Annotated in this window: 108 protein-coding genes, 3 pseudogenes and 1 riboswitch (2 of these 112 only partly in view); of the genes and pseudogenes, 56 read left to right on the forward strand and 55 right to left on the reverse strand. The window is 63.4% G+C overall.

Features of this window, described 5'->3' with window-relative positions:
• The 6 genes from PJE01S_RS11635 to argS all read right to left on the reverse strand — a co-directional run.
• Positions 1-858, reverse strand: the 5' portion of a protein-coding gene (locus PJE01S_RS11635; protein WP_068833788.1) for an RNA polymerase factor sigma-54. Its footprint begins 696 nt before the window's first position; only the first 858 of its 1,554 coding nucleotides appear in the window; its start codon is at positions 856-858; the stop codon falls past the left edge of the window.
• Positions 859-1,015: 157 nt separating this feature from the next.
• Positions 1,016-1,810, reverse strand: coding sequence for an LPS export ABC transporter ATP-binding protein (gene lptB / locus PJE01S_RS11640; RefSeq protein WP_157090301.1), 795 nt, complete (start codon positions 1,808-1,810; stop codon positions 1,016-1,018).
• Between the two features lie 4 nt (positions 1,811-1,814).
• Entirely contained in the window at positions 1,815-2,456 is a 642-nt protein-coding gene (lptA, locus tag PJE01S_RS11645) for a lipopolysaccharide transport periplasmic protein LptA (RefSeq protein WP_068833789.1), read from the reverse strand.
• 127 nt (positions 2,457-2,583) lie between these two features.
• Positions 2,584-3,249, reverse strand: coding sequence for a thiol:disulfide interchange protein DsbA/DsbL (locus tag PJE01S_RS11650; RefSeq protein WP_068833790.1), 666 nt, complete (start codon positions 3,247-3,249; stop codon positions 2,584-2,586).
• An 82-nt stretch (positions 3,250-3,331) separates the two neighbouring features.
• Complete coding sequence (locus PJE01S_RS11655) at positions 3,332-3,985, reverse strand: SPOR domain-containing protein (protein WP_068833791.1); 654 nt, start codon at positions 3,983-3,985, stop codon at positions 3,332-3,334.
• A gap of 54 nt (positions 3,986-4,039) precedes the next feature.
• A complete protein-coding gene (argS, locus tag PJE01S_RS11660) occupies positions 4,040-5,737 on the reverse strand; it encodes an arginine--tRNA ligase (protein ID WP_068833792.1) in 1,698 nt (565 codons plus the stop codon).
• Positions 5,738-5,877: 140 nt separating this feature from the next.
• Here argS and PJE01S_RS11665 point away from each other — a divergent pair, with 140 nt between their 5' ends.
• Both PJE01S_RS11665 and PJE01S_RS11670 read left to right on the forward strand, forming a co-directional pair.
• On the forward strand, positions 5,878-6,186 hold the full coding sequence (locus tag PJE01S_RS11665; protein ID WP_068833793.1) for a PsiF family protein: 309 nt from the start codon (positions 5,878-5,880) through the stop codon (positions 6,184-6,186).
• 96 nt (positions 6,187-6,282) lie between these two features.
• Positions 6,283-6,375, forward strand: a riboswitch (glycine riboswitch).
• A gap of 215 nt (positions 6,376-6,590) precedes the next feature.
• Positions 6,591-7,898: a D-amino acid dehydrogenase gene (locus PJE01S_RS11670; RefSeq protein ID WP_068833794.1), complete on the forward strand. Its 1,308-nt coding sequence runs from the start codon at positions 6,591-6,593 to the stop codon at positions 7,896-7,898.
• Here the strand turns inward: PJE01S_RS11670 and argP are convergent.
• Positions 7,889-8,800: an HTH-type transcriptional regulator ArgP gene (gene argP / locus PJE01S_RS11675; protein WP_068833795.1), complete on the reverse strand. Its 912-nt coding sequence runs from the start codon at positions 8,798-8,800 to the stop codon at positions 7,889-7,891. The genes PJE01S_RS11670 and argP overlap by 10 nt on opposite strands.
• 160 nt (positions 8,801-8,960) lie before the next feature.
• Between argP and PJE01S_RS11680 the strand changes: the two genes are divergently transcribed.
• On the forward strand, positions 8,961-9,599 hold the full coding sequence (locus PJE01S_RS11680; protein WP_068833796.1) for a LysE/ArgO family amino acid transporter: 639 nt from the start codon (positions 8,961-8,963) through the stop codon (positions 9,597-9,599).
• Between the two features lie 17 nt (positions 9,600-9,616).
• Here PJE01S_RS11680 and PJE01S_RS11685 read toward each other — a convergent pair whose 3' ends face one another.
• Positions 9,617-10,537 carry a LysR family transcriptional regulator gene (locus tag PJE01S_RS11685; protein ID WP_068833797.1) on the reverse strand — a complete coding sequence of 307 codons (921 nt, stop codon included), beginning with the start codon at positions 10,535-10,537 and terminating at the stop codon, positions 9,617-9,619.
• 146 nt (positions 10,538-10,683) lie between these two features.
• Between PJE01S_RS11685 and PJE01S_RS11690 the strand changes: the two genes are divergently transcribed.
• The 6 genes from PJE01S_RS11690 (at position 10,684) to PJE01S_RS11715 (ending at position 17,007) form a co-directional block, all read left to right on the forward strand.
• On the forward strand, positions 10,684-11,295 hold the full coding sequence (locus PJE01S_RS11690) for a TetR/AcrR family transcriptional regulator (protein ID WP_068833798.1): 612 nt from the start codon (positions 10,684-10,686) through the stop codon (positions 11,293-11,295).
• A complete protein-coding gene (locus PJE01S_RS11695) occupies positions 11,292-12,941 on the forward strand; it encodes an MFS transporter (RefSeq protein ID WP_068833799.1) in 1,650 nt (549 codons plus the stop codon). Before PJE01S_RS11690 ends, PJE01S_RS11695 begins: the two co-directional genes overlap by 4 nt.
• 12 nt (positions 12,942-12,953) lie before the next feature.
• Positions 12,954-14,081 carry an HlyD family secretion protein gene (locus PJE01S_RS11700; protein ID WP_068833800.1) on the forward strand — a complete coding sequence of 376 codons (1,128 nt, stop codon included), beginning with the start codon at positions 12,954-12,956 and terminating at the stop codon, positions 14,079-14,081.
• Entirely contained in the window at positions 14,078-15,499 is a 1,422-nt protein-coding gene (locus tag PJE01S_RS11705; RefSeq protein WP_245660739.1) for an efflux transporter outer membrane subunit, read from the forward strand. Before PJE01S_RS11700 ends, PJE01S_RS11705 begins: the two co-directional genes overlap by 4 nt.
• Positions 15,500-15,637: 138 nt before the next feature.
• Complete coding sequence (locus PJE01S_RS11710; protein ID WP_068833906.1) at positions 15,638-16,633, forward strand: glycosyltransferase family 2 protein; 996 nt, start codon at positions 15,638-15,640, stop codon at positions 16,631-16,633.
• The gene (locus PJE01S_RS11715; RefSeq protein WP_068833802.1) at positions 16,630-17,007 is read left to right on the forward strand and encodes a GtrA family protein; all 378 of its coding nucleotides are present in this window, start codon (positions 16,630-16,632) and stop codon (positions 17,005-17,007) included. Before PJE01S_RS11710 ends, PJE01S_RS11715 begins: the two co-directional genes overlap by 4 nt.
• Here PJE01S_RS11715 and PJE01S_RS11720 read toward each other — a convergent pair.
• From PJE01S_RS11720 to PJE01S_RS25155, 3 genes and pseudogenes are all read right to left on the reverse strand, one after another.
• Complete coding sequence (locus PJE01S_RS11720) at positions 16,975-18,513, reverse strand: ArnT family glycosyltransferase (RefSeq protein ID WP_068833803.1); 1,539 nt, start codon at positions 18,511-18,513, stop codon at positions 16,975-16,977. The two genes, PJE01S_RS11715 and PJE01S_RS11720, sit on opposite strands and share 33 nt — an antisense overlap.
• Positions 18,510-19,322, reverse strand: coding sequence for a ChbG/HpnK family deacetylase (locus PJE01S_RS11725; RefSeq protein WP_068833804.1), 813 nt, complete (start codon positions 19,320-19,322; stop codon positions 18,510-18,512). Before PJE01S_RS11725 ends, PJE01S_RS11720 begins: the two co-directional genes overlap by 4 nt.
• Positions 19,323-19,345: 23 nt before the next feature.
• Positions 19,346-19,441: pseudogene (locus tag PJE01S_RS25155) on the reverse strand (helix-turn-helix domain-containing protein); the annotation flags it as partial.
• Between the two features lie 274 nt (positions 19,442-19,715).
• Here PJE01S_RS25155 and PJE01S_RS11730 point away from each other — a divergent pair.
• The 12 genes from PJE01S_RS11730 (at position 19,716) to PJE01S_RS11785 (ending at position 31,050) form a co-directional block, all read left to right on the forward strand.
• The gene (locus PJE01S_RS11730) at positions 19,716-20,645 is read left to right on the forward strand and encodes a LysR family transcriptional regulator (RefSeq protein WP_084389488.1); all 930 of its coding nucleotides are present in this window, start codon (positions 19,716-19,718) and stop codon (positions 20,643-20,645) included.
• Positions 20,646-20,777: 132 nt separating this feature from the next.
• Positions 20,778-21,836 carry a maleylacetate reductase gene (locus PJE01S_RS11735; RefSeq protein WP_068833806.1) on the forward strand — a complete coding sequence of 353 codons (1,059 nt, stop codon included), beginning with the start codon at positions 20,778-20,780 and terminating at the stop codon, positions 21,834-21,836.
• A 29-nt stretch (positions 21,837-21,865) separates the two neighbouring features.
• The gene (locus PJE01S_RS11740) at positions 21,866-22,699 is read left to right on the forward strand and encodes an intradiol ring-cleavage dioxygenase (RefSeq protein WP_068833807.1); all 834 of its coding nucleotides are present in this window, start codon (positions 21,866-21,868) and stop codon (positions 22,697-22,699) included.
• Positions 22,696-22,995: a Dabb family protein gene (locus PJE01S_RS11745; RefSeq protein WP_068833808.1), complete on the forward strand. Its 300-nt coding sequence runs from the start codon at positions 22,696-22,698 to the stop codon at positions 22,993-22,995. Before PJE01S_RS11740 ends, PJE01S_RS11745 begins: the two co-directional genes overlap by 4 nt.
• Positions 22,992-23,381, forward strand: a complete 390-nt coding sequence (locus tag PJE01S_RS11750) for a hypothetical protein (RefSeq protein WP_157090302.1) — start codon at positions 22,992-22,994, stop codon at positions 23,379-23,381. The genes PJE01S_RS11745 and PJE01S_RS11750 overlap by 4 nt, the downstream gene beginning before the upstream one ends.
• A gap of 42 nt (positions 23,382-23,423) precedes the next feature.
• Positions 23,424-24,509, forward strand: a complete 1,086-nt coding sequence (locus PJE01S_RS11755) for a Gfo/Idh/MocA family protein (protein WP_068833810.1) — start codon at positions 23,424-23,426, stop codon at positions 24,507-24,509.
• Positions 24,506-25,384 (forward strand): sugar phosphate isomerase/epimerase family protein, encoded by an 879-nt coding sequence (locus PJE01S_RS11760; protein ID WP_068833811.1) that lies wholly within the window; start codon positions 24,506-24,508, stop codon positions 25,382-25,384. The genes PJE01S_RS11755 and PJE01S_RS11760 overlap by 4 nt, the downstream gene beginning before the upstream one ends.
• 22 nt (positions 25,385-25,406) lie before the next feature.
• Positions 25,407-26,402 carry an inositol 2-dehydrogenase gene (gene iolG, locus PJE01S_RS11765; protein ID WP_068833812.1) on the forward strand — a complete coding sequence of 332 codons (996 nt, stop codon included), beginning with the start codon at positions 25,407-25,409 and terminating at the stop codon, positions 26,400-26,402.
• 96 nt (positions 26,403-26,498) lie between these two features.
• Positions 26,499-27,569: an ABC transporter substrate-binding protein gene (locus tag PJE01S_RS11770; RefSeq protein WP_068833813.1), complete on the forward strand. Its 1,071-nt coding sequence runs from the start codon at positions 26,499-26,501 to the stop codon at positions 27,567-27,569.
• A gap of 56 nt (positions 27,570-27,625) precedes the next feature.
• A complete protein-coding gene (locus PJE01S_RS11775) occupies positions 27,626-28,429 on the forward strand; it encodes an ATP-binding cassette domain-containing protein (RefSeq protein ID WP_068833814.1) in 804 nt (267 codons plus the stop codon).
• 28 nt (positions 28,430-28,457) lie between these two features.
• On the forward strand, positions 28,458-29,669 hold the full coding sequence (locus PJE01S_RS11780; RefSeq protein ID WP_068833815.1) for a sugar ABC transporter permease: 1,212 nt from the start codon (positions 28,458-28,460) through the stop codon (positions 29,667-29,669).
• Between the two features lie 472 nt (positions 29,670-30,141).
• The gene (locus tag PJE01S_RS11785; RefSeq protein WP_068833907.1) at positions 30,142-31,050 is read left to right on the forward strand and encodes a MurR/RpiR family transcriptional regulator; all 909 of its coding nucleotides are present in this window, start codon (positions 30,142-30,144) and stop codon (positions 31,048-31,050) included.
• A 303-nt stretch (positions 31,051-31,353) separates the two neighbouring features.
• On the opposite strand, the gene PJE01S_RS11790 is transcribed toward PJE01S_RS11785, so the two are convergent.
• On the reverse strand, positions 31,354-32,361 hold the full coding sequence (locus tag PJE01S_RS11790) for a porin (RefSeq protein WP_068833816.1): 1,008 nt from the start codon (positions 32,359-32,361) through the stop codon (positions 31,354-31,356).
• A gap of 146 nt (positions 32,362-32,507) precedes the next feature.
• On the opposite strand from PJE01S_RS11790, the gene PJE01S_RS25160 reads away from it, so the two are divergent.
• Positions 32,508-32,684 (forward strand): hypothetical protein, encoded by a 177-nt coding sequence (locus PJE01S_RS25160; RefSeq protein WP_157090304.1) that lies wholly within the window; start codon positions 32,508-32,510, stop codon positions 32,682-32,684.
• Between the two features lie 2 nt (positions 32,685-32,686).
• Complete coding sequence (locus PJE01S_RS11795; protein WP_068833817.1) at positions 32,687-33,340, forward strand: HAD family hydrolase; 654 nt, start codon at positions 32,687-32,689, stop codon at positions 33,338-33,340.
• 76 nt (positions 33,341-33,416) lie between these two features.
• On the opposite strand, the gene PJE01S_RS11800 is transcribed toward PJE01S_RS11795, so the two are convergent.
• The 17 genes from PJE01S_RS11800 to PJE01S_RS11880 form a co-directional block, all read right to left on the reverse strand.
• Positions 33,417-34,253: a shikimate dehydrogenase family protein gene (locus PJE01S_RS11800; RefSeq protein WP_068833818.1), complete on the reverse strand. Its 837-nt coding sequence runs from the start codon at positions 34,251-34,253 to the stop codon at positions 33,417-33,419.
• Positions 34,254-34,262: 9 nt separating this feature from the next.
• Positions 34,263-34,709, reverse strand: a complete 447-nt coding sequence (gene aroQ / locus PJE01S_RS11805) for a type II 3-dehydroquinate dehydratase (protein ID WP_068833819.1) — start codon at positions 34,707-34,709, stop codon at positions 34,263-34,265.
• 20 nt (positions 34,710-34,729) lie between these two features.
• Positions 34,730-35,782, reverse strand: a complete 1,053-nt coding sequence (locus tag PJE01S_RS11810) for a Gfo/Idh/MocA family protein (protein WP_068833908.1) — start codon at positions 35,780-35,782, stop codon at positions 34,730-34,732.
• A 151-nt stretch (positions 35,783-35,933) separates the two neighbouring features.
• The gene (locus PJE01S_RS11815) at positions 35,934-36,404 is read right to left on the reverse strand and encodes a MaoC family dehydratase (RefSeq protein ID WP_068833820.1); all 471 of its coding nucleotides are present in this window, start codon (positions 36,402-36,404) and stop codon (positions 35,934-35,936) included.
• A gap of 49 nt (positions 36,405-36,453) precedes the next feature.
• The gene (locus PJE01S_RS11820; protein ID WP_068833821.1) at positions 36,454-37,482 is read right to left on the reverse strand and encodes an alcohol dehydrogenase catalytic domain-containing protein; all 1,029 of its coding nucleotides are present in this window, start codon (positions 37,480-37,482) and stop codon (positions 36,454-36,456) included.
• Positions 37,483-37,539: 57 nt separating this feature from the next.
• Complete coding sequence (locus PJE01S_RS11825) at positions 37,540-38,340, reverse strand: 2-keto-4-pentenoate hydratase (protein WP_157090305.1); 801 nt, start codon at positions 38,338-38,340, stop codon at positions 37,540-37,542.
• Positions 38,341-38,363: 23 nt separating this feature from the next.
• The gene (locus PJE01S_RS11830) at positions 38,364-39,152 is read right to left on the reverse strand and encodes an SDR family oxidoreductase (RefSeq protein WP_157090306.1); all 789 of its coding nucleotides are present in this window, start codon (positions 39,150-39,152) and stop codon (positions 38,364-38,366) included.
• 35 nt (positions 39,153-39,187) lie between these two features.
• Entirely contained in the window at positions 39,188-39,637 is a 450-nt protein-coding gene (aroQ, locus tag PJE01S_RS11835; protein WP_068833824.1) for a type II 3-dehydroquinate dehydratase, read from the reverse strand.
• A gap of 47 nt (positions 39,638-39,684) precedes the next feature.
• On the reverse strand, positions 39,685-40,413 hold the full coding sequence (locus tag PJE01S_RS11840; protein ID WP_157090307.1) for an amino acid ABC transporter ATP-binding protein: 729 nt from the start codon (positions 40,411-40,413) through the stop codon (positions 39,685-39,687).
• 74 nt (positions 40,414-40,487) lie between these two features.
• Positions 40,488-41,333, reverse strand: coding sequence for a transporter substrate-binding domain-containing protein (locus PJE01S_RS11845; protein ID WP_068833825.1), 846 nt, complete (start codon positions 41,331-41,333; stop codon positions 40,488-40,490).
• A 68-nt stretch (positions 41,334-41,401) separates the two neighbouring features.
• Entirely contained in the window at positions 41,402-42,052 is a 651-nt protein-coding gene (locus tag PJE01S_RS11850; RefSeq protein ID WP_068833826.1) for an amino acid ABC transporter permease, read from the reverse strand.
• Positions 42,053-42,721, reverse strand: a complete 669-nt coding sequence (locus PJE01S_RS11855) for an amino acid ABC transporter permease (RefSeq protein WP_068833827.1) — start codon at positions 42,719-42,721, stop codon at positions 42,053-42,055.
• A 19-nt stretch (positions 42,722-42,740) separates the two neighbouring features.
• On the reverse strand, positions 42,741-43,562 hold the full coding sequence (gene aroE / locus PJE01S_RS11860) for a shikimate dehydrogenase (RefSeq protein WP_068833828.1): 822 nt from the start codon (positions 43,560-43,562) through the stop codon (positions 42,741-42,743).
• Positions 43,563-43,574: 12 nt separating this feature from the next.
• On the reverse strand, positions 43,575-44,795 hold the full coding sequence (locus PJE01S_RS11865; protein WP_068833829.1) for a CaiB/BaiF CoA transferase family protein: 1,221 nt from the start codon (positions 44,793-44,795) through the stop codon (positions 43,575-43,577).
• 14 nt (positions 44,796-44,809) lie between these two features.
• The gene (locus tag PJE01S_RS11870; protein ID WP_068833830.1) at positions 44,810-45,289 is read right to left on the reverse strand and encodes a MaoC family dehydratase; all 480 of its coding nucleotides are present in this window, start codon (positions 45,287-45,289) and stop codon (positions 44,810-44,812) included.
• A 37-nt stretch (positions 45,290-45,326) separates the two neighbouring features.
• Entirely contained in the window at positions 45,327-45,725 is a 399-nt protein-coding gene (locus PJE01S_RS11875; protein WP_068833910.1) for a VOC family protein, read from the reverse strand.
• A gap of 11 nt (positions 45,726-45,736) precedes the next feature.
• Positions 45,737-46,684 carry a ketopantoate reductase family protein gene (locus PJE01S_RS11880; protein WP_068833831.1) on the reverse strand — a complete coding sequence of 316 codons (948 nt, stop codon included), beginning with the start codon at positions 46,682-46,684 and terminating at the stop codon, positions 45,737-45,739.
• A gap of 100 nt (positions 46,685-46,784) precedes the next feature.
• Here PJE01S_RS11880 and PJE01S_RS11885 point away from each other — a divergent pair, with 100 nt between their 5' ends.
• The 3 genes from PJE01S_RS11885 to PJE01S_RS11895 all read left to right on the forward strand — a co-directional run bounded on the left by PJE01S_RS11885 (position 46,785) and on the right by PJE01S_RS11895 (position 50,126).
• Positions 46,785-47,705 carry a LysR family transcriptional regulator gene (locus PJE01S_RS11885; protein ID WP_068833832.1) on the forward strand — a complete coding sequence of 307 codons (921 nt, stop codon included), beginning with the start codon at positions 46,785-46,787 and terminating at the stop codon, positions 47,703-47,705.
• 267 nt (positions 47,706-47,972) lie between these two features.
• On the forward strand, positions 47,973-49,001 hold the full coding sequence (locus PJE01S_RS11890) for a Gfo/Idh/MocA family protein (protein ID WP_169804378.1): 1,029 nt from the start codon (positions 47,973-47,975) through the stop codon (positions 48,999-49,001).
• Positions 49,002-49,307: 306 nt separating this feature from the next.
• Positions 49,308-50,126 carry a VOC family protein gene (locus tag PJE01S_RS11895; RefSeq protein ID WP_068833834.1) on the forward strand — a complete coding sequence of 273 codons (819 nt, stop codon included), beginning with the start codon at positions 49,308-49,310 and terminating at the stop codon, positions 50,124-50,126.
• Positions 50,127-50,203: 77 nt separating this feature from the next.
• On the opposite strand, the gene PJE01S_RS11900 is transcribed toward PJE01S_RS11895, so the two are convergent.
• The 3 genes from PJE01S_RS11900 to PJE01S_RS11910 are packed head-to-tail and all read right to left on the reverse strand — an operon-like array spanning position 50,204 to position 52,962.
• Positions 50,204-50,944: an SDR family NAD(P)-dependent oxidoreductase gene (locus PJE01S_RS11900; protein ID WP_068833835.1), complete on the reverse strand. Its 741-nt coding sequence runs from the start codon at positions 50,942-50,944 to the stop codon at positions 50,204-50,206.
• A 39-nt stretch (positions 50,945-50,983) separates the two neighbouring features.
• Complete coding sequence (locus PJE01S_RS11905) at positions 50,984-51,772, reverse strand: enoyl-CoA hydratase-related protein (RefSeq protein WP_068833836.1); 789 nt, start codon at positions 51,770-51,772, stop codon at positions 50,984-50,986.
• A 50-nt stretch (positions 51,773-51,822) separates the two neighbouring features.
• Entirely contained in the window at positions 51,823-52,962 is a 1,140-nt protein-coding gene (locus tag PJE01S_RS11910) for an ABC transporter substrate-binding protein (protein ID WP_068833837.1), read from the reverse strand.
• 476 nt (positions 52,963-53,438) lie between these two features.
• On the opposite strand from PJE01S_RS11910, the gene PJE01S_RS11915 reads away from it, so the two are divergent.
• Entirely contained in the window at positions 53,439-54,098 is a 660-nt protein-coding gene (locus PJE01S_RS11915; protein ID WP_068833838.1) for a peroxiredoxin, read from the forward strand.
• 244 nt (positions 54,099-54,342) lie between these two features.
• On the opposite strand, the gene PJE01S_RS11920 is transcribed toward PJE01S_RS11915, so the two are convergent.
• Positions 54,343-54,549, reverse strand: a complete 207-nt coding sequence (locus PJE01S_RS11920; protein WP_068833839.1) for a dodecin — start codon at positions 54,547-54,549, stop codon at positions 54,343-54,345.
• A 581-nt stretch (positions 54,550-55,130) separates the two neighbouring features.
• On the opposite strand from PJE01S_RS11920, the gene PJE01S_RS11925 reads away from it, so the two are divergent.
• The 7 genes and pseudogenes from PJE01S_RS11925 to PJE01S_RS11950 all read left to right on the forward strand — a co-directional run bounded on the left by PJE01S_RS11925 (position 55,131) and on the right by PJE01S_RS11950 (position 60,922).
• Positions 55,131-56,090 (forward strand): chromate resistance protein ChrB domain-containing protein, encoded by a 960-nt coding sequence (locus PJE01S_RS11925; protein WP_068833840.1) that lies wholly within the window; start codon positions 55,131-55,133, stop codon positions 56,088-56,090.
• Positions 56,087-57,259 (forward strand): chromate transporter, encoded by a 1,173-nt coding sequence (locus PJE01S_RS11930; RefSeq protein ID WP_068833841.1) that lies wholly within the window; start codon positions 56,087-56,089, stop codon positions 57,257-57,259. The genes PJE01S_RS11925 and PJE01S_RS11930 overlap by 4 nt, the downstream gene beginning before the upstream one ends.
• Positions 57,260-57,283: 24 nt before the next feature.
• Positions 57,284-57,904 carry a superoxide dismutase gene (locus tag PJE01S_RS11935; RefSeq protein WP_068833842.1) on the forward strand — a complete coding sequence of 207 codons (621 nt, stop codon included), beginning with the start codon at positions 57,284-57,286 and terminating at the stop codon, positions 57,902-57,904.
• A gap of 78 nt (positions 57,905-57,982) precedes the next feature.
• Positions 57,983-58,438, forward strand: coding sequence for a chromate resistance protein ChrB domain-containing protein (locus tag PJE01S_RS11940; protein ID WP_068833843.1), 456 nt, complete (start codon positions 57,983-57,985; stop codon positions 58,436-58,438).
• Between the two features lie 65 nt (positions 58,439-58,503).
• Complete coding sequence (locus PJE01S_RS11945; protein WP_174548542.1) at positions 58,504-59,649, forward strand: MFS transporter; 1,146 nt, start codon at positions 58,504-58,506, stop codon at positions 59,647-59,649.
• Between the two features lie 766 nt (positions 59,650-60,415).
• Positions 60,416-60,520: pseudogene (locus PJE01S_RS25940) on the forward strand (short-chain dehydrogenase); the annotation flags it as partial.
• A 27-nt stretch (positions 60,521-60,547) separates the two neighbouring features.
• Complete coding sequence (locus PJE01S_RS11950) at positions 60,548-60,922, forward strand: TraR/DksA family transcriptional regulator (protein ID WP_157090308.1); 375 nt, start codon at positions 60,548-60,550, stop codon at positions 60,920-60,922.
• A 3-nt stretch (positions 60,923-60,925) separates the two neighbouring features.
• Here the strand turns inward: PJE01S_RS11950 and PJE01S_RS11955 are convergent, their stop codons facing one another.
• Genes PJE01S_RS11955 through PJE01S_RS11965 form a run of 3 tightly spaced genes read right to left on the reverse strand, consistent with a single transcriptional unit; the run spans position 60,926 to position 63,191 of the window.
• Positions 60,926-61,927 carry a S1C family serine protease gene (locus tag PJE01S_RS11955; protein WP_068833845.1) on the reverse strand — a complete coding sequence of 334 codons (1,002 nt, stop codon included), beginning with the start codon at positions 61,925-61,927 and terminating at the stop codon, positions 60,926-60,928.
• Between the two features lie 8 nt (positions 61,928-61,935).
• On the reverse strand, positions 61,936-62,313 hold the full coding sequence (locus tag PJE01S_RS11960) for a response regulator transcription factor (RefSeq protein WP_068833846.1): 378 nt from the start codon (positions 62,311-62,313) through the stop codon (positions 61,936-61,938).
• Positions 62,310-63,191 (reverse strand): S1C family serine protease, encoded by an 882-nt coding sequence (locus tag PJE01S_RS11965; protein ID WP_068833847.1) that lies wholly within the window; start codon positions 63,189-63,191, stop codon positions 62,310-62,312. Before PJE01S_RS11965 ends, PJE01S_RS11960 begins: the two co-directional genes overlap by 4 nt.
• 295 nt (positions 63,192-63,486) lie before the next feature.
• Between PJE01S_RS11965 and PJE01S_RS11970 the strand changes: the two genes are divergently transcribed.
• Positions 63,487-63,678 (forward strand): hypothetical protein, encoded by a 192-nt coding sequence (locus tag PJE01S_RS11970; protein ID WP_068833848.1) that lies wholly within the window; start codon positions 63,487-63,489, stop codon positions 63,676-63,678.
• Positions 63,679-63,879: 201 nt separating this feature from the next.
• Positions 63,880-64,374, forward strand: a complete 495-nt coding sequence (locus tag PJE01S_RS11975) for a hypothetical protein (RefSeq protein WP_068833849.1) — start codon at positions 63,880-63,882, stop codon at positions 64,372-64,374.
• Positions 64,375-64,530: 156 nt separating this feature from the next.
• On the opposite strand, the gene PJE01S_RS11980 is transcribed toward PJE01S_RS11975, so the two are convergent.
• The 7 genes from PJE01S_RS11980 to PJE01S_RS12010 all read right to left on the reverse strand — a co-directional run bounded on the left by PJE01S_RS11980 (position 64,531) and on the right by PJE01S_RS12010 (position 74,030).
• A complete protein-coding gene (locus PJE01S_RS11980) occupies positions 64,531-67,290 on the reverse strand; it encodes a UPF0182 family membrane protein (RefSeq protein ID WP_068833850.1) in 2,760 nt (919 codons plus the stop codon).
• Between the two features lie 668 nt (positions 67,291-67,958).
• A complete protein-coding gene (locus tag PJE01S_RS11985; RefSeq protein ID WP_068833851.1) occupies positions 67,959-68,618 on the reverse strand; it encodes an NAD(P)H-binding protein in 660 nt (219 codons plus the stop codon).
• Positions 68,615-69,628, reverse strand: a complete 1,014-nt coding sequence (locus tag PJE01S_RS11990) for an AraC family transcriptional regulator (RefSeq protein WP_068833852.1) — start codon at positions 69,626-69,628, stop codon at positions 68,615-68,617. Before PJE01S_RS11990 ends, PJE01S_RS11985 begins: the two co-directional genes overlap by 4 nt.
• Before the next feature lie 15 nt (positions 69,629-69,643).
• Positions 69,644-70,408: an SDR family NAD(P)-dependent oxidoreductase gene (locus PJE01S_RS11995; protein WP_068833853.1), complete on the reverse strand. Its 765-nt coding sequence runs from the start codon at positions 70,406-70,408 to the stop codon at positions 69,644-69,646.
• A 402-nt stretch (positions 70,409-70,810) separates the two neighbouring features.
• Complete coding sequence (locus PJE01S_RS12000; protein ID WP_068833854.1) at positions 70,811-71,794, reverse strand: Bug family tripartite tricarboxylate transporter substrate binding protein; 984 nt, start codon at positions 71,792-71,794, stop codon at positions 70,811-70,813.
• Positions 71,795-71,857: 63 nt separating this feature from the next.
• Complete coding sequence (locus tag PJE01S_RS12005) at positions 71,858-73,009, reverse strand: CaiB/BaiF CoA transferase family protein (protein WP_068833912.1); 1,152 nt, start codon at positions 73,007-73,009, stop codon at positions 71,858-71,860.
• Positions 73,010-73,088: 79 nt separating this feature from the next.
• Complete coding sequence (locus tag PJE01S_RS12010) at positions 73,089-74,030, reverse strand: hydroxymethylglutaryl-CoA lyase (protein ID WP_068833855.1); 942 nt, start codon at positions 74,028-74,030, stop codon at positions 73,089-73,091.
• A 111-nt stretch (positions 74,031-74,141) separates the two neighbouring features.
• Here PJE01S_RS12010 and PJE01S_RS12015 point away from each other — a divergent pair, with 111 nt between their 5' ends.
• The 10 genes from PJE01S_RS12015 (at position 74,142) to PJE01S_RS12060 (ending at position 86,868) form a co-directional block, all read left to right on the forward strand.
• On the forward strand, positions 74,142-74,891 hold the full coding sequence (locus PJE01S_RS12015; protein ID WP_068833856.1) for an IclR family transcriptional regulator: 750 nt from the start codon (positions 74,142-74,144) through the stop codon (positions 74,889-74,891).
• Positions 74,892-75,082: 191 nt separating this feature from the next.
• On the forward strand, positions 75,083-76,522 hold the full coding sequence (locus tag PJE01S_RS12020; RefSeq protein ID WP_169804379.1) for a sensor histidine kinase: 1,440 nt from the start codon (positions 75,083-75,085) through the stop codon (positions 76,520-76,522).
• Positions 76,500-77,915 carry a sigma-54-dependent transcriptional regulator gene (locus PJE01S_RS12025; protein ID WP_068833858.1) on the forward strand — a complete coding sequence of 472 codons (1,416 nt, stop codon included), beginning with the start codon at positions 76,500-76,502 and terminating at the stop codon, positions 77,913-77,915. Before PJE01S_RS12020 ends, PJE01S_RS12025 begins: the two co-directional genes overlap by 23 nt.
• Before the next feature lie 96 nt (positions 77,916-78,011).
• Positions 78,012-78,773 carry a haloacid dehalogenase type II gene (locus PJE01S_RS12030; protein ID WP_157090309.1) on the forward strand — a complete coding sequence of 254 codons (762 nt, stop codon included), beginning with the start codon at positions 78,012-78,014 and terminating at the stop codon, positions 78,771-78,773.
• Positions 78,774-79,006: 233 nt separating this feature from the next.
• A complete protein-coding gene (locus PJE01S_RS12035; RefSeq protein ID WP_068833859.1) occupies positions 79,007-81,211 on the forward strand; it encodes a malate synthase G in 2,205 nt (734 codons plus the stop codon).
• 1,042 nt (positions 81,212-82,253) lie between these two features.
• On the forward strand, positions 82,254-82,853 hold the full coding sequence (locus PJE01S_RS12040) for a TetR/AcrR family transcriptional regulator (protein WP_068833860.1): 600 nt from the start codon (positions 82,254-82,256) through the stop codon (positions 82,851-82,853).
• Between the two features lie 152 nt (positions 82,854-83,005).
• On the forward strand, positions 83,006-83,860 hold the full coding sequence (locus PJE01S_RS12045) for an oxidoreductase (protein WP_068833861.1): 855 nt from the start codon (positions 83,006-83,008) through the stop codon (positions 83,858-83,860).
• Between the two features lie 50 nt (positions 83,861-83,910).
• Positions 83,911-84,912 (forward strand): NADP-dependent oxidoreductase, encoded by a 1,002-nt coding sequence (locus tag PJE01S_RS12050; RefSeq protein ID WP_068833862.1) that lies wholly within the window; start codon positions 83,911-83,913, stop codon positions 84,910-84,912.
• Positions 84,913-84,998: 86 nt separating this feature from the next.
• Positions 84,999-85,703, forward strand: coding sequence for an SDR family oxidoreductase (locus PJE01S_RS12055; RefSeq protein ID WP_068833863.1), 705 nt, complete (start codon positions 84,999-85,001; stop codon positions 85,701-85,703).
• 70 nt (positions 85,704-85,773) lie between these two features.
• A complete protein-coding gene (locus PJE01S_RS12060; RefSeq protein WP_068833864.1) occupies positions 85,774-86,868 on the forward strand; it encodes an alkene reductase in 1,095 nt (364 codons plus the stop codon).
• A 142-nt stretch (positions 86,869-87,010) separates the two neighbouring features.
• Here PJE01S_RS12060 and PJE01S_RS12065 read toward each other — a convergent pair whose 3' ends face one another.
• Positions 87,011-88,183, reverse strand: coding sequence for a M20 aminoacylase family protein (locus tag PJE01S_RS12065; protein ID WP_068833865.1), 1,173 nt, complete (start codon positions 88,181-88,183; stop codon positions 87,011-87,013).
• Between the two features lie 13 nt (positions 88,184-88,196).
• Positions 88,197-89,174 carry a tripartite tricarboxylate transporter substrate binding protein gene (locus PJE01S_RS12070; protein ID WP_245660743.1) on the reverse strand — a complete coding sequence of 326 codons (978 nt, stop codon included), beginning with the start codon at positions 89,172-89,174 and terminating at the stop codon, positions 88,197-88,199.
• 132 nt (positions 89,175-89,306) lie between these two features.
• Between PJE01S_RS12070 and PJE01S_RS12075 the strand changes: the two genes are divergently transcribed.
• A complete protein-coding gene (locus tag PJE01S_RS12075) occupies positions 89,307-90,209 on the forward strand; it encodes a LysR family transcriptional regulator (RefSeq protein ID WP_068833867.1) in 903 nt (300 codons plus the stop codon).
• A 467-nt stretch (positions 90,210-90,676) separates the two neighbouring features.
• On the opposite strand, the gene PJE01S_RS12080 is transcribed toward PJE01S_RS12075, so the two are convergent.
• Positions 90,677-91,042: an SPW repeat protein gene (locus PJE01S_RS12080; protein WP_068833868.1), complete on the reverse strand. Its 366-nt coding sequence runs from the start codon at positions 91,040-91,042 to the stop codon at positions 90,677-90,679.
• A 135-nt stretch (positions 91,043-91,177) separates the two neighbouring features.
• Complete coding sequence (locus tag PJE01S_RS12085) at positions 91,178-91,762, reverse strand: hypothetical protein (protein WP_157090310.1); 585 nt, start codon at positions 91,760-91,762, stop codon at positions 91,178-91,180.
• Between the two features lie 317 nt (positions 91,763-92,079).
• On the opposite strand from PJE01S_RS12085, the gene PJE01S_RS12090 reads away from it, so the two are divergent.
• The 3 genes from PJE01S_RS12090 to PJE01S_RS12100 all read left to right on the forward strand — a co-directional run bounded on the left by PJE01S_RS12090 (position 92,080) and on the right by PJE01S_RS12100 (position 95,414).
• Complete coding sequence (locus tag PJE01S_RS12090) at positions 92,080-94,560, forward strand: DUF1631 family protein (RefSeq protein ID WP_068833870.1); 2,481 nt, start codon at positions 92,080-92,082, stop codon at positions 94,558-94,560.
• Between the two features lie 134 nt (positions 94,561-94,694).
• Positions 94,695-94,973 (forward strand): hypothetical protein, encoded by a 279-nt coding sequence (locus PJE01S_RS12095; protein WP_068833871.1) that lies wholly within the window; start codon positions 94,695-94,697, stop codon positions 94,971-94,973.
• 249 nt (positions 94,974-95,222) lie between these two features.
• Positions 95,223-95,414 carry a 4-oxalocrotonate tautomerase gene (locus tag PJE01S_RS12100; protein WP_011485406.1) on the forward strand — a complete coding sequence of 64 codons (192 nt, stop codon included), beginning with the start codon at positions 95,223-95,225 and terminating at the stop codon, positions 95,412-95,414.
• A 124-nt stretch (positions 95,415-95,538) separates the two neighbouring features.
• Here the strand turns inward: PJE01S_RS12100 and PJE01S_RS12105 are convergent, their stop codons facing one another.
• A complete protein-coding gene (locus PJE01S_RS12105; RefSeq protein ID WP_068833872.1) occupies positions 95,539-96,357 on the reverse strand; it encodes an IclR family transcriptional regulator in 819 nt (272 codons plus the stop codon).
• 158 nt (positions 96,358-96,515) lie between these two features.
• Here PJE01S_RS12105 and PJE01S_RS12110 point away from each other — a divergent pair, with 158 nt between their 5' ends.
• The 6 genes from PJE01S_RS12110 (at position 96,516) to PJE01S_RS12135 (ending at position 102,956) form a co-directional block, all read left to right on the forward strand.
• Complete coding sequence (locus PJE01S_RS12110) at positions 96,516-97,475, forward strand: MBL fold metallo-hydrolase (RefSeq protein ID WP_068833873.1); 960 nt, start codon at positions 96,516-96,518, stop codon at positions 97,473-97,475.
• A 22-nt stretch (positions 97,476-97,497) separates the two neighbouring features.
• Positions 97,498-99,264, forward strand: coding sequence for an FAD-dependent oxidoreductase (locus tag PJE01S_RS12115; protein WP_068833874.1), 1,767 nt, complete (start codon positions 97,498-97,500; stop codon positions 99,262-99,264).
• A gap of 11 nt (positions 99,265-99,275) precedes the next feature.
• Positions 99,276-99,464, forward strand: a complete 189-nt coding sequence (locus PJE01S_RS12120) for a DUF2783 domain-containing protein (protein WP_068833875.1) — start codon at positions 99,276-99,278, stop codon at positions 99,462-99,464.
• Positions 99,465-99,494: 30 nt separating this feature from the next.
• Positions 99,495-100,454 (forward strand): Bug family tripartite tricarboxylate transporter substrate binding protein, encoded by a 960-nt coding sequence (locus PJE01S_RS12125; RefSeq protein WP_068833876.1) that lies wholly within the window; start codon positions 99,495-99,497, stop codon positions 100,452-100,454.
• A gap of 205 nt (positions 100,455-100,659) precedes the next feature.
• Complete coding sequence (locus PJE01S_RS12130) at positions 100,660-102,156, forward strand: MFS transporter (RefSeq protein ID WP_068833877.1); 1,497 nt, start codon at positions 100,660-100,662, stop codon at positions 102,154-102,156.
• Between the two features lie 2 nt (positions 102,157-102,158).
• A complete protein-coding gene (locus PJE01S_RS12135; protein WP_068833878.1) occupies positions 102,159-102,956 on the forward strand; it encodes a class II glutamine amidotransferase in 798 nt (265 codons plus the stop codon).
• Between the two features lie 26 nt (positions 102,957-102,982).
• On the opposite strand, the gene PJE01S_RS12140 is transcribed toward PJE01S_RS12135, so the two are convergent.
• The 7 genes and pseudogenes from PJE01S_RS12140 to PJE01S_RS12170 form a co-directional block, all read right to left on the reverse strand.
• Complete coding sequence (locus PJE01S_RS12140; protein ID WP_218017516.1) at positions 102,983-103,633, reverse strand: histidine phosphatase family protein; 651 nt, start codon at positions 103,631-103,633, stop codon at positions 102,983-102,985.
• Between the two features lie 14 nt (positions 103,634-103,647).
• Complete coding sequence (gene gshB, locus PJE01S_RS12145) at positions 103,648-104,610, reverse strand: glutathione synthase (protein ID WP_068833879.1); 963 nt, start codon at positions 104,608-104,610, stop codon at positions 103,648-103,650.
• A gap of 7 nt (positions 104,611-104,617) precedes the next feature.
• Positions 104,618-104,896 (reverse strand): annotated as a pseudogene (locus tag PJE01S_RS12150) (benzoate/H(+) symporter BenE family transporter); the annotation flags it as partial.
• Between the two features lie 168 nt (positions 104,897-105,064).
• Complete coding sequence (locus tag PJE01S_RS12155) at positions 105,065-106,933, reverse strand: potassium transporter Kup (protein ID WP_068833881.1); 1,869 nt, start codon at positions 106,931-106,933, stop codon at positions 105,065-105,067.
• A 301-nt stretch (positions 106,934-107,234) separates the two neighbouring features.
• Entirely contained in the window at positions 107,235-108,530 is a 1,296-nt protein-coding gene (gene gshA, locus PJE01S_RS12160) for a glutamate--cysteine ligase (protein ID WP_068833882.1), read from the reverse strand.
• 135 nt (positions 108,531-108,665) lie between these two features.
• The gene (locus tag PJE01S_RS12165; protein ID WP_068833883.1) at positions 108,666-109,970 is read right to left on the reverse strand and encodes a glutamate-5-semialdehyde dehydrogenase; all 1,305 of its coding nucleotides are present in this window, start codon (positions 109,968-109,970) and stop codon (positions 108,666-108,668) included.
• 119 nt (positions 109,971-110,089) lie between these two features.
• Positions 110,090-111,677 carry the 3' portion of a ribonucleotide reductase barrel domain-containing protein gene (locus PJE01S_RS12170; RefSeq protein ID WP_068833884.1) on the reverse strand. Its footprint extends 1,982 nt past the window's final position, so only the last 1,588 of its 3,570 coding nucleotides appear in the window; its start codon lies beyond the right edge, outside the window — the gene reads right to left on this strand; its stop codon occupies positions 110,090-110,092.

The raw sequence follows: 111,677 nt of genomic DNA on the forward strand, positions 1-111,677 counted from the left end.
GATGACCGCCTCCGGGAAACCGCACAGGTGCGACAGGCGCTTGACATCGCGCCTGGCCAGCAGCTCCATGGGCTGCTGGCACATGGCCATGGCGGCACGGGTTTCCTCGCAGTTCCTGCAGTCGAGCAGCTGCAGGCTCAGGCACTCGGCCAGGTTGCGCGCGCCGACGCCGGCGGGCTCCATGTGCTGCAGCAGCTTGAGCGCCATGGCAAAGCGCTGCACCAGCTCTTCGGCGGCCTCCAGGTCATCGCCCGCCAGGCCGGCCGCCAGCGAGGCCAGGCTGTCTTCGAGGTAGCCATCGTCGTTGAGCGATTCGATCAGGAAGTGCAGGGCCGCGCGGTCTTCCTCGGACAGGCGCAGGCCCAGCGCCTGCCGGTGTAAATGGTCTTGCAGCGACACATGCGCACTCGCCAGGTCGGAGGCCTCGGCCTCGCTGTCGTCGATGTTGTTCTTGCGGGGCTGCGCGTCGCCGCCCCATTCGCTGTCATCGGGCGCGGACTCGACCGTGCCGTCGCCGTCCCAGCTGTCCTCGATCTTGATTTCGGCGCCGGATTCCGCGCCGATTTCGACATCATTTTGGCTTGTAGCGCCCGCGCTATCTGCGCCAGTAGCTACTGAATCTGTAGCAGATTCAAACTCTCGGCTGTCCTGGCTGACCGGCGTGTTGGTGTGCTCCAGGCCGAATTCCTCGCGCACCGCGGCCTCTTCGGCCACCTCCAGAAACGGGTTTTCGTCGAGCATCTGCTCGACTTCCTGGCTCAGCTCCAGCGTGGACAGCTGCAGCAGGCGAATCGACTGCTGCAGCTGCGGCGTGAGCGCCAGATGCTGCGAGACGCGAAGTGAGAGACCCTGTTTCACGACAGTCCCAAGCGCCCACGGTCGGACAAAGTGAGCGAGCCACAGAAGGGAGCGAATTCACAAGCATGGGCCGCGGAACCGGCTTTGCCGGGCCGCAGGCGCAGCCCCCTGAGGGGGGAGGGAGCTACACGAAGTGAGCGACAACGGGGGGGAGCCATCACATCCTGAAGTGTTCGCCGAGGTAAACACGGCGCACATCGGCGTTGTTCACAATCTCGGAGGGTGTGCCACTGGCCAGCACATGGCCGTCGCTGATGATGTAGGCGTGGTCGCAAATGCCCAGCGTTTCACGCACGTTGTGGTCGGTGATCAGCACGCCAATGCCGCGCGACTTGAGGAAGCCGATGATGCGCTGGATCTCGATCACGGCAATCGGGTCGATGCCGGCAAAGGGCTCATCCAGCAGGATGAAGCGCGGCTGGGTCGCCAGGGCCCGCGCGATCTCGACGCGGCGGCGCTCGCCGCCCGACAGCGCCGGCGCCGGCGAGTCGCGCAGGTGGTCCACCCGCAAATCCTGCAGCAGGGCGTCCAGCCGCGATTCGATGTCGGCACGGCCCAGCGGCTTGCCGGATGCGTCCAGCTGCAGCTCCAGCACGGCACGCACGTTCTCCTCGACGGTGAGCTTGCGGAAGATCGAAGCCTCCTGCGGCAAATAGCTCAGGCCCAGGCGGGCGCGCAGGTGAATCGGCATCTGCTCGACGGACCGGCCATCGATGGAGATTTCGCCCGCATCGGCGCGCACCAGGCCCACGATCATGTAAAACGAGGTGGTCTTGCCGGCCCCGTTGGGGCCCAGCAAGCCCACGACCTCGCCTTTTTGCACGGACAGCGAGACATCCTGGACCACCTTGCGGCTGCCGTAGGATTTCTGCAGCCCCTGCGCGACCAGGCGGCTGGGAATGGCGGGCGCGACCGCCAAATCCGCCGCCAAAGTATCAGTCACCACATGCATCGGCTCAGGGTTCTTTCTGGTTTTTATCGGCGCCCAGCGTGACGCTGGGGCGCAGGCTGGGCACGGGCCCGGCGGGCGGCGCCGGCTTGCCCGGTGCCGGGGCAGCGGCGCCCGGCGACAGCATGGCGCGAATCCGCCCGCTGGGGTTGGCCACCGTGCGGTTTTGCTCGCCGCCATCGACGGTGAACACATCGGTGTTGTTGTCGTAAACGATCAGCGAGCCGGTGGTTTCGTCGTTCAGCGTGGCGCCCTTGTAGCGGCGCACCACGGCGCGCTTGATGAATTTGACGAGGTCGGCGCGGCTGTCGTATTCGATGCGCTCGCCCTCGCCCTCGATGTACTCGTCGACGCCGTCACGTTTTTTTCGGTAATAGGCCAGCTTGCCGGGTGCCGCAATGGCAATCGCCAGCTGGTAACCCTCGGGATCCTGGCTCACATCCACCTGCGCGCCGCGGACGATGGTCGTGCCCTTGGTGATGACCACATTGCCGGTGAAGACGCTGGTCTGCTTCAGGTCGTCGTAGCGCAGGGCATCGGCCTCGGCGTTCATGGGCTTGTCGCGGTCGGCCCGTTCGGCAGCGGCCGGAAACACCACGCCCGCCGCCAGGGCGGCCGTCACGATCAGGGAGAAAAGGGTGGGTTTCATAAGGCACGAATCTTGCTGCAGAGGGTTTTGCCATTGTAGCCATGGCCGGTGACGGAATGGCTTCCAGGGCAAATTTGGCCCATAAAAAAACCCGCCGGCGGCGGCGGGTTTTGTGCCGGGCGCGGCCTTACTTGGCCTTGCCGCGTGATTGCCCAATCAGGTAATCGGTGACCTGGAGCGCACGCTCCATGGTCTGGGCCAGCGAGCCGGAGGTGTAGTAACGCCCGCCTATGCCGAGTGCCGGCACGCCGTCCACGGCATAGATGTCCTGCAGCTGGGTGGCCTTGCGCACCTTGGTGCTCACGGAAAATGAGTTGTACATCTCGACGAACTTGGCCTTGTTGATGCCCTGTTTGTCCGCCCAGGCCGCCACCAGGTCGGCGGTGTTGAGCGCCTGTTTTTCCACATGAATGGCGTAAAACACCTTTTTGTGGAGCTCAGCGACCTTGCCCATGCCTTCCAGCACATAGTAAAGACGCTGTTGCGGCTCAAAATCGGGGCGGAAAGACACCGGCACGCGGCGCACGCTCACATCCTTGGGCGCCTTGCTGATCCAGGCTTCGAGCTGCGGCTCAAAGGCATTGCAGTGCGGGCAGCTGTACCAGAAGAACTCCACCACCTCGACCTGGCCGGCGGGCGCCTCGGTCGGCGCCGGCTTGTCCAGCTTCAAATAATCGGTACCATCCTTGAAGGCCCGGGCCTGGGCCTGCACCGCGGTTGGCAGCGCGCCTGCGCCCAAGGCGGCGGCAGCGGCCACGGAAGCGGCGGAAAGCGAAAACTCACGTCGTTGCATCAAAATTTACTCCTGGTATCGATGTTGCAGGGGTTTGACGCCCTGGCGCAAAAAAGTTCAACCGGCTTAGGGCCTGTTCACCCTAGCGTTGCACCCTGACCAGGGCGGTCTCTATCGAGTTGCTGTCCAGCCGTTCCTTGACCTTGTCGGCCTCGTCTTTTTTATCAAATGGCCCGAGACGCACGCGGTAGACGGTACGGCCCGACTGTTCGCGCTCGCTGACCTTGGCCTGCAGGCCCAGCAGCGACAGCCTGGCACGCTGCTGCTCGGCGTCTTCCGGGGTGCGGAAAGCGCCGGCCTGGACGAAATAAGTGAAGGGATCGGCACTGGCACCGTTGGCCAGGCCCTCCAGCTTGGCCTTGGCCAGATCCCCCAGCGGATCGGCCGACACGGCCGGTTTGGCGGTTTTGGGTGCGGCAGTGACGGCCGCCGATGATGACGATGAAGCAGCGGCCCCGGGCGGGGTCACGGCGCCGCCGGGCTCGGCCGGGACATTGCCCAGCTCGCCGGCAGGCGGCGGCTTGACGGCGTTTTTCCCGGCCAGCGGTGCATTCGGGTTCCAGTCCTTGTTCTTCTTGGCTTCCGCGGCATCGCTGTCGGGGTTGCGCGGCTGGCTCTTGTTCATGAAGGGCACAGGCACCTTGGTGATGTAGACCGCCACGGCCAGCGCGGCCCCCAGGCCTATCAGCGCGCCAATAATCAAACCCAGCAGGGTTCCGCCTCGTTGTGTTTTCATACCTTGTTCATACCTTGCCCAAACTCCTTGCCAAACGCGGCTTGCCTCATGTTTTTACATCTTGCGGGGGGCGCTGACGCCCAGCACCGCAAGGCCATTGTGCAACACCTGCGCGGTGGCGGCGACCAGCGCCAGGCGGGCCAGCTTGACGGCCACGTCATCGACCAGAATCCGCTCGGCATCGTAATAGCTGTGGTAGCAGGCGGCCAGTTCACGCAGGTAAAAGGTCACATCGTGCGGCGCGAAATCCCTGGCCGCGGCGGTGAGCATGTCGGGGTATTTGGCCAGCAAGAGCATCAGCGCCTGGGCCTGCGGGCTCTCCAGCGCCGACAGGTCCACGTCCTTCAGGGTTGCGGCGTCGCCAGCGTCCTTTTCCGTCCAGGCCGCCAGCACCGAGCAGATCCGCGCATGCGCGTACTGCACGTAATAGACCGGGTTGTCGTTGTTCTGCGCCACGGCCAGGTCGACATCGAAGGTGTACTCGGTGTCGGGCTTGCGGCTCAGCAGGAAGAAGCGCACGGCGTCGGTGCTGGTCCATTCGATCAGGTCGCGCAGCGTGACGTAGCTGCCGGCGCGCTTGCTGATCTTGACTTCCTCGCCGCCCTTGACCACGCGCACCATGGTGTGCAGCACGTAGTCGGGGTAGCCGGCCGGAATGCCGACACCGGCCGCCTGCAGGCCGGCGCGCACCCGCGCGATGGTGCCGTGGTGGTCGGTGCCCTGGATGTTCACCACCTTGTGGAAGCCGCGCTCCCACTTGGCGATATGGTAGGCCACGTCGGGCACGAAGTAGGTGTAGCTGCCGTCACCCTTCTTCATGACGCGGTCCTTGTCGTCGCCGTAGTCGGTCGACTTGAGCCACAGCGCGCCGTCCTGCTCGTAGGTCTTGCCGGCGGCGACCAGCTTTTGCACCGTCGCCTCGACGCGGCCGCTGGTGTAGAGGCTGGACTCGAGGTAGTACTGGTCAAAGCGGACGCGGAAGGCCTGCAGGTCCAGGTCCTGCTCGCGGCGCAGGTAGGCGACGGCGAACTCGCGGATCGACTCCAGGTCGTCGATGTCGCCGCTGGCCGTGAACTCGCGGTCATCCGACTTGACGGTCTTCTTTGCCTTGAAGTCTTCGGCGATGTCGGCGATGTAGTCGCCGTTGTAGGCCGGGGCCTTGTCGCCGCTGGGCCACTCGGCATCGCCGGGCCTGAAGCCCCTGGCGCGCAGCTGGGTGCTGCTGGCCAGGGTCTGGATCTGCACGCCGGCGTCGTTGTAATAGAACTCACGCCAGACCTGGTCGCCCTGCGTGGCGCGCAGGTTGCAGATCGCGTCGCCGAGCGCGGCCTGGCGGCCGTGGCCGACATGCAGCGGTCCGGTCGGGTTGGCCGAGACAAACTCGACCAGCACCTTTTCGCCCGTGGCGGGCTGCCGGCCGAAGGCCTCGCCGGCGGCCAGCACCTCGCGCACGATCTGCTGCTTGGCCGATGTTTTCAGGCGGATGTTGATAAAGCCGGGGCCGGCGATTTCCACCGCGTCCACCCAGCGCTCGAAGGCGGGCGCCAGCAGCAGCAGTGCGCGCAGGCTTTCCGCCACCTGGCGGGGGTTTTGCTTGAACGACTTGGCCAGCTGCATGGCCGCCGTGCAGGCGAAATCGCCATGGGCCGCCACCTTGGGGGATTCAAAAGCCGCTTTGTCACCGGCGCCGGGGGAGAGTTCTTCCAGCCCGGCAGCCAGGGCCGCGAGCAGGTCTTTTTTAATCGAGAGCATGGGCCGATTTTACGGTTAAGCCAGGCCGGGGCCGGGAAGCGGCGCGGCCAGCCCCGGTCAGCGAATTTGCCGGGCGCAACGTTATGTGTTGGAATTCCAGCCGGAACTCAAACCCTGATTCCTTTACTTTTGGAGCCACCATGAAAAAGCTGTTGTCCCTGATCGCGGTCACTTTTGCCTTCTCCATGGGCCTGTCTGCCGCGGCCCATGCCGCGGATGCCCCGGCCAAAACCGCCCAGCAAACCAAAATGAGCACCTGCAACAAGGATGCCGCCGACAAAAAAGGCGAGGAGCGCAAGGCCTTCATGAAAGAGTGCCTGAGCGCCAAACAAGAAGTGGCCGCCAAAGACACGAGCCAGCAGGGCAAGATGAAGACCTGCAACAAGGATGCCGCCGGCAAAAAAGGCGACGAGCGCAAGGCCTTCATGAAAGAGTGCCTGAGCAAGTAAGCTCCGGCTTCCTCCCCCTGCAAACCCCGCCAGCCCAGAGCTGCCGGGGTTTTCTTTTGGGCGCATGGCCATCATGGTCCCACCCATGGCAGAATCGGGACTCATTCAAGAGAGCGTTTGCGCCACCGCGCCAACCGCCGAAGGCGCAATCTCCCATGATCGCTCAGGCCCACGTATTGAATGAACCATGCCGAATCTGGAGAGAGCTGCAGCGCAACGCTGCCGCCACCGAAGGAGCAAAACCCGATGCACGGCGCACCGGGTTGAATCTCTCAGGTACCAAGGACAGTGGGAGCGGCACCAGCACTGGTGCACGCTGCCGCCATGAAATTCACTATCGATTTCATAGCTGCTTGCGCACACCCGTTCTGGCCTGCGACCTCTTTTTCCTTGGAGATTTGGCTATGAAAGTTACCGTATTGGGCGCCGGCGTGACCGGCATCACTTCCGCCTGGTTTTTACGCCAGGCCGGTCACGAGGTCACCGTGATCGACCGCCAGCCTGGTGCAGGGCTGGAAACCAGCTTCGCCAACGGCGGCCAGATTTCGGTCAGCCACGCCGAGCCCTGGGCCAACCCCGGCGCGCCGCTGAAGGTGCTGAAATGGCTGATGCGCGAAGACGCACCGCTGCTGTTTCGCCTGCGTCCCGACCTGAACCAGTGGCTCTGGGGCCTGGACTTCCTGCGCCAGTGCACGCCGGGCCGAACCCGCCACAACATCAAGCAGATGGTGAACCTGGGCCTGTACAGCCGGGCGACGCTGCAAAAACTGCGCGCCGACACCGGCATGGACTACCAGCAAAAAACCGAAGGCATCCTGCATTTCTACACCAGCGAGAAGGAGTTTGCCGATGCCCAGGGTCCCGCCGCCGTGATGCGCGAGTATGGCTGCGAGCTGGAGATGAAAACGCCCGATGAATGCGTGGCCATCGAACCCGCGCTGGCGGCCAGCCGGTCGAAAATCGTCGGTGGCAGCATGACGCCCAGCGACGAATCGGGCGACGCCCACGCCTTCACGCGCCAGTTGGCAGCCCTGTGCGCCGCCCAGGGCGTGGAGTTTTTATACAACACCCGCATCGTGGGCGCGCGCAAGGAAGGCGATCAGCTGCGCAGCATACAGATCGCCAGCACCGAGGGCGTGGTCAGCGACATCAGCGCTGACGCTTATGTCATGTGCCTGGGCTCGTACAGCCCGCAGTGGGCCAGGCTGCTGGGCCAGAGCCTGCGCATCTACCCCGCCAAGGGCTATTCCGTCACCCTGCCGGTCACCAACGAGGCCGCGTCGTACAGCGTCTCGCTGACGGACGACGAATACAAGCTGGTGTTCTCGCGCCTGGGCAATCGCCTGCGCATTGCCGGCACGGCCGAGCTTGATGGCTACAACACGGACTTGAACCTGGTGCGTTGCGAAGCCATTGTGCGGCGCGTGCGCGAGCTCTTCCCCGACATGAGCGACGGCCGCAACGCCCGGTACTGGACCGGCCTGCGCCCGGCCACGCCCTCCAACGTGCCCTACATAGGCCGGTCAAAAACCAGCAACCTGTTTCTCAACACGGGCCATGGCACCCTGGGCTGGACCCACTCCTGCGGCTCCGGCGCGGCGATTGCCGACATCGTGAGCGGGCTGACGCCCCAGGTGGACTTTGCCTTCACGGGCCTGTCCGGGCGGCACAAGCCTATTTCACTGGGCAAGCCCGCAACGTTTCAAGCCTGAAGCAGACAGCCGCGGGCCGCCGCCTTCACGGCCCGCGTGAGCCGCTGGGCCGATACCGGCTCACTCACCCAGTGTTGCCAGTACAGCATCACATCCACCGGGTGATCGGGCCAGATTTCCCGCAGGGCCTGCTGGCGCGGGCGCGCGGCCAGCAGCACGTCGGGCACCATGCCCCAACCCATGCCCAGCTCCAGCGCCAGCTCGAAAGCGTCCACGGCGGGCACCACATGGTGCGGATAGAGGGCGTTCTGCAGATTGAAATGCCGCGCCAAAAAGGCATCCTGCAAGGCGTCCTTGCGGTTGAAAATGACCGCCGGGCTGCTCAACAGGCGGCGCGACAGGGCCGTGCCGCCAGCCGCAGCGGCGGCGCCCCACTGCGCAATCAGCGCCGGTGCCGCCATGCAGCGGTAGCGCATCAGGCCCAGCGGCTCGGCCACGCAGCCGCGCATGGCCTGCGCCAGCGTGGTGACGCAGCCGGCGACAGCGCCGCTCTTGAGCGCATCGTGGGTGTGGTCCTGGTCATCCACCACGATGTCGAGCAGCAGACGGTGCTGGTGCGCGGCCGCGGCCACGCCCGGCAGAAACCAGCTGGTGAGCGAGTCCGCATTCACCGCCACGCTCAGGCTCTGCATGCAGGCGGCCTTGCCGCCGCCGGGCAGGCCCGCCACCAGGTCCGCCTCCATCAACCTGACCTGTTTGACATGCCCCAGCAAGGCCTGGCCCGCGGGCGTCGCGCGCAGGGGCTTGCCGCGCACCAGCAGGCGTTGCCCCAAGTCGGCCTCCAGCGACTTGATGCGCAGGGACACCGCCGCGAGCGTCAGACTCAAAGCCTTGGCGGCCGCCCCAAAACTGCCGTGTTCAATGACGGCGGCCAGCGCATCCAGTTGACGGGCATCCAGCACGGCAATAACTTTAATATTTATTGATAAAACTTAATTTTAGTTAATTTTGTTTAATTAATTCCCGCTTTTGGCGACACTCATGCGCAGGGACTTCAGGGCGCAGCAGCCCGGTCCATCTTGGGCAACCTGCCTTTTCCTCACGCCACTCCTTGTCCGCCTCATGAATCTGTTCACTGCTCCGGCCTTCTTCGCCGGCCTGGTTTTGAGCCTGTCGCTCATCATGGCCATTGGTCCGCAAAACGCCCATGTGATGCGCATGGGCCTGCGCGGCCAGCATTTGTGGCTCACGATCGCCATCTGCGTGGCCACCGACATCGTCCTGATCGCCACCGGCGTGGCCGGCCTGGCACAACTGGGCGGGCTGTCCGACAAGCTGCTGGGTGCCCTGACAGGCGCGGGCGCGCTGGTGCTGCTCACTTACGGCGCACTGGCCATGCAGCGCTTTCTCAGGCCTTCGGGCCAGACCCTCCGCACGGACGCACCGGCGGGCAAGGCGGCCGGCGTGTCGCGCCGCCAGGCCATCGCGCTGGCGCTGGCCCTGTCCTGGCTCAACCCCCATGCCTGGCTGGACACCGCCGTGCTGATCGGCACGGCCTCGCTGGCCTATGGCCAGCCGGACAATGCCGTGTTTGGCATGGGCGCGGCCACCGGTTCCCTGCTGTGGTTCACGGCGCTGGGCGTTGCCATGTGGTGCCTGGGGCGGCACCTGAACTCCCCACGTTTCTGGCGCGCACTGGATGCGCTGGTCGCCCTGATGATGTGGGGCACGGCGCTGTGGCTGGTGAAGGGCCTGTTCTGATTTGTTGAGCGCGGCGCTCACGCCGGCGCGGCCGCGGAACGCCAGAACTCGGACTGGCTGTAATGGTGCTTCAGGAAATCAATCCATAGCCGCACCCGCAGCGGCAAATGCTTGCGCTGCGGAAACACCGCGTAAATGCCATTCGGCGGGGCCGCAAAGTCTTCCAGCACCGCCACCAGGCGGCCGGCGGCAATTTCCGACTCGACCTCCCAGGTGCTGCGCCAGGCAATGCCGCAGTCGGCCAGACACCAGTCGTGCAGCACCTGCCCGTCGGAGCAATCCAGCGGACCGCCGGGCTTCAGATGGATCAGTTCGCCGTCCACCTGAAACGCCCAGCCGCGCGTCTGCGAGGCATCGCTGGACAGCGCAAGGCAGTCAAATTTGGCCAGCTCGCTGGGATGCTGCGGCGTGCCGTGCATTTTCAGGTAGCGCGGCGTGGCCACGCACAGGCGCCGGTTGTCGGCCATGCGCACACTGACCAGCGAAGAGTCGGGCAAATCGCCCACCCGCACGGCGCAGTCGAAGCCCTCACCGGCCAGATCGACCACGCGGTCGCTCAGGTTCAGCGAAATCGTCACGTCCGCATGCTGCTCGCGGAATTTCGTCACCAGCGGCGCGACATGGCGGCGGCCAAACCCGGCCGGTGCGGTGATGCGCAAATGGCCGCTGGCCTTGACCCCGCCCGCCGACACGCTGGCCTCGGCATTGGCCAGGTCGGCAAGCACGCGCTGGCAGTCCTCCAGAAACGCGCTGCCCTCATGCGTGAGGGCGATGCGCCTTGTGGTGCGCACCAGCAGCTTCACGCCCAGCCGCTCCTCCAGCGCATCGAGCCTGCGGCCCATGATGGCGGGCGCCACACCCTCGGCCTTGGCCGCCGCCGTCAGGCTGCCGCGGGCCACCACCGACACAAAGGATTCCAGCTGCTTGAGTTTGTCCATACCTGATTATGGCGATGAATGTTTGGAATCAACCCGCTTTTACCCTTGATTCCAGTAAATCAGCCGCAGCTGCCACGACTTCGCCAGCAAGACTCGGGATTTTTCGATACACTATAGTTTCGAAACTAAATCGTTCCGTATATCTCATGACTTCCACCCCCCTCACGCCCCCGGTCGGTCGCCCGCGCGATGCCGCGCTCGACACCAGCATCCTGCGCGCCGCCATGGAGTTGCTGGGCCAGAGCGGCATCGCGGCGGTCACCATGGAAGCGGTGGCGCAGCGCGCCGGCGCCGGCAAGGCCTCGCTGTACCGGCGCTGGAAGTCCAAGGACGAACTGCTGGCCGAAGCGCTGACGCTGTACTCGCCTATCGACGTCGAGGTGGACACCGGCTCGCTGCGCGACGACCTCGTGAAGCTCTATGAGCACTACTACGGCATAGGCAACCATGTGATGCAGGCCGCCGTGCAGGAAATGCTGGGCAATGTGCGCCAGCACCTGGCCTGGACCGAAAAAGTGGCCCCGGAGCGGCTCACCGCCCGGCGCGCCAAGGTGCTGGCCTTGCTAGAACGGGCGATCGCGCGCGGCGAAATCGCCGCCCCGGCAGAAATGGATGTGCTGCTGGACATCGTGCCAGCCATGATCCTCTATCGCTACAACACCCGTGCCGAGAAAGTCAGCCGCGCTTCCATTGAGCGCCTGGTTGACGGCATGGTGATGCCCATGGTGCGCACCATTCCCCCGAAGGCGTCGCGATGAGCAATCAGCATGTTGCGGCAGCGCCGGCCTCCACGTCTGCAGCGCCACCGGCACCGGCGCCCGCAGACCCCTGGAATATGTGGCAGGGCCTGAGCTTCATGGCGGTTTCCCTGCTGCTGGGCATCACGCAGGGTCTGGGGGTCAACCTCGTGAACTCCAACCTGACGGGTATTCAGGGCTCCCTGGGGGCCACGGCCGCCGAGGCCAGCTGGCTCACCACCGCCTACTTCGCCACCAACATCACCGCATCGCTGCTGCTGACCAAGGTGCGCTACCAGTATGGGCTGCGCCTGTTTGCCGATGTCGTGATCGTCCTCTTCCTGCTGCTGGCCCTGGCGCACCTGTTCACACAGCACCTGGGGTCGGCGATCGCGGTGCGCGCGGCGCTGGGCCTGGCGGCGGCACCCATCAGCAGCCTGGCCGTGCTCTACATGGTGCAGGCCTTCCCGCCCGCCAGGGCCATGACCGGCGCCGTGCTGGGCTTTGCGATGACGCAGATCGGCGCCCCCCTGTCGCGCATCATTTCCGAAGAACTGCTGCAAAACGGCCAGTGGCAGGGCATTCACCTGGTCGACGCGGCGCTGGCGATTCTCTGCGTGGCGGCCATCAATGTGGTGCGACCCAAACACGTGCCCACGCAAAAGATGTTCGCGCGCGGCGACGGCATAGTCTTCACCCTTTATGCGCTCGCCCTGGGCCTGTTGTGCGTGGTGCTGACGCAGGGCCGCCTGCGCTGGTGGAGCGACACGCCCTGGCTTGGCGTCTGCCTGGCCGGCGCGGTGCTGTGCTTCGGGCTTTACCTCGTGATCGAGCTGCGGCGCGAAAAGCCGCTGCTGGACCTGCACTGGCTCGCCAGCCCCTTCATGCTGCGCTTCATGGCCGCCATCCTGCTGTTTCGCATCGTGCTGTCCGAACAGAGCGTGGGCGCGGTCGGCCTCATGAACACCCTGGGCTTCACCAATGACCAGATGCACCTGTTGTTTGTCTTTGTCACCGTGGGCACGATGGCGGGCTTTGGGCTCGCGCTGCTGGCCCTGCCCTCGCGCCGCTTCGGCCTCCTGGGCGATGCCGCGCTGGTGCTGATCATGCTGGCAGCCTGGATGGATGGGCAATCGACCGTGCTCACCCGTCCGCACGACCTCTACCTGTCGCAGACGCTGCTCGCGGCGGCCAGTTCGATGTTCCTGGCCTCGGCGATGCTGCAGGGCTTTGGCCATGTGATCGCCGGCGGGATGAAGAACCTCATCAGCTTCATCGCCGTGTTCAGCGGCGGCCAGGCGCTGGCGGGCCTGGTCGGCCAGGCCTGGCTGTCCACCTTGCTGGCGGAGCGGCAGCGGCTGCACTACGGCCAGCTGGTCGAGCACCTGCAGCAGAGCGATCCGCAGGTCGTGCAGCGCCTGGCCCAGCTGGGCGGCGCCTACGCCGCCACCCTGAACGATGCGGCGGCGCGCGGCAACCAGGCGCTCACGCTGCTCAGCCAGCAGGTCACGCAGCAGTCGTATGTGATGGCCTACAACGACCTGTTCCACACGGTGGCACTGACCTCCACGCTGGGCTTCCTCGTTTTTGCGGGCATCAAGACGCACCGCTGGCACCGCGCGCGACGCAACACACCCGCCGCCGAACTTCCTGCCACCTCTTCCTGATCGACTTCCACCATGACCTTTCTCGCCAAAACCCTTCGCGCCCGCGGCACCTGGATCGTGCTGGCGGCCACCCTGGCCTGCCTTGCGCTGGTGCTCTACGCCTGGCGCCTGCCGCCCTTCCACACCGGCACCGAGTCCACCGAGAACGCCTATGTGCGCGGCATGGTCACCATCGTCGCGCCCAAGGTGGACGGCTACGTGGCCGAGGTGCTGGTACAGGACTACATGGCGGTGAAAGCCGGCCAGGTGATCGTGCGGCTCGACGACCGCATCTACCGCCAGAAGCTCGATCAGGCGCGCAGCAGCCTGTCGGCCCAGCAGGCCAACCTGGCCAACACCGTGCAGGCCCGGCGTGCCCGCGAAGCCACCCTGGGCAGCACGCAGGCCCAGATCGCCGGGGCCGACGCCCAACTGGCCAATGCCCAGGCCCAGCTGCAGCGCGCCCAGGCCGACATGCGCCGCGCCACGCCGCTCGCGCAGGACGGCTCGCTGTCGCAGCGCGAGCGCGACCAGACCGAAGCCGCCCTGCACCAGGCGGAGGCGGCGCTGAAGCAGGCCGAAGCCGCCGCCAAACAGGCCCAGGCCGGCAAGGCCGTGGCCACGCAGGATTTGCAGACGGTGGTGGTCAACCGCGAGGCGGTCGAAGCCGGCGTCGAATCCGCCCGCGCCGCCGTGAAGCTCGCCGAGATTGACCTGGAAAACACCCAGATCCGCGCGCCCCGCGACGGCCATGTCGGCGAGGTGGGCGTCAAGCTGGGCCAGTATGTCACCCCCGGCACGCAGCTCATGGCGGTGGTGCCGGATCAGGTCTGGGTGGTAGCGAATTTCAAGGAAGCCCAGACCGCCCGCATGGCGCCCGGCCAGGCGGCGCGCTTTCACGTCGACGCCCTGGCCGACGCCGCGCTCACGGGCCATGTCGAGCGCCTGTCGCCGGCCACGGGATCGGAGTTCAGCGTGATCAAGCAGGACAACGCCACCGGCAACTTCACCAAAATCCCGCAGCGCCTGTCGGTACGCATTGCCGTCGATGCTGGCCAGGCGCTGGCGCAGCGGCTGCGACCGGGCATGTCGGTGGTGGTGGAAGTCGACACCCGCCCGGGCAGCGGAGCCCAGGCACCCACCGCGGGAAATCCATCATGAGGCGGCACACGATGTGCTGCGGCGCGCTGAGTCTGGCCGCCGCCCTGCTGCTGCCGGCCTGCGGCAGCATGCCGAACACGCCCACGCCGGCCATGGCCGTGCCAAGCGCCTGGCAGGCCACGCCCACCGTGGCGCCGGGCGCGGTGCTCCAGACCGGCTGGTGGCGCGCCTTTGGCGACCCGGTGCTCGATGCCCTCGTGGACCAGGCACTGGCCCACAACAGCGACCTGCGCGCCGCCGCCGCCCGCGTCGCCGAGGCACGCGCCCTTGGCGACGCCCAGCAGGCCGCGAGCGGCCCCAGCCTGGACTTTGGCGCTGGCGTTCAGCGCAGCCGCAGCATCAGCGCCGCGACCGGCAAGCCCTACGACGCCAGCGTGGTCCAGCCGCAATTCCAGGCGTCCTATGAAGTCGACCTGTGGGGCAAGCTCGGCGAGCTGAACCGCGCCGCCTATGCCCAGCTGCAGGCCAGCAAGGCCGCACAGGACAGCGCCGCGCTGAGCGTGGCGGCGGGCACCGCCTCGGGCTACATCAACCTGCGCGCGCTCGATGCCCGGCTGGAGGTGGCGCACGAGACGCTCGCCTCCCGTGCATCAGCGCAGCAGCTGGCCCGCTCGCGCCAGCAGCGCGGCTACACCTCGGCGCTGGAAACCCAGCAAAGCGAAGCCGAATACCGCGCCACCGCGCAGGCCATTCCGCAACTCGAACTCGCGATCCGCCGCCAGGAGCATGGGCTCAGCGTGCTGACCGGCGCGGCGCCCGGCCCCATCCCGCGCGGGCTGACGCTGGAGGCCCTGCAATTGCCGGCCCTGCCAGGCACGGGCCTGCCGTCGGAGCTGCTGCGGCGCCGGCCCGACCTCGCCGGCGCCGAGGCCCAGCTCGCCGCCAGCGACGCCCAGCTGGCGGCCGCGCGCGCGCAATTGCTGCCCTCGCTGCGCCTGTCGGCGAGCCTGGGCAGCATCAGTTCGAGCGCGCTCACGGGCAATCCATTCACCCTGTGGAGCCTGGGCGGCAGCGTGCTGGCGCCCCTCTTCGACGGCGGCCGGCTGCGCGCGCAGGTACGGGCCTCGGATGCGCGGCGCGATCAGGCGCTTGCCGGCTACGAAAAAGCCGTGCTGACGGCCTTCGCCGAAGTCGAAGACCAACTCGCGGCGGTGCAGGAGCTGGCGCGCCAGGGCATTGAAGTCAGCGCCCAGCGCCAGGCCCTGCAGGAAGCGGTGCGCGTGGCCAGCAACCGCTACCGCGAGGGCTATGCCTCCTACCTCGACGAGCTGGACGCGCAGCGCAACCTGTTCAGCGCGGAGCAAAGCGCACTGCAATTGCGTGCCGACCAGCTCACGGCCCACATCGGCCTGTACCGGGCCCTCGGCGGCGGCTGGCAGCCTGAATCATTGACCGAAACAGCCCCCAGCCCGCACTGAACATGCGCCACCAGCTATCGTTTTAGCAGCAAAATACAGCCGCCCGGGCGGCGCTCAATCCGCTGCGATGGGCACGGATTGGCATGGCTGATCGGCCTGATTTCCGTTTTGCGCCATATTCTTTGGCATGATGCGGGCATGAACCCCCGCCCCCACACGACGCCCACCATCTCCTGCGTCATACCCGCCTTTAACGAAGCGAGCAACCTGGGCGCGGTAGTGCCGCAGACGCTCGCCGCGCTGCAACAGCTGTCACCCCAGGCCGAGTTGATCGTGGTGGACGATGGCAGCACGGACGACACCGCCCGCGTGATGCAGGGCCTGTGCGCAGCCCATGCGCAAGTGGTGCATATGAGGCTGTCGCGCAACTTTGGCAAGGAATCGGCGCTCACCGCGGGGCTGGATATGGCGCGCGGCGAGGTGGTCATACAGATGGATGCAGACGGCCAGCACCCCACGTCGCTGTTGCCCGAGATGCTCTCGAAATGGAAGCAAGGCGCGGATGTGGTGTATGCGGTGCGCAAGGCCAGGGAGGACCAGTCGGCCTTGCAGGCGGGCCTGATCGGGCTGTTTTACAAGCTCATCAACTGGGGCAGCCACATCGAGATTCCGGCCAACGCGGGGGACTTCAGGCTGATGGACCGCCAGGTGGTGAACGCCCTCAAGGCCATACCCGAGCGCAACCGATTCATGAAGGGTCTGTACGCCTGGGTAGGCTTTCACAGCACAGCGATTGACTACGAGCCCTTGCCGCGCGCCGACGGCCTCAGCAAGTTTGGCATGGGCGGATCGTTCTCGCTGGCACTCACAGGCATGGTGGCCTTTTCAACGGCGCCGCTTCGGCTGCTGACTCTGGGGGGGCTGCTGCTCGCGGCAGCGGCGCTGGGCTATGGCGGCTGGGTCGTTGTGGAGTATTTCTTCTGGGGCATCAAAGTGCCCGGCTACGCCACGCTGGTGGTGGGCATGATGTTTTTAAGCGGCATCCAGCTGCTGGGCCTGGGCATCCTGGCCGAGTACGTGGGCCGTATTTACGACGAGGTGAAGCGGCGGCCCAGCTACATCGTGGCGCAATGCAGCGGCCAGGGCTTGCCCGACGGGCAGGGCGGATGCGACCTGGGCCCTCGCCACCCATGACGGACCCGCTCAGGCGCGGATTCTGGTTCCTGGCCGTGGGCGCCGGCGCCGCCCTGACACACATGGCCGTATTTGCGTTGACGCAGCACCGCCTGTGGCCCGAGCTGGCCAATGCCTTCGGCTTTGTGGTGGCGTTTTTTGTGAGCTTTGGCGGGCACCGGCTGCTCACTTTTCGCGATGCCGGCACCACCGTGACGCAAAGCTTTCAGCGCTTTCTGGTGACCGCACTGGCGGGCTTTGCGAGCAATGAGGGGCTGTTTGTGCTGCTGCTGCGCGTGGCCGGTTGGCCCGCGCTGATGGCCTTGTTTGTCGCGCTGGTGCTGGCTGCGGGACAGACCTTTTTACTCAGCCGGTTTTGGGCCTTCAGGCGCTGATCCATTGGCGGCCTGCGGCCGGTACAGCGACCAGGCGCGGCCCTTGAACACCCGAACAAAACCGTCCAGCGGGGTGTCACGGCCAGCCACCACCCACACCCCGGCTTGCTTGCCGGCCTGCGCCAGCACTTCGGGCGCCTGCAGCACGCGCGCGGCCTGGGCATCAAAACCAGCCCCGTCCAGCAGTTCATGCTGCCAGTCATCGCCGTCCAGCTTGCGCAGCGCCGGCCAATCCTGAATCACCAGCATGGGCGTGCTCGCCTGACGGTAAAACGGCAGGTCGTAGGCATAGTCGCCCAGCAGGTAGACCGTGTCCGAGGCTTGGGCCCCGGCCGCCTGGAGTGCCTGCGCAACATCCTGCGCGCCGTATTTGCGCGTGTAGTCTGCCGCCGCCATGTTGGCCGCCACCGCAATGCCCAGGCTGGCCAGACACAGCGCGGCAAACCACCGGCCCCGCGCCCGCGCGGCGAGCCTGAGTCTGGCCATGGCGTCATCCCAGCCCATTGCCGCCAGCAGCGCAAGCGGCGGCATGACCGGCAAGGCGTAGCCTATGATTTTCGAGCTCGGGATGGAAAAGAAACCAATGATCGCCAGCACCCAGATCCAGCACAGCGCCCGCCAGGCACTTGCTATTAAATTGGTAGCTGCCTGCGACCGTTTCAATTGGGCAACGGCCTGATTGATCGCAAAAAACACCCACGGGAACAACAAAACGACCAGACACGGCCCGTAAAACCACCAGGGCTGCCCGTTGTTGAACGAGGTGGCGCTGAAGCGGCGCACCTGCTGCGTGCCGAACATGTAATCCAGCATGCCGGGAAACTGGCGCTCCGCGAACCAGAACCAGGGCAGCGCGATCACGGCAAACAGGGCCAGGCCCGAGCCCCAGGGCAGGTACAGCACCTTTTTGAGCTGCCGCGTCCAGAGCAGCCAGACCAGCAGCACCAGGCCCGGCAGCGCCACGCCAATCAAGCCCTTGGACAGCACGCCCAGCGCGCAGGCCACGAAGCCCCAGCGGGCCAGATTCGCCTGCGGCCTGTCCGCGTGCATGAAGGCCAGCGCAAAGCACCAGATGGCCACGCCTATCCACGCCGCAACCAGCATGTCGTGGTTCACATACTGCCCGCCCAGCAGAAACGACAGGCTGCTGCCCAGCATCCACACGGCCCGGCGCGCTATGCTTTCAGAAGCAAACCGGCGCGCACTCGCGTACATCGCCAGCAGCATCAAGCCCGCATGCAGCGCGGGTACCAGGCGCAGCGCCCAGGCGTTCACGCCCAAGGTGGCCAGCGAGACCGCCTCCAGCCAGTACAGATAGGGCGGCTTGTGAAAGAAGGGAATCCCGTTCAGGCGCGGCGTGAGCCAGTCGCCGCTGTACAGCATCCAGCGGCCCATCTCCCCGTAGCGGCCCTCGTCGGGCACGGCCAGTGGTCGCAGCGTCGCGAGCACCAAAAGAAGTAGAAAAATTGCGGCCAGCGTGAGCCAGGATTTACGTTGTTCAGTCACGCATTCAAGTGTAGCTGCGCCCCACGCGACAAGATCACGCCGGCACTTGCGAGCGCCTGGGGAAAAGCGTCGCCGGCCAGATACGCGTACTCCCAGGCACGGGCCGCACCGATCTCGTCACCCGCCTCGGCCCACGCCGCGGGGTGGCACATGAGGATGGCGCCCTCGGGCGCCTCGTGCAGCCAGTGCGCCATCAACTGCGCGTAGCGTTGCGCCCCGCCGCTAAAGTCATAAATGCCCGACAAGGCCGGTGCGCTGGCAATGCCCGCCGTCTTCGCCAGCCCTGCCAGCGCGGCCGCGCCCAGGCCGGCAATCACTTTTGTCTTGAAGCTGCTATCCGGCTTTGCGCCCATGGAAAGGCGAAAGTACGCTCTGTTATTCATAGCATAGCGTTCCCGCACGGCGGCCACCAGGGCCTGCCGGATACCGGCAAACTGCTGCACATGCTGGTGCCCGTCGATATGGTCGGGCGGCCCCTTCCACACGGCCTCGAACGCGTCGAGCTGCCGCTCAATCACCGCCCGCGCCGCCGCCTGGTCAAAGCCGCCCATGACGGCCTTGAGCATGGCGCCCCGCAAGGACAGCCCATGCCCGGCCGCGTGCGCAAACGCGCTCGTCCAGTCCAGATGCAACCCGACGTCGATGTGCCCGCGCACTTCCTGCAGCAACGCGGCATCCTCCGCCCAGCGCGGCGACAAGACCATGGCACTGGTGGCGCTGATGCGGCCCAGACCAGCGAGCCGGGCGATGCCCTGCGATATGCCTTCGCTGGCGGCGAAGTCGTCCGCGCAAACCGTCAGGTATTTCATCGCCCTTGCCAGAATCCGGGCTTGATGGCGGGCGCCACACCTTCGGCCTTGGCCGCCGCCGTCAGGCTACCGCGCGCGACCACGGCCACAAAAGACTCCAGCTGCTTGAGTTTGTCCATCTCGAATTATGTGTACAACTGTTCTGAATCCGTCATTTTTTGGCATCGATTCCGACAATTTAAACTTTCAAGCGGGCCCGTGATGCCTTGGCCTGAGGGGCTTCATCGGCGCCGCTGTAGCTGGGCTGCGTGTCGAGCGCCGCAGGCCAGATTTCACGTCACCGTACTCACGCTTCAGTGCCTGGCACCGTGACTCGCAAGGAAATGTGTTTTCCACTGGCCGACGAAATCGCTTCGTTGAGCCCTCGATAATTTACGAAAGCAGGAGACAACCGTGGACCGCTGGACTGAAATGAAGTTGTTCGTACAGGTGGCTGAAACCGGCTCTCTGAGCCGGGCCGCCGAGGCATTGGAGGTTTCCAATGCAGCCGCCAGCCGACACCTGTCGGCGCTGGAGGAGCGCCTGGGCGCGCGGCTGGTGGAACGCAACACGCGCCGTCTGTACCTCACGGAAACCGGCCAGCAGTTCCTTCTGCGCAGCAAGGCCATCCTGGCCGACCTGCAGGATGCCGAAGCGGCGGTGAACGCCGCCGCCATCAACCCCACGGGCCAGTTGCGCATCACGGCCTCGCTGTCGTTTGCCATGCACCACATCGCGCCGCTGCTGCGCGAGTACACGCAGCGCTACCCGAACGTCTCAGTGCATGTGGAAGCCGCCAACCGCTACCTGGACATCATCGACAACAACATCGACGTGGCCATCCGCACGCGCGAGGTCGAGCCCGACTCCAACATCACCATCCGACGGCTGGGCGAGACGCGCCGCATCCTGGCCGCGTCGCCGCGCTATATCGCGCAGCACGGCAAGCCCGGGACGCTGGAAGACCTGTGCCGGCACAAGTTGCTGATCTACACCTACGCCAACAACCCCAACGAGCTGCGCTTCACGCGCGACGGGCAGACCAGCGTCGTCAACGTGCGGGGCCTGCTGGAATCGAACGACGGCCAGATCCTGCGCGCCGCCGCGCTCGACGGCATGGGCATCTTGATCCAGCCCACCTACATCCTGTACGACGACATCGTGGCCGGACGGCTGGTGCCGGTGCTCGACGCCTGGGACCTGCCGCGCCTGACCATCAACCTCGCCTACCCCAGCCGCAAGCATCTCTCGGCCAAGGTGCGCAGCTTCATCGACTTCATGGCGGAGTACTTCGCCAGGATGGACTACGAACGCAAGTGGACCGCGCGGCTTGATGTTGGCTGAGAAGCCTTCGTTCCATCATCCCGGCGGGCCAACGTTGCGCCACACGGAAAACTGATTTCCGCCACCACGCTTGTCCGATCATCCAGGCCTCGCCATACTTGCTCTCACGAACAGCAAGACGCACCAAGGCCCATGCACCACTTCATCTACACCAGCCAGCCAGTCCGGGTCGTCTTCGGCCCAGGCAGCCTGCAACACCTGGCGCGCGAGATCGAGGCGCTGGGTGCCACCAAAGCCCTGATTCTCTGCACCCCCGAACAACGCGCCTCAGCCGAGAGAGTGGCCGACCTGCTGGGCGGCCGCGCCGCCGGCATCTTCGACCGCGCCGTCATGCATGTGCCGATCGAAACCGCCCGCGAAGCCCGGGCAGTGGCCCAAGGACTTGGCGCCGACTGCGCCGTGGCGATCGGCGGCGGCTCCACCACCGGCCTGGGCAAGGCCATCGCGCTGGACTCCGGCTTGCCGATTCTGGCCATTCCCACCACCTACGCCGGCTCGGAAATGACCCCGATTTACGGCATCACCGAGGGGGGGCTGAAGAAAACCGGCAAAGACCCGCGGGTGTTGCCGCGCACCGTGATCTACGACCCCGAGCTGAGCCTGAGCCTGCCCGTGGCACTGAGCATGACCAGCGGCATCAATGCCATCGCCCATGCCGCCGAAGGACTTTATGCCGCCGACAGCAACCCCATCATGGATTTAATGGCCCAAGAGGGCATCGCCGCCATGGGACGGGCGCTACCAGCTATCAAATCAGTAGCAAGCAACCTGGAGGCGCGCGCCGATGCCCTGTACGGCGCCTGGCTCTGCGGCACGGTGCTGGGCAATGTGGGCATGTCACTGCACCACAAGCTGTGCCACACACTGGGCGGCAGCTTCAACCTGCCGCATGCCGAGACCCACACTATCGTGCTGCCGCATGCACTGGCCTACAACGCCGAAGCCGCGCCGTTGGCCATGCAGAAGATCGCGCGCGCATTGCTGAAGGACTCAGCCCCGCAAGCGGTGTTTGACCTGGCCCGCGACAACGGCGCGCCGGTGGCCCTGAAAGACATCGGCATGCAAGAGGCCGATCTGGACCAAGCCTGTGACCTCGCCCTGCAGAACCAGTACCCCAACCCCCGGCCACTGGAGCGCCCTGCCCTTCGGCAATTGCTGCAAAACGCCTTTGAGGGCGTGCGCCCCACCTGAAAACCCTTAAGCCACAACGCCAGAACACCATGAGAAACCTCAACCAGGACAACATCACCCAAGCCGTGCTGGCACGGCTCGCCAACACGCCGGACAGCCGGCTGCATGAAATCATGACCGCCCTCGTCCAGCATTTGCACGCCTTTGCACGCGAGGTCAAACTGACCGAAGCCGAGTGGTTCGCGGGCATTCAGTACCTGACCGCCACGGGTCAAAAGTGCAGCGACACACGGCAAGAATTCATTTTGCTCAGCGATGTGCTGGGGCTGTCCATGCTGACGGTCGCCATGAACAACGACAAGCCCCAGGGCTGCACCGAGGCCACCGTGTTCGGTCCGTTCTATGTGGAGGGTGCACCGCACTACGAACATGGCGAAGACGTGGCCAACGGCGCCAGCGGCGAACCCTGCCTGGTTCGCGGCACCGTGCGCGGCCTGGACGGCAAACCCGTTGCCAACGCCACCATCGAGGTCTGGCAGGCCGATAACGAGGGCCATTACGACGTGCAAAAGCCCGGGCTGACGCAGCCCCAGGCGCGCGGCGTGCTGACCTCGGGCGCCGACGGCGGTTTTCACTTCAAAACCATCGTGGCCGAGGCCTACCCCATCCCCACCGACGGCCCGGTGGGCGACATGCTCAACGCCACGAAACGCCACCCGTGGCGGCCCGCGCACCTGCACTTCATGATCAAGGCCGAAGGCTACGAGACGCTGATCACCCATGTCTTTCGCGACGGTGACCAGTATCTCGACTCGGATGCCGTGTTCGGCGTGCGCCAGTCGCTGGTGGCGGACTGGGCGAAGCAGCCGGATGGCAGCTACCTGCTGAACTACGACTTTGTACTCAACCCCGTAGCAAGATGATCAAGCACATCGTCATGTGGACCGTGCGCGGCGACTCGGCCGCCCAGAAATCCACCGCCATCGCCCAGGTGCGGCGCAGCTTCGAGAGCCTGCGCGGCCGCATTCCCGGCCTGCTTTGTCTGGAAATCGGCGCGGACCACAGCCGCATCGACTATGCCTGCGACGTGGTGCTCTACAGCGAGTTTGCCAGCCAGGCCGACCTCGACGCCTATGCCGATCACCCCGAACACCTGCGCGTCAAGGCCGAGGTAGCCGGCCTGCGCACCACGCGTCACCAGGTGGACTACGCCGCATGAACGCCATGAAGTCCCCTGAACTTTCCCTGCATCACCTCACCATGCTGGCCGCCCATCCGCTGGCCTTGATCGACGCCACGGCCGCCGGCGGCTTCGAGTACTGCGGCATCCGCATCGTGCCGCCCATGGCCACGGACGCCGTGGTCGATGTGGTCGGCAACCCCGCGCTGGTGCGCGAGATCGATCAGCGCCTGCGCGCCACCGGCGTGCGCCTGCTCGACATCGAGGCGATCTGGCTGCAGCCCACGACCGATGTGCCCCAGCTGGTGCCGGCGCTGGAAGTCGGCAAGCGGCTGGGCGCACGCCATGTGCTGGCCGTGGGATTCGACACCGATCTCGCCCGCCTGGCGCGCACGGCCCGCCTGCTACCGGGCGAACATTTGTAGCGGGTAATACCCATAAATTTTCGATTCAAAGAGGAGACAGTCATGGGCAAGTTTATTGGCGATGAAACCAAACTCGGGGTGGCCTGTCTGGGTATTACCCACCCCCATACATCAGGCCGTGTCAGAGCACTTCAGCGATTGCCGAATGCGCAAATGCTGGGTGCCTACGACGACAGTCCGTTGCTCAAGCCTTTTACTGAGGCGATGGGCATCGAAGCACGTAGCAAGCAAGATATCTTGGATGATCCAAATGTCCACGCTGTGTACGTGCACTCCAAGAGCAACAAGATGGCGGACCTGTCCATCGAGGCACTGGAGGCCGGCAAGGCGGTGTTGTGCGAGAAGCCTGCGGGCCGCAACTCCGCGGATGCACGGCGCATTGTCGAAGCAGTGAACCGCACCAACGGAATACTGCAAGTGGGTTACTGCTGGCGCTTCTCTCCCTCGGTGGATGCGATGCAGCAGGTGCTGAAAAGCGGTCGCCTGGGCAAGGTGCTGCAGGTGCGCGCGCACGGTGGCTGTTCGCATGACGAGGCAGATACCAATCACATGAAGCAGCCAGAAGACATTGGCGGTGCGATGTTTGTCATCTCTTGCCATCTGTTTGATCGCGTGATTCATCACTTTGGCATGCCCAAGTCTGTCAACGCCCGCATCACGAAGTTCCCTGGCGCCATGGGCCCGACCTCGCGAGAAGATGCGGCTGGTGCAGTGCTCAACTATGAAGACAAGATCGTGGTGGTCGATTTCTTCTCCTGGGACCCACTCCCGTGGCTGGAAACCTGGGACATCAGCGCCTACGGCACCGAAGGGGTGATGCAAAGCTGTCCTTCGCCCTCCAGCTACCGCATATACGACAAAGGTAACCAGGGCTTCCCTCAAGGCTGGACCGAATGGAGCGAAACCAGCTTCCCGATCAACTGGGCTTCCAAGAAAACAATTTATTCGCCTGAACTGGCGGAAATCGGCAACCCGGTGTTCTTTGACCGGGAACTGGCCGCATTCAACAACTCGGTGCGCCATGGTGCACCGGTCGTGATTCCCGCGACACAGGCGCTCAACATCAGCACGCTGATCGAAGCGCTGTTCGCATCTTCCAAAAACTCTGGTGCAGAGGTATTACTGTGAACAAAACCACCCCCGAATTACTCGCCGCATATTGGACGCTGGCAGGTGATGTCTATCCCGGCGCCCCTACTGAAGTCAGTCCGTTCACGCTACAGGAACGCGCAGCTGCCGCTTCCAAGGCGGGCTATACCGGTATGGGCATTGTCCACGCTGATTTGATGGCCAATGTCGCAAAGATGGGCCTTTCTGGAATCAAGACGGTGCTTGCTGATAACGGTATCAAGCATGTCGAAGTCGAGTTTTTGTCCGATTGGTTTGTAGACCCAGCCGACCCTCGGCGCAAGGCCTCGGATCAGGTGCGTCGTGAATTATTCGAGGCTGCTGCCGCTTTGGGCGCCCGGAACTTCAAAATTTCGCCGGCTCTTTTTGATGAGACGCCACCCGATATTCCTTTGCTGAAAGACGAGTTTGCACGCCTCTGCGAAGAGGGGCGCCATGTCGGAACGGACATCGTCATGGAAATGATGCCATTCACCAACGTGAAGACGATCGACACCGCGATGGCCATCATTGCCGGCGCCGATCAGTCCAACGGCGGGCTCTTGCTGGACATCTGGCACTTGGAGCGCGGAGGCATGAATTGCAGCGAGATCGCCAAGATTCCAGCCCGGTTCTTGAAAGCCATTGAGCTCGATGACGCCAACAAGGACGTGGTCGGAACTCTTTTCGAAGACACACGCTTTAGCCGGCGGCTTTGCGGCGAAGGTAGTTTTGATCTGCCTGGCTTCATCAAGGCGGTTCTCGCAGCAGGCTTTAACGCTCCCTACTACGGCGTGGAAATTATTTCTGAAACCTTTCGGAAGCAACCGCTTGAAGTGATGGCGCGCACTTCCTACGAAAGCACCATGCGGCAGTTCAAAAACCTGCCGGTCTGATTTTTACCTGGAGAACATCAAAATGATTCGAGTTGCTGTACTCGGTGCGGGGCGCATCGGACAAATCCACGCGGCCAACGTTGCCGCCAATCCACGCGCGCAACTTGTCGCGGTGGTTGATCCAGTCGAGAGTTCAGCCGATGCCTTGGCGGCAAAGCTGAACTGCGAGGCATCAATCGATGCAGCGGCGACTATCGCTCGTTCCGACGTCGATGCCGTGGTTATCGGAACACCATCCGACACGCATGCCCACCTCATGCTTCTGGCGGCCCGCGCCGGTAAGGCCGTGCTCTGCGAAAAGCCGGTGGACAACGACCTCGGCAAGGCCGATGCCGCGGTTGCGGAACTCAAGCAACTGAGCGCCAAGGTCATGATGGCGTTCAACCGTCGCTTCGACCCCAGCAACATTGAACTGCGCAGAGCCATCGATGCCGGTGAAATTGGTGATGTCCGCCAAGTCATCATTACCAGCCGCGATCCAGGGCTGCCGCCCCGTGACTACGTAGCGCACTCTGGCGGGATTTTCCGCGACATGGCCATCCATGATTTCGACATGGCACGCTTCCTTCTCGGCGAGGAGCCGACCGAGGTGTACGCGAAGGCCAGCCGCGTGGTCAACAAAGCGCTGATGGAAGAGTTCAACGACTACGACACGCTGATGGTGGTCATGCAGACCGCGTCTGGCAAGCAATGCCACATCAATTGCTGCCGCGAGGCGGTCTACGGTTACGACCAACGTTTCGAAATTCTCGGATCCACCGGGATGCTGATGAATGACAACCTGCGGCCCAGCACCGTGCGTCGCTACAACGCGAATGAGACAGAGGCCTTGCAACCACTGTTGAATTTCTTTCTGCAACGCTACACGGACGCCTATCGCAATGAGTTGGATGCATTCTTGAAAGCACTGCAAGAAGGAACACCGATGCCGACAAGTCCATGGGATGGTCGCCAGGCGCTGCGGCTGGCAGAAGCTGCCATTGAATCTGTGGTCACTGGGCGTGCGGTAAAGGTTTAACTCAATGAATCACCTCCAGAGGACGTGTCTGGAGTAATTTTCAAAAAGAGTGGCTTAGCCGTCCCAAGCCACTTTCATAAATCAATGGAGACAAACATGAAAGCAAAATTCTACGGTCTGGCAATCGCAGCAATCCTGGCTTGCGCAGGTGGCTATGCAAAGGCCGAAGATAAAGTGTTCTTCCTTCTTCCGAACTCGACGACGATTCGCTTTGAAAGCCGAGACGCGCCTTTCTTTGTGGAGGCAATGAAGAAGAAATCGCCAAACGCCAAGGTTGTGGTTCAGAACGCGCAAGGCGATCCGTCTCGTCAACAACGACTTGTTGAAGATGCGATTTCTCAGGGTGCGAAAGTCATTCTGCTGGCTTCCGCGGACTCCAACCTCGCTGCCGGTAGCCTCGCGGCCGCTGCGAGTGCCAAAGTGCCCGTTGTTTTGTACGACCATGATGCAGTGGGCGGAAAGGCGGATGCACACGTCGTGTTCGACTCACTCTCGGTGGGTCAAGCACAAGGCAAGCGTGCAGCTGAACTGATCAGCAAGTTGAAAAAAACGCCCGTCAAGGTCGCACGAATCAAAGGAAACCAAGGCGAGTACGGCACCGGTCAATATGAAGCGGGCCAAAATCAGTACCTCAAACCACTGATTGACTCTGGCAAAGTGAAAGTGGTCTGTGAGCAATACACCGAAAACTGGGATCCTGTGAAAGCACAGTCTTTCGCGGAAGATTGCTTGACACGGAACAAGGGTGATGTGGATGTCTTCCTGGGCATGAATGACGGCACCACTGGAGGCTCTGTTGCGGCACTGATCAGCCAAGGCTATAAGCCTGGTCAGAAGATTGTTACGGGTGGTCAAGACGCTACGGTGGAAGCACTGCGTTATGTCGCGCAGGGCTGGCAGGACAACTCCGTTTTGAAGGACCTCAAGGTAGAAGCGACCTACGCTGCGGACGTCGTGTCTTCGATCTTGGCCGGCAAGGGTGTTCCTGCCAATCTGGTCAACGGGAAAGTCAATAATAAATTCATGGATGTTCCCGCGGTCTTTTTGCCGGTTTCGAACATCACGCAGGAAAATATTTCTGACGTTGTGAAGGCTGGTGTTTGGACCTGGAAGCAAATCTGCCAAGGCATTGAAAGTACGCCTATTTGCCAGAAGAACAATAAATAAGTGTTAAACGGGGCAGCATTGAGGCTGCCCCACATTAAAGAGAGACAGAGGTCATCATGTTTGACTCCAATCGCCCTGGTGGATCTTCGCAAAAGCGTGGTGTTCCGCTAATTTCGATGCGGAATATTCACAAATCGTTCGGTTCGGTTCATGCGCTACGCGGCGCGTCCATCGACGTTCATGCGGGTGAGATTGTTGCTCTTGTGGGTGACAATGGCGCCGGCAAGTCAACGTTGGTCAAGGTTATGTCTGGTGTGCACGGATATGACACCGGCGACTACGAGTTTGAAGGCAAGCAAACCAAGATCAATAGCCCTTCTGATGCAAGCGCCTATGGCATTCAGACGGTGTACCAGGATCTTTCGTTATGCAACAACCTGGACGCAGTGCAAAACCTTTTCCTGGGCCGAGAGCTTACCGGCCCAGGCTGGTTTGGGCGCCGTATCAAGCGCGCAGAGTGTGAAGTGCGGGCCCGTGAAGTGATGACGCGCATGCGTTTGGGCAACCTCTCGCTCAGTCGCCCCGTGGGCGCCATGTCGGGTGGACAACGACAAAACATCGCGATTGCACGCTCCATCCTTTGGACGCCAAAGGTCGTGATTCTCGATGAACCGACCGCGGCCCTCAGTCACTCCGCCGCGGAACAGGTTTCCACACTTGTCCGTACGTTGGCCAATGAAGGACTGGGCATCGTGATTGTGAGCCACGACATCCACCATTTTGTTGTTAATGCGACTGACCGCATCGAAGTCATGCGCTTAGGTGCAAATGTGGCAAGTTTTAAATCAAGCGAAGTGACCGGCGAACAAGTTGTCAACGCCATGGTTGGAGGTAATGAAAATGTCAATCTCGCAGGCTGAAAGCCGTCAATTTCCAGGAGAAACAAAGATGGCCACTGCCACCTCCACTTCAACCAGTCCCGTGCCCGCGCAGAGGCGGACCTTCAGCGAACTGCTGACAACAGATTTGCGGGCATTGCCCGTGGTCATCGGCCTCATCGCCCTGTGGATATTTTTTGCCTTTCAAAGTGATGTTTTTCTGACTCCACAGAACTTGTCCAACATGCTGGTGCAGAGCACTGTGGTGGGCATCATGGCCTTGGGTCTGATGTTCGTTCTCCTGGTCAAGGAAATTGACCTATCGGTAGCGGCGATCAATGGTGTCACAGCTGTCTTGATGGCCAAACTGATGGTGGAGTTCGGCTTCTCGCCGTGGTTGGCGGTGCCTGCTTCGATTGTGATTGGCGCACTCATCGGCTCGTTCTCCGCACGTTGGATGACATTCGTCGGTGTTCCGTCATTTGTGGTCACGCTTGGTTTAGGGCTCGCACTGAATGGCGTGCAGCTACTGCTGCTTCCTCCAACGGCACGCTATGGCCTGATGGGGACCGGAATTGAGAAAATCGCCCAAACCAAAATAGAAGGTATCGGGTCCTGGGTTGTTTTGCTTGTTGGTTTGTTCGCATATGCGGTCTTGACCCTGTCAAACGCCATGCGGAGAAAGCGTGCAGGCCTGCCCGTTTCTGTATCGACAGGGTTGGTTTTACCGCTGGCCGGCGGTGCACTCTTCGGCGTCATATTGCTGCTCATCCTCAATTCACACCAGGGAATTCCGTTGATGGTTTTGATATTCGCAGTGATGCTGGGATTGGGCGGATACATCTTGAAGGAAACCCAGTTTGGTCTCTATTTGTATGCAGTCGGCAACAACGACGAAGCGGCTCGTAGAGCAGGTATCAATGTCGGAATCATCAAGATGGCGGCTTTTGCAATCGCTGGTTCAGTGTCGGCAATTGCCGGTGTATTGGCTGCTTCCAGAACATTGGGCGTTGGTGTCTTTTCTGGCGGTGGTGTTGGGGGCGGAACCCTTTTGCTCGAATCTATTGCGGCGGCGGTCATCGGTGGTGTCAGCCTGTTTGGAGGTCGTGGTTCAGTCCATGCGGCGCTTCTGGGGGCGCTCGTGATCGGTACCGTCCAAAATGGCCTGAACCTGATGGGTGTTGAAAACGAAATCCGCCTGATCGTGACGGGCCTTCTGCTGGTTTTGGCTGTCTCGATTGACAAACTGATTGAAAAGGCGACGGGGCAACAGGCTTTTTGAATCTCTGTGACGTGGCACGGTGTGAGACCTCCTCGGTCTCTCGCCCTCCAAGGAAGGGGCCACTTCTTGCAATAGTCCAGCCTGTTGGGACTATCAATGAGGCTACATACCGAGCATTTATCCGGTGACTGACCTGTCATCGCTGCCGTGGTAATAAAGACGCTCCAGCAGAAATTTTTCAACTGCTGATTTGTCAATGACCACCGTCCCGGTGGATGGCCTGATCGCCAAAAAGCATCGCCGATGCCACCGCTGAAAGCCGCAAGATCGAGCATGCGTTCACGCTCTAGCCACACAGACTGCAGAGCCGCACGCGGCCCACCCGGAACAGCCATGCCATGCTTTGGATGCAGGACACCAGCGAACCACGAGCCAATCCGATCTCAGGATGTACCCAACAATGAGTTATGACAATCTGCGCCATGTCGCGGCGGGTTCCAGGCCGCAGGAATGCCCACTGCCGCCCCAGGGCATGATCCTGCAGGCAGCCGCCCACCGGCCGGCTCCGCCGCGCATCACCGGCGTCGAGCCATTGCTGCAGCACATCAGCGCCGAGTTTGAGCATTTGAGCAAGCAGCACAAAGTGATCGCACGCTATGTGGAGCGCCACCGTGACGTCATCGGCATGGAGAAAATCCAGTGCGTAGCCGAGCGTTGTGGCGTCAAGCCCTCGGCAATCGTTCGATTTGCCAAGCACTTCGGCTTTCATGGCTACCTAGAGCTCAAGGCAGTGTTCCGGGGCGGCATCGAGTCGCCAAATGCGTTAAGCCGCGTCTACCAGGATCGAATTTACGATGCACTGGCGGAAACGTCGGCGCACCTGAGCAGCGCCGATGTCACGCATGAGTTCATTCGCGGCGCACTGGCAGGCATGAAGGAGTTGCAGCGGGACCTTCACGACACCGCGCTGGGCGAGGCCGTTGAACTCATGGCCAACACGCAGACACTGTGGGTGGCCGGCGCGCGCTTTGCCTTCCCGGTGGCGACTTACCTGGCCTATGCGTTACAGCACACGAACAAGTCCATCCAGTTGCTGACGCACATCGGTTCGATGCAGGAGGGGCAGCTCCGCGGCATACGAGCGAATGACGTGATGATTGCGGTGAGCTTCTCGCCTTATGCGGAAGAAACGCTGACGGCAGCCCAGATTGCCGTGTCGCACGGTGCCAAGCTGATAACCATTACCGACAGCCGCGTGAGCGCACTGGCGCGGGAGGCTGAAGTCGTATTGTTGGTCCAGGAAAACTGCACCTTCGGATTTCGCACCATGACCAATTCAATGGCCTTGGCCCAAGGCATCTTCGTTGCGCTGGCCTATCGGCTTGAAAAGAAAAATGTCTCCTTGAGCAGCACGGCCGCCAGTTCTGAAACTGCCACCTGACATCCGGGGAATGCCGCGAGATCAACCGGCCTGACAGGCAGCCCCGCCCGGGATCTTTGACGCTGCTCGGAATTCATGCCAACCGGATGCGGGAGAAAGCCTTGCGCAGGTTAATTGACTACGGCATCGCGGTTCATCTGCATTCCCGCCAATGCTGATGCCTCGTGTGAAGGCGACCCCCTCCGTGCGGCCTAGGCATCCATGCCCAGCAGACGGATTGGCAGATGGGCGACACCTCGGGTTCAAATATGCTGCGGTCCTGAGGCCATCAACAGGCGCGGGCCTCCGGACCCGCGCAGACGATCAGAACGAGTGAGTCACGCCCATCGCGTACAGGCTGGTGGTGAGGCGGGCTTGCACAGGAGAGGTGATTCTGGCAGTCCGGTAGCCGGCGTAGAGCGCGGTGCGCTTGGACAGCGCATACTGGGTCGCCACGCCAAAACCCTTGCGCTTGATGTCGCCAGCGGCGACATTGTCGGTTGAAGCGGCAAAACCACCGGAAATAGCCACATTGTTCGACACCGGTACGGTCGCCCCGAAGGTCCAGTCGTTGGTCGCCTTGTCAGCCTGGGATTGGCGCCCCACACCGACCAGCAGTTTAGCCACGCCAAAATCGTAGTTGGCATTCAAACGGGTGAATTTTTTCATGCCGACGCTGCCGTCAACGCGTTCGGTCTGATGGCCCAGCACGACGAACAGCGGTCCACTGGCGTATTTGACATTCACGGCGGCGACCGAGCCGGCAGCGACGGTGGCTGTTTTGTTTTCACCAAGGCTGTAGCTGAATGCGCCGCGAATGCCGCTCATATCAGGTGTGAAATAGATAACGGAATTTCGAGGATTGGAGGTATAGCCGCCGATTGCTCCGGCATAAAACACACCACTGCTGGGCGAAAGCGCGGAGTCCCACGCAGCGTTGGCAGAGCCGTTCATCTCGTCGAAGGCCGACCAGACTTTACCCAGCCTCACCTCGCCAAATCCACCCGACAGGCCAACGTATGCGTTGCGGCTGAACATCTGGGAAAGTTTGGTCTGGCCGTCCTGGCTGTCGTTCAAGGAAGCCCCGTTGTCAAGACTGAACCCCTGTTCCAGCAGAAAGTTGGCTTTCAAGCCCCCGCCCAGGTCTTCCGTTCCCTTGAAACCAAAACGGCTGGTATTTAAAGTGCCGCTGTCAATTTTTGCTTGCCGGACAGCACCATCATTCACGAGACCCAATGAGATGTCGGCGATACCGTACAAGGTCACGGAGGACTGCGCAGTTGCGGCGCCAGAAGCGGCCACCACGGCCAACGTGATCAAATATTTCTTCATCAAAACTCCAAAAAATAAAAAGGACTTGCATTTGTTGCAGCGCGAATTTATGTCTTGGAAGTAAGTCAACCAATCGGGTTTACCAACATGGTTTTGATGTCAATTTTCTATTTTTGAATAGTCAGGTTTTCCGGGTCAGGGTCGTCTTGAAAAAGGTTGCTGGCTATGACCATTCGGAGAATTGGCTTGGTCACTTCGACGCTGTGCTCAGGCAGATGGCGCAGGTGCGGGCACAGCGCGAACTCGGCATTCAGCTCGAAGTGACCGGGTTCGACCAGGACGTTTGTTTACACTGGAACCATCTGAACACACCGAAAGACTGAGCATGGCGACGGGTTTCAAGGCCATTATTTTCGATTGCGACGGCACGCTGGTAGACAGTGAAACGCCGGGGCTGGATGTGCTGTATGAGGAGGCGGTCAAGCTGGGCGCGCGCATGACGCGCGAGGAGGCCCATGCCGAGTTTCGGGGCAGGCGCATGGCGCTGTGCGTCGAGTCGATCGGCCGGCGCCTGGCGCAGCGGCCCGCCAGCTTCGAGGCTGATTTCACCGTCCACGTGCGCCAGGCCATGGCGGCGCGCTTTAGCGAGGGCCTGCATCCGATGCTGGGCGCACTGGCGCTGGTGTCGCGCCTGCAACAGCCGTTTTGCGTGGCCACCAACGGGCCGCGCGAAAAAGCAGAACTCACCCTGGGCCTGACCGGCCTGCTCCCCTACTTTGAGAACCGGATTTTCAGCGCGTACGAGGTGGGTTCCTGGAAGCCTTCACCCGAGCTGTTTTTGCACGCAGCGCGAGCCCTCGGCGTCGAGCCACGGCACTGCGCGGTGGTGGAAGACAGCCTGCCAGGCATCGAGGCGGGACTGGCGGCGGGCATGCGGGTGTATTCACTGTGCCAGCCTGAGACGGTGCCGCCGGACCTCGCCGCCCGGATCGAGCAAATCAACAGCCTGGCCGTGCTGGACCAGGTGTTGCACGGGTAGCGCTTTGGTTCTGCGCCAGCGTGCCCGGCGCGCTTGCCGCGCCCCGTTCATGCCACTCGCCTGTAGCTGATCTCCATTAATAGCTCAGACGCGCCAGGGAACGCAACACCTCGGGCGTCGTGGTCGGGAAACCAAAAAACTCCAGGTAGGCCGGGATCTGCTCGAACAGCATGTCCGAGCCGACCTGCACCGTGCAGCCGCGCGCCTGGGCGGCGCGGAGAAAGGCGGTCATTTCCGTCTTCATCACCACCTCCCCGACAAAGGTCGAAGGCGCGATGCGCGAGACATCCATGGGCAGCGGGTCGCCTTCGTTCATGCCCATGGGGGTGGCATTGACCACCAGGTCGTAGCCGGCCGGGTCGTTGGAACCCGTGCTGACCTGAAGGGCCGGGTAGTGTTGGCGCAGGCGTTGCCCCAGGCCCTCGGCCGATGCCGCATTCATGTCGTACAGGCTGATGGCCGCAATGCCAGCGGCGGCCAGGGACGCGGCGATGGCCGAACCCACGCCGCCACTGCCCACCACCAGCGCCCTTGCTCCCTGGAGGTTCAAGCCCTTGCGCTGGACGCCGCGCACAAAGCCCGCGCCATCGAACATGTCGCCCTGCAAACGGCCATCGGGCAGGCGGCGCACCGCGTTGCACGAACCTGCGATCGCCGCCGTGGGCAACACCTCGTCGAGCAGGCCCACGGTGGTGACCTTGTGCGGCATGGTGATCAGCGCGCCGCGGATGTTGGCCAGCCTGAAAACCGAGCGCAGAAAGTCCGGATAGTCGCTGGCCTGACAGCCCATGGGCACGACCACGGCGTTGACGCCCGCCTTCTCGAACCAAGGGTTGTAGATCATCGGCGCCTTGAAGGCGTGCGTGGGAAAGCCGATGTGGGCAATAAGTTCGGTGTTGCCGTTGATAAGCATGGAAAGGCTCTACTTTTTGGCAGCCATCGCTGCCGAGACGCCGGCGCGCAGCGCCAGAAGGTAGCTGTCCACGCCAAAGCCACAGATCTGGCCCTTGACGATTTCAGCGAACACGGAGTGATGGCGGAATTCCTCGCGGGCATGGATGTTGGACATGTGCAGTTCGACAATCGGGCAGGTCAGGATGGCCAGCGCATCGCGGATGCCGTAGCTGTAGTGGGTCCAGGCGCCGGCGTTGATCAGCACCGCGTCCACCCCGTCGGTGAAGCCCTGGTGGATGCGCTCGCACATATCGCGCTCGCTGTTGGTCTGGAAGCTCTCAACCTCGACGCCGAGATCCCGGCCCAGGGCCTGCAAGCTGGCGTTGATCTCGTCCAGCGTGATGGTGCCGTACTGCACCGGATCGCGCTTGCCGAACATGTTGTGGTTGATGCCGTGAAGCATGAGAATTTTCATGGTGCTCTTTCAGGTTGATATCAATGGGTGGACAGTTCAACAACTTGTCCGGATTTGGAGGCTTGGGCAATCGCCTCGGTGATGCGCAGGTTCAGCAGGCCGTCGCGGGCGCTGACCAGCGGCTGGGCCTCGCCGCGGATGACAGCGCCGAAGTGTTCGATCTGGTGCTTGAGCGGGTCGTCGCGCACCATGCCGACCACGCCCACTTCGAATTCCTTCCACCAGGAGCGGTCTTCCGGCCTGGGGTAGGTCTTCAGGCGCATGGTGGGCACCGACAGGCTGCCGTTGGTGCCGGTGATGACGTAGCAGTCTTCATCTTCATAGGTCGGATAGGCCTTGTTTTCCTGCGAAGTCTGCTCCCAGCTGCGCGGGCAGGCAGCGGTGTCGGACAGCATGAAAGTGCCCAGCACGCCGCTGGCAAAACGCAGGTTGATGGCCACCGTATCTTCCACCGCAAAGCCGCGCGTGGCGTGCGAGGCAAAGGCCTGCACCGCCACGATGTCGCCGCACAGCATGCGCAGGTTGTGCACCTCGTGGATCATGTTCAGCAAAATAGGACCGGCACCGATCTCGCGGCGCCACGGTGCGTCGACGTAGTAATGGTCAGGCTTGAGGAAGGTGGCGCTGCCCATGACAGCGACCAGCTTGCCCAGCTTGCCGGAATCGACGACTTCTTTGGCCTTGGCCATGATGGGGCTGTGCGCGCGGTGATGGCCGATCAACACTTTGGCGCCGGTTTCATCGACCACTTTGAGCAGCTGTTCGCCTTCGGCCACGGTGGTGGCGATGGGCTTTTCCAGCAGGATGGGCAACTTGGCCGCAATGCACTGCAGCGCTTGCGGCACGTGCAAGTGATTGGGTGTGGCCAGTATCAGGCCATCGGGGCGATCCTTGGCCAGCAATTCTTCGATCGAAGTGTACAAAGGCACACCGGCTTTGGCGGCCAAGTCCACCGCAGCGGGAGAAGGGTCAACGATGGCGGAAAGGTCGCAGGTCGGGCTGTTCAGCGCTACGCCCATATGAGCCTGGCCGATGTAGCCGGCGCCGGCAACCGCAATACGTGTTTTGTTCATGGCAGAAATAGTAAAAAGGTCGATAAAAAACTGCGGAAGCAAGGTCGCCGAACGCTAGCGACCAGCGCTTTGCTTGCAGATGGGGGCCGCATGAAACTTGCGCACCTGCTTCGCGAGCGATGCACGTGGCGTGCCGGATCGATTCATTGGTTCATGCTGCCTGCTGCTGGCCGACAAGTTCCGGCTTGCGCGGGACCATCAGCCGGTGTTCGCCTTCCTGAACAACTTCTCCGCGCTGGTTGATCAGATGGATCGCCATCACCAGAATGCCCATCTCGGGCCGGCTCCTGGAGATGCGGGCATCGGCAATCCGAAACCTGGCCTGCAAAGTGTCCCCAATCTTGATCGGGCCTTTGAAGTTCCAGGTCCAACCCAGCGCAATGCCATCCTGGAAGAAAGCTGATTGCACCTTGAGGCCGTCAGTCAAGGTCAAGCCCATCAATCCATGCGCAACGCGCCCGCCGAAGTGGGTCGTCTGCGCATAGACCTCGTCCATGTGAAGCGGTGAGAAGTCGCCCGCCACGCCAGCGTAGGCCAGGATGTGTCCCTCCGTGACGGTGATGCGAGGCGTAAGACGCTCATCACCGATCTTGATGTCGTCAAAGAAGTTTCCGGGAGCCATTTGAATGTCCTTTGCGGGGGTTGGAGGGATGGTCCAGTGAACGAAAGCGTCAAGGCACCAGCAGAACCCGGCCAATGACCTCGCGGTTGGCGAGTTCGCGGTGAGCCTCGGCGGCCTTGTCGAGCGGAAGGGATTTCCAGATCGTGGGTTCAATCGCGTTGTCATGCATGAACTGCAGAATTTCTTGCAGTTCAGCTCGATTCGCGCTCTGCACACCGTGCAGCTCAAACTCTTTGATGATCAGCAGGCCGAGGTTGATTTCGACGGGCGTGCCGTGAAGCTCGCCCACAACGGCGATACGCCCCCCGGGCGCAAGACTGCGCAAACTCCCGTGAAAGGTGGGTGAACCAATCAGCTCGACCACCAGGTCCGCACCGCGGCCCTTGGTGAGCTGGCGAACGTCCTCCCCAAAGGCACCGTCGGGACTGACCACGACCTCGTCCGCACCGAGTGCCTTCAGGCGATCCACCTTGCTGGCGTTGCTCGTGATCGCGATGCTGCGAGCGCCCAGACTCTTGGTGATCTGGATGGCGGCGAGGCCCAAGCCACCACTCGCACCGGTGATGACAACGGTCTGCCCCGGCTGGATCTTCCCGACGCCACGGATCGCCTTGTAGGGTGGGCCATACACACAGGCCGCGAAGCAGGCGTGCTCGAACAGCATGCCGTCGGGAAGTTTGACCAGATTGCTGGCCAGCAGCACAGCGTATTCTGCGTAGCCACCATCCCGGGTTTGTCCAATATCGCCCAGCGTTTGCCGACAAAGGGACGGACGGCCGCGCAGACAATCAGCGCATTTTCCGCAGGCCTGGAAGTTGAAGGACGTGATGCGGTCCCCAGGAACAAAGTCATCCACGTTGGCGCCCACCTCAAGCACTTCAGCCGCCAGCTCATGGCCAAGGATGCGCGGCGGTTTCACGCGAGACCGCATGCCCGAGCGGAGAATCAGGTCAAGGTGGCATACGCCGCAGCACTTGATACGCACCAAAACTTCATCCGCCCCTGGTAGAGGCCGGGGAATCTCTTGCATTTTCAGTACGTCCGGCTCGCCGAACTCGTCCATCACGATTGCTTTCATTGCGGTCTTTTTTTCTCGACTCAAAAATGCGATCTCGCTTCTGAACCGGGTCTATGCCTACAAAAAAGACAAACGAAGCGTTGCGAGGTCGCCGAAGCGGGCGACATACGTCTGCCCCGCACGCATCGCAACAGGCAGCGTCAGCGACCCTGTCGTCAACAAGTCGCCCGCGGCAAGGTCAATGCCACGCCCGGAAAGTCCATTCACCGTTTCCACCAGAATGTCGACCGGGTCCCGAAAGAACTCGCCGGAGAAGGTCTGAATCGGTTCACCGCCGTCAATGCGCGCATCGATGGGCAAGTTGGCGAAATCGATGTGCCGCCAATTTTCAATACCGGAGGCCTCGATGTAAGCACCGCAAGCGCCGTTATCGGCTATCAAATCGTGGGTCGTTGACTTGCGGCCGCCACGACTCGCCGCGTAGCGATGGCCCGCGATTTCGAGACCCGGGTGGAGTACGAGTCCCGGCTCCAGCTCCGCACGCGTATAAAGGCGCTTTCGCGCAGGCACCCTGTTCCTGAAACGGAATGCGAACTCGCTCTCGATCTTGTAGCCTTCGAACAATGCTGCCGGCACTTGCGCTGGGCTTGTGTAATGCCGCGCAGCGAAAAGTCGACCGGTAATAGGACCGTCATGGCCTTCCATCACCTGCACGGCCGGTACAGCGGCGCCAACCTTCCAGCCGACGCATCGATCGCCGAGAATCTCGGCAAAACGATCCTGGATGACATACGCGTCCGCGCGCGAGCGCGGCGCGGCATCCTCCGCGGGGAGCGCAATGCGCCCGCCCGCGTTCCATGCCTTGACCAGCGACTGGGCGAGTTCTTCAAAATTCGGTTGCATGGCTTCCTTACGCATATCACAGATCCGCAGAGCCCATGTCAATAAAGACCCGGCGTGCCGCCCCCGTCAACAGCGATCGCGGTCCCTTGAATGTGTCGTGCGCGCTCCGAGCTCAGGAAGAGCGCAAGCGCTGCGACATCCTCGGGCGTCCCCAGCCGGGCGAGCCCTTCCCGTTCAATCTGTGCCGCGCGCTCTTCTTCAAGCGATTTCCCACTCGCCAAGGCGCGTTGCCTGAATATTTGCTCGACACGCGCGGTTTCCGTCAGGCCGGGCAGGATCGCGTTGACATTAACCCCTTCGCGCTTGCCCAGGCCCGACAGACCCTTGGTGAAGTTATGCATCGCCGCGTTCACCGAGCCGCCGATCAAAAAGCCCGGATCCGGCGTACGCGCGGCGCCGCCGATGATGTTGACCACATGTCCACGCGCGCTTGCCAGCAAGGGCCAGAACAGGCGGCAAAGGTTCACGCAGCCAAAAAACTTGAGTGCAAAACCGTCTTGCCAGGCCTCCTCGGTCAGGTCGACAAACGCGCCGGCACGTGTGGCGCCGGCGGAGTTGACAAGAATATCGCAGCGACCATAACGCCCGGAGACCCACTTGAATACTTGCTTGCACCCGTCCTCCTTGCGAAGATCGGCGGCGCAAATAGCTGGCCGCATCGCGCCGCTGCGCGCAATGGCGTCAGCCGCTGCTTCGAGATTCGACTGGGAAGAAGCGACAAGCACCGTTTGCGCACCTTCCGCAGCGAACGCCGCAGCGATGCCATGGCCAATGCCTCGGCTACCTCCCGTAATGACAACAATTTTTCCTGCGAATTCTTTAGCCATCATGTGTGTCCGTGTTGAGTGTCATGGTGAAGTCGTCAAGAGGCTTTGGCAGCCTGGGCGGCGGACACTGCAGCCCGCAACGCCAACAGGTAGCTGTCCAGACCGAAGCCACAAATCTGCCCCTTGACGACGGCTGCAAATACGGATTGATGCCGGAACTCTTCGCGCGCATGGATGTTTGCCATGTGGAGTTCAATGACCGGCATCGTCAGAATGGCCAGGGCATCGCGAATGCCATGGCTGTAGTGGGTCCAGGCGCCGGCATTGATCAGCACGGCGTCGACCTTCTCAACAAGCGCCTGGTGGATGCGCTCGCACATCTCGCCCTCGCCGTTGGTCTGGAAATTTTCCACCTCGACGCCGAGATCCCGGCCCAGGGCCTGCAGGCTGGCGTTGATTTCGTCCAGCGTGATGGTGCCGTAATGCACGGGGTCGCGCTTGCCGAACATGTTGTGGTTGATGCCATGAAGCATGAGCACTTTCATGAGCGTCCTTTCTTGTGATGTTTAAGCGTGGCGAAAGACGCGAGCGTTCAATGCCCCAGGATGTCGCCGAGGAATGCCCGGGTGCGTTCGTGCTTGGGGTTTTGGAAGAACTGCTTGGGCGGCCCTTCCTCGACGATCTCGCCACCCGCCATGAAAATGACCCGGTCCGCGACGGCACGCGCAAACCCCATTTCATGCGTCACGCAAATCATGGTCATGCCGTCGTTCGCAAGCCCGACCATCACATCCAGCACCTCCTTCACCATCTCGGGGTCCAGGGCGGAGGTCGGCTCATCGAACAACATGACTTTGGGCTCCATGCACAGCGCACGCGCGATGGCCACCCGCTGCTGCTGGCCACCGGACAGTTGCGCGGGATACTTGTCCGCTTGATCCAGGATTCGCACACGGTCGAGAAGGCGTCGCGCAGTGGCTTCGGCTTGCGCCTTTGTCTGCTTGCGTGTGTTCAGGGGTGACAGCGTGCAATTTTCCAGGACGGTCAGGTGGGGGAAAAGATTGAATTGCTGAAACACCATGCCGACTTCCGCCCTGACGGCGCCTATCGTCTTTGAATCGTTGGTCAACGGAATGCCATCGACCAGAATGCGCCCTTTTGAATAGCTTTCCAAATGATTGATGCAGCGAATCAGCGTGGATTTTCCGGATCCGGAAGGTCCGCACAGGACGATTTTTTCTCCTGCGCGGACCGACAAATTGATATCGGTCAGGGCCTGATATTGACCGTACCATTTATCGACGTGTTCCATGGCGATCATGGGTGCGGCCGCATCGGCGGTTGTGCTGTTGACTTGACTCATGGCCCTGACTCTTTCTCTTTGGACGGTTCGGATTATTTGGCGACGAAGGGAACGCCTTCAACGCTGGCGGGGAAGTTCACCATGCTCGCCCCCATCCACTTTTGTTGAACTTTTGCCAGCTCACCGTTGGCCTTGATCTTGTCAATAAACGCATTCAATGCGGCGTTCAACTCCTTGTCTTCAAGACGAGAGCAAGCACCGTTGAACAGCTGGGTGAATTCAAGCTTGTTCTCGTAGGTGTCCGGTTTGGCTTCACTGAGGCGCTTGACGTAGAACACGTTGCCGCCAACCGCTTGCACTTGCCCTGAGAGCAGCGCCTGGATGGTCGCGGCATCATTGTCGAAACGGCGGATCGTCGTGCCGGCCGGCGCATGCTTTGTCACATCCGCGTCTTGTGAACTCGCGCGGGGAACGCCGATGACGAGTTTGGCCAAATCGGCGTCACTCTTGACGGCCGTGTTCTTCGCGGCCACGAGATAGATGCTGTTGGCAACGTAGGGCTTGCTGTACTGAACTGCCTTGGCGCGGTCAGGCAGCATCGCCATGGTGGCGAAAAGCACATCGACGCGACCGGATGTCAGCGCAGGAATGCGATTGGCAACTTCCAGACCAACAAACTCAACTGGTACGCCGAGTTCTTTGGCAAAGAGCTTGCCCATATCGGCATCGATACCGTCTGCGTTGCCGCTTGCGGCATCCACAAAACCCCAGGGCGGGTTGGCCGCCTGGATACCGACGACGAGCTTGCCTTTGCTCTTGATTTCGGCAGGTGTGATGGCCGAAGCAGGACCGGCAAGGAGTGCGTATGCGGCGACCAGCGTGGCGGCGGCGCCCAGCAGCACGCGACGGCGATTCAGGAATTTGCCTATGTTTTTCATTTCAGTTGTCTCCAGGTTTTACGTTCAGGGTGCAGAAAGGGTGAGATTGAGTTGTTTGCGTCGGACGATCACCGGGCGGCCGTGGCAAGTTTGTGTTCGAGTCGCGATCCATAGAGCGATAGCGGCCAGCACATGGCGAAGTACAGTGCGCCCACGATCCCATAGACCACCAGTGGTTGAAAAGTCTGGTTGGAAACAACGCTCCCGTTGCGGGCAAGCTCTGCGAAACCCACGATGGCTGCCAGCGATGTGCCCTTGATCAGTTGCACAAAGAATCCGATGGTCGCCGGGAGGGAGATGCGAATCGCCTGGGGAAGGACGACCTTTCGCATGCGCGTCACATAATTAATGCCCAGTGCATTCGCGGCCTCTGTCTGGCCTTTGGGTACGGCCTCGATGGAGCCGCGCCATATTTCGCCGAGGAAGGCACTCGCATGCAGCGTGAATCCGATGGCGACGGACACCCATGCATCGAGCTTGAGGCCCACCAGCGCCAGTCCGTAGTAAGTCACGAACAACTGCATCAGCAAAGGCGTGCCCTGAAACACCGCGATGTAGCCGCCGGTCGCGCGCCTGAGCGCGGGAATGTGCGATGTGCGGGCCAGTGCAATCACCAGGCCGGCCATTGCGCCAAGGACCAGTCCTATGACCGACAAGGCTATCGTCCATTGAGCGCCCTTCAATAAAAAGAGCAATTCCGGGGCAGTAATTGTGTGCATTTATTTCACCGGATAGCTAAAGACGCGTTTCGCCATGGCGCCGAACCCTGTCAGCATCAAGGTCGAAATCGCGAGATAAAGAAGGGTCACTGCGCCATACACCTCGAAGCTCTTGAATGAGTCGGACTCGATGCGCTGGGCCACCGACGTCAATTCATAAGCCGAGATCGCCGAAGCAATACTGGTTGTGAGCGTGAGCAGAATGAACTGGCTGACCAGGGATGGGAATATGGCGCGCAGCGCCGGTTTGATCACGATCAGACGAAAGACTTGCAGCTTGTTCAACCCGAGTGCAAGTCCGGCTTCGATTTGACCTTTGTTGATGGCTTGTACGCCACCGCGGATGATCTCGATCGCGTAAGCACCGCCATTGACGCCCAGGGCGATGATGGCTGTCGGCGTGGGGTCCAGCTTGACGCCCGCGATCGGGAGCGCAAAGAAGATGAAGTAAATCTGCACCAGAAACGGCGTGTTGCGGATCACCTCCACAAAGGCCATCACGACCCAGCGGACCGGCGCGATATGCGAATCCCGCAACACCACGCCGATTACGCCAATGATGGTTGCAAGCAACATACCGGCAAGCGCAAGCCCCAGTGTGCCCGCGCATCCCCACAACAGATCGGGAAATCCTGCAATGACAGGAGCGAAGTCGACTTTGTAATTCATGGGAACTCTGGCTTCAAAGTCAGACCAGGGGTACGGTCAGATGGCTGATCACCGCGCGGGTATCCGGCCGTACGCCGCGCCACCAGGCAAAAGCCTCGGCCGCCTGTTCGGCCAGCATGCCGACGCCGTCGGCCAGGCGCCGCACGCCGGCGTTCTGCGCCAGGCGCAAAAAGGGCGTCAGGCCCTTGCCGTAGGCCAGCTCGTAGGCGAGGCAGCCCTCGGCAAACACGGTGGCCGGCACCGGGGGCAGCTCGGCGCGCAGGCTGGCCGAGGTGGCGTTGAACACCACGTCGAACTGCTGGCCGGCGAGCTCGGCGTAACCGCCGCCGCTGACCGGGCCGTGGCCGGCCAGTTCGGACGCCAGCGCCTGGGCCTTGTCCACGGTGCGGTTGGCGATCACCAACTGCGCGGGCTTCTGCTCCAGAAAGGGCAGCAGCGCGCCGCGCGCCGCGCCGCCGGCGCCCAGCAGCAGCACGCGCTTGCCGGCGAGCGGGCAGCCGAGGTTGTGCGTGACGTCGCGCAGCAGGCCCACGCCGTCAAAGTTCTCGGCGAAGACGCGCTCGCCCTCGAACTTCATCGCGTTGACCGCACCGGCCAGGCGGGCGCGCTCCGACAGGTCGGTGGCGTAGGCGAAGGCGTCGAGCTTGAACGGCGCGGTGACGTTCATGCCGCGGCCGCCGCTGGCGCGAAACGCGTCCACGGTTTTGGCGAACTCGCCCAACGGGCCAAGGATCGCCGTGTAATCGATGTCCCTTCCGGTGGCCTGGGCAAACATGCCCTGGATCAGCGGTGACTTGGTGTGGCCTATGGGGTTGCCGATGACGGCGTATTTGTCTGTCATGTGGAAGTCTCCTTAAGCGTTGTAAAGCACGCCGTCGGCCTGCATGGCCGCGATCGCCTCGTCGCTGAAGCCCAGGCTGGCGGCAATTTCAGCGTTGTGCTGGCCCAGGTCCGGCGCCACCTGGGTGACGGTGGTGTCGCAGCCCGAGAAATGGAAGGGCAGGTTGGGCAGGCGGATCTTGCCCAGCACCGGGTGGTCCTGCTCGATCACCATGCCGCGGGCCTGGATCTGCGGATCGGCCAGCACCTCGTCGATGCGCTGCACCTTGGCGCACGGCACGTCGATGGCGTCCAGTGCCTTCAGCACATCGGCCACGCTGCGCTGCGCCACCCAGGCGCGGGCGATGGGCAGGATCTCCAGCCGGTTCGCGTTGCGGCCGGCCGTGCTGTGAAAGCGCGTGTCGGCGCCAAAGCCGGCCGGGCCGCCGGTCTGCTCCACCAGCGCCGCAAAGCGCTTCCAGGCATCGTCCACCTGGGCGGCGATGACCAGGTCGCCGTCATTGGCGCGGAACACGCCGTAGAGCGTGGATTGGGGCATGTCGTGGCCGGTCTGCACCGGCACTTCCTTGCCGCCCGAGAGGGTGTAGCACTGCACCGCGTATTCATGCATGGACACCAGCGTGTCGTACAGCGCCAGGTCGATGTGCTGGCCTTTGCCGGACTTGACCCGGCCCAGCAGTGCTGCGTTGATGGCCGCCACCGCGTGGATGCCGGTGTACATGTCGCCCAGGGAGATGCGCAGCAGCGGGGGCGCCTCGCCCGGCGTGCCCACCATCTGCATGATGCCGCTCTTGGCTTCGGCGATCAGGCCGAAGCCGGCGCGGTGTGCATCGGGGCCCGTGTGGCCGTAAGCCGAAATCGAGCAGTACACCAGGCCCGGGTTGCGGGCGGCCAGCTCCTCGTAGCCCAGCCCCAGCTTGCCCAGCGCGCCGGGGCGGTAGTTCTCGACGAACACATCGGCGCTGTCCACCAGCTTTTGCAGCAGCTCGCGGCCGCGCGGGTCCTTGATGTTGACGCACAGGCCTTTCTTGCCCATGTTCTGCTGCAGGAAGTAGCCGCTGTGGTTGCCGACGAACCAGGCGTGCTGGCGCCCGGCGTCTCCGCTTGTGGGGCGTTCGACCTTGATGACTTCGGCGCCCAGTGCCGCCAGGCAGCGGCCCACATAGGGGCCGGCCAGGAAGTGGCTGTAGTCGATGACGCGGATGCCCTTTAACGGCAAGTCTTGGGTGCTCATGGTGTTCCTTGCAATCAGTAAGTGCCGGGTCGGCGCGGGATCATCAGGCGGTGTTCGCCTTTTTGAACCACCTGGCCATCCTGGTTGATGAGTTCGGTCGGCAGCACCACGATGCCCCAGCCTGGCTTGCTTTTGGAAGCCCGCATGCTGCCCACGCGGAACTTGACGTGCACGGTGTCGTTGATCGCGATCGGCAGCAAAAAGTCCCAGGTCCAGCCCAGCGACATGCCGGGCAGGAAGCGGTATTCGCTCTGCGTCTTCAGGCCATCGGCGACCGATTGGCCCATCAGGCCGTGCGCGACGCGCTGGCCGAAGTGGCTCTTGCGCGCGTAGTCCTCGTCCACATGCACGGGCGTGAAGTCGCCCGTCAGTTCGGCATAGGCGTCAATGCGCTCGGCGGTAACCAGGTAGGTCGGGCTGGTGCATTCGTCGCCGACCTTGGCGTCGTCCCAGTATTTTTCAGGGGTGGTGAACTGGATATCGGGTTTGGGCATGGGGTGTCTTTCAGTCAGTCAAGGCAAACGGGTCAAACTAGCCGCGCGGCTTCACGGCGAGGGCCTGGGCCACGCTGTTGCCGCTGGCCTGGATCAGTTCAATGGCCAGGCCGTCGGGCAGCTGCAGCCAGTTGCGGCCTTGCGGCAGCGGCTTCACACCCCAGTTCTGCGCCTCGGCCAGGACTGCGTCCAGGTCTTCGACCATGATGCCCAGATGGGCGAGCCAGCCGGCATCGTTGGAGGGCCGCGCCTCGAAGTCCGGCGTGCTCATCAGCTGCATGCCGCCCAGCGTCCAGTACTGGCGCGGGGCGTCCGTCGGGCCGTCGATCTCGCGCACGTCCATGCCCAGCACCTCGTAGAAAAAGTCGATGTGCCAGCGGATGTCTTTCACGCGCACGGCGACGTGCTCGACATAGGATTTTTGGGTGTAAGCCATCAGCGTCTCTTTCAAATCATTGAGTTGGGCAAGCCGCGCTCAATGCCCTTGACACAGGCCACCAGGGCCTGGTTAACCGGGGTGGGCACGCCGCACTTCGCGCCCTGGCGCACCACGGCGCCATTGACGTAATCGACCTCGGTGGCGGAGCCTTTTTCCAGGCTTTGCAGCATGGAGGCCTTGAACTCCGGGGGCAGGCCTTCGGCCGCCCTGACCCAGGCGTGGCGCGGCTCGGTGGTGTCCAGACGGATGCCGCTGGCGCGGGCCACGGCCATGGCTTCGGCCACGGCCGCCACGGCGCAGGCCTCCACTTCGGGCACCTGGTAGAGCGCGCCGTAGGGCAGGCGGGTGATGCCGCTCAGGGCGCCCGTGGCCACGTTGACCAGCAGCTTGTCCCACATGGTGCCCAGGATGTTGTCGCTGACGGTGGTCTGTAGCCCGGCGTGGTTGAAGGTCTCGGCAATGGCGCGGGCGCGGTCCGTGATCACGCCGCTCAGCTCGCCGATATGGGTCTGCTTGCCGCGCGTGCCGGCAATCACATGGCCAGTCGCCAGCTGCGTGCCGCCTACATAGGTCTTGCCGGCGAGCACGCGTTCAGGGCCGACGATCCCGGCCAGGATGTCCTCGTGGCCCAGGCCGTTTTGCAGCGACAACACCACCGTGTCTGGCCCCAGCAGCGACATGGCGTTCTGCATGGCCTGGCGGGTATCGAAGGACTTGACCAGCACGATCACCAGCGCCACCGCGCCCGTGTCCATGTTCACGCCCTGGGCGGTGGTGGCGGCGTGCACCCGCACGACACGGTCGACTCCGTCATCGCGCAGCATCAGTCCGCGGCTGTTCATGGCGTCTACCTGGGGGGCATTGCGGTTGATGAGCCAGACCTCATGGCCGGCCTCAGTCAGCACGCCGCCTATGGCACAGCCCAGCGCACCGGCACCCAAAACACAAATCTTCACTACAAGCTCCTTAGGGATTCAGGAGCGGATTGTGGAGAGACCCTTTCATACCGTCCATACAATGAAGACAATACATGTCATTGCGCATCACAATAGAGGTATGGATAAAGAACTTGAACTGCTGGACATCAAGCTGCTGCGCCTGCTGGACCAGCTCTATGCCACCCGCAGCGTCACACGTGCGGCCGAAGCCCTGGGGCAAAGCCAGCCCACGCTCAGCATCTGGCTGGCGCGCCTGCGCAAGCAGCTGAACGACCCGCTGTTTGTGCGCACCGCCGAGGGCATGCTGCCCACGCCGCGCACCGATGCGCTGATGGGCACAGTGCGCGAGGTGCTGGCCGGCCTGCAGCGGCTGTCCGAGTCAGGCGCCGAGTTTGACCCGCCCACGGCCCGCCGGCGCTTTCGCATCGGCATGACCGACGCCAGCCACATCACGCTGCTGCCGCGGCTGCTGTCGCATGTGCGGGCGGTGGCGCCGGGCGTGGCGCTGGAAGCCGGGCGCATAGACGGCGAGCTGGCGCGCGCGCTGCAGTCCGGCGACGCCGATCTGGCGCTGGGCTATCTGCCCTGGCTGGACGCCGGCTTTTACCAGCAGACGCTGTATGGCCAGGACTGGATCTGCCTGGCCAACGCCCGTCATCCGCGGGTGGGCAGCGAAGCCGGCAAGGACTGGAACCTGGAGGCCTACCAGGCCGAGGCGCATATCGCCATCAGTTCGGGAACCGGCTACCAGCTGCTGGACAACGCCCTGGCGTCACAGCATGTCTCGCGCCGGGTGCTGCTGGAGCTGCCGGGCTTTCTGGGTCTGGCAGGCATTTTGTCCACCACCGACCTGATTGCCACCCTGCCCCGCCACATCGGCGAAACCCTGGCCCGCGCCGCCGGGCTGCGCGTGCTGCCCTGCCCCCTGCCCATCCCTGGGTTTACCGTCAAGCAGTATTGGCACGCCCGCTACCACCACGACAGCGCCAACCGCTGGCTGCGCGGCCTGTGTGCCGAATTGTTCATGAAAAGTGCTTAAACCCCAGGCAATACGGGCGTAACAAGCTACCAATTTAATAGCACACTCAAACCCTGAACTATCGCGGCAACCACCCGTCCCGGCAGTTTTACGTCGAGCCGGTCCACATGGGCCGCGCCACCGCTGCGGCCCCCATTGCAAGAAGCAATGGCGTGTATTGGCTCCCGTGTCTGGACGAAGTGAAGACGCCTGTTTATCGTTCGTGTCGCAGCCGGCTGGAACTGTGCCCATTGAGCGCGGCCTCGCGGCCGGATGAAAGAACACGACATGAAAAAAACCATCAACTGGGGCGTGCTCGGCGCTGCCGCGATTGCGACCGGCCGCACCATGCCGGCATTGAACGAAGCGCCGAGCGCAACACTGCTTGCGCTCGCTTCGCGCGACGGCGCCAAAGGCCGCGCGGCGGCAGAGGCGCTCGGCGTGCCGCGCGTGTACGCCAGCTACGATGAACTGCTCGCCGATCCGGACATCGACGCCGTTTACGTGCCGCTGCCCAACCAGCTGCACTTGGAATGGTCGGTGCGCGCGCTCGAAGCGGGCAAACACGTGCTGTGCGAGAAGCCGCTGTGCCTGACGGCCGCCCAGGTGACGCAGCTTTGCGCGGTGCGCGACCGCAGCGGCCTGCACATCGAGGAAGGCTTCAGCTTTCGCAACCACCCGCAGTGGGCCAAGCTGGACGACCTGCTCGCAAGCAACGCCATTGGACCCGTGCGCGCGGTGCATGCCACCCTGGCAAAACAGTTCCTCGACCCGGCCGACGTTCGCAATAACCCGGCAGCCGGCGGCGGCGCGCTCTACGACCTCGGCTCCTACGCGATCAGCGCCTGCAATTTGATCTTCAAGCGCCAGCCGACGCGCGTGGTGGCGGCGCTTGAGCACGACCCGGCCTTCGGCATCGACCGCCTGTCGAGCGCGCTGCTCGACTACGGCGACCGCCACGCGGCGTTCACCGTCGCCACGCAGGCGGGCCCCTCCAGCTGGGGCTCGCACCAGCAGCTGTCGGTGCTGGGCGCCACCGGCTGGTTGCGCCTGGACTTTCCCTATGCGCATGGGCGGCCAAGCGCGTGCCGTATCGAGCTGGGTGACGCCACCAGCGTGGGCTCTTTTCCGACCGAGACCTTCACATTCGAGCCGGTCAACCAGTACACCCTTCAGGTCGAGCGCTTTTCACGCCTGCTGCTGGGCCACCAGGAAGCGAGTTGGCCGATAGAGGATGCGCTAGGCACGCTGCGCACGATCGAGGCGCTGTTCGAGTCCGGACGCAGCGGCGCCTGGCAGGTGTTGCCCAGGCCATAAACCGGGTTGGGCCCCGCGATCAGCGCGTGTTGCACCCCATGGGCATCGAGCACATGGCAGCCGATTTTTGGCGATGCAGAGATGGTCATGGCTATTTCGAGTGACGCGGCCGGGCCCATGGCAGTTGTGAACTGGAACAAAATACGCTGACGAAAAGCTGAGGGAAATACAGGCGATGATGGCCAACCCTCCATGCCATCAGGAACATGGAACGCATTGCCAAACGACATGGCGCCCATTTCCCCCATGACATGGACGCCATGATGCGCATCGCCTACATTCAAAACCCAATTATTCGCATCCAAGATGAGCCCATCCGTTTTCAACCGCACCACCGAAGACGTCGGAAACATCGTCGAGTTCGGTCACGTCAATATCCGCGTGCCGGACCAGCAGCAGGCGCTCATCTTCTACATCATGGGCCTGGGCCTCACACGCGACCCCTACCTGAGGACCGGCGTGGACAACGCCTGGATCAATGTCGGTACCTGCCAGTTCCACCTGCCAGTCGGACCGGCCCAGGTGCTCCGTGGCATGACCGGCCTCGTCATGCCGGATCTGGATGCCTTGCTTGCACGGCTGGGGAGTGTTGCGCCGCGCCTGACGGACACGAAGTTTGCCTTTGTCCGCACCGGCGAATGCGTGGATGTCACCTGTCCCTGGGGCAACCGTATCCGCGTGCACGCGCCAGACTCCGCGCGTTTTGGCCGGATGACGCTGGGCATGCCCTATGTGGAGATTGACAGCGCCCCCGGTAGCGCCGCGGGCATCGCCCGCTTTTACAGCGAGATCCTTGCGGCGCCAGCCCACATCGGCAGCGACGCCACCGGCGCCTTCGCGCGTATTCCCATCGGCCTCGGCGAGAGCCTGGTATTCCGTGAGACCGGCCGCGCGCTGCCGCCCTTCGACGGCCACCACGTCCAGATCACCGTCGCCGATTTTTCGGGCGTGCACCGGCGTCTGCTCGAACGTGACCTGATCACCGAGGAAAGCAACGAGAGCCAGTACCGCTTTCAGGACATCACCGACCTGGACACGGGCGAGGTGCTGGCCACCCTCGAGCACGAGGTACGCAGCATGCGCCATCCCCTGTACGCACGCCCCCTAGTCAATCGAAGCGCATAGCAGGCACGCGGGCGCACGACACTGTCAGGCACGAGGCCGCGGCGTGGTGGATGCCGCCGCATCATGAGTGTCTTGAATCAGTAGGTGGCACGCCCGCCGGACAGGTCGAAAACGAAGCCGGTCGTGAAACTGCATTCCGGGCTGGCTATCCATGCCACCATGGCCGCGATCTCGGGAATGGTGAGGAATCGCCCCATGGGAATCTTGCCCTTGGCAAGCGCGATGTGCTCGGCGGTCATTTCCTTGAAGAGCTCGGTCTCGGTGATCACCGGGGCAATCGCATTGACGAGCACGCCGGAGTCCGCCAATTCCTTGGCCAGCGATTTCGTCAGGCCAATGACACCGGCCTTTGCTGCGGCATAGGCGGCAATGCCCGGATTGCCTTCCTTGCCGGCAATCGACGACACATTGACAATGCGGCCGTAGCCGCGCGCCCGCATCTGCGGGACGACTGCCCGGCAGCAGTAGAAAACGCCCGAGAGATCGACCGCCAGCACCCGCTCCCAGGCTTCAACCGGGTAGTCCCACACATTGGCCACCGGGCCGTTGATGCCGGCATTGTTCACCAGGATGTCCACCAGGCCGACGGCTGCCGTCGTGGCGGCAAATGCCTTTTCGACCGACGCATGATCAGCGACATTCACGTTCGCCAGAAAAGCCGGTTCAAACCCGGCGCTGGCCGGATCGAAGGGACTGGTGTCGATGTCCCAGACCACGACGCGGCAGCCTTCGTCGGCCAGCCGCTTCGCAATACCCAGTCCGATGCCACGAGCGGCACCGGTGACAACGGCGACCTGGCCTTTCAATTGCAGGTTCATGGAAGGTTCATTCAAGGGAGTTGGTGATGCTGCCCCGCGTCATGTTCCGGTCCAACGCGGTTTGCGCTTTTCGGCAAATGCGCGCGGGCCTTCGATGGCGTCGTCGCTGGCCAGCATGCGTTCGGCGGCGTCATAACGCGCCCGCATCGCAGCGGCCAGGTCGGGTTCATTCAGGCTTTGCAGCATGACCTGCTTGGACGCCTGCAAGGCCAGGGGCGCGCAGGCCAGCAAGGTCTGCGCCAGCGCACGGGCGCGCGGCATCAGCTCGGCATGCGGCACCACCTGGTTGATCAGGCTCAGACGGCGCGCCTCAAGGGCATCCATGCGCTGGCCGGTGAGCACCAGCCACATGGCATCCTTCATCGGCATCTGGCGCGGCAGGCGCTGCAGCACGCCACCGCCTAGCGCGGCCAAACCCACCAGTGGCTCGGGCAGCGCAAATTCAGCCTGCTCCGAAGCAATCGCCAGGTCGCAGGCCGCGACAATTTCCACGCCGCCGCCCAGGCAGAGACCGTTCACCGCGGCGATCACGGGCTTGAACAAATCAAAGCGGGACGTGATGCCGGCAAAGCCGGTAGTCGGCTTTTCATGGCTGCCGCTGCTGGCCAGTGCCTTGAGATCGGTGCCTACGCAAAACGCCCTGTCGCCCGCGCCGGTGATGATGGCCACCCTCAGGGCCGGATCGGCGGCATAGAGATCGAATGCGCGGGCCAGTTCTGCATGGGCCTCGGGATGCAAGGCATTGAGCACCTCGGGCCGGTCCAGGGTCAGCGTCAGCACCGGCCCTTCGCACTCAAAACGGCAATGACGGAAATCAGGGTGGTGCATGCTGGCGACTGAGCGGACCGATGCAGAAAGAGGGATGTAAACGCAAAGGCTTACCTGGCGACCGGCTTGAGGGTTTCGATGACCTGGGCCCGGCCGTTGACGATCTTGACGATGAAGCTTTCCCTGTCGAGGTCGCCCTTGGCGTCATAGCGCACGTCAAACAGCACCCCGGGGTAATCCTTGGCCGAAAGAGACGCCGTGTGCATCGCGGCCGCAAAGGCCTTGGGGTCTATCTTTCCGATCTTGTCAAAAATGGCCTTGGCCGCGTGCATGCCGGTGTAACCCTTCATCGCGTTGTGGTCGGGCTTAAGTTTGTATTCCATCTGATACCTTTTCGAGAAGGCCTGCACGGTGGGATTGGGTGCGTCGGGGGTCAGGCCCACATGGGCGATCACGCCGTTGGCCGCATCGCCCGCCAGTTCAATGACTTTGTCGTTGGCCAGGGTGGACTCGCCAATGATGGGCTTGTCATAACCCTGCTTGCGCAGCTCCTTGAGCGCGCGGGCGGACTCCTCCTCGTTGGTGTAAATGAACAGGGCATCCGCCTGCGCCTGCTTGGCCTTGAGCACCGCACTGGAGAAATCCAGCTGCCCGGGCTCGGTGGAAATGTCGGCGGCCACCTTGATGCCTGCCGCCTGGAACTCCTTGGTGATCGCGTCGCGTCCGCCCTTGCCGAAGTCGTTGTTCACATAGATGACGGCGACACTGCGCGCCTTGACGCTGTTGGCGATGTAACTCACCACCTTGGGCATGGCCGCAGCCTGGGTGAATGAGCTGCGCAAGACATAGGGGTTGCCCTGCTGCGTGATCTGCGCGGCTTCGCCACCGATGATGTTCGGAATCTCCGCGCGCCGGGTCTCGTTCATGCTGACCAGAATCGAGCCCGAGAAAACCGGGCCAATCACCAGCGGCACGCCCTGGTCCACCGCCTTGGCCGCCAGTGACTTGGCCACGCCTGGCTGGGTCTGGGTATCCCATGCGGTGTAGTCAAACTTCCTGCCGGAGAAGCCGCCCGCGGCATTGATTTCCTTGATGGCCAACTTGACGCCATTGTCGAAATTGGTGCCTGCAGTGGCGCCCGAGCCGGACAGCTCAACCAGACCCGCGATGGGGATGGGCTGGGCGCCGGCAATGGCCTGCACACCGACGAGGGCAAGCGATAGCGTGATCCGGCCAAATACATTCGTCATCTGTTGTCTCCTGAAAAGGAAAGGGGCTTGGGTTGTTATGCGCCTGACCTGCAGACGTGGAAACAATCCTAGAAACGAATGGACATGGCGTCCATGCAATGAAGGCAATACACATCATTGCGTTTCCAAATAACTCTCAAGACGCTTATCCCCCTCAGACATGACATCAACAGCGGCCAAGGGCTGAACCAGACCGTGGTCTTACGGCAGCTCTCACGCCGGGTCCTGCCGGGGCTGCCGGACTGTCACCGCCGACCGACCTGATGGCCACCCTGAGCCGACGCTGCCCATCGTGAGGCGATCGGATTCCGTGTTTTGCCTCGCCGGCGTTGGCTTCGTCAACCTCATCAGCGGCCCCATGGTCGGCAGATACCTCGTCCTCGACCTGCGGCAGGCTACTTGCTAAAATTTTGTGTGGCCGCGCTTCAGAGCGCCGGGCGGGCCGCCGCTGACCAACTGGCGCCAAAGGAATCATCATGTCTTTGCGCATCAACGACACCGCCCCTGACTTCACGGCCGAGACCACCCAGGGCACGATCCGCTTTCACGAATGGATAGGGAACAGCTGGGCGATCCTGTTCTCGCACCCAAAGGACTTCACGCCGGTCTGTACCACCGAACTCGGCTACATGGCAAAGATCGAGCCCGAGTTCACGCGCCGCAACTGCAAGCTGATCGGCTTGTCGGTGGACCCGGTGGACAACCACGCGCGCTGGGCCAAGGACATCGAGGAGACACAAGGCTATCTGCCGAAGTACCCGATGATTGGTGACACCGACCTGGCGGTGGCCAAGCTCTACAACATGCTCCCTGCCGCGGAGCCTGGCACGTCCGAGGGCCGCACGGCGGCCGCCAACGCCACGGTCCGCTCGGTCTTCATCATCGCCCCCGACAAAACAATCAAGCTGATGATGACCTACCCGATGACCACCGGCCGCAACTTCGACGAGATCCTGCGCGTGCTCGACTCGATGCAGATGACGGCCAAGCACAAGATCGCCACACCGGTGAACTGGAAACAGGGCGATGACGTGATCATCGCCGGCTCAGTGTCCGACGACGACGCGAAGAAGCTGTTCCCGCAGGGCTGGAAGGCACCCAAGCCCTACCTGCGCATCGTCAAGCAACCATCATGATCTTCGAGCAAGTCGCCTCAGCAGGTTGCCAGTCGCACCTGTTGGGCGCCTTGACACCTGTGCCGCGAGCGATGCGCACCGTGACACCAACGCCAGATTGATCATTCAACATGGCCTGCGCCAAACATTGAGTGATCACTTGTTTTTCAGAAGGTTGCCGGCCATGTCTATTCGGAGAGTAGACCTGGCCACTTGAAGATCGGCACACCCGATCAATGGGTGGTCGCCGCCAACACGCCGGCGGCTATTCGAGCGTGAATCCGATCTTCAGGGAAACCTGCCAGTGCGCCACCTTGCCATCGACCACATGGCCCCGGGTCTCGGTGATACTGAACCACTGGATGCTCCGCACCGTCTCATGCGCCTTGGCGATGGCGGTGCTCACAGCATCTTCAATACTGACGGTGGAGGAGCCGGTCAGTTCAAGCAGCTTGTAGACATGGTTGCTCATCGCATCGCTCCCAGAGTTGTTCGGTCTGTCTCGCGAAATCTTACGTGTTTTGCGTTGGAACTACAAACACAAGACCACGGGCAAGAAGCACGCGCTGGCGGCATGACGCTGGATTGCGGGCAATGCAGCCATTGTCGTGATGCTGGCCCTTTGGTTGAACGTTACCTCTATGGAGATGAGGTCGAACATCCGGTGCTGGCTGATAGCCCCCATCTCGAACAAGGCCAAGCTCCCCTGCAAGCCACTTCGCCTCGCCGCGCGGGAGCTTGACCGGAGCCGACCGGCTCGCCAGCCAATAGATCGTCAGCCCCAGGCCCGATCCCAGGTAGAACAGTCCCGCGAGCATCCAGGGGCCAACGTTCCCCAGAAGAATCCTGGCAAAGGGGTGCCCGCCCCAAAAAGAAGAGCGGCCCAAGAGCCGATGCCACGCCTGCGTTCATGGTTGCTTTGCGATCCATGCGTTTGTCCATCAAGGCTCCATTAAGCCACCGGGGATGACCTAGCCATCAGCCTTCGAGGCCTGGGAGCAGGCTCGACAACATATCTTGTATTACCTTCTACATAATAGTAGACTTAATTACATGAACCAATGGATCGCCCTTATCACCAGCCTGCCCACTGAGACCGCCACGGCCCGCATGCGGACCTGGCGCGCGCTCAAGGCGTCGGGAGCCGCCGCAATTCGCGACGGCGTCTATCTGATGCCTGAGCGCAAGGAATGCCGCTCCACTCTGGAAGCGGTCGCCTCCGATATCGTCTCGGCAGGCGGCAGCGCGATGCTTGTGGGCATGGAGCCCCCGAAAGAGGGGGATTTCGTCAGCTTGTTCGATCGCGGCTCCGACTACGCCACCCTGCTAGCCGACATTGGCGCAGCAAGAGCCGACCTCACGCTTGATAGCGCGGCAGAGGCGCTCAAACAGGCGAGGAAATTGAGCAAAGCCTTTGCGGGCGTCTCCGATATCGACTTCTTTCCGGGCGAAGCGCGCAAGCAAGCCGAAGCCGCCTTGCGCGAGCTGGAAGCCGCCGCGAATCAATTTCTCTCTCCCGACGAACCTCACGCACTGGACGCCGCCATCGATCGGCGCCACCTCAAGGACTTCAAGGGCAAGACCTGGGCCACGCGCAAGCGGCCCTGGGTCGATCGGCTTGCGAGCGCCTGGCTGATTCGGCGCCTCATCGACCCCAAGGCCAAGTTTCTTTGGCTTGAGTCCCCCGCCGACTGCCCGCCCAAGGCCTTGGGCTTTGACTTCGACGGCGCGAGCTTCACCCATGTGGGCGCGCGCGTGACCTTTGAGGTCCTGCTCGCGAGCTTTGGCATCGAGACGCCAGCGCTGTCGCGGATGGGCGCCCTCGTTCATTACCTGGATGTCGGCGGCGTGCAGCCCGCCGAAGCTGCGGGCGTCGAAAGCATCCTGGCGGGGCTTCGCACCGGCATCGAGGACGACGATCAATTGATGGCCGCCGCTTGCGCGGTGTTCGACGGCCTTCTCACGAATTACCAACAAGGCGGCCCGACTGACCAGAAAGCAAAAAAGCCATGAGCGACTCCAATCAATCCAACGAGCCAGCCAGCTATACCCTCTGGCAACTCATGCTCTATTTCCTGCGCCTGGGCGCGCTGGGCTTTGGCGGCCCTGTGGCTCTTGTGGGCTTCATGCACCGCGACTTGGTCGAGGAGCGCAAATGGATTTCGGAGGCCGACTACAAGGAGGGACTCGCGCTCGCGCAGATCGCGCCGGGGCCATTGGCCGCGCAACTGGCGATCTACCTGGGCTTTGTCCATCACCGAATTCTTGGCGCCACGGTCGCGGGCTTCGCATTTGTGCTGCCGTCGTTTCTGATGGTGGTGGGCCTGGGCATGGCCTATGTGTCCTATGGCGGGCTGCCCTGGATGCAGGCGGTCTTCTACGGAGTGGGTGCTGCGGTGCTGGGCATCATGGTCATCGGCGCCCACAAGCTCTCCACCAAGAACATCGGCAAGGACAGGCTGCTGTGGGCCATCTTTGGCGTCCTGGCGATTGTCACCATCGTCACCCAATCCGAGATCGCATGGCTGTTCATTGGCTCGGGCATCCTGGTCTGGCTGATCCGCTGCAAGCCGAAGTTCGGAAACGCGTCTTGTGCTGTGGCCATGCCAACCCAACTCCCACAAGTGCTGCCGGTGGTTGCCGACCCCAGCCTGGTCCTCCAGATTGGCCTCTTCTTCGCCAAGGCCGGAACATTCGTCTTCGGCTCCGGCCTTGCCATCGTCCCCTTCCTCTATGGAGGCGTCGTAACTGAGCACCATTGGCTAAATGATCGCCAGTTCGTGGACGCGGTCGCCGTGGCCATGATCACGCCTGGACCCGTTGTGATCACCACCGGATTCATTGGCTACCTGATCGCGGGATTGCAAGGGGCGAGCATTGCTGCGGCGGCAACCTTTTTCCCCTGCTACCTGATCACCATCATTGCCGCTCCGCACTTCAAGAAGTGGGGCAAGCATCCCTCGGTCATCGCCTTCGTCGATGGAATCACGGCAGCGGCCATAGGCGCCATCGCAGGTTCCGTGGTGGTCATCGCGCAGCGCTCCATCACGGACATCCCTACGGCGATTCTGGCAGTGGGCGCGACCGCCTTGCTGTGGAAGTTCAGGAAGATCCCCGAACCCTTTGTCGTGCTTGGCGCGGCTTTGATCGGGCTTGCCATCTACCCGCTGTTGCACCCGTAACCGCGAACCCAAGGAGAAAACGCCATGACCAGCATTCCCGCATTCGAGAGCCAAGCCACGCTCAAGCCACTGTCCTTCGATCCGGCCAAGCTCGCCGGACTCTCCGAGCGATTGATTCGCTCGCACTGGGAGAACAACTATGGCGGCTCCGTCAAAGCCCTCGCCACTGTGAAGAAGCAACTGGCCGAGGCCTTGGCCAACAAGGACACGCCTGCCTTCATCTACAACGACCTGAAACGCGAGCATCTGCTGCGTACCGGGTCGGTGGTGTTCCACGAATGCTATTTCGACAACCTCGGCGGAAATGGCCAGGCAGGGGCCAACGAGCGCAAGGCCATCGCGGATGCCTTCGGCAGCTTCGACACCTGGGAAACCGAATTTCGCCGAATGGGCGCGGGTCTTGGCGGCGGCTCGGGGTGGGTGATCCTGGGGTTCAATGTCCACACCCGCCAACTCGAAAACTATTGGCTTGGCGACCATGCCCATGGGCCTGCGGCCACCTTGCCTATCTTGGCCATGGACATGTATGAGCACTCTTACCAAATGGATTTTGGGGCGGCAGCGGCCCAATACATCGACGCGTTTTTCCAGAACATTCAATGGGAAGAAGTCGCCCGTCGTATCGGGTCAGCAGCAAAAGCCTGACCGCTTCGATCAGGACCGGCTCGACATCACGGCCGAGCCCATGCCGAAGAAATTCAATTTTGACGAAGGAGTCGTGTCATGAAGTGGATCACTCGCGAAAGACCGAAGATCGACCGTATTGCGTGCCCCTGGCTTGTGGCGCGTTTCATCGATGCCGCACCTGATTTTCTCTATGTGCCTGCCGGGGATGTCATGCGTGTGGCTGGCGAAGTCGGCGCTATCCCCTACGACGTGCCCGGCGTTGAGCTGGGACATCACGGCCACCACTGCAGCTTCGACGCATTCATCCAAAAATACGAGCTCAAGGACGCAGCACTGGACAAGCTCGCGTTAATCGTTCGTGCCGCCGACACGGGTGCTGCGAAACTGGCTGAAGAGGCGGCAGGACTTCTGGCCATTTCGCGCGGGCTTTCGATGAACTTCGATGACGATCACCAGATGCTAGCCCACGGTATGGTCATCTACGACGCTTTATATGCCGCTTGCGCGAAGGCTCCCTTCAAAGCTGGAACACCTGCTCCGAGAAGCCTGTGACGCGCAAACTGCTATTACCCAAGGACGCAGGCAAGACCGCTTTGCTTCTGCTGCAAGCGCGCGCCATGCGCGCCTTCGCAGACGGGTTTGTCGCCGTGCTCTTGCCTGCCTACCTGCTTGCTCTGGGATTGGGAACCTGGGAAGTGGGTCTTCTTGCCACAACGACGCTTCTGGGGTCCGCTCTCGCAACGCTGGCTGTGGGCGCGTGGGGGCATCGCTTCCACCGCAGCCACGTGCTCTCGTTTGCCGCGGTCCTGATGGCCGCCACCGGCTTTGCTTTCGCCGCGAGCTCCTCCTTCTGGCCACTGTTGATCATCGCCTTCGTCGGCACTCTTAACCCCAGCTCAGGGGATGTCAGCCTCTTCCTGCCTTTGGAGCATGCACGCCTCGCGGAGGTGACTGACGGCGAAACACGCACTGCCTTGTTTGCAAGGTATAGCTTCACGGGGTCGCTATTTGGGGCATTTGGATCGCTTGCCGCCGCGCTTCCCGGCTATCTTGGCTCGTGGCCGTACATGTCGCCCCTGAATGCTCTGCGAGCCATGTTTGTCCTCTACGGCGCCATCGGCTGTGTGGTCTGGCTGCTTTATCAAAGATTGCCGAACCCGCAGGGGCATGAGGTCAAGGCGCCAACGCCTCTTGCCCAGTCGCGTGCGGTGGTGATCCGCCTTGCAGCGCTTTTTTCGGTGGACTCGTTTGCGGGCGGCCTGGTGGTCAACGCGCTGCTTGCTCTGTGGCTGTTCCAGCGGTTTGACATGTCAGTTGCCTCCGCGGGCGCGTTCTTTTTCTGGTCAGGGCTTTGCTCTGCAGCTTCGCAGCTGGCAGCGCCCCGGTTGGCCAAGCGCATCGGGCTGCTCAACACCATGGTGTTCACGCATATCCCTGCAAGCCTGTGCTTGATCGCCGCGGCCTTCGCGTCAAGCCTTTATGCCTCGCTCGCCCTGCTCATCATCCGCTCCCTGCTGTCGCAGATGGATGTACCCGCCCGTAGCGCGTTTGTGATGTCAGTAGTGACACCTGCAGAACGGACCGCCGCAGCCAGCTTCACGGCCGTGCCGCGAAGCTTGGCCTCAGCGGCAGGCCCTACCATCGGCGGCGCTCTGTTTTCGATTGGCTGGCTCGCAGCGCCGTTAGTCACCTGCGGGTTACTCAAAATCGCCTATGACATCGCGATCTGGCGTTCTTTTCGTAACGTCTCTCTTCCTGAATGATCATGGGCATAAGGGACGTGCCAGACTTTTCCACGCCCCTCAGACACCAGATTGGACTTAACCCGCTGGCGTCTTCTGAGCATTGTGCTGAAAGCTGAAACATGAATCCATAAGCCGGGCGAGCGCAGTCTAAGCAATACCGAAAAATTCTTGCAGTTTTCCGAGACACGGCCACAGCTGGATCCCTCAATTAACAAGGAGTCAAAAATGGAAAGTGCAATCAGTCGCGTACATCACGATCCTTGGAATAAGGGTGTGATCGTCGGACAAAAGACACCATTCAAACGGAAAGAGGTTTGGGCTATCCGGGTATCTGATTCCATTTCCAAATCATTCGTGAACGCGAAGGCGAAGCGCAGGCAGTACAGACTTCGGCCAAGCGAAGCCGACAAAGTGCACGGATGATTTGGAAATGGAATGACATCCAGAAAGCAGACCTTCGCCAATACCCGCTTACGCTGCAGTCCCGTCGTTCGAATCCCAATCATCAGTGACCGCACAGGGCCCGTACCTGTCGGTGGCGATCGTTTTTCGACTCGCTTTATAGCGTAGCGGCCATTGCGAGTGGCGGTACTGGGCTGGGACAAGCCGGCTCACAAGCGCGCGGCGCGGCTGCGCTGAGCGCCTTGGTCGAGCCCGGTCTGGAACTCCGGCGGTTTTAAGGTGTCCTATTGTTAAAGACACAACAGCCTTGGAGAAATGCGCCGGAACGGCGTATCGATTTTTGCTTCATGACCCAATTTATGAAATCACGCCGCTACTTTCGCCGGCGAAACTCTCGCCGGTATACGTGTTTCTCGCCGCGCCTGTATGCTCCGTCGACATCACAGGCATCGTGCTGTCGGTCACCGGCAGCGCTGGAGCCACCTGACAGGCACGACAATTGCTGCGCCCGACCATGACGACCCTGAGAAACGACCAGCTCGATCTGCTACGCTGCGCCCTCGCCGAACGCGACGCCCAGTTGCAGGTCGAAGTGCGCGCGGCCAAGCAGGCGGCCGCCGAGCGCCCGCCCGCGACCGTGCGCGAGGTGCAGGACCCGGGCGAGGACGCGGAAGAGCATTTCCGCCACGGGCTCGAACACGTCGACCTGGAGCGCGAGCAGGAAGAGCTGCGCGCCATCCAGCAGGCGCGGGAGCGCATGGCCGACGGCAGCTATGGTAGTTGCATCGACTGCGGCCAGCCCATTCCCTTCGAGCGCCTGAAGGCGCAGCCGAGCGCGTCACGCTGCATCGTGTGCCAGACGCGCTTCGAGCATTCTCAGGTTCGTTGAAGGTCAGCGGCGCGGGGACGCCGGCTGCACGCGCTCCTGCGGCGTCACGGTCTCGGTCACGAGCCGGCCGCCTCGAAGCAGGGAGACCTGAACGGGGCGCCCGATTCGATCCGCATTGAGCAGGCGCAAGAGGTCATCCGCGCCTGCGACCACCGCGCCGTCCAGTGCGACGAGGATGTCGCCAACGCGCAGGCCCGCCCGGTCCGCGGCGCCGCCCGCCTCCACCTCGCCAACGCGCACACCGTGTGCACCCGACGCGATGGCAAGGGCAAGGCGCCGGGCCACCGGCACCGTTTGCGCCGCAATGCCAAGGTGGGCGCGCCGCACGCGGCCATGCGAGATGAATTCTCCGACCACGAACCGTGCGGTGTTGCTGGACACCGCGAACGAGAGGCCTTGCGCTCCCGCAATCACGGCGGTGTTGATGCCAACCACCTGGCCGGATGCCGCCGCGAGCGGGCCGCCGGAGTTTCCCGGGTTGAGCGCCGCATCGGTCTGGATGACATCATCAATCAGATGGCCGCTTTGCGATCGCAGCGACCGGCCGAGTGCGGAGACGATGCCGGCCGTGACCGTCGACTCGAACCCCAGGGGATTGCCGATCCCTACCACCAGGTGACCGCGCTTCAGCAGCTTGGAATCGCCCAGCACTGCGGCCACGGCACCGCGCGGGAGCTCGGCGCGCAGCAGCGCCAGGTCGGTGGCGGGATCGTCGCCGAGCACATCGGCCTCCTTGTCACCGCCCTCCGCCAGTCCCAGCCGCACGCGCCGTGCGCCCGAAACGACGTGGCTGTTCGTCAGCACCAGCCCGTCGCCGGCAATGACCACGCCGGATCCGAGTCCGCCACGCCGACCGGGCGCGCGGCTTTCCACCCGGACGACGGCCGGCCCGACGCTCTCGGCCACCGCCGCCACCGCACGCGAGTAGGCGTCGACCAGCGCCTCCTGATCCGTGTCGGGCCCGATGCCTTCCGGCGGCGCCGGTAGGGCTGTCTCGTCGAACATGACGCACCTCAAAGATGAATGACACCCAGCCGCACCGCGTGGGCGACGGCGTCGGTACGGCCCGAAGCGTCCAGCTTGTCGATCAATGAACCGACATGGAACTTGGCGGTGTGGACCGAAATGCCCAGGCGGCGTGCAATGGCCTTGTTGGACGCCCCTTCGGCCATAAGGGACAGCACCTCGAACTCCCGCTTGGTAAGCGCAGCATCGGCGTCCACGGGCGCTGCCGTGGCGGTCGCGACCAGGGCGACGTCGGCCGCCTCACCGCGCCGCGCCACGCGCACGCCCGGCACACCCGCCAGGGCAGCGGCCAGGCGTTCCGACAGCACGGGGTCCGCGATCTCGAGCGCGATCACGATCGACTCCCTGGGGGTGTTCGCGTTCAATCGGCTGGCCTTTCGCCCACCGTCAGCTCCAGCTCCGCGGCCTCGCCGGCGCGCTTGAGTGACAGCGTGATGACGGTGCCGACGCTGGCCGGCCCCAGCGCATGCAGCAGCATCTGAACGCTTCGGACCGGCTGGCCATTCCAGGCCAGGATCACGTCGCCCTGGCGCAGCCCTGCCGCCGCCGCGGGGCCGTCGTCGGCGATGCCCATGACCATCGCGCCGACGCCGGAGTGATTGACCCGCACCGGCTGCAGGCTGAGCCCCAGGTAACCGCGCGGCACGCGGCCGTGGGCCTCGAGCAGCGCTGCCACGCGCTCTATCGTCGCGGCCGGAATGACCAGTGCGCGCCGGCGCGGCCCGAACACGGCCATGCCGATGGCCCGGCCACTCGCGTCCAGCGCCAGGCCGCCTTCGGCGCTGCGGCGGAGCACCAGGTCGAGTTCGATCCGGGCGTCGATGTCGCCACCGCGCAGGCTGCGCCAGGCGGGCCCGGCCAACGAGACCGCGCCGACTGCGGCCACCGGGTTGCCTTCGAACGCTCCGACCGCCAGGGCGATCGCTCCTGCGCGAACGGGTGCGGCATCGAGCGCCATCGGTGGAAGCTGCGCGCCGTCGATGCGCAGCAAGGCGATGTCCGTGCTGGCATCGCGGCCAACCACGGTGGCCGCCGTGGTCGCGCCGCCCGGCAGCGCGACCGCCACGTCTTCGTCTTCGGGAAGCGCCTCCTCGCAGGTGACGACCAGTCCGTCGCGCCAGGCGAATCCGCTCGCGCGTGCGCGTCCCGCATGCACCGCGACCACACTGCGCGACGCCGCGGCCACCGCTTCGGTCATCGCCGTGGAAAGCTGCTCAAGGGTCAAAGTAGAGGTATCGGCCATCGGATCTCCTGAGTTGGCTTCATTGTGCGAGCCGCCCCGGGCCGCGTCTACTGCCCAGGTGGGCAGGCGCCTACCGGGATCCGAACGAGGCCATTGCACCACGACCAACGCATTGGGGGTAAGCCAGCTTTCTTGACTCTATGTCTTGAACCGCTTCAACGCCTCACGCGCCATTTGTGAAAGTTAAAGCCGGCCACAGTCACAAAAAATGGGCCAGGACGAGGCTCCGTGCACACCAAGTGAACCCCTGTCCCGCGCGTTGCCCCGACGAGAGCGGGTTGGCAGTAGAACTGAAATGTCTATCACCCAGACAGCTTCACACGGTCAGGATACGGCGATCCAGGCCGACCTGTACATGAGCTTCGAGCTACGTGACAAGAAGTGGCAATTGACGTTGAGCGATGGCCGCCGTGGCCCGAGCCGATACACCGTGGACGCCGTAAAGCGAGTTCGAGTGCAAAACGGGGAAAAAGATGATGACGAGTGAAATCTGTTTCAAAAAATTTCTCCCAACACTGAACTGGGCGTTCAGAATTGGTTTTTTCTACAGCGTCGTCAGGCAGGTCCTTTTATGTGCCCGGTGAAGAAGGGGCGACCATGAAAACTTTAAAAATCGAAACGATGGGACTTGGAAGACCGAGATACACATCGACAACCCGCACCGATGAAAAGCAGAGGATGAAAAGAAATGAAAAAGCTCGCTACAGCTGCCCTTGCCGCAGTCATACCCCTGTCTCTCAGTCAAGTTGCATGGGCCGCCGACAAACTCCAGATGCCGCAACAAGGCACTGCGACCTACGTGACCTACTACACCAGCCATTCCTTGGCGAACCTCGACATGGGCGAGGTAGGGTCCGAAGCGCTGCTGGAACTGGTGGGAATCACCCGAAATGCCGAGGGGCAAAAATTCTTCGACAACATGTCGGTGCGCTGCCTCTTCTACCGCGAGGCCGTGGGCGGCAAGGATAAAGGCAGCGGCGCCTGTACCGAGACGGATGGCGACGGCGACAAAGTTTTCATCACGGTCGACGCCGGGGCCCGGGTCCACACCCTGATCGGCGGCACCGGCAAATACAAAGGAATATCGGGCACCGCGCCGTTCACCGGTAGCCCACTCCCCGCGCCCGGGCAGGGTCTGGGCGCGATCGTCGTGGAACACAGGGTGACTTGGCAGTTCAAGTAGCTCGGCCCTCCCTGCACCGATGAAGTGTGGTTATCGGCCTGAGCGGACCTTCGCGACCAAGTGCTAACCATCAACTGGCAACGTCCGCTTTCGGAAAGCGGAACGCGTACTCTGGACCCATTGGGTTGAGGAGACGTCCTTTTCATTGCACTCAGGTCACTTCTGATCCTCGGGACGGCCGACGCCGAGCGCCTCGAGCAGCGGACGGAGAGCATCGAGTTCCGAGCCGAAACCGCTCCAATCTCCCGCCTTCAGTCGCTCGATGGCGCGGTCGTAATGGGCGAGTGCCTCGCGGGCGCGCACGTCCGCCGTGCCCCGGGGCGGCGATGCCACCGGGGCGGTCTCCTTGAAGAGCGCCGCCAAGGCTTCGCCCAAGGTCCCCTCCATCACCACACGGTCACCGTAGGCGGCGATCACCCGCTTCAACTCGGGCAACTGACCGGACGCCGCGCGCAAGTAGAGCGGGGAGACGTAGAGGATCGAGTTCTCGATCGGCACGACCAGAAGGTGGCCGCGGATGACGCGCGAGCCCATCTGGTTCCACAGCGAGATCTGCTGCGAGATCTCGGTATTCTGCTGGATGCGCGCCTCGATCTGGAACGGCCCAAAGACCAGCTTGTCCTTGGGGAAGGTGTAGACGATGAGCTTGCCGTACTCGGGCGGATCGCAACGCGCCGCCAACCAGGCAATCATATTCTCGCGTTGGCTGGGCACCATCGGCAGCATCAGCACGAACTCGGCGCGCGGCGCCCCAGGGAGCCGCATGATCATGTAGTAAGGCGTCATCGGCATGCTGGGGGCATTCCCGCCATCGATGCCGGCCAATCCCCGGGGGAACGCCCAGAGATCCTCGCGGTTGTAGAAGACTTCCGGCGCATCCATATGGTAGGCGCGGTAGAGTTGCGCCTGGATCAGGAACAGATCCTCGGGGTAGCGGATATGCTGTTGCAGGTCTTGTGGCATCGCGTTCAAGGTCTTGAACAGACCCGGGAAGATGCGCTGGTACGTCCGCAGGATCGGATCGGCAGGATCGCTGACATAGAAGTCGACCGTGCCGTTATACGCATCGATCACCACCTTGACCGCGTTGCGGATGTAATTGGCGCCGCCGCCGATACTTGGCTGGGCGTACGGGAACCAGCGGCTGGTCGTATAGGCATCCTGCATCCAGAAAAGGCGCCCGTCGCTCGCGACGATATAGGGGTCATGGTCGAGGCGGAGGAACGGGGCGATCGTGCGCACCCGGTCCTGAATGTTACGGTGGAGCAGGATCCGGCTCTCGTCCGTGATGTAGCCGGTAAGCAGGATGTTGGGATCGTCGAACTCCCAGGCGAAGAGGCTGCGTCGCGCCACACTGCCGATGGCGACACCGTCGCGCCCGCTGTATGTGGTGTAGACGTTGTCCGTCCCCTTGGGGTAGTCGAATTCGGGAATGCCGCCCTTCACGATGACGTAGTCCTGACCGCCTCGACCGAAATAGAGGCGCGGTTCGTGTATGGTCGGTCCGCCGTTAGCGACGGGCGGAATATCCTGAAGAAAAAGGGAAGGTAAGCCTTCCGTGGATTTCTCGGTGACCGGCGACATCACGACGCCGTTGCCGTGGGTGAACAGGAGATGCAGGTTCACCCACGTATGGGCATTCGCCGGAAGCATCGCCGGCGCCAATTCGCGCGCCGACAGCATCACCTGCCGGTAGCCAGCGTCAAGCCGGTAGCGGTCGATGTCCACGGAGAGGAATTTGTAGTAGGTCCTGATTTCCTGCAGTTGCGCGTAGGTATCCATCAGCGGCTGCACATCCCACAGGCGGACGTTGTCGATGGTCGCGCGATTGGCCTGGAGCGAGGCGAGATTCAGCCCCTGCTCGGCCGGAAACGGTTTTACCGCGATCCGCTCCAGACCGTAGGCCTCCCGCGTCAGCGCGATATTGTGCTCGATATAGGGCGCCTCCAGCTGTAGCTCGTTCGGCTTGACGTAGAAGCGCTGGAACAGCGCCGGGTAGATCAAGGCGAACGCAAATGAGCTGCCGAACACCAGCAGCAACGAGGCGGCAGGAATTCGATAGCTCCGCCAGCGCATATTGGCCCACGAGGAGATGGATGCGGCAGTGGCAAGGCCGACGAGCAGCCACAGGACCGGCAGCTCGACGTGTACGTCGGTATAGCCGGCGCCGACCACGACGCCATTGTCGCCGTAGAGCAGCAGAAAGCGGTCAAGCCCATAGGACCAGGCCTTCAGGACAAAGAACAAACCGAGCAGTGCTGAGCCATGAGCGGCGGCGGCGGGCGAGAGCCCACGCGGCGACTGCTCGAGCGCGATGTCGCCGCGCACCGCGTAGACCACGCCTGCGACGACCGTGCAGCAAAAGAGCACCTGCAGCAGCCAGTTCTTGAGCGCAACGTAGGCGGGCAGCGAGAAGAGATAGAAGCTGATGTCCTTGCCGAAGATCGGATCGCGCTCGCCAAAGGGCACCTGATGAAGGAAGCGAAGCGCAGTGCCCCAGCTCGAGATCTCGCCGGCGGCGATAGCCAGCCCCAAGAGGGCGGCACCGCAAGCGATGCCAGCGCGCCAAGGAATGCGCGACGCGACCCGGTCGGCCAGTTCGCTTACGACCTCCCGCGAACCCGAAGAAAAGTCCGCTCCCGCTTGCGAGATACCGAGGCTCCTGGCGTAACGATGCGCCAGGAACCCCGACACCCATATAGCGCCCGCCGAGGCGGTGAACACGGTGACAAACAGGAGCGCCTGGGCGGAAAGGACCGTCCAAAAAACGTCGATATAGCCGATCGAAGAAAACCACAGCCAGTCGACCAGGACGCCAGTGATGCGCCCGACGACGATCAGGCCGACGACGACGACGGCCGCAACCGTGACTGCATTGCGTCCCAAGCGCACTCTGGACCTCACTTGCGACCACATCGCCCCTCCTTTGCGGGGCCGTCACCCATGTCCGGCTGTGACCGGACCATTTGCGCACCGCTGATCTGCCAGGAGCGTGGCTAAACGGGGTATCAATGCAACGCTCATGGCCGGCGCGCAGTCGGGCGATGCCTTGGGCTAGGTAACGCCAGATGAATGATTGTAGCCCTGTGAACCGGGAAGCGGGCATTGCCGCAAGTTTGAACGAGCTGCCGCCGAAGGTCAGCTTTGGCCGAGAACGTGCCGGCCGTCGCGGACTCACGGATGGCCGTTGGACCTCGGAAGTCGCCGCTGATGAGGCGCCGGATCGAACGGCGGTTGAGGGTCGTCAGGAGCCGGTCATGAACGACCGTTGACCGGAAATCAATTGGGTTGCCGATAAGCCGACACCGACTATCGGCAACATAGACAGGGGCGCGATGTTTACCCGGCGTCAGGGCCTTTGCGGCGAACTACCGCGCGAGCGGTTTAGTCCAAAGACTGACTGCCGACATAGGACTATCCGAAATGCTCGCTCCATACCCGACGTTGACATCGGCAGGTTGGGTGTCGGCAATGTGGCGCCGATTTCGATGATTGCTGCACCCGCAACCGGCCAAGAGCTGCCGCTCATGCGTAGGGCAGAATCCAGCCAAAAGCAGACCATGGCCGCCATGTATTTCAAAGGATTAGCTGTTTAAAAGGGAGCGAATATCTGCTGACTCCAAGATTTGCTTGGCATACCCAGTCTCGACAACGGCAATCATGGCTTGACCAATTTCCTCGGTGCTTACGACTGCACTGGGAAACCAGCGCCGCGCGGCTGATAGCAAAGGCGCTGCCGCTACATAGAAGGCATGGTAGAGCGGTGTTTTGGAGCGAATGCCGTGCAAAGGCTGAATCACACCGGGCCGAAACATGTAGGCGGCTTTAAACGGCATTGCAAGCAGAGCATCTTCGGTACGTTTCTTCACTTTGGCCCACATGGCATTGCTACTGCCCGTACCAGCGCCCGATACATAGACAAACTTCATGGCCGAGTTCCACCGCGCCAGTTGCTGACCGGCAGCCACTGGCATGTCGTAGTTGATGCGTGTGAACGTGGTTTCGTCTGCTCCGGCAGACGAGGAGCCGAGGCAGAAGAAGCAGGCGTCAAAATCTGTCAGTTGATCTTCTACTGCCGACAAGTCCAGTAAATTCCCGTGAAGCACTTCGCGCAATTTGGGATGCCTGATGCCAGTGGTACTACGTCCTACTGTGCACACGGTGGTGACGGCGTCTGAGCGTAACGCCTCGCGCAACACGCCTTGCCCGACCATGCCGGTGGCGCCAAATATCAAGACTTTCATGTGTTTACTCCACTGTCTGCCTTGTGATCGGCGCGCCATTCAGATGGCGTGCGGAACTCCCATTGCCGAAATGCTCGAAAAAACGAGTTCTGATCCTCATACCCCAGCATGAAGGCGACTTCGATCAGTGAGAACTGTCGGTCCCTCAGATACTCCAGTGCAAGCTGGTGGCGACTCTGGCTCAGCAGGTCTTGAAAGCGCACACCTTCTTCCGTCAGTCGGCGCTGCAAAGAGCGCTCGCTCATCGCCAGCTCGCTGGCAATAGACCGAATGTCCGGTCGTCCTGCAGTCAGTCTTCTCCGCAAAATCCAGCGGATTTGTTCGCTCAGCGTGGCCCTATGGGCCTGGGCATCAACCTGCGTTTGTAAAGCCTGATCCAGTATTTGCAGTAGTTCGCTGTTGTACTGCACAAAAGGTTTGGCCAGATCGGCAACGCGCAACGTCATACCGTTGTGCGCAGCGCCAAACTGCACCGGGCAACCAAAGTAGCGCTCAAGTACCACAGGGTCTTCGCTGGGGCGCGTCAATGAGACAAAAACAGGATGGAGCGGCGCGCTTGTGCCGCTCCGGCCCAATTCCATCAGGGAGGCCAAAGATGCCTCGACCAATGCGGGAGGTAGCTCGGCTTCCTCGGCGTGCAGCCAGTGCAATTGCACGCTGGCGTGGTCTGCATGCTCTTCGATGCGAATTTCTTCGGGCGCGCACAGACGTTTGAAGCGTGCGACACGTTGCAAGGCATCGCGGTAGTCGCGGGCGTGGTAGGCGGCAAGGAACGACGGCGGCATGACGCCACCATCCAACTCGGTTGCTATCCACAAACCAATGTGCGGATCACCGCTGACGACCACCATGGCCCGCCATAGCGCAAAAAACTGCGCGGTGCTGATGGGCGCGTCGTCCTGCACCAACCGAAGGGACAACTTGGCGTGGGCCAGCACTTGATGCCTTGCCAGGCCAACGCGCTGCATGCCTTCCCATAGGGCTGAAGGTATTTTGAAGTGGTCGTTCATAGGCGCAGCAAATGTTTACTTGGCCTGAAAACCACCGTCCACGTTGAGGATGTGGCCGGTGACGTAGCTCGATGCGGGTGAAAGCAGCCAGCAGATAGCGTCGGCGATTTCTTCGGGTTTACCAAGTCGGTTCATGGGGTGCATCGCCGAAATATTGGCCTCGTTGTAGTTTGGGTCGCTGCCGTCGAGCTGCTTGGCGATGATATCGGTCTTGGTGGCACCCGGCGCCACGCCGTTGATGCGAACGCCTTGGGCGGCGTGGTCCAGTGCCGAGGATTTTGTAAGGCCAACCACCGCATGCTTGGTGGCCGCATAAGCACCGGCCCAAGGAATGCCATTGAGACCAGCGATAGACGCAAGATTGACGATGGAGCCGCCGCCTTGCTTCAACATCTGCTGGATCTCGTACTTCATGCAGAAATACACGCCCAGCACATTGGTATCCAGCATGGCGCGGAAGTTGTCCGTGTTCGACTGGTCGATGGTGCTGATCTCATTGGAGATGCCTGCATTATTCACCGCCATGTCAAGGCGGCCGAACTCGTTCACCACCTGAGCCACCATGTCCTTGACAGCAGTTTCGTCTGTAACATCGTTGCGGAGGAAGCGGGCTTGTGCGCCGGAATGAGCGACTGCAGCGATTTCCCTCAACGCGGCTTGCCCCACATCGTCGCGGCGACCGCTGATGACGACATTGATACCTTGTGCGGCCAGCTTCAAGGCAACCGCCTTCCCTATTCCTGAGGCGCCGCCTGTGATTAATGTGACTTGGTTGGACATAACAGACTCCTTTTAGAAATTTCACTTGGTAGTCATGCAGAGATTTGCTCTCGGTGCATGGGTGAACTTTAGGAAATCTGAGGTTGCGCAGATATGCACTTGACGCCCAATGATATGCAAAGTGCGCCAATTAACTACGCGACGATTGGCTGCTTTGGGTCGATTGCGATCCGTCATGAACGGCTGCAATTCGGCCACCCCGAAACTTGCGGTTACGCATCCAGAAAGCTGCCGCTGGCGAGTACCCGCAAACGCTGCAGACACCCGAGTCGGAAGGATTGACCGACCGGTTTAGGGGCTGTGCTTCAGGCTTGAGATCCCCCCGGCCAACGGGCGCAGTACGCTCTATTTTTTACGGCAACTATGCGGCAAGGCGCTGCGTTGGCGGCAGGCGCTTCACACTCACTCCTGCTTGATGCCGGCTTCGCGGATCAGCTTGCCCCATCCGGCCTGCTCGGCCTTGATGTAGGCGGCAACCTGCGCGGGATTGCCGCTCATGGGCGTGCTGCCTTCCGCGGCCAGCTGGGCCAGCATGGCGGGCTGGGTCAGGGCCTTCGCCACGGCGGCGTTCAGGCGCTTGACCACGTCGGCCGGCGTGCCTGCAGGCGCCACAATGGCCTTCCAGTCCACCGCCTCAAAGTCCTTGTAGCCGGACTCGGCGACGGTCGGCACCTCGGACAGGATCGCCACGCGCCTGCTGGACGTCACGGCCAGCGCGCGGAGCTTGCCGCCCTTGATCATGCCCACCACGGCCTGCGGTGTGGCGAACATGTAGTCGGTCTGGCCACCGAGCAGGTCGGTGATGGCCGGGGCCGCTCCCTTGTAAGGCACGTTGAGCACCTTGATGCCGGCCCGGCGGGCCATCATTTCACCGGCCAGGTGGCCCACGGTGCCGGTGGAGGCCAGGGCCTGCTTGACCTCGCCGGGCTTGCCCTTGGCGGCCTTGACCGCATCGGCCAGCGTGCGCCAGGGTGAATCGGCGCGTACCACCATCACGGTGGGCTGCTCGGCCACCAGGGCGACCGGTATCAGGTCCTTCGCCGGATCGAAGGGCATGCCGGGCAGCAGCGTCGGGTTGATGGCCAGGTTGGCCGTCTGCCCCATGCCGATGGTGTAGCCATCGCCCCTGGACTTGGCAACGACATCCAGGCCGATGTTGCCACCGCCGCCGGCCCTGTTGTCGACCAGGAAGGCCCATTGGGTGTCCTGCGTGATGGTGTTGGCGATATGGCGCGTGACCACATCGGTGCCGCCGCCCGGCGTGTAGGGCACGATGAAGCGTATGGGCTTGTCGGGCCAGGCGGCCTGCGCCATGGCAGCACCGCCGCCCAGAGCAGTCAGGCTCATCAGGGCGGCGGTGATCAGTGTGCGTCGTTGGAATTTCATGGGTTTGTCTCGTCTTTGTCTCGTGGTAGGGCTGGGGATACGTAATGCGTAATGCGTAATGGCTTAGCGTGTGATCTGTCGGGATTGAAACCTTGCAATGGCGTCGTCGCTGTACCCCAGCTCGGCCAGCAAGGTCTGGGTGTGCTCGCCCAGTCTGGGCGGGTTCATGCGCACACCGGGGCGGCTGCCACCCAGCGTGAGGGGCAGCAATGCCGTCGGGGTTGTTTTTCCTGCGCTGGGGCCATCGGGCAGGATGATGGGCGCCAGGCCGCCGGTGGCCAACAGATGCGGGTCGTCGAACAGGTCCTGCGGCTTGGTGATAGGCGCAAACGGCAGCTCGTGCTGCTCGAACACGGCGCTGAGCTCGGCCGCGCTGTAGCCCGCCAGGTGGGCGCGCAGCATGGGCATCATCCATTCGCGGGCCCGCACCCGGTCGTTGTTGGACTTCAGGCGCGAATCGGCCAGCATGCTCTCCAGGCCAAAGGCCTTGCAGAAGATCGCCCACTGCTTGTCGCTCACGGCGGCCAGGAAGATCTGCTCGCCGTCCCTCACGGTGAACACGTCGTACACCGCCCAGGCCGAGATGCGACTGGGCATGGGGTCGGCGGCCTTGCCGGTGGCGGCGTACTGCATCATGTGCTGCGCCACCAGAAACACGTTGTTTTCGAACAGGGCTGACTGCACTTCCTGGCCCTTGCCGGTTCCTCTTGTCGGATGGTCGCGTGCGGCCAGCGCGGCCAGCGCGCCGATCGCGCCGAACATGCCGCCCATGATGTCGTTGACGCTGCTGCCGGCGCGCAGCGGATCGCCTGCGCGACCGGTCATGTAGGCCAGGCCGCCCATCATCTGCACCACCTCGTCGAGTGCCGTGCGGTGGTCATAGGGACCGGGCAGAAAACCCTTGTGGCTCACATAGATGAGACGCGGGTTGAGCTTTTTCAGGGTCTCGTAATCCAGGCCCAGCTTCTTCATCGTGCCGGGCTTGAAGTTCTCGCTGACGATGTCGGCGGTGGCAATCAGGCGCAGCGCCGCCTCCACGCCTTCGGGCTGCTTGAGGTCGAGCGCGATGCTTTTCTTGTTGCGGTTGAAGGTCGGGAAAAAGCCAGCGCCCGAGCCCAGCAGGTGCCGCGTGCCGTCGCCCTCGATGGGCTCGACCTTGATGACCTCGGCGCCCAGGTCGGCCAGCAGCAGGCCGCAGGTGGGGCCCATCACCATGTGGGTGAATTCGACGACGCGGATGCCGGCATAAGGCAGGCGAGCCTCGCCGGCATCGTCGGCAGACTGGGGCTTGGACTCAGACACGGGGTGCTCCTTGAACGAATCCCTTGGGAAGACCGGCCTCGGGCGTCATGCCGTAAACCGGCTCACCCGGCAAGCCGGCGATGAGCGGCACGCGCGCCGCCATGAGTTGGTCGAGGTTGACGCCGGTCGCAACACCCATGGCCTCGAACATGAACACCAGGTCTTCGGTGACGACATTGCCCGAGGCGCCCGGCGCGTGGGGGCAACCGCCCAGGCCGCCCAAGGAGGCATCGAAGGTGCGCACGCCCTCTTCGTAGGCCGCCAGGCAATTGGCCAGGCCCAGGCCGCGCGTGTTGTGCATGTGGGCGGCGCCGGCCTGCTCGCCCAGCTCGGCGCGCAGCCGCCTGAAGAGACGCCGCACCTGCGCCGGATTGGCGTAGCCGACGGTGTCGGACAGGCCCGATTCGTCGGCGCCGGCCGCCACGCATTGCACGGCCAGCCGGATGACCTCGTCTTCCGGCACTTCGCCCTGCAGGGTGCAGCCGAAGGCGGTCGATATGCCGGCCTCCAGGCTGACCTGCGGCGCGATCTCGCGGCGCAGCCCGGCAATCGCACGCACCTCCTCGACCATGTCCTCGCGCGTCTTGCGCACGTTGGCGAGCGAGTGCGCGGCGCTGGCCGACACGGGCATGGTGAGCTTGTGCACGCCGGCGGCCAGCGCGGCCTGCGCGCCAAGCAAATTGGGCACCAGCGCCATGACGGTGAGACCGGGCAGCGTGAGGGCGTGCCTCACCACCTCCGCCGCATCCGCCATCTGGGGCAGCAGTTTGGCCGGCACAAAGGAAGCGACTTCGATTTCACGCAGACCCGCGTCGTACAAGGCCGTGATCCAGCGCTTCTTGTAGTCGGTGGGCATGGTGGTCTTGACGGATTGCAGGCCGTCGCGTGGGCCGACCTCGCTGATCAGGACTTGAGGCACGGGAGGTTTGAGCATGGTTGCAAGGATTTATTAATTCTGTAAGATAGAACAAAGTTCTTTCTAATGAAATAATCACAGAGGCCTGTCCGCTTGTCAAGCCAGCAGGCATCACCGCAAGGAATGCCCATGCCCCGCAAAGCCCACATCGAATCCCTGGCCGACAGCCACGCCGCGCCCGGTGGCGCCGCCGCCGTTGACCGCGCGCTGACGCTGCTGGCGGTCTTCCGCCAGGGGGACCAGTCCCTGAGCCTGGCCGAGCTGGCCAGCCGGACCCAGCTTTACAAAAGCACCGTGCTGCGCCTGCTGGCCTCGCTCGAACATGCGCGGCTGATCCAGCGGCTGGAAGATGGCAGCTACGGCCTGGGCAGCGAAGTGGCGCGGCTCAACGCCGTGTATGCCGCGTCGTTTTCCCTGGACCGCGTCGTGTTGCCGGTGCTGCGGGCGCTGGTGGCGGCCACCCGTGAAAGCGCCGCTTACCATGTGGCGCAGGGCGACGCGAGGTTGTGCCTGTACCGCGTGGACTCGCCCCAACCCATCCGCGACCACATCCAGGCCGGCGACGTGCTGCCCCTGGCCCGCGGCACCGGCGGCCGGGTGTTGATGGCCTTTGGCGCCAAGCCGGCAGGGACCCTCACGGCCCGGGACAAAAACCTCTACGCCCGCATCCGGGAGCAGGGCTATTTCTCGGCGACGGGTGACCGCCTGGCGGGCGTGGCCGGCATTTCCGCGCCGGTGTTCAAGGCCGACGGCAGCCTGGCCGCCGCCCTGACGCTGACCATGCCGGCAGAGCGCTACGACGAGCGCCATGTGAAGAAGGTGCTGGAAGCGGCCCGAGCCCTGAGCACCCAGCTAGGCATGACGCCCGCGCCGCCCTGAGCACACTGCACCGCGCAGCAGGCCCGCGGTAACAGGCCCGGGAATTGCTTGGCAGACCGGCACGGGGACACAGAAAGTGAGGTTTGCCATGAAAACCCAACAAATTCGCTATCTCATTAACAGGAAATGGGTTAAAACACCCAATCCAATCCCCCACTTTTGGGTGGTTTGACCCACAAATGGGGGCAATCATGGACGCCAGCACTGCTGCTTTTCCGGGCCCGCCACTGAACCTGCGGCGCCGCTTTGCCATCGCCAGCCTGGGCATCATCACCGTCATCGCGCTGTCCCTGGGCTGGCTGCTGTCCAACCTGCTGACCCAGAGCCTATTGCAGCACGAGGGCGAAGCCAACCGGGACTTCATCCAGAATCTGCTCACCACGGACGGCTCCGCGCGCTATTTCGCGGCGCCCGAGGACCCGGAACTGCGCAAGCGCTTCCTGGGGTCCATGGAGCACATTGCCGCCGTGCGCGAGCCGGTCCGGGCCAACGCCTACCGGCCCGACGGCACCATGCTGTGGTCCACCGACAAGGCGCTCGTGGGGCAGCGTTTCCCGGTCAACGACGAACTCGACGAAGCCCTCTCCGGCAAATTGGTGGTGCATAGCGGGGTCATCGGCCAGCATGATCCCAAGGCCGAACATCAAGGCCTGGACCAGCACGCCACTTATTTTGTCGAGAGCTACATCCCGCTCCGGGAGCCGGGCTCGACCCAGGTGCTGGGCGTGATGGAGCTCTACAAGCAGCCGACCCAGCTCAGCGCGGATATTCGCTTGGCGGTGATCAAGCTCTGGCTGGCCTGTGCCATCTGCGCCAGCGGCCTGTTTCTCACGCTGTACTGGATCGTGGCCCGCGCCGACCGCATCCTGCGCCGGCAGCACGCGCAGCTGGCCGAAGCCCAGAGCCTGGCCTCGGCCGTGGAACTGGCGAGCGCAGTGGCCCACAACATCCGCAACCCGCTGGCGTCGATCCGGCTCTCGGCCGAGCTGCTGGAGCACAGCGGCACGCCGCAGGCCGATCTCGGCGAACACTGCGGCGACATCGTCAGTGCCGTGGAGCGGGCCGACCGCTGGATCAGCGAGCTGGTGCGCGTGGCGCAGGCACCGCAGCTGCAGCCGGAAGTGGTCGCGCTCGGGCCGCTGGTGAGCGCCTGCTTCGACGAGATGGCCGGCGAGATGGCGCGCCGGCAGGTCCGCGGCACGGTGGAGCTAACGCCGCCCGGCCACGTGCTGGCCCACCCCGCCATCCTGAGGCAAATCCTGCTGAGCCTGATGGCCAATGCCATCGAGGCCATGCCGGAGGGCGGCCAGCTGCGGGTCAGCTGGTGCGAGCAGGGCCGGCTGGCCGGCCTGCACCTCACCGACAGCGGCCATGGCATTCCGGACGAGGTCCGCAAGCGCCTGTTCCGGCCTTTTTTCAGCACCAAGAGCGGCGGCCTGGGCATAGGTCTCGCCCTGGTCAAACGCATGGTGGAGCAATGGCAGGGCTCGCTCAGCCTGAGCGCGGCCCAACCCTGCGGCACCTGCGTGGAGATCCTGCTGCCGCGCGCCGAGGCGCTCCGGCCGGCAAGCCAAGTTCCGCAAGTCCCCTCCAAGGAAGGAGCACCCCATGGCAACCCTGTTGGTTATTGAAGACGAACCGGCCCTGGCCAAAAACATGGCGCGCTACTTCCAGCAGCTGAATCACACGGTCGAGATCGCGCATGACGGACCGTCCGGCATCCAGGCGGCGCAGCGGCTGATGCCGGACGTGGCCATTGTCGACTACCAGCTGCCGGGCCTGGACGGGCTGGAGGTGATACGGGCGCTGCGCCGCAACGACGAACAGGTGCGCGCCGTGATGGTGTCGGGCCACGCCAGCGTGTCGATCGCGGTCGACGCCATGAAGGCCGGCTCGTTCGACCTGCTGACCAAGCCGGTGTCGCTGAACAACCTGAGGGCCGTGGTGGACCGCGCGCTGGCAGAAACCGGCAGCCTGCGCGTGCTCGACTACTACCAGCGGCGCGAAGCCGATGCCTCGGGCCTGGACCTGCTGGCCGGCGAGTCTGTGCCCATGCGCGCGCTGCGCGAGCTGGTCCGCGCGATTGCCTCCCATGAGCCGGCCGACCACTCGCCCGTGCCGCCCATCCTGATCCTGGGTGAAACCGGCTCCGGCAAGGAACTGGTGGCACGCGCCTGCCATTTTGCGAGCCTGCGCGGGGCCGGCGCCTTTGTCGAAATCAATTGCGCCGCGCTGCCCCCGCAACTGCTGGAAGGCGAGCTGTTCGGTTATGAAAAGGGCGCGTTCACCGATGCCCAGGCGCGCAAGATAGGCCTGATCGAAGCGGCCGATGGCGGCACCCTGCTGCTCGACGAGATTGGCGAGCTCGATCTGGCGCTGCAGGCCAAGCTGCTGCGGGTGCTGGAAAACCTGCGCGTGCGCCGGCTCGGCGCCCTGCAGGATCGCCAGGTCAATGTGCGCATCATCGCCGCCACCAACCGCGACCTCGACGCCCTGGTGCAGGCCGGCAAGTTCCGCAGCGACCTGCTCTACCGCCTGCGCGTGTTCCAGATCAACATCCCGCCGCTGCGCGCCCGCGGCGACGACGTCTGGCTGCTGGCCCAGCGCTTTGTCTCCCAGCTGGCGCGGCGCTATGGCAAACCCGCGCCGCAGCTCGACGCCTCGGCCGAGGCCGCGCTGCGCCAGCACTCGTGGCCCGGCAATGTGCGCGAGCTGCGCAACCTGATAGAGCGCTCGGTGCTGCTGTGCCAGGGCGAGTCCATCTCGTCCTCGGATCTAGCCCTGACCGCCACGCCGGCAGCCATCGTGTCGCCGCTGCCGGTGGCGGCCGGCCCCGCCGGTCTGGCCCAGCTGGATGAACTGGAGCGCGCCTACCTGGTACGCGCCCTCACGCAAACCGGCTGGAACGTGGCGGGGGCCGCGCGCAAGCTCGACATCAGTCGCGACACCCTGCGCTACCGCATGGACAAGCACGGGCTGGAGCGCCCGCCCGAACCGGAATCCGAGCATGGAGCGCTCCGATGAGCCGCCTCCATGGCCACCGATTACATGCATTTTTGTCACGTATAAAAGACGTTTCTATTAATTAATTTTCCAATAGGTATCAAATAAAGTAGCGGGATGGAAAAGCCCCGCATGAGCTCGCCGGCCCCTCTACGCGCCGTGCTGTTTGACGCCTATGGCACGCTGTTCGACGTGTACAGCGTGGGCCTGCTGGCGGAGCAACTGTTTCCGGGTCAAGGCCAGGCCTTGAGCGTGCTGTGGCGCGACAAGCAGATCGAGTACACAAGGCTGGTCACCACCAGCAACCATGGCGCGCATTACCGGCCGTTCTGGGAGCTGACCCGCGCCGCGCTGGTTTACGCTATCAAAAAGATAGTCATCAGCGCCCGTTCTGCCTGGGCTACAGGCGGATTTGATGCCAAAGTCGAGCGACTCATGAGCCAGTACCGGCACCTGTCGGCCTTCCCTGAAAACCGCGCGGTGCTGCAGGCGCTCAAGGAGCGCGGCATCGTCACCGGCATCCTGTCCAATGGCGACCCGTCCATGCTGGCCGTGGCCGTCAAATCCGCCGGGCTGGAGGGCCTGCTGGACCATGTGATCAGCGTGGACGGCATCCGCAAATACAAAACCCATCCAGACGCCTATGCGCTGGGCCTGCAGGCCACCGGCCTGGACGCCAGGCAAATTGTCTTTGTGAGCAGCAACAGCTGGGATGCGCTGGCGGCCACCTGGTTCGGCTACCAAACCCTCTGGGTCAACCGCGACCAGTCGCCCTTTGAAGAATTGGGGACACCGCCCACACACACCGGCCACAAGCTGAGCGCGGTGCTCTCGCTGCCGGGGCTGGCGCCTTCCTCCTTGCCGGGAGCGCCGGCATGACGCCCGTGGACATGCTGCTGACCGCCAGCCTGGGCGGTTGCGCGCATGGCGCGCAACATCCGGGGGCCCTGGCTGCGCCGCGTCGTGATTGCCGTGGGCGGCGCCCTGACGGTTTGCTATTTTTACCAAACGCTGGGCTGAACCAGCCCGCCCTTCATCACGCGACAGGCACCGATTCGCCTCAGTACTGACAACTTTTCATCCACCGTTTATTTTTCAAAAGGAAGCCCGCCATGACCACCCAAGCCACCGCCCGCATCACCCGCCACCGCCTTCAGGTGGCGAGCGAACTCTATCGCTTCATTGAAGACAAGGTGCTGCCCGGCACCGGCGTGGCCAGCGAGGCCTTCTGGACGGGCTTTGACGCCATCGTGGCCGACCTGGCGCCGCAGAACGTCGCCCTGCTGGCCGAACGCGACCGCCTCCAGATGGAACTGGACAACTGGCACCAAGCCCACCCCGGCCCCATCGCCGACATGCCGGCCTACCGCGCCTTTCTGGAAAAAATCGGCTACCTCGTGCCGCAGCCCGCGAACGTGAAGACCACCACGGCCAACGTCGATGCGGAGCTGGCGGTGCAGGCCGGCCCGCAACTCGTGGTGCCGGTGCTCAATGCGCGCTACGCGCTCAATGCCGCCAATGCACGCTGGGGCTCGCTCTATGACGCACTCTACGGCACCGACGCCATCGCGGAAACCGGCGGCGCCGAAAAAGGCAAGGGCTACAACCCGGTGCGCGGCGCCAAGGTGATTGAATTCGCGCGCAATTTCCTCGACCAGGCCGCGGCGCTGGCCTCCGGTTCGCACAAGGATGCGACCGGCTACCGCATCGAAGGCGGCAAGCTGGTGGTGGCCCTCAAGACCGGCGGCACCGGCCTGGCCGACGCCAGCCAGCTGGCCGGCTACCAGGGCGATGCCGCCGCGCCCTCGTCGGTGCTGCTGCGGCACAACGGCCTGCACATCGACATCCGGATAGACCGCAGCACCGCCATCGGCCAGAGCGATGCAGCCGGTATCAGCGATGTGGTGCTGGAATCGGCCCTGTCCACCATCCTCGACCTGGAAGACTCGGTGGCCGTGGTGGATGCCGAAGACAAGGTGCTGGCCTACGGCAACTGGCTGGGCATTTTGCAGGGCACGCTGACCGAGCAGGTCAGCAAGGGCGGCAAGACCTTTACCCGCGGCCTGAACCCGGACCGCGAGTACACGGGCGCTGATGGCCAGCCGGTTTCACTGCATGGGCGCTCGCTGATGTTTGTGCGCAATGTCGGCCACCTGATGACCAACCCGGCCATCCTCTATGAAGGCGGCAAGGAGATTCCCGAAGGCATCATGGATGCGGTCATCACCGTGACCATTGCCCTGCACGACCTGAAGCGCCAGGGCCGGCCCGGCATCAAGAACTCGCGCACCGGCTCCATCTACATCGTCAAGCCCAAGATGCATGGCCCCAAAGAAGTCGCCTTTGCGTCGGCACTGTTCAGCCGCGTCGAAGCGCTGCTGGGCCTGCCCGCCAACACCGTGAAGCTGGGCATCATGGACGAAGAGCGCCGCACCAGCGTCAACCTGAAGGCCTGCATCGCCGAAGCCGGCGCCCGCGTGGCCTTCATCAACACCGGTTTCCTGGACCGCACCGGCGACGAGATGCACAGCGCCATGCAGGCCGGCCCCATGATCCGCAAGGGCGACATGAAGACCAGCACCTGGATTGGCGCTTACGAGAAAAACAATGTGCTGGTCGGCCTCTCCTGCGGCCTGCGCGGCAAGGCGCAAATCGGCAAGGGCATGTGGGCCATGCCCGACCTGATGGCCGCCATGCTGGAGCAAAAGATCGCCCACCCCAAGGCCGGGGCCAACACCGCCTGGGTGCCCTCGCCCACCGCCGCCACGCTGCATGCGCTGCACTACCACCAGGTGCTGGTGTCCGATGTGCAAAAGGAACTGGAAAAGATAGACGCCAACGCCGAGCGCGACAAGCTCCTGAACGCGCTGCTGCAAATCCCGGTCACGGCCACGCCGAACTGGAGCGCCGCCGAAAAACAGCAGGAACTCGACAACAACGCCCAGGGCATTCTGGGCTATGTGGTGCGCTGGGTCGACCAAGGCATCGGCTGCTCCAAGGTACCCGATATCCACAACGTCGCCCTCATGGAAGACCGCGCCACCTTGCGCATCAGCAGCCAGCACATCGCCAACTGGCTGCACCACGGCGTGGTGATGGAAACACAGGTGCGCGAAACCTTCGAGCGCATGGCCGCCGTGGTCGATGGCCAGAATGCCGGCGATGCGCTGTACAAACCCATGGCCGGCCACTTCGACACCTCGGCCGCCTACAAGGCCGCCTGCGACCTGGTGTTCAAGGGCCTGGAACAGCCCAGCGGCTACACCGAGCCGCTGCTGCATGCCTGGCGCCTGAAGGTCAAGGCAGGCGCGGCCTGAACGGGGCCAGCCCTTAATCGCTATAGATTTGATAGCTATTTGCACAGTACCGACAAGGGCTAGCGGCCGGTTTAACCTGCAGATATGGTGAAAAATAAACGGCGCCTCGGGCGCCGTTTTCTTTCTTGGTGTCGCCGGAAGCATAAGTGTGCCGCTTCGGAACGCTTATTCTTCCTTTTCAGGGCGGAACGCTTATCCCTTCTCACAGCGGGTAGTAGAACTTGCCTGTTTTTGAGCATTCAATGTGCAATTTGTCGCCTTGAAATGCTGAAGATGCTCATGTTTGACCACGCTGAGTTTGCTGAGCGGAACGCTTATGCGACTTCCGGCACAGAATTGCTTCCAGCGTTTTTAGAGCCCAATCTTGACCGCACAGGCGTTGATTGGGTAGCTTGACCAGCAAATTGACGCGGCAAGCATAGGTGGCCGCCGGAAGCAAACTTCGCCGGAACCGTAGGAGGACCCGCGCATACGCCTCAACTGAAACTGGCTGGCTATGCGCTGGTCAATGTCAGTTTATGCCGGCTCCGCTTGGACTAGCACTGCATTCGGGGCAGTCACTCGGCAGGTCATTCAGACAACAATGACCCGAATTCATCGCACAGTGTGCTGCGCGCTTGCCGACGAACTCTTGTGTTCGCGTTTTCAAAACACGGCCTCGTTCGGGCAACCCGACCGCAAGGGCATCGTTGCACTGGGGCGAGACGCAGCGGATGCGCCCCCTTTGGGCCGGCATTCATGAATGGCCTGAGCAGAGGCCATGGACAGTATGCGGCCTCTACCGGCGGCAGTTGTCGTTGTGGCCCAAGGCCGCCTTAGCGCCCTCCAACGCCCGAGCCAGATGCATGCAGTGGCTGACGCGGCAACCCAAGAGCGTCCAGGCATTGGAGAGCGAGGCATTTGGCGCTCTGCGTCCTGTTGGTGGAACGCATAGGCGCCACCCGGCACCATACTTTTGCAGGTTGAATGCCCGTTGCGTTTGCGCGGTGCCGACTGTCGGCATTGCCAAAAACATCACAGCACGTGTTCTGCGAAAACGTGTATGATAAACATCATGCGAAACACAAAGCACAATGTCAGAACGGCGGCCAAGGAAGCCTCACACGAGCGCATCGTGTCCGCCGCTGCGAGGGCGATCCGTCGTAGCGGCTACGACGGTACCGGAGTCGCCGACATCATGAAGGAGGCAGGCCTGACCCATGGCGCCTTTTACGCCCATTTCACGTCGCGCGAGGCCATGCTGGCGGAAGCCGCGAGTCGGGCGTGCGCGGAGTCGGCCGCCGTGGTGGCGAAGGTTGTCGCCAGCGTGTCCCCCGAGCAGGCTTTGGCATCCGTACTTCGCACCTACCTCTCGCGGGAGCACCTGGAGCAGATTGAAATGGGATGTCCCCTGGCCGCGCTGGGCTCGGAGACGGCGCGCCAGGCGCCCGAGGTACGCCGGGTGACCACCCGGCATATCAAGGAAATGATCGATCTTGTCGCCCGCCAGTCGCCTGACTGGGGGCAGCCCGGTGCCCACGAACGCGCCCTCGTGACCGTCGCCACCATGGTGGGCACATTGCTGTTAGCGCGTGCAGTCGACGAGCCCGCGCTATCGGACAGCCTGTGCGCGGCCGCATTGAAGCACCTGCCCCCCGCCTGAATCCCCTGAGACACACCGCCCTTTCGTTCGCCTAAACATATGATAAATATCATGCGAAATCAACATGCAGCCTGTCAGGTGAGCCCTTCTGTCCGGCAATGCACCGCGCATGCCGACGAGTCCCGAATCCCACATGCTGAAGGAGAAACGCCATGAACATGGAAAACAAAGTTGCCCTCGTTACGGGGGCCTCCTCGGGCATCGGCGAAGCAACTGCGCAGCGGCTTTCGAAGGCCGGCTACAAGGTGTACGGCACCAGCAGGCGCGGCGGCCAGCCGGGTCAACGATCGTTCGATATCTTGCCCCTGGATGTGACCCAGGACGAATCGGTCGAAGCCGCGGTCCAGAAGCTGATGCAGTTGGAAGGCCGCATCGACCTTCTCGTCAACAACGCCGGCTTCGGGGTCGCTGCAGCCGGTGCGGAAGAGAACTCGATCGAGCAGGCCCAGTCGATCTTCGATACGAACTTCTTCGGGATGGTGCGGATGATCCGGGCCGTCGTGCCGCATATGCGACGCCAGGGGAGTGGTCGCATCATCAACATCGGCTCAGTGTTTGGTTTCTTGCCCATGCCGTACATGGCGCTCTATGCCGCAAGCAAACACGCGATAGAAGGTTATTCGGAATCGCTCGACCATGAGCTGCGCACCAGGGGCATCCGGGTCTCGGTCATCGAGCCTGCGAACACGAACACGCAGTTCGACGCGAACTTGCTGGAACCCGACGCTAAGCTCGATGAGTATCGCGAGGTCCGTGCGGCCGTGACCCAGAAGATGAAGGAGCTCGTCGAGGCTGGAGACAAGCCTGGTGTTGTGGCCGACGCCGTCCTGAAAGCTGCCCTCGCAGCCCGCCCGAAACTCCGATACCCAGCCGGTGTCCGCGCGGGCGGTCTGCGATGGCTTCGCAGATTTGCGCCTGCCGGATTGGTGGATGCCGGGATTCGAAAGAATCTGCAGCTCGACGCTTCGACGGTGTCGCGGCCTCGCACTCCGGTTCTTGAGAAGTAGTTCAAGTCGTTGACTCAGGAGAACCTGGGTACGCCAAGAATAAGGAAAACATGAAAGCATTTATTCTCCAGCGATATGGAAAAAAGCGCGCGCTGCGCTTGGCCGACATGCCAGAGCCGGAGCTGCGTGACGGCGAGGTCTTGGTCCAGGTCCATGCCGCTGGCGTGAACCTGCTGGACTCCAAGATCCGGAATGGAGAGTTCAAGCTCATCCTGCCCTATCGCCTGCCTCTCATCCTGGGCCACGACGTTGCTGGGGTGGTCGTCAAGGTCGGCCCTCGCGTGCGGCAGTTCAAGCTGGGCGATGAGGTCTATGCGCGGCCGGATGATTTTCGGATTGGTACGTTCGCTGAATTCGTCCCGGTCAAGGAGGACTCCCTCGCACTCAAGCCCAAGGGTCTCACGATGGAAGAAGCCGCTTCTATTCCCCTGGTGGCTTTGACGGCCTGGCAGGCACTGGTCGAAAAAGCCAACCTGCAGAAGGAGCAGAAGGTCTTCATCCAGGCTGGCTCCGGCGGCGTAGGCACTTTTGCCATCCAGTTGGCCAAGCATCTGGGCGCAACCGTCGCCACGACGACGAGCACGACCAACGTCGCGCTCGTGAAGAGCCTGGGCGCGGACGTCGTCATCGACTACAAGACGCAGGACTTTGAGGATGTCTTGCGCGACTACGACGTGGTCCTGAACAGCCAGGACGGCAAGACGCTCGCAAAATCCCTCCGCGTGCTTAAGAGCGGCGGGAAACTCATCTCCATCTCCGGCCCGCCTGATCCCGAATTCGGCAAGGAAAGCGGGGCCCCCGGGTTCGTGAAACTGGTCATGCGGCTGCTGAGTTCAGGCATCAGACGCAAGGCAAAGAGCCGCGGGGTCAGCTTCTCGTTCCTCTTCATGAGGGCGAACGGGAGCCAACTGCGCGAGATCACCCGTCTCTTTGACGCTGGCGTCATCCGCCCCGTGATGGACCGGGTCTTCCCGTTCGAATCAACCAACGAGGCCATGGCCTACGTCGAAGCTGGCCGCGCAAAAGGCAAGGTCGTCGTCAAGATCAAGTGAGTTTGTTCGTGTCAGTGCGGCTGGAGGACCTGGAAGACCTGAAAGCCGGCAGCTGAATCTGTTTGTCCCCCTCTTTGGAGATTCCTATGAAAATCGAAAATTCTGTTGCCCTCGTCACGGGTGCCAATCGCGGCATCGGCCTGGCATTCGCGCGCGAGCTGCTCGCCCGCGGAGCCCGCAAGGTCTACGCGGCCGCACGCGACCCCGCAACCGTCACCCTAACCGGTGTTCAAGCCCTGCGACTCGACGTCACCAAGTCGGAAGAGGTGGCGGCCGCCGCAGCGCTGGCGCCGGATGTCACGCTGGTGATCAACAATGCCGGCATTGCCCAGCCGGGAGGTTTTCTCGCAGTCGATAGCGAAGACACCGCACGGCGCATCTTCGAGACCAACTTCTTCGCCGTGTTGCGCATGAGCAAGGCCTTCGCGCCTATCCTCAAAGGCAACGGCGGCGGTGCCTTGCTCAACGTCTTGTCGGTCGCCTCGTGGGTGAACGGCGGCGAGTTGGCAGCCTATTCGGCAAGCAAGTCCGCGGCCTGGTCGCTCACCAATGCCCTGCGCAACGAATTGGCGGCGCAGAAGACTCAAGTGCTGGCGCTGCACATGGCCTACGTCGATACCGATCTCACGCGCGGGTTCGATGTGCCGAAGTCCAGCCCCGAGGAAATCGTCAAGCGTGCGCTCGACGGACTCGAAGCGGGCCTCGAAGAGGTGCTGGCGGATGAACGCACTCTGCAGGTCAAGCACGGGATGACGGCGGCGAGGCCCAGCTACCTTCCGCAGGCGTCCTGAACCCGAAACTTGACTGGATCGCCAGCCAACAACTGGGGCCCCCGCGCCCCGCATTCAGCCAAGGATCACCATGCTCTTCGAACCTCTCGTCACACCTTCGATTCAACTCGCCAACCGCGCCGTCATGGCGCCAATGACGCGCAGTCGCGCCGTCGATGCCAACACACCCAACGCATTGATGGCCGAGTACTACGGCCAGCGTGCAACGGCCGGCCTGATCATCACCGAGGGTACCTCGCCGTCGCCGAACGGCTTGGGCTACGCGCGCATCCCGGGGCTCTTGAACGACGCGCAGGTGCGCGGATGGAAGGCGGTCACCGATGCGGTCCACGCCAATGGTGGCAAGATCTTCGTGCAACTGATGCATACTGGTCGCGTGACGCATGCGGCCAACCTGCCAGCGGGTGCGGAAGTGGTCGGGCCGATGGCCGATGTCTGCCCCGGCGAGATGTACACCGACTCAAAGGGCATGCTGCCGCACAGCGCCCCTCGGGCGATGACCGCAACCGACATCGCCCACGCCGCCCTGGAGTACGCCAAGTCGGCCCAGCTCGCCATCGAAGCGGGATTCGACGGCGTCGAGCTGCATGCCGCGAACGGCTATCTGATCGAGCAGTTCCTGAACGCCAATGTGAACCAGCGCACCGACGCCTACGGCGGCGGTATCAACGGCCGCAATCGCTTTGCGCTCGAGGTCGCCCGCGCCACGGCCGCCACCATCGGCGCCCATCGCGTCGCGATCCGGCTGTCGCCCTACGGCGTGTTCAACAGCACGGGCGCCTACCCCGACGTCGAGGCTCAGTACGTGGCGCTCACCCAGGAACTCTCGCAGCTGGGCTTGCTGTACATCCACCTACTGGATCACTCGGCGATGGGCGCGCCGCCGGTGCCTGCCGAGTTGAAGTTTCGGCTTCGCGCTGCGTTCCAGGGCTTGTTCATCCTTGCCGGTGGCTTCGATCGTGCCGGTGCGGAAAGTGCGCTCAAGGCAGGCGAAGCAGACCTCATCGCCTTCGCCCGCCCGTTCCTCGCCAATCCCGACCTGGTGGAGCGCATGCGGGCCGAAGCGGCGCTGAATGCCGTAGACATGGCGACGTTCTACACGCCCAGCCCAAAGGGCTACACCGACTATCCGACCCTTGCGCAACAATCCAGTGTGCCGGGATGAGCGGACCACACCGCGGTGAGGCTACTTCGCGCCGGCTGTCCTAGCCTTGCGGCTGCGCGCCACAGCTGATTGTTGGCGGCACAGTTATGTTTCTCAGCGCGGAACAGATATGGTTCCGGCGACACATGGCACTGTGGCGGCCTTAGACCAGGAAGCGTTGCGCCAGCAGCGCCCAGTAAGCCGCGCCTATGGGCAGGTTGGCGTCGTTGAAGTCATAGCCCGGGTTGTGCACCATGCAGGCGCCAGCGCTGTCGCCATCGCCGTTGCCGATCAGCAGGTAGCTGCCGGGCACCTGCTCGAGCATGAAGGCGAAGTCTTCGCTGGCGGTCAGCGGGCGGGCATGCAGCTCCACGCGATCCGCGCCCAGCAGCTCCAGCGCCACCTGACGGGCAAAGTCGGTCTCGGCCGGGGTATTCACCAGCACCGGGTAGCCGCGCCGGTAGTCGATGCTCGCGCGCACGCCAAAGCTCTCGGCCTGCGCGTGGACCAGCGCCTTGATGCGCTGCTCCAGCAACTCGCGCACTTCCCGGTCGAGCGAGCGCACGCTGAGCTGCAGGCTCGCGGTTTGCGGGATCACGTTGCCGGCCTTGCCGGCGTTGAGCGCGCCCACGCTGACCACGGCCGTCTGCAGCGGGTCGACGTTGCGCGACACAATGGTCTGCAGCGCCATCACGATACTGGCCGCCGCCACCACGGGGTCGACCGCGCGGTGCGGCAGCGCGCCATGGCCGCCAGTGCCATCGAGGGTGATGCTCACATTGTCGGACGAGGCCATGGCCGCGCCATCGCGCAGCAGCAGCCGGCCCTGCGGGTGGCCGGGCATGTTGTGCATCGCAAAGATCGCGTCGCACGGGTACTTGGTAAACAAGCCGTCTTCCATCATCTTCCTGGCGCCGCCCAAGCCTTCCTCGGCGGGCTGGAAGATCAGGTTGAGCGTCCCGTTGAACTCGCCTTTCTCGGCCAGGTACTTGGCCGCGGCCAGCACCATGACCGTGTGGCCGTCGTGGCCGCAGGCGTGCATCACGCCGGCGTGGCAGCTCGCGTGCCCGAGCCCGGTGGCTTCGGCAATCGGCAGCGCGTCCATTTCACCGCGCAAGCCCAGCCGTTTGGGGCCGCTGCCGCGCCTCAGCTGCCCGACCAGGCCGGTGCCGCCCAGGCCGCGTTCCACCGCATAACCCCATTGCGCAAGCCGCTCGGCGACGAGGTCGCTGGTGCGGTGCTCCTGGAAACCCAGCTCGGGGTGGCGGTGGATGTCGCGCCGCACCGCAATGAATTCATCGGCCTGCGCGTTCAGGGCATCAAGTACAGCGCTCATGATGGTGGCCCTCTTACTGCGGCTGCAGGTTGATGCTTTTGGCCATGGCGCGGAACTTGGCGGTTTCGGCCTCCAGCAGCTTGCTGGCCTCGCCCAGGCTGGTGGTTTTGGCGACTTCCGAGCCGGTCGCCTCCAGCAGCTTGCGCACCTCGGCGTCCTGCATCACCTCGGCCAGGGCCTTGTGCAGGCGCACCGCCACATCCTCCGGCGTGCCCGTTTTGACCAGGATGCCGGCCCAGATCTGCTGATTGAAATTCTTCAGCACCTTGCCTTCGCCAAAGGCGGGGATGCTGCTGTCGAGCTTGCTGCGCTGGTCGCCGACCCAGCCCACGAGCTTCACGATGCCGCGGTAGTTGGTGGCATAAGGAAGGATGGCGATGTCCACATTGCCGCCGCCCATGTCCTGCAGCAGCGGGGCGCCGCCCTTGTACGGCACATGGGTGAGCTTGATGCCGGTCTGCTGCGCCATGCTTTCGGTCACCAGGTGGTACATGGAGCCCACACCCACGCTGCCGTAGGTCAGGCCCTTGCCGCCGGCGCTTTTGCCCAGCGCCACGATCTCGTCAATCGAGTTGGCCGGCAGGTCCTTGCGCGCCACCATGACCAGCGGGTTGACGGTGAGCTGGGTCAGCAGCCTGAAGTCTTCGGCGCGCAGCTTGACCGCGGCATTGGCCAGCGGCGACAGGATCACCTCATTCGGCGAGCCGAGGAAAAGCATGTAGCCGTCGGCCGGGGCCTTGAGCACCTTTTGCGCGGCCAGCGCACCGCTGACCCCGCCGAGGTTGTCCACGATGACCGGCTGGCCCAGCGCCTTGCCCAGCGGCACGCTGATGGCGCGCGCAATCGAGTCCGACAGGCCGCCCGCGGGGTAGGGCACCATCAGGGTGACCGGCCTGGACGGGTAGGGATCGGCCGCCGTCGCGGCGCCGGCCAGCAGCAGGCCCGCCAGCAGCGTGCCGAGTTTCCTGGTCAATGCGAATGGTGCGTTCACGTTGTCTCCTGTCAAACAGTGGATGAGGGTTGGATGGGTGATGCACGCAAATATAGAAACCCCCGGTGTATTTGTCTAATGCATAATTTTTGTTATTGTCAGCAAAATAACTCATTCTCAAAAACAAGCCCGATGAACCTCAGGCAACTGGAACACCTGCTGGCCGTGGCGGAAACAGGCTCGTTCAGCCGCGCCGCCGAACAGCTGCACCTGACGCAGTCGGCCCTGAGCCGCAGCATCCAGGTGCTGGAAGACGAGTTGGGCGCCCGCCTGATCGACCGCACGGGCAAGCGCAATGAACTCACGCCGCTGGGCGAGGCCGTGGCCGCGCGCGCCCGGCGCATGGTGTTCGACGCGGCCGAGCTGCGCCGCAGCGCGGAGCTGCTCAAAGAGGGCAGCGTCGGTGCGATCCGGGTCGGGCTGGGCTCGGGGCCGGGCGCGATGCTCACGACACCGTTTCTGGTGCACATGGCGCAGCAGCGCCCGGGCGTACGCGTCAGCATCACGTCCGGCGCCATCGAACTGCAGCTGGTTCAACTGCGCCAGCGCACACTGGATGCGCTGGTGATCGAGGTGCGCAACATTGCGCCGGCCCCCGACTTGACCATTGAGCGCCTGGCCGAAATGCGGGCCGGCTTTGTCTGCCGCAGCGGCCACCCCTTGCTGCGGGCCGGCAGGCCGGTGTCCTTTGACGACATGCTGCGCTACCCGCTGGCCTCGACGCCGCTCAGCACGGAAGTGGCGCATACCCTGGTCGACCGCTTCGGGCCGCGGGCCGACCCGCAGCAGGCCGTGAGCCTGCGCTGCGACGACATCATGAGCCTGATCGAGACGGTCAAGGCCTCGGACGCGATTTACCTCGGCATCATGGCGGCCGCACGCGCCGGCATAGCGACTGGCCAGCTCGTCAAGCTGGCGACCGACCCCGAGCTGATCAACGGCCCGCGCTTTGCGCTTGTCACGCTGGCCGGTCGCACCGAGGCGCCGGCTATGGGCTTGTTCCGCCAGTTCGTGACTGAGCGGCTGCGCGACTGAAGAACCGCAGAAACTCGACCAGAAACAACCCAGCGGCGACACCGAGCCGCTGCGGCATGCCTGGCGGCTGGAGGTGAAGACCGGCACCGCCTGACGCCCGCTATTTATTCCATAGCAAACTATGCAGATAACAAAAGGGCCAAAGACGGATTTTCCTGACGGCCTCCAGAAAAACGGCACCCACAGGTGCCGTTTTTCATCCAGCGCTGAATCAGACCAAAGCAAATCGAAACCATGAACCGGCCGCCACCAGGGGGCATGCAATCATTCAAAAACACCCTCCCCCGCAGTGCAACTCACGCACTGTGTGAACAAGCCGCGCAACACCGCGTGGTGTTGCCGGACAAGCGGGAGCAATGCAACCGTCCATGGGAACCATTGTTTTCCGGGACGGATGCCGTCCCCTCAGCCCAACTCGGCAGAGGCGTGCCGTGTTCAGCAAGCCACGGCAGACCGCCGCCAGCCGCTCAGTGCGCCGTCCAGTTGCGCAACCAGCCCCGGTAGTCCTCGTCGGTCATCAGTGTCCAGAGGGCCAATGCCACGATCACCAGACCGGTGACCACCGTGCTCAGCGTGGCCCGGTAAAGCGTGCTGAAGCCGAGTACCCAAGGCGCGATGACCAGCCAGGCCCCGAGCACCACCTCGGTCCATTCTTCCCACGCACGCGGAACGAAAATCGCCCCCAGCGCGGCGGCGATGAGTGCCAGCCCAATCACGACCGCGTTGACCATGGCCACCGTTGTATCCTGGTAGCCCAGCGCCCAAGGCGAGAGAATGACCCAGACACCCAAAAGGGCATTGAGCGGGTCTTGCCAATGCTTGAGTTGCTTCATGGTTTCACCTCCTGTCAGCCGTAAAGCATGCCGACTAACAAGAATTAGAACCCGCGCTCGCGGCTTGGTTCCCCTCGCACGCCGGGGCCGCCCCAGGCCAGCGCCCGCCCCGAAACCCGGAAAACCGCCGCCGGCTCAGAGTTCGCTGGCGTCCACCAGCTGCCGCTGCCTGATCACCATCCGCAGGGATGGATGCGCCGGGCTGCCCGAGCGGAACAGCATCACGTCAGCATCGCCACTGACCCACGAGGCGGAATTCATCAAGGCCACGGGCGTCGAGGCCGACGCGGCCAACTCGGGGCCGAGCTTTGCACGCAGGGATTGCACCAGCGACGCGAAGCCGGCAGCCGTCGCCGCGTCCCGTGCGCCCGTCGAGGAGCCGGGGTTCAGCAACACCAGGTCCATTTGCTCAAGCTGGTGGCGGCCAAAGAACAGGGTCTGCTCAAAATGCAGGCCCTCGCACAGCACATCGGGCACCCGCAGCAAACCAACGGCCCCCGACGACAGGCGCCGGGGCGACCTCACCGGCCGCGCATCGACCATCGCGGAGGCGAGTTGCTGGCGGCTCATGCCCAGCAAGGCGGCGCCATCCAGCACCGTCTGCGACCAGGCATTCGAGCCGGCCCACAGCGCGCCAAGCAGCAACAGCGGCAGCCGGAGCCTTGAAAAATAGGCCCGCGAACGAGAAGGGGATGCGCGGAATAAGGGGAAAAGCTTCAATTCACACTCCGTGGCGTCGGCGCATCTTCCGTTTTTCATCAACAGGACCTTGCGCCAAAACCGCCGTATTACAAGCAGCACGGATCTTACAAAGGACGCGCGCGCTCTGCCGCCGCGCAAAAATCCGGCCACACAGGGCCACCGGCCATGGCAAAAGCTCATTGTTCGTGTGCATTGGCAAGCAAATGAAACAGTTTGCAAGCGCCGCGTTTCAACCAGGCTTGCCCATTACCCTAAGCCCTGCCTCGCCCGGGCATGACGGTGGCCGGCTCGTGGCCGAGCATCAAGATCAAAAAACTCCGGAATCCCCGCCCCAGATGGCTTTGCAACCCGACGTTCTTCAATCCTGCCTCCAGGAGGCCGCCAAAGCGGCCCGGCCCGCCTTGGAACGCTGTATTGAAGCCGCGGTCGCGGCGCTTCAGCTCGCCGAAGCCCAGAGCGAGCAAGTCGGCGAACGCGATGCGCTGGCCATGGCCTGGCGCGAGTTGCTGAAAAACAAGCCCGCCTGGAGCATCCAGTACCCGGCCGACCTGCGCACCACATTCAGCAGCGGCGTGGCTGCAGCTGGGCAAGCCGCCCCGTCTGCTTCATCGATACCTGCGCTCGCGGGCACTTCAACCCAAGCGTTTGCGTCGGCCGACGCCTTTTCGCTGGTGGACGACGCCGATGTATCGCAGGCGATCGAATCATCACGGCTGCTGCAGCAAATCTTGCCGCTCGTTGAGCAGCCCCTGGCCGAACTCAACAAGCTGATGAGCACCGTGCAGGGCCTGCCCAACGTCAGGCCGGAGCTCAATCCGCTGCGCCCCGAGGTTTTTGCACAAACGCTGCGCGAGATGGTCTTTGCCGCATCCAGCGAGCCGGCCATCACCTCGCTGTGGCTCAAGAATCTGGCCGACCCGTTGGGGCGCGAGCTCACGCTGGTGTATGAGCGGATAGTCAATCAGCTTGAACTAGCAAAAGTCAAGGGAGCCGACTATCGGGTGCGGCACACGCCTGTGAGTGGCGGCAAGGGCCGGGGAAGCCACAAGACTGGCCCTGGGTCGGATTCCAGCAACGGCGGCGCCAGCATGGCAGGCACCCCACGGGGGGGTTATGTGTCCGACGAACCCATGGCCCCACGGCCCTCGCAGTATGCCGACTTGTCTGACCCCGAAATCAAGGACGGAATGTTCCATGATTTCCTGCTCAATGGCGGCAGCAACGCCAACCGCGGTCTGGCGCCAGCCTATTACGCCACCATAGAAGAAGAGCTGCTGGCACTGAAAGCAGCGCGCGAATCGGCGCAAGCGCCGCTGACCGGGTCACGCGACGCTCCGCACGCGGGCAACCAGAAGGTGCCGGCCGTCGACCGTCCCCCGCGTCCTGTCAATGAACGCAGCCAGCTCAACCAGGAGGTGTGGGGGTCTTATAGTCGCCCCCGGGAACGCGACATTCTCCATACCCAACTCAAGAAGGCGGCCCGGCAGGTGGGGCAGGTGCTGGGGCTGGAGGTGGTGCGCAAACTGGTCGACCAGGTGGCGCAGGATTCCCGGCTGCTGGTCCCGGTGCGCGAGGCCATCGTAGCCCTTGAGCCGTCGCTGCTGCGCCTGGCCATGGTGGACCCGCACTTTTTCAATGACGAAGATCATGCGGGCCGGCGTCTCATCGAGCGCGTGGCCCAGCGCAGCTTCAAGTACAACGACGAATTCAGCCCCGAGTTCCTGGCTTTTTTCGAGCCGCTCACGCGCGCCTTCAATGAACTCAACGGCCTGAGCATTGAAGACGCCCAGCCCTTTGCCATGTCGCTGGCCACGCTGGAACACGGCTGGGACGAGCAGGACCAGCGCGAGGCGAAAAACCGCAACAACGTGCTGCAGACCCTGCGCTTTGCGGAGGAGCGCCAGACCCAGGCCGACCAGATTGCCTTGGACCTGAGCACGCGTTCCGATCTGGACAAAGTATCCGGCCTGGTGCTCGACTTCCTGTTCGGCCCGTGGGCGCTGGTCATGGCGCATGCCAGGCTCACCGACACGCGCAACCAGATCGACCCGATGGGCTTTGGCTCGGTGGTGCCCGACCTGCTCTGGAGCGTCAAGCGGGAAGTGACGCTGAAACGGCCCGCCAAGCTGATCGAGATGATCCCGGGCCTGCTGGGCCAGCTGCATGCCGGGCTGGCATTGCTGGGTCAGGACCCGCGCGAGAACGATGCGTTTTTTGAAGGCCTGATGAAGCTGCACCGGCCGGTGCTCAAGCTGCGCCGCCTCAAAAGCAGACGCGATGCGCAAGAGTCCGGCGCCGTACCACTGGCGCCCGAAGAGCTGCCGGCCAGCCCCGAGCAGCGCCGCGCCAAGGTGGCCGAGCAACCCTGGCTGCGCCGCGACGACCTCGATGCCGCCGGCTTTGAAGACACCCTGTCCTCCGTGCCCGGCGAATTGGCAGCGCTTGAAGAAGAGATGCCCGCGGCCACCGCGATGCCGGCAAGCGCTGAGGGTGTCGGCGATGCCTGCCTGCCAGAGTTGCCCCCCGCCGAAGCCGCGCCAATACTGCTGGGCCTGCGCACCGGAAACTGGGTCGATCTGTATTCAAGGCGCCGCTGGCTGCGCGCCCAGCTGGTCTGGGCCAGCGCCAAGGGCACGCTGTTCATGTTTGTCAGCCATGGCGGCCAGCCGCACTCGATGACCAGGCGCAGCTGCGAGCGGCTGATCCGGGAACGGCTGCTGCGGCCGGTGCACACCCACGGGGTGGTGGCGCAGGCGCTGGATGCAGTCGCCACGGAAGTGGCCATGTCCCCACGGGCCGAGCCGGCCGCGGCCTAGCGGCCTGACCGCCCAGGTGACCGCTGCCGGACTTTGCGTGAGCGCCCCGTCGAAAATCACGGCGCTGTCTGACGCCGCGTCCCGGGCGCCCGGTGCAGACTTGGGGTTTCAGGCCCCTCTCCGGAAAGACCACCATGACGGAAAAAACCAGCTTCTCTTTTGAGGTGCAATACCCCGCACACTCGGCCGCCCCCCAAGCCGAGCGCGATCAGCTGATGGACTCGCTCGAGCCCTCGCTGCGCAGCCTGCTGGCCGCGCAGGACAGCCGCGCCAGCGTGATGGTGAGCGACAGCCACCGGGGCGATGACAACAAACTCGTCGAGCTGGTGACCACGCTGGATGAGCCGCAGGTCGCCAAAATCCTCAAGGCCTTTTCCGAGCAGCATGGCGTGAGCGTGACCGCCCTCGAATAGCGCACCCCATGTCCCTGGCAAGGCCCTGCAGCCAGCCGCCAGTCACTATTAAATTCATAGCATATCGCGCCCATTTTTGTAGGGCTGGAGGCACTTTCTTCATGAAACCGCGGGTCGCGCGAACGGCCGGACGCCAAGGCTTGGCCGGCTTTTTTTTCTTGGCCACGGCGGCTTTTTTCGGGGCGGCGGCCCGCGCGGATCGCCCTTGCTTTTATCATCTACCCATTGTCCCCCCACAAAAGGAAAACCATGCCCACATACCATGTCGAAATGATGGAAGGCCGCACTGTTGAACAAAAGAAAAAGCTGGTCGACGCCATTACCCGCGTGAGCGTCGAGATTCTGGGCGGCCAGCCCGATTCGGTGGACATCATCATCACTGACATCAAGCGCGAGAACTGGGCCACCGGCGGCAAGCTCTGGTCAGAACCCCGAAGCTGAGCACCAGGAAAGCTTTTGAATACGTCCGTTGCGCCTGCCTCGCTCGCCGAGCTGCAGGCGCGCTGCGGCCCGGCATGCAAGCCAACACCTTGCAGCGCCCTTCCCCCTCTGGACGACGGCCGATTTATCCCTTGACCCGGTAGCCCAGCCGCAGCGACACATCCGCCGCCGCCTGGCGCACGGCGCGGGCGATAGCGGAATCCCAGTCCGCCGGAAAATTGTCCTCATGCCCCAATGCCGTGATCACCAGTACGGCTTTGCCCTCGTGATCAAAGGCGGCGGCACTGAAAGCATTGACGCCCGGAATCGGACGGCCTGCGGCGCGCACCACGCCATGCTGGCGCAGTTCCGCCTGAATATCCTGGATTTCCTGGGCCACGTCTTTCACGGCGCTGCGGTCGAGCCGCCGTGGGCCATCGCCGAAAGCGCCCTGCATGGCCTGCTCCAGTTGATGCCGGGGCAGCGTGGCGGCAAAGGCCCGTCCGGTAGCCGTGCCCAGGATGGACATGACCGTTCCCATGCGCATGCTGACATGCAACGGCTGGCTGGCCTCGATATAGCGCACGATCGTGGGGCCGAAATTGGCCCACACCGCGATCGCCACCGTCTGGTCGATGGCCAGCGCCAGCGCTTCGGCCACCGGCGTGGCGGCTTTCAGGGGATCGAGCTGATGCAGGCAGCTCAGGCCCACCTGCAGCGCCGCCGCGCCCAGCGCGTAGCGGCCCGTCACCGGGTCCTGCTCGATCAGGCGCAGCCTGCCAAAACTCACCAGATAAGTGTGCGCGCGCGACGCCGGCAGGCCGGCCTTGGCCGCCAGATCCTTGAGCGTCATGGGGCTTGGGTGCTCAGCCAGCGCCAGCAGCAGCCGCCCGCCGATCTCGACCGACTGCACGGCCCGCTGCTCTTTGGGTTCTTTCTGGTGATCGTGTTCGTCCTTGTCCATGGCTGGCTTCTCAGTTGAGGGGGTGAAGGGGGTGGCCGGCGGCCGCAAGCGTCAATCATTCCACAAATGGATTTGACAATAGCAAACTTCTGCATAAAATCAACAAATCAATTTGCAATAGACAAATCGTAACTCTGTCAGCCCACTCCGGAGATCTCATGAGCAGCCCCAAGAAATTCGCCTCCCAAGCCGACCTCGACGAGAAGCAGGTCACGTTCACCAGGCTTTCGGACAACGCCTACGCCTATACGGCCGAAGGCGACCCCAACACCGGCATCGTCATCGGCGACGACTGCGTGCTGGTGGCCGACACCCAGGCCACGCCGGCCATGGCGGCCGACGTGGTGCGCCGCATCCGCGAGGTGACCGACAAGCCCATCAAGTACGTGGTGCTGACGCACTACCACGCCGTGCGTGTGCTGGGCGCCAGCGGCTACCAGCCCGAGCACATTCTGGCCAGCCAGGACACCTACGAGCTGATCGTCGAACGCGGCGAGCAGGACAAGGCCAGCGAGATCGGCCGTTTCCCGCGCCTGTTCCGCGATGTCGAATCGGTGCCGCCAGGCCTAACCTGGCCGACCCTGACCTTCACCGGAAAAATGACGCTGTGGCTGGGCTCGCTCGAAGTGCAGCTATTGCAGCTCGGCCGCGGCCACACCAAGGGTGACACGGTCGTCTGGCTGCCGAAGGACAAAATCCTGTTTTCGGGCGACCTGGTCGAGTTCGACGCGACGCCCTATGCCGGCGACGCCTACTTCAAGGACTGGCCGAAGACGCTGGACAACCTGGCGGCGCTCAAGCCGGCGGCGCTGGTGCCCGGCCGGGGCGCTGCACTCACCAGCCCCGAGCAGGTGCAAAAGGGCCTGGCCGGCACGCGCGACTTCATCGCCGATGTGTACGCCAGCGTTCACGCCGGCGTGAAGGCGGGCAAGGATCTCAACGCGGTCTACAAGGAAACCTTCGCCCAGCTCAAGCCCAAGTACGGCCACTGGGTGATCTTTGACCACTGCATGCCCTTCGACGTAACGCGCTGCTACGACGAGGCCACCCAGTATCCCGACCCGCGCATCTGGACGGCCGAGCGCGACCGGCAGATGTGGGAAACGCTGGAAGGTTGACACGCCCCTTGGGGAGACAAAAATGAAATTGCAGGAACTTCAAAACACGCGGGGTCGCGGCGTTGATTACCAGAAGCTGGCGTTCGACTACGAGCGTCATGCCGATCAGGACGCCGACCCGCCCGCGCGCCACCCGGTGGTGGTGGTCGGCGCCGGCCCGGTGGGCCTGGCGCTCGCCATCGACCTGGCGCAGCAGAACGTGCCGGTGCTGCTGCTCGACAACGACTGCACGCTCTCGACCGGCTCGCGCGCCATCTGCTTTGCCAAGCGCACGCTCGAGGTGTTCGACCGCCTCGGCTGCGGCCAGCGCATGACGGACAAGGGCGTCTCGTGGAACGTCGGCAAGGTGTTCTTCAAAAACGATCAGATCTACAGCTTCAACCTTCTGCCCGAAGAAGGCCACGAGCGTCCGGCCTTCATCAACCTGCAGCAGTACTACGTCGAAGGCTACCTCGCCGAGCGTGCCGCAGCGCTGCCGCTCATAGACCTGCGCTGGAGGAACCAGGTGGTGGGCGTCGAACAACAGGCCGACCATGCACTGCTCACCGTCGAAACGCCCGACGGCAACTACCAACTGGCGGCCAGCTATGTCGCCGCCTGCGACGGCTCGCGTTCTTCGCTGCGCCAGCTCATCGGGCAGGAGAGCAAGGGCCGCATCTTCAAGGACCGCTTCCTGATCGCCGACGTGAAGATGAAGCTGGATTCGCCGGCGCCGGGCCGCCCCAAGCCGGGCGAGCGCCCCCTCGGGGGGCAGCGAGGACACGCAGTGCCGAGCGTGGGGGCCGAAGGTTTTGCCGAGCGCTGGTTCTGGTTCGACCCCGAGTTTCATCCGAACCAGAGCGTGCTGCTGCACATGCAGCCCGACAACGTCTGGCGTATCGACTTCCAGCTCGGCTGGGATGCCGATCCCGAGCACGAGAAGAAGCCCGAGAACATCATTCCGCGCGTCAAGGCGCTGCTGGCTCACTCGGAGATGAAGGATGCGCAGTTCGAACTCGAATGGGCCAGCGTCTACACCTTCGCCTGCCTGCGCATGGACAGTTTCCGTCATGGCCGCGTGCTGTTCGCCGGCGACTCGGCGCACGGCGTGTCGCCCTTCGGCGCCCGCGGCGCCAACTCGGGCGTGCAGGACGCCGAGAACCTTGCCTGGAAACTGGCGGCGGTCGTGCGCGGCGACGCGCCCGATGCGCTGCTCGACAGTTATGCCAGCGAGCGCGAATACGCGGCCGACGAGAACATCCGAAACTCCACCCGCGCCACCGACTTCATTACGCCCAAGAGCGAGATCAGCCGGCTGTTCCGCGACGCGGTGCTCGAACTGGCCAAGCGCCACGGCTTTGCGCGCACACTGGTCAACAGTGGCCGGCTCTCCGTACCGTCCACGCTGCACGGCTCAGTGCTGAACACAGCCGATACCGACCTCTTCGAAGGCAAGCTGGTGCCCGGGGCACCGGCCGCCGACGCGCCCATCGCTCGCGCCGACGGCAGCGCCGGCTGGCTGCTGCGCGAACTGAACCGCACGGGTTTCAGTGCGTTGGTGTTCGGCGACGCCAGTGGTGGCGGTGATTTGGCCGAGCGCAGCGCACACGCGGTCGCCGAGGCCGACCCGGCCGTGAAGGTGGTGCGCATCGCATTGAACAGCGTCCACGCGCTCGCTACCCAGCGCTACGATGCGCGGCCCGGTACCGTCTACCTGCTGCGGCCCGACCACCACGTCTGCGCACGCTGGCGGCAACCGGACACACAAGCCATCCGCGCCGCACTGGACCACGCACTCGCCAAGGCATGAAGGAGCCCGCCATGAATCTGATCACCACCCCGAACCTCGATGCGCCCGACGATTTTTACGAAGCGCTGATTGAAGCCCACCACGGACTCTCGACCGAAGAGAGCCACGCCTTCAACGCGCGCCTCGTGCTGGTACTGGCCAACCACATCGGCGCGCTGGCCGTGCTGCGCGAGGCCTTCGCCGCGGCGCAGCGCGCCTGATTCCCGCATACCAACCCCAAGGAGACATTCATGAAAATCACTTCCCGCATTCTCGCCCTGGCCCTGTCGTTCACCGCCTTCGCGGCCCCGGCGCAAAACAGCAAGCCGATCGAATGGGTGGTCGGCTACGCGGCCGGCGGCGGCTCCGACTCGGTGGCGCGCGCCACCGCCGAAACCATGTCGAAGAACCTCGGCCAGACCATCATCATCAACAACAAGCCCGGCGCTGCGACCAATATCGCGGCCGACTACGTGGCGCGCGCCAAGGACTACGGACATGTGATGTTGACGGCCGATTTCGCCACGCTGGCGGCCAACCCCTTCCTGTTTTCCAAGCTCAGCTACAACGCCGAGAAGGACCTCGCGCCGGTGGGCATGCTGGCGCGCTTTCCATTGGTGCTGGTGGTGGGTGCGAACGTGCCGGTGAACAACTTCAAGGAATTCCTGGCCTGGGCCAAGGCGCAGCCGAACGGCATCAACTACGCCTCGGCCGGCGCAGGCAGCCCGCACCACCTGGCAACCGAGCTGCTGCGCGAGAAGACCGGCCTCAAGATGACGCACGTGGCCTATCGCGGCGCGGCACCGGCGCTGCAGGACATCCTGGGCGGCGTCGTCCCCTTCATGCTGGTCGATACCGCGAGCGGCAACCAGTTCGTGCTGGCCGGCAAGGTCAAGGCCATCGCCGTGGCAAGCACCCAGCGCATCGCCACCCTGCCCGAGGTGCCGACCTTCGCCGAGCAGGGGCTGACTGGCTTCGAGGCCTACGCATGGCAGGGTCTTTCGGTGCCCGCCGGCACGCCGCCCGAAATCATCACCAAGCTCAACAGGGCACTTGTCGAGGCCCTCAACTCGACCACGGTCAAGGCGCGCTATCAGGCGCTCGGTGTCGAGGGCCTGCCCGGCACGCCGGCGCAGATGGCCAGCTACGTCAAGAGCGAGCGCGAGCGCTGGGGCCGGCTGATCCGCGACAACGGCATCAAGGTTGACTGAACACAGGGAAAATAACCCTGTAGCTCTTGTTCTGATTGCGTAAACAGCTATCAAATTCATAGCATTTTCAACGCCGCACGGCGCCCAGGTGGCCGTGCGGGCAGCCGATGCCACTGGGTGACACGCGAACCACCTTCTTCCCGGAACCTGGGCAGCGACGCAGGCAGCTGGCACAATTGACGGGCATGCATTTGCCCATCTTTTTGTGACCGCCCCCGCCGCCCCCTTCACACTCGCCAATCTGCGGGCCCGCTACGGCCCGCGTTACCGTTGGCTGTTGCTGCTGTCAGTGATGCTGGGCACCATGGCCTCCATCATGTCGTCGACCATCGTCAACGTGGCGATTCCCGACATGAGCCAGCATTTCGCGCTGGGCCAGGAACGGGCGCAATGGGTCAGCTCCGGCTTTATGGTGGCCACGACGGTGTCCATGCTGACCACGCCCTGGCTGCTGGCGCGCTACGGCTACCGACGCACCTACGCCGGCACCATGCTGCTGCTGATGACCGGCGGCATGGTCGGCGGCCTGGCCAACAGCTTCGGCCTGGTGATGGGCGCGCGCGTGGCCGAAGGGCTGGCGGCCGGCATCGTGCAACCGATTCCGGCCATCATCATCATGCGCGCCTTCGGACCCCATGAGCAGGGCCGGGCCAGCGGCCTCTTTGGCATGGGCGTGGTGCTGGCGCCGGCGCTGGGCCCCAGCATTGGCGGCCTGCTGGTCGACTGGTTTGGCTGGCGCTCAATTTTTTTCATGGTGATTCCGCTGTGCCTGCTGTCGCTGTGGATGGCTTACCGCTATGTGCCGGACAGCGCGCCCGGCGGTGTGGCGGCCGACCGCAACAGTGCCATGATCGACTGGCGCGGCCTGCTGCTGGGCGGCGTGGGCACGCTGTGCCTGCTCAACGGCATGGTGGCGCTGCATGGCAACAGCCTGCTGGAGGCCGTGGTCCTGCTGGTTGCGGCCCTGATGGCCATGGCCGTGTTTATCGGGTGGCAGCGCCACATGGCCGACACGGGCCGCGCGCCGCTGATGAACCTGGCGCTCTTTGGCTACCGCCAGTTCGCCATGGGCAGCGTGGTCGCCTTCATTTACGGCACGGCGCTGTTTGGCTCGACCTACCTGCTGCCGGTTTACATGCAGCTGGGCCTGAACCTGTCGGCCTCGCATGTCGGCACCATCCTGTTGCCCGCCGGGCTGGTGCTGGCCGCCACCATTGCCGGTGTGGGCCGGCTGGCCGACAGGCAGCCCACCTGGCTGCTGGTCAGCACCGGGCTGAGCCTGCTGGCGGCCTCGTTCGCGCTGATGCTGACGGTCGGCCTGGGCAGCGCCTTGTGGCTGCTGGTGCTGTGGGCCATTTTGGGCCGCATCGGGCTGGGCTTTATCCTGCCCTCGCTGAATCTGGGCTCGCTGCGGCCGCTGCCCAAGGACCTGATGCCGCAGGGCGTCAGCGCCATCAGCTTTGTGCGCATGCTGGGCGGCGCGATCGGCGTGAGCCTGTGCGGCATCGTGCTGGAGTGGCGGCTCGCCGCGCATGGCGACTCCTTCGCCAACGCCAGCAGCAGCCCGGCGCGGCTGGCGGCCTTTAACGAAGCCTTTTTGATGCTGGCCGCCCTGTGCGCGCTGGCCATGGTGGCGGCCTGGCAGCTGCGCGAACGGGCTGCCGCACCACAGCCGCGGCCCGAACAACTCAGGGCGGACTGAGCATGTGCCAGCTGCTGGGCATGAACTGCAACGCGCCCACGGACGTGACTTTCAGCTTTCGCGGCTTCGCGCAGCGCGGCGGCCACACGGACCACCATGCCGACGGTTGGGGCATTGCCTTTTTTGAAGGCAATGACGATGCCGTCAGCACCGGCTGCGACAGGGGCCTGCGGCATTTTGTCGATCACCAGCCGGCCTGCGAGTCGCCGGTGGCCGAGCTGATTCGCCGCTACCCGATCAAGAGCCGCAACGTCATCGCGCATATCCGCAAGGCCACGCAAGGCCGCGTCGCGCTGGAAAACTGCCACCCCTTTGTGCGCGAGCTGTGGGGCCGCTACTGGGTGTTTGCCCACAATGGCGACCTCAAGGATTTCGCACCGCGGCTGCACGGCAGCTTCAGGCCGGTCGGCAGCACCGACAGCGAGCGCGCTTTTTGCTGGATCATGCAGGAGCTGGCCAAATCCCACGCCGATGTGCCCAGCGTGCAGGAACTCAGCATCACCCTGCGCGAACTGGCGGCCCGGATCGCCCCCCATGGCAGCTTCAATTGCCTGCTGAGCAATGGGCAGGCGCTGTGGGCGCACGCATCCACCAGCCTCTATTACGTCGAGCGCCGGCATCCGTTTGCCCACGCCACGCTGAGCGACGAAGACGTGAGCGTCAACTTTGCCGAACACACCCGGCCCACCGACCGTGTGGCCGTGGTGGTGACGGCGCCGCTGACCACCAACGAGCACTGGACGGCTTTTGCGCCGGGAGAGCTCAAGGTGTTTGTGGACGGCGCGCTCGCCGCCGCCTGACCGGCCTGATCGGCCCGACCAGCCGCTCAGGGTGTGGCGGCGCAGCCCGGGCTTTGCCCGTTGAGCGCCTGCTGCTCCAGCGCAAAGCTGGCCCTGGCCTGACCTTGGCTGCGCCGCACCGTCAGCACGTAAATGCTGTCGAAATCACTGCTCTTCCAGTGCGGCACCGCGCTGGCCTGGCCGCCCATGCGCTGCAGCATGGCCCTGACCATCTCTTCAAGCAGCCGGTGCTCCCAGGCCACCAGCACCACCGCGTTTTGATAGCGCGGAGCGGCCAGCTCCTGCTGCAAGCCCTGAATGTTTTCATACCCGAACGAGGTGTCGATGGGCAGGCCCAGCTGCACGGCTGTGGGCGCCACGGTCAACAGGGGCCGCACATAGTTGTAGGACTGGTCGCCATCGACCTTTTTCTCATGCGGATCGGGCGCAAACACGAAATCCGGCTTGCCGAACCTGGCCAGCAGCACGGCCGGCAAGGCCAGCGCGCGGTTCAATCCCTGGCAATTGATCATCCCCAGGCCCCGGGCCGGTTTTTCCGCATGGCGGATGAAGATGATTTTCTGCTCTGCAACCTCTGCGGCTGCATCGGCGGCCGGTGCGGCCCAGGAGGCGAAAGGCAGCCACAGGCTGCACAGGATCGCGCGCCGCAGACCTTGGCCAGGAGCGGGCCGGGTCATTGCCTTGACCCACATCAGGAGGCAGCCGCCACGGCCTGCTCCAGCGCATCGACAAACATGGCGGCCACGTCAAAGCCGGTCTGGTCGAAAATTTCCTGGAAGCAGGTCGGGCTGGTCACATTGATCTCGGTCACGTAGTCGCCAATCACATCCACACCGGCCAGCAGCAGGCCGCGCGCGGCCAGCACCGGGCCGAGTGCTTCGGCAATTTCAAAGTCGCGTTTTGACAGCGGCTGCGCCACGCCCAGGCCACCGGCGGCCAGGTTGCCGCGCACCTCGCTGCCCTGCGGAATGCGCGCGAGGCTATAAGGCACCGGCTTGCCGCCAATCACCAGCACGCGCTTGTCGCCCTGGGCGATTTCGGGCAGGAATTTCTGCACCATCACGCTTTGCGTGCCATGCTTGTTCAGCGTCTCGGTGATGCTGCCCAGGTTCAGGCCATCCTGCTTCACGCGGAAGATGCCCATGCCGCCCATGCCGTCCAGCGGTTTGAGGATGATGTCACCGTGCTCGGCGTGAAAGCGCTTGATGTCGTCGGCGCTGCGCGTGACCAGGGTCGGCCCGCTGAACTGGGCGAATTCCAGGATCGCCAGCTTTTCCGGGTGGTCGCGCAGTGCCGCCGGTTTGTTGAAGACCCTGGCGCCCTCGCGCTCGGCCTGCTCCAGCAGGTGCGTGCTGTAGAAGTATTCGCTGTCAAAGGGCGGGTCCTTGCGCATGATCACCGCATCAAAGCCGGCCACGGCCTCGCGGCCGTCCGGGCGCTGGGCGTCGGCCACAAACCAGTCGTCCAACTGTCCTGTGAGCGTGATGTGACGCACCCGGGCCGTGACCCTGGCGCCGGTTTGCCAGCTCATGTCCTGCGGCTCGCAGGCGCTGATGCGGTGGCCGCGCCGCTGCGCCTCGCGCATCATGGCAAAGGTGCTGTCCTTGTAGGTCTTGAAAGACGCCAGCGGATCGGCAACAAAAAGAAGGTTCATGGTCGGTTCAGGACGAGGTCGTCGTTGTCTTGGAGGTGGGCGCCGGACCGGGTGGTGCGCGGCGCTGCTGGCCGTATTGTTGTACAAACAGCGCCACTGCGCCCGCGACCACGCCCCAAAAGGCCGAACCGGCACCGGCTATCACGACGCCCGACAGCGTGACCAGAAATGTGATAGGCGCCGTCTCGCGGTGCGATTCATCCCTGACGGCGGCGGCCAGCCCGGCAATCGCCACCACCAGCTCCCTCGGAAAGGCCGTCAGCAGCCCGGTGACGGCCGCCGCCCAGCTGAACCTCGGCATCGCGAACACCGGCACGGCAAAAAAAAAAAGCAACCTCAGACCACGCCATCTGGCCGCGACGGGACTCGCCCAGGCCTGCCGGCGAAAGGCAAATAGCTATCAATTCAATAGCAAACTACACCCATACCCCTTGGGCCAGGGACCAGAATCGCCCTAAATCTCGATCTTGCTGCCCAGCTCCACCACCGAGTTGTTGGGCAAGTTCAAAAAGTCTGCCGCGCCACTGGCGTTATGGTGCATCTGGGCAAACAGTTTTTCACGCCAGGCCGCCATGCCGCTGCCAATGGTCGGCACCACGGTGTCGCGCGACAGGAAATAGCTGGTCGTCATGGCCTCCAGTTCGCAGCCCCGGCCCCGCATCAATTGCAGCGCCTTGGGCAGGTCCAGATCGTTCTTGAAGCCATAGTTGACGATCACCTGCCAGCAATCATGGCCCAGCGCTTCAATCTCCAGCCGCTTGTTCAGGCCGATCCAGGGCACTTCATGGTTGCGCACGGTCACAAACAGGTTCTGCTCGTGCAGCACCTTGTTGTGCTTGAGGTTGTGCATCAGCGCATTGGGCACGATGCCCGGCTCGCCGGTCATGAAGACGGCCGTGCCTTCAACCTGTGCAGGCGGGTTGACGAACACGGCATCCAGGAAGCTGGGCAGGTCAATGGCATCGGTGCGAAGTTTTTCGTTGAGGATGTTCCGGCCGTCCTTCCAGGTGGTCATGAGCACGTACAGCGCCCCGGCCATCACCAGCGGGAACCATCCGCCATGGGCGATCTTCAGGGCGTTGGAGGCGAAAAACGCGATATCCACCACAAAGAAAAAACCGGTCGCGGCGATGCACAGCGACAAGGGATAGCCCCAACCGTAGCGGATCACAAAAAATGTCAGCGCCGTGGTGATCACCATGAGCAGGCTCACCGAGATGCCGTACGCCGCCGCCAGGGCCGACGACGAGCCGAACATCAGCACGGCCAGCACCACGCCGGCCAGCAGGGTCCAGTTCACGGCGGGGATGTAGATTTGCCCGGTCTCGCGAATCGAGGTGTGCAAAATGCTCAGGCGCGGCAGAAACCCCAGCTGAATCGTCTGCTTGGCGGCTGAAAACGCCCCGGAAATCAGGGCCTGCGAGGCAATCACCGTGGCCATCGTCGCCAGGACCACCATGGGAATCAGCGCCCACTCGGGCGTCATCAGGTAAAACGGGTTCTCAGCCGCCTTGGGGTCGGCCAGCACCAGCGCCCCCTGGCCAAAGTAGTTGAGCATCAAGGATGGCATGACCAGCGCAAACCAGGCCAGCCGGATGGGCTGCTTGCCGAAATGCCCCATGTCCGCGTAAAGCGCTTCGGCGCCCGTGACGCACAGGAACACGGCGCCCAGCGTGATGAAGGCAATCCCGTAGTGCGCCATCGCAAAGCGCAGCCCATACCACGGAGAGACGGCCAACAGCACGGAGGGGTTCTGGACAATCTGCGCCACGCCCGTGGCCGCGATGGCCAGAAACCAGAACACCGTGATGGGCCCGAAAAACTTGCCGATATCCCCCGTGCCGCGTTTTTGCGCCATGAAAAGACCCAGCAGCACCAGCAGCGAAATAGGAACGACGTAGGGCTTGGCGGCCGGGGTGATGATTTCAAGCCCTTCCACCGCCGAGAGCACCGAAACCGCCGGCGTGATGATCCCGTCGCCAAAAAACAGGGCCACGCCGAACACGCCCAGGATCAGCAGCATCCGCCGCAGCTGGGGCTGATCCTTGACCGATTGCGACGCCAGGGCCAGCAAGGCCATCAAGCCCCCCTCGCCGGCGTTGTCGGCGCGCATGATGAGCACCACATACTTGATGGACACCACCACCGTGAGGGTCCAGAAGAACAGCGAGAGCACGCCCAGCACGTTAGCCGTCGTGATGGGGACATGACCGCCGGCGAAAACCTCCTTGAAGGCGTAAAGAGGCGAGGTGCCGATGTCGCCATAGACGACGCCGATGGCGCCCAGGGTCAGCGCCGCAAGTGATGATTTTGAATTTGACACAAGGTCTTCCCGTCCAGGGCTACCAACCGGTACCCACCAGTTAAAAGGCCGCGGGGATGCTTAGTTTTGGGAACGCCATTTTGCGCTCAGGGAACTGACTTGCGGGCTGGCAAACACCCCTAGCGCGCAGAAACTAGAACTTTTGTTGCAACGCAACAACTGACCGCCCGCCACGGGCGGGCTGCGGGACCGGATTTGCTATTGTTTACATAGCAAGTTGTGCCCATCACGCCGTCACAGAGAGCCTGAAACGTCGAGGAAATCCGGAAAGCGCCGGCTTCGGGGCGCTGGCCCCGCCGCCTCAGTCGTAGACCTCGGCATCCGGATCGGTGGCTTCCAGCTCGTAGCTGGCGGCCAGCATGGCCAGCCGGGCGATCACGCCATACATGTAAAAGCGGTTGGGGCTGCTGGAGCCGGGCTTTTCGCCGGGCTGCGGCAGCCGGCCGCTGTCGGCAAAGGCCAGCGGCACAAAGCTGGCGCCGGGCGCGTTGAGGTTTTCGTCCACGCCGCGCTCGGCATGCACGCGGTAGAAGCCGCCCACCACGTAGCGGTCCATCATGTAGACGACCGGCTCGGCGACGGCGTCATTGACGCGCTCGTTGGTCAGCACACCCTCCTGGATGATGACCTCGGACAGCGCCTGGCCGTCCTTGATCACGCTCATCTTGTTCTTGGTCTTGCGGTTCAGCGCGTCGAGGTCCTTCACATCGCGCACCGTCATGATGCCCATGCCGTAGGTGCCGTTGTCGGCCTTGACCACGACAAACGGTTTTTCGTTGATGCCGTATTCCTTGTACTTGCGCTTGACCTTGCTGAGCAGCGCATCGACATGGGTAGTCAGGCATTCCATGCCGGTGCCTTCGGCGATGTTGACCTCGCCGCATTGCGCAAACATCGGGTTGATCAGCCAGGGGTCGATGCCCAGCAGCTTGCCGAAGCGCTTGGAGACCTCTTCATAGGCCTTGAAATGATGCGACTTGCGCCGCACCGACCAGCCGGCGTGCAGCGGTGGCAGTAGAAACTGCTCGTGCAGGTCTTCCAGCATGCCCGGAATGCCGGCCGACAGGTCGTTGTTCAGCAAAATGGTGCAGGGGTCGAAATTCTTCAGGCCCAGGCGGCGGTCCGTGCGGATCAGCGGCTCTATGGAGATGGCTTCGCCGGTCGGCAGGTTCAGCGTGGTGGGCGCCTTGATCTCGGCGCTCAGCGAGCCAAAGCGCACGTTCAGGCCAGCCTGGTGAAAGATGCGCTTGAGCTGCACCAGATTCGACAGGTAAAAGCTGTTGCGCGTGTGGTTTTCGGGCACCACCAGCAGGTTGCGCGCCTCGGGGCAGATCTTCTCGATCGCGGCCATGGCGGCCTGCACCGCCAGCGGCAGCATCGCCGGCGTCAGGTTGTTCCAGCCGCCGGGAAAGAGGTTGGTGTCCACCGGAGCCAGCTTGAAGCCGGCGTTGCGCACATCGACCGAGCTGTAAAACGGCGGCGTGTGTTCCATCCACTCCAGCCGGAACCAGCGTTCTATGGCCGGCGTGGAGTCGAGAATGCGCTGTTCGAGTTCGTTGATGGGGCCGGTCAGGGCGGTGATGAGATGCGGAACCATGCGGCCACTTTCAGAAGGGAGAGGGGGTTTCTTATCTGACTCGGTTATATCTGACCGAATTCTAGGGATATTGGGATGCGGCGGCCGGTTACAAGAGGCAAAACGCTGCCTCCCGGCGCCATCGGTGCCCAGCGGTCAGGTCCGGACTTCACCCTGGCCCAGCACCACGTATTTCAGCGAGGTCAGGCCCTCGATGCCGACCGGCCCGCGGGCGTGGAACTTGTCGGTGCTGATGCCGATTTCGGCGCCCAGCCCGTACTCGAAGCCATCGGCGAAGCGGGTGCTCGCATTCACCATCACGCTGGCCGAATCCACCTCGCGCAGAAAGCGCTGGGCATGCATGTGGTCGCGCGTCAGGATGGCGTCGGTGTGGTGGCTGGAATACTGGTTGATATGGGCAATCGCCTCGTCCAGGCCGGCCACCACCTTGATGCTGATGACCGGCGCCAGGTATTCCTCGGACCAGTCCTGCTCGGTCGCCGGAACAATGCTCGCTACTGAATTGATAGCTGGTTGTGCCCGCAATATCTTGGCTGCAGCCTCATCACAGCGCATTTCCACGCCCTTGGCGGCATAGATGGCGCCGATTTGCGGCAGGAATTCGGCGGCCACGCCGCGCGCCACCAGCAGGCCTTCGGTGGCATTGCAGGGGCTGTACTTCTGGGTTTTGGCGTTGTCGGCCACCGTGACCGCCATGGCGATGTCGCAGGGGTCGTCCACATAGACATGGCAGTTGCCGTCCAGGTGCTTGATGACCGGCACTTTGGCGTCGCGGCTGATGCGCTCTATCAGGCCCTTGCCGCCGCGCGGGATGATGACGTCCACATACTGCGGCATGGTGATCAAGAGGCCGACGGCCTCGCGGTCGGTGGTGGGCACCAGCTGCACCGCATCGGCCGGCAGGCCGGCGTCCGTCAGTGCCTGCTGCACCAGCGCGGCCAGCGCCTTGTTCGATTCGATGGCCTCGGAGCCGCCGCGCAAAATGCAGGCATTGCCGCTCTTGATGGCCAGCGACGCGGCTTCGATCGTGACGTTGGGGCGGCTCTCGTAAATCATGCCAAACACGCCGATCGGCACGCGCATCTGGCCGACGCGGATACCGCTGGGCTGCTCCTTCAGGCCGATGATCTGGCCTATCACGTCGGCCATGGCGGCGAGCTGCTCGCAGCCCAGGGCCACGGTTTCCAGGGTTTTGGCATCCAACTTGAGACGGTCCAGCAGCGGGCCGGCCAGTCCGGCGGCGCCGGCGCGTTCGAGGTCGCGCTGGTTGGCCGCCTGCAGCGCAGGGACATTCTGCCGCAGCAAGGCCGCGAGGTTCAGCAGAGCTCTGTTTTTAATAGCTGCCGGCGCCCGTGCAATCTGCGCCGAGGCCGTTTTTGCCCTGGAACCCAGGGTTTCCATGAGCTGGGCGAGTGCAATCGGTGAATCAGGCGCGTTCATCCCCCCATTTTAGACCCCCACGGTCGTTCACTGCGTGTAGCTCCCTGCCCCCCGAGGGGGCCGTCGCTTGCTCGGGACGGCCCTTCGCTGCGCGCTAGCCCGTAATCACGGGTCCCGGCTCAGCCGCAGGCGCCCAGGTGGCCGCATTGGGTGCAATAGTCGCAGCCGTCCTTGCGGATCACGGCATGGGCGCCGCATTCGCTGCACTTCTTGCCCGCCATGACGGGCGGCGTGGCGGCGGCAGGGGCGCTTTTCTGCGGCTGCGGCGGCGCATCCTCGCGCTGGCCGGCGCGGCGCGCCAGTATGCTCTGGATGGCGTGTGCGATGGCCGCGACCTCGGAGTCATGCCACAGGGGCACCAGGGTGCCGTCGGCCTTCTGGTGCGTTCCCAGGCGCACCGGGCCGCGGTCCCAGGCGACCTTGCGCATGTCGCTGAGGGCGCGCTCCAGAAATCCGCCGCGCGCCGCCAGCGACAGCAGGCGCATGCTGGCCGTGACCCATTGCTGCGATTCGCCGCTTTGGCCGACCGGCATGAAAAACTCGATGGCCCGGTCCACCGTGCCCACGCCGCTGGCCGCCGGCACCGGCAGGAAGGACACCACCAGGTACAGCGTCTTGCGGCCTTCCTGGGTCCAGTACTCGACCTTTTCCGCCACGGCCGACAGCGCGCCCTTGGGACGGCTTTCGATCATCGTGCGCATCGGGTCGACCGCGGCTGCGCCGGCCAGGGCCGCCGCATCGGCGCTGGCCGGGCCGGTTTCCAGCACGGCGCCCAGGATGGTGTTGGGCCGGTAGGTGGCCAGGCCCTTGAGCTGCGCGTGCCAGGCCTGCCGGTACAGGCCCTTGAAGTCCTCATACGGGTAGTCGGCCGGCACGTTCACGGTCTTGGAGATCGCCGTGTCCACGAAGGGCTGCACCTCTTCCATCATGGCGATATGGCTGGCCGCGGACATGTCGAGGGCCGAGACGAAATAGGCGGGCAGCGTCTCCACGTCGCCGCCCAGTTCGCGGTACAGCCGCCAGGCATGGTCCTCCACCGCGTATTCGGTGCGGCTGCCGTCGGCTTCGCGCTTGTTGCGCCGGTACATCCAGGAGAATGCCGGCTCGATGCCGTTGGACGCGTTGTCGGCAAAGGCCAGGCTCACGGTGCCCGTGGGCGCGATCGACAGCAGGTGGCTGTTGCGGATGCCGTGCGCTCGTATGGCCTGCTGCAACTCCGGCGCCAACCGGCTGGCAAAGGTGCCGGGGGCAAGATAGCCCGCGGCGTCGAACTTCGGGAACGGCCCCTTTTCACGCGCCAGCGCCACCGAAGCGGCATAGGCCGCATCCCGCATGCGCACGGCAATGCGCGCGGCCATCGCGCGGCCCTCGGGCAGGTCGTAGCGCAGGCACAGCATGGCCAGCGCGTTGCCCATGCCGGTGAAACCCACGCCGATGCGGCGCTTGGCCGCCGCCTCCTCTTGCTGCTGCGGCAGCGGCCAGAAGGTCAGGTCCAGCACGTTGTCGAGCGCGCGCACCTGGGTCGCGACCGACTGTCCGAAGGCCTCGAAGTCGAAGGCCGGCACGCCGTCAAAGCCGAACGGATGGCGCACAAAATGCGTCAGGATGATGGGCCCGAGGTCGCAGCAGCCATAGGGTGGCAGCGGCTGCTCGCCGCAGTTGTGCACGTAAAGGCCATTGGCGTCAAACGCGTGAACGTCAGCCACG

This window comes from Polaromonas jejuensis NBRC 106434 (assembly GCF_001598235.1).
Lineage (GTDB): Bacteria > Pseudomonadota > Gammaproteobacteria > Burkholderiales > Burkholderiaceae_C > Polaromonas > Polaromonas jejuensis.

What these genes read in the sequence shown, in the direction of transcription:
- PJE01S_RS11980 (WP_068833850.1), bottom strand. Translation starts at nt 67,290, where the DNA reads ATGTGGTCGCAAGTGAGGTCCAGAGTGCGCTTGGGACGCAATGCAGTC.
- PJE01S_RS11990 (WP_068833852.1), bottom strand. Translation starts at nt 69,628, where the DNA reads ATGAACGACCACTTCAAAATACCTTCAGCCCTATGGGAAGGCATGCAG.
- PJE01S_RS11800 (WP_068833818.1), bottom strand. Translation starts at nt 34,253, where the DNA reads ATGCTTATCAACGGCAACACCGAACTTATTGCCCACATCGGCTTTCCC.
- PJE01S_RS12105 (WP_068833872.1), bottom strand. Translation starts at nt 96,357, where the DNA reads ATGGACAAGGACGAACACGATCACCAGAAAGAACCCAAAGAGCAGCGG.
- PJE01S_RS12045 (WP_068833861.1), top strand. Translation starts at nt 83,006, where the DNA reads ATGAACATGGAAAACAAAGTTGCCCTCGTTACGGGGGCCTCCTCGGGC.
- PJE01S_RS11855 (WP_068833827.1), bottom strand. Translation starts at nt 42,721, where the DNA reads ATGAATTACAAAGTCGACTTCGCTCCTGTCATTGCAGGATTTCCCGAT.
- PJE01S_RS12050 (WP_068833862.1), top strand. Translation starts at nt 83,911, where the DNA reads ATGAAAGCATTTATTCTCCAGCGATATGGAAAAAAGCGCGCGCTGCGC.
- PJE01S_RS12040 (WP_068833860.1), top strand. Translation starts at nt 82,254, where the DNA reads ATGATAAACATCATGCGAAACACAAAGCACAATGTCAGAACGGCGGCC.
- PJE01S_RS12005 (WP_068833912.1), bottom strand. Translation starts at nt 73,009, where the DNA reads ATGGTGATGGGCCCCACCTGCGGCCTGCTGCTGGCCGACCTGGGCGCC.
- PJE01S_RS12030 (WP_157090309.1), top strand. Translation starts at nt 78,012, where the DNA reads ATGGAAAAGCCCCGCATGAGCTCGCCGGCCCCTCTACGCGCCGTGCTG.
- PJE01S_RS12115 (WP_068833874.1), top strand. Translation starts at nt 97,498, where the DNA reads ATGAAATTGCAGGAACTTCAAAACACGCGGGGTCGCGGCGTTGATTAC.
- PJE01S_RS11750 (WP_157090302.1), top strand. Translation starts at nt 22,992, where the DNA reads ATGAACGCCATGAAGTCCCCTGAACTTTCCCTGCATCACCTCACCATG.
- PJE01S_RS11985 (WP_068833851.1), bottom strand. Translation starts at nt 68,618, where the DNA reads ATGAAAGTCTTGATATTTGGCGCCACCGGCATGGTCGGGCAAGGCGTG.
- PJE01S_RS11690 (WP_068833798.1), top strand. Translation starts at nt 10,684, where the DNA reads ATGACTTCCACCCCCCTCACGCCCCCGGTCGGTCGCCCGCGCGATGCC.
- aroE (WP_068833828.1), bottom strand. Translation starts at nt 43,562, where the DNA reads ATGACAGACAAATACGCCGTCATCGGCAACCCCATAGGCCACACCAAG.
- PJE01S_RS11965 (WP_068833847.1), bottom strand. Translation starts at nt 63,191, where the DNA reads ATGGCCGATACCTCTACTTTGACCCTTGAGCAGCTTTCCACGGCGATG.
- PJE01S_RS11780 (WP_068833815.1), top strand. Translation starts at nt 28,458, where the DNA reads ATGGCCACTGCCACCTCCACTTCAACCAGTCCCGTGCCCGCGCAGAGG.
- PJE01S_RS11665 (WP_068833793.1), top strand. Translation starts at nt 5,878, where the DNA reads ATGAAAAAGCTGTTGTCCCTGATCGCGGTCACTTTTGCCTTCTCCATG.
- PJE01S_RS12140 (WP_218017516.1), bottom strand. Translation starts at nt 103,633, where the DNA reads ATGACCCGGCCCGCTCCTGGCCAAGGTCTGCGGCGCGCGATCCTGTGC.
- PJE01S_RS11945 (WP_174548542.1), top strand. Translation starts at nt 58,504, where the DNA reads ATGCGCGCCTTCGCAGACGGGTTTGTCGCCGTGCTCTTGCCTGCCTAC.
- PJE01S_RS12065 (WP_068833865.1), bottom strand. Translation starts at nt 88,183, where the DNA reads ATGAGCGCTGTACTTGATGCCCTGAACGCGCAGGCCGATGAATTCATT.
- PJE01S_RS11810 (WP_068833908.1), bottom strand. Translation starts at nt 35,782, where the DNA reads ATGAACAAAACACGTATTGCGGTTGCCGGCGCCGGCTACATCGGCCAG.
- iolG (WP_068833812.1), top strand. Translation starts at nt 25,407, where the DNA reads ATGATTCGAGTTGCTGTACTCGGTGCGGGGCGCATCGGACAAATCCAC.
- PJE01S_RS11925 (WP_068833840.1), top strand. Translation starts at nt 55,131, where the DNA reads ATGAACCAATGGATCGCCCTTATCACCAGCCTGCCCACTGAGACCGCC.
- PJE01S_RS11685 (WP_068833797.1), bottom strand. Translation starts at nt 10,537, where the DNA reads ATGGACAAACTCAAGCAGCTGGAATCCTTTGTGTCGGTGGTGGCCCGC.
- PJE01S_RS11970 (WP_068833848.1), top strand. Translation starts at nt 63,487, where the DNA reads ATGTCTATCACCCAGACAGCTTCACACGGTCAGGATACGGCGATCCAG.
- PJE01S_RS11950 (WP_157090308.1), top strand. Translation starts at nt 60,548, where the DNA reads ATGACGACCCTGAGAAACGACCAGCTCGATCTGCTACGCTGCGCCCTC.
- PJE01S_RS12060 (WP_068833864.1), top strand. Translation starts at nt 85,774, where the DNA reads ATGCTCTTCGAACCTCTCGTCACACCTTCGATTCAACTCGCCAACCGC.
- PJE01S_RS12120 (WP_068833875.1), top strand. Translation starts at nt 99,276, where the DNA reads ATGAATCTGATCACCACCCCGAACCTCGATGCGCCCGACGATTTTTAC.
- PJE01S_RS11815 (WP_068833820.1), bottom strand. Translation starts at nt 36,404, where the DNA reads ATGGCTCCCGGAAACTTCTTTGACGACATCAAGATCGGTGATGAGCGT.
- PJE01S_RS11830 (WP_157090306.1), bottom strand. Translation starts at nt 39,152, where the DNA reads ATGGCTAAAGAATTCGCAGGAAAAATTGTTGTCATTACGGGAGGTAGC.
- PJE01S_RS11885 (WP_068833832.1), top strand. Translation starts at nt 46,785, where the DNA reads ATGGATAAAGAACTTGAACTGCTGGACATCAAGCTGCTGCGCCTGCTG.
- PJE01S_RS11935 (WP_068833842.1), top strand. Translation starts at nt 57,284, where the DNA reads ATGACCAGCATTCCCGCATTCGAGAGCCAAGCCACGCTCAAGCCACTG.
- PJE01S_RS11975 (WP_068833849.1), top strand. Translation starts at nt 63,880, where the DNA reads ATGAAAAAGCTCGCTACAGCTGCCCTTGCCGCAGTCATACCCCTGTCT.
- PJE01S_RS11840 (WP_157090307.1), bottom strand. Translation starts at nt 40,413, where the DNA reads ATGATCGCCATGGAACACGTCGATAAATGGTACGGTCAATATCAGGCC.
- PJE01S_RS11775 (WP_068833814.1), top strand. Translation starts at nt 27,626, where the DNA reads ATGTTTGACTCCAATCGCCCTGGTGGATCTTCGCAAAAGCGTGGTGTT.
- aroQ (WP_068833824.1), bottom strand. Translation starts at nt 39,637, where the DNA reads ATGAAAGTGCTCATGCTTCATGGCATCAACCACAACATGTTCGGCAAG.
- PJE01S_RS11995 (WP_068833853.1), bottom strand. Translation starts at nt 70,408, where the DNA reads ATGTCCAACCAAGTCACATTAATCACAGGCGGCGCCTCAGGAATAGGG.
- PJE01S_RS11955 (WP_068833845.1), bottom strand. Translation starts at nt 61,927, where the DNA reads ATGTTCGACGAGACAGCCCTACCGGCGCCGCCGGAAGGCATCGGGCCC.
- PJE01S_RS11755 (WP_068833810.1), top strand. Translation starts at nt 23,424, where the DNA reads ATGGGCAAGTTTATTGGCGATGAAACCAAACTCGGGGTGGCCTGTCTG.
- PJE01S_RS12055 (WP_068833863.1), top strand. Translation starts at nt 84,999, where the DNA reads ATGAAAATCGAAAATTCTGTTGCCCTCGTCACGGGTGCCAATCGCGGC.
- PJE01S_RS12135 (WP_068833878.1), top strand. Translation starts at nt 102,159, where the DNA reads ATGTGCCAGCTGCTGGGCATGAACTGCAACGCGCCCACGGACGTGACT.
- PJE01S_RS12035 (WP_068833859.1), top strand. Translation starts at nt 79,007, where the DNA reads ATGACCACCCAAGCCACCGCCCGCATCACCCGCCACCGCCTTCAGGTG.
- PJE01S_RS12025 (WP_068833858.1), top strand. Translation starts at nt 76,500, where the DNA reads ATGGCAACCCTGTTGGTTATTGAAGACGAACCGGCCCTGGCCAAAAAC.
- PJE01S_RS12100 (WP_011485406.1), top strand. Translation starts at nt 95,223, where the DNA reads ATGCCCACATACCATGTCGAAATGATGGAAGGCCGCACTGTTGAACAA.
- PJE01S_RS12000 (WP_068833854.1), bottom strand. Translation starts at nt 71,794, where the DNA reads ATGAAATTCCAACGACGCACACTGATCACCGCCGCCCTGATGAGCCTG.
- PJE01S_RS11740 (WP_068833807.1), top strand. Translation starts at nt 21,866, where the DNA reads ATGAGAAACCTCAACCAGGACAACATCACCCAAGCCGTGCTGGCACGG.
- argS (WP_068833792.1), bottom strand. Translation starts at nt 5,737, where the DNA reads ATGCTCTCGATTAAAAAAGACCTGCTCGCGGCCCTGGCTGCCGGGCTG.
- PJE01S_RS12095 (WP_068833871.1), top strand. Translation starts at nt 94,695, where the DNA reads ATGACGGAAAAAACCAGCTTCTCTTTTGAGGTGCAATACCCCGCACAC.
- PJE01S_RS11865 (WP_068833829.1), bottom strand. Translation starts at nt 44,795, where the DNA reads ATGAGCACCCAAGACTTGCCGTTAAAGGGCATCCGCGTCATCGACTAC.
- PJE01S_RS11890 (WP_169804378.1), top strand. Translation starts at nt 47,973, where the DNA reads ATGAAAAAAACCATCAACTGGGGCGTGCTCGGCGCTGCCGCGATTGCG.
- lptA (WP_068833789.1), bottom strand. Translation starts at nt 2,456, where the DNA reads ATGAAACCCACCCTTTTCTCCCTGATCGTGACGGCCGCCCTGGCGGCG.
- PJE01S_RS12020 (WP_169804379.1), top strand. Translation starts at nt 75,083, where the DNA reads ATGGACGCCAGCACTGCTGCTTTTCCGGGCCCGCCACTGAACCTGCGG.
- PJE01S_RS12165 (WP_068833883.1), bottom strand. Translation starts at nt 109,970, where the DNA reads ATGAACGCGCCTGATTCACCGATTGCACTCGCCCAGCTCATGGAAACC.
- PJE01S_RS11715 (WP_068833802.1), top strand. Translation starts at nt 16,630, where the DNA reads ATGACGGACCCGCTCAGGCGCGGATTCTGGTTCCTGGCCGTGGGCGCC.
- PJE01S_RS11735 (WP_068833806.1), top strand. Translation starts at nt 20,778, where the DNA reads ATGCACCACTTCATCTACACCAGCCAGCCAGTCCGGGTCGTCTTCGGC.
- PJE01S_RS12110 (WP_068833873.1), top strand. Translation starts at nt 96,516, where the DNA reads ATGAGCAGCCCCAAGAAATTCGCCTCCCAAGCCGACCTCGACGAGAAG.
- PJE01S_RS11795 (WP_068833817.1), top strand. Translation starts at nt 32,687, where the DNA reads ATGGCGACGGGTTTCAAGGCCATTATTTTCGATTGCGACGGCACGCTG.
- PJE01S_RS11930 (WP_068833841.1), top strand. Translation starts at nt 56,087, where the DNA reads ATGAGCGACTCCAATCAATCCAACGAGCCAGCCAGCTATACCCTCTGG.
- PJE01S_RS11785 (WP_068833907.1), top strand. Translation starts at nt 30,142, where the DNA reads ATGATCCTGCAGGCAGCCGCCCACCGGCCGGCTCCGCCGCGCATCACC.
- PJE01S_RS11910 (WP_068833837.1), bottom strand. Translation starts at nt 52,962, where the DNA reads ATGACGAATGTATTTGGCCGGATCACGCTATCGCTTGCCCTCGTCGGT.
- PJE01S_RS11920 (WP_068833839.1), bottom strand. Translation starts at nt 54,549, where the DNA reads ATGAGCAACCATGTCTACAAGCTGCTTGAACTGACCGGCTCCTCCACC.
- PJE01S_RS12125 (WP_068833876.1), top strand. Translation starts at nt 99,495, where the DNA reads ATGAAAATCACTTCCCGCATTCTCGCCCTGGCCCTGTCGTTCACCGCC.
- PJE01S_RS11895 (WP_068833834.1), top strand. Translation starts at nt 49,308, where the DNA reads ATGAGCCCATCCGTTTTCAACCGCACCACCGAAGACGTCGGAAACATC.
- PJE01S_RS11650 (WP_068833790.1), bottom strand. Translation starts at nt 3,249, where the DNA reads ATGCAACGACGTGAGTTTTCGCTTTCCGCCGCTTCCGTGGCCGCTGCC.
- PJE01S_RS11705 (WP_245660739.1), top strand. Translation starts at nt 14,078, where the DNA reads ATGAGGCGGCACACGATGTGCTGCGGCGCGCTGAGTCTGGCCGCCGCC.
- PJE01S_RS11680 (WP_068833796.1), top strand. Translation starts at nt 8,961, where the DNA reads ATGAATCTGTTCACTGCTCCGGCCTTCTTCGCCGGCCTGGTTTTGAGC.
- PJE01S_RS12075 (WP_068833867.1), top strand. Translation starts at nt 89,307, where the DNA reads ATGAACCTCAGGCAACTGGAACACCTGCTGGCCGTGGCGGAAACAGGC.
- PJE01S_RS11700 (WP_068833800.1), top strand. Translation starts at nt 12,954, where the DNA reads ATGACCTTTCTCGCCAAAACCCTTCGCGCCCGCGGCACCTGGATCGTG.
- PJE01S_RS11725 (WP_068833804.1), bottom strand. Translation starts at nt 19,322, where the DNA reads ATGAAATACCTGACGGTTTGCGCGGACGACTTCGCCGCCAGCGAAGGC.
- gshB (WP_068833879.1), bottom strand. Translation starts at nt 104,610, where the DNA reads ATGAACCTTCTTTTTGTTGCCGATCCGCTGGCGTCTTTCAAGACCTAC.
- PJE01S_RS11820 (WP_068833821.1), bottom strand. Translation starts at nt 37,482, where the DNA reads ATGAAAGCAATCGTGATGGACGAGTTCGGCGAGCCGGACGTACTGAAA.
- PJE01S_RS11695 (WP_068833799.1), top strand. Translation starts at nt 11,292, where the DNA reads ATGAGCAATCAGCATGTTGCGGCAGCGCCGGCCTCCACGTCTGCAGCG.
- gshA (WP_068833882.1), bottom strand. Translation starts at nt 108,530, where the DNA reads ATGGTTCCGCATCTCATCACCGCCCTGACCGGCCCCATCAACGAACTC.
- PJE01S_RS11825 (WP_157090305.1), bottom strand. Translation starts at nt 38,340, where the DNA reads ATGCGTAAGGAAGCCATGCAACCGAATTTTGAAGAACTCGCCCAGTCG.
- PJE01S_RS11710 (WP_068833906.1), top strand. Translation starts at nt 15,638, where the DNA reads ATGAACCCCCGCCCCCACACGACGCCCACCATCTCCTGCGTCATACCC.
- PJE01S_RS11670 (WP_068833794.1), top strand. Translation starts at nt 6,591, where the DNA reads ATGAAAGTTACCGTATTGGGCGCCGGCGTGACCGGCATCACTTCCGCC.
- PJE01S_RS12080 (WP_068833868.1), bottom strand. Translation starts at nt 91,042, where the DNA reads ATGAAGCAACTCAAGCATTGGCAAGACCCGCTCAATGCCCTTTTGGGT.
- lptB (WP_157090301.1), bottom strand. Translation starts at nt 1,810, where the DNA reads ATGCATGTGGTGACTGATACTTTGGCGGCGGATTTGGCGGTCGCGCCC.
- PJE01S_RS11790 (WP_068833816.1), bottom strand. Translation starts at nt 32,361, where the DNA reads ATGAAGAAATATTTGATCACGTTGGCCGTGGTGGCCGCTTCTGGCGCC.
- aroQ (WP_068833819.1), bottom strand. Translation starts at nt 34,709, where the DNA reads ATGAAAATTCTCATGCTTCACGGCATCAACCACAACATGTTCGGCAAG.
- PJE01S_RS11870 (WP_068833830.1), bottom strand. Translation starts at nt 45,289, where the DNA reads ATGCCCAAACCCGATATCCAGTTCACCACCCCTGAAAAATACTGGGAC.
- PJE01S_RS12090 (WP_068833870.1), top strand. Translation starts at nt 92,080, where the DNA reads ATGGCTTTGCAACCCGACGTTCTTCAATCCTGCCTCCAGGAGGCCGCC.
- PJE01S_RS11905 (WP_068833836.1), bottom strand. Translation starts at nt 51,772, where the DNA reads ATGCACCACCCTGATTTCCGTCATTGCCGTTTTGAGTGCGAAGGGCCG.
- PJE01S_RS12010 (WP_068833855.1), bottom strand. Translation starts at nt 74,030, where the DNA reads ATGCTCAAACCTCCCGTGCCTCAAGTCCTGATCAGCGAGGTCGGCCCA.
- PJE01S_RS11850 (WP_068833826.1), bottom strand. Translation starts at nt 42,052, where the DNA reads ATGCACACAATTACTGCCCCGGAATTGCTCTTTTTATTGAAGGGCGCT.
- PJE01S_RS11845 (WP_068833825.1), bottom strand. Translation starts at nt 41,333, where the DNA reads ATGAAAAACATAGGCAAATTCCTGAATCGCCGTCGCGTGCTGCTGGGC.
- PJE01S_RS11655 (WP_068833791.1), bottom strand. Translation starts at nt 3,985, where the DNA reads ATGAAAACACAACGAGGCGGAACCCTGCTGGGTTTGATTATTGGCGCG.
- PJE01S_RS12015 (WP_068833856.1), top strand. Translation starts at nt 74,142, where the DNA reads ATGCCCCGCAAAGCCCACATCGAATCCCTGGCCGACAGCCACGCCGCG.
- PJE01S_RS11875 (WP_068833910.1), bottom strand. Translation starts at nt 45,725, where the DNA reads ATGGCTTACACCCAAAAATCCTATGTCGAGCACGTCGCCGTGCGCGTG.
- PJE01S_RS11940 (WP_068833843.1), top strand. Translation starts at nt 57,983, where the DNA reads ATGAAGTGGATCACTCGCGAAAGACCGAAGATCGACCGTATTGCGTGC.
- PJE01S_RS11770 (WP_068833813.1), top strand. Translation starts at nt 26,499, where the DNA reads ATGAAAGCAAAATTCTACGGTCTGGCAATCGCAGCAATCCTGGCTTGC.
- PJE01S_RS11745 (WP_068833808.1), top strand. Translation starts at nt 22,696, where the DNA reads ATGATCAAGCACATCGTCATGTGGACCGTGCGCGGCGACTCGGCCGCC.
- PJE01S_RS11915 (WP_068833838.1), top strand. Translation starts at nt 53,439, where the DNA reads ATGTCTTTGCGCATCAACGACACCGCCCCTGACTTCACGGCCGAGACC.
- PJE01S_RS11900 (WP_068833835.1), bottom strand. Translation starts at nt 50,944, where the DNA reads ATGAACCTGCAATTGAAAGGCCAGGTCGCCGTTGTCACCGGTGCCGCT.